This is a genomic window from Falsihalocynthiibacter sp. BN13B15 (assembly GCF_041205415.1).
Classification (GTDB): domain Bacteria; phylum Pseudomonadota; class Alphaproteobacteria; order Rhodobacterales; family Rhodobacteraceae; genus Falsihalocynthiibacter; species Falsihalocynthiibacter arcticus.
The window spans coordinates 228580-343922 of sequence record NZ_JBGFCE010000001.1; the positions used below are offsets into that span (position 1 = coordinate 228580).

Below are 115343 nucleotides of genomic sequence, written 5' to 3' on the forward strand. Positions count from 1 at the left end.
CCCTGTGCCTGCCGTGATGAACGCGGGCATGCCCGTTGTCAGCTCTGGATCGCAAATAACGATGGCGGGCAAGATTTTAGGGTGAAAAATGATCTTCTTTTCATGCGTCACGGAATTGGTGATCACCGACGCGCGGCCGACTTCGGAGCCTGTGCCAGCAGTTGTGGGAACCGCGATGATCGGTGCGATTCCAGCGGGGTCGGCGCGGGTCCACCAATCGCCGATGTCTTCAAAATCCCAAAGGGGGCGGGTTTGGCCAGACATGAAGGCAATCACTTTGCCAAGGTCGAGGCCAGAGCCGCCGCCAAAGGCAATCACACCGTCGTGGCCACCGGCGCGATACACAGCGAGGCCCGCTTCCGCGTTTATTTCATTTGGGTTGGGATCAACATCGGAGAAAAGCCCGCGCCCAAGGCCAGCGGCCTCAAGTTGATCGAGGGCTGCCGTGGTGATCGGTAGGTTCGCGAGGCCCTTATCCGTAACGAGCAGGGGTTTTTTCATACCCGTCGCTTTGCAGGCATCCGCGAGTTCACTGATGCGGCCAGCGCCGAATTTGATTGTGGTTGGGTAGGACCAATTGCCAGTTAAGTTCATGACATTTATGCCTTTTTAAAGTGGTAAGATTTTGGGCGTGTGAGGTTGTGATACCCAATGACCGAGAGGCCGCCGCCGCGACCAGTGTCTTTGCAACCTGTCCAGCAAAGTCCGGGATCAAGGTAATCCGCACGGTTCATAAACACAGTTCCGGTTTCGATTTGGTCGCCGATACGGGCCGCGCGATCAATGTCTTTAGTCCAAAGGCTTGCAGTTAGGCCAAAGTTGCTGTCGTTCATAAGGGCAATCGCCTCGGCATCGTCTTTGACCGACATAATGCCAACAACAGGGCCGAAGCTTTCGTCACGCATGACGCGCATATCGTGAGTCACATTGGTGAGGATTTGCGGCATGAGATAGGCGCCACCGTCGTCCTGTGGGAAAAGCGCGGGGTCGATCAATGCTGTTGCACCTGCGGCGATGGCTTCTTCAGTTTGCGCGCGGACTTCGGCGGCAAAACGGGTGTGGGCCATGGGGCCGAGGGTTGTGGTTTCTTCGAGTGGGTTGCCAAGTTTGTAAGCCGAAACAATCGCCACAGCTTTTTCGACAAAGGCGTCGTACAGGCTCTCGTGGACGTAAATCCGTTCGATCCCACAGCAGCACTGACCAGAGTTGAACATCGCCCCATCAATAAGCGTATCAACAGCCGCATCGAGGTCTGCGTCTTCCATAACATAGCCGGGGTCTTTGCCGCCAAGTTCAAGGCCGACACCGGTAAATGTCCCAGCCGCTGCACGTTCCATGGCTTGGCCACCGCCAACTGATCCCGTGAAATTCACAAAACCAAAACTCTTGGCTGCGATCAGGGCGCTGGTGGTTGCGTGGTCAAGGAATACGTTTTGGAACACGTCCGCAGGGATGCCCACGCTGTGGAAAGCGGCGGCCATACGTTCGCCCACAAGCAGGGTTTGGCTCGCGTGTTTGAGCAAGACGGCGTTGCCCGCGATGAGGGCGGGCGCGACCGTATTGATCGCGGTCATATAGGGGTAGTTCCATGGGGCCACGACCAAAACCACGCCATGTGGTACGCGTTTGATATAGCGTTTGAACTGGGCATCTTCGCCAACTGCGATGTCCGCGAGGGCGTCTTCGGCAATCGTGGCCATGTAGCTTGCGCGTTCGTTGAAGCCGCCGAATTCACCACCATAGCGCACGGGGCGACCCATTTGGTGGGCGATTTCAAGAACGATTTCGTCGTTCATTGCACCAACGGCAGTAACGCCAGCCATGACCAAGGCACTGCGCTCACTCAAAGGGCGTGCGGCCCACTCGATTTGCGCAGCGCGGGCGCGCGCAACGGCGGCCTCTGCTTGAGATTGGGTCAGGACTGGGCGTTCGGCATAAAGCGACCCGTCGATGGGCGAGATACATTTCACTGTGTTTGTCATGTTTAGGCTCTTTCAAATCCGCGAGCGATTTCGTAATCGGTCACGATGCGGTCAAATTCTTCAATTTCCCACGTAGCACAGCGGGTGTAGTGATCTACAACGTCGTCGCCAAAGGCTTCACGCAGCATCACAGAGTTCGTGAGTGTTTTGGCGGCGTCGCGCAGAGTTTGCGGGATCTCGGGGCCGTCGCTGTCTCCATATGTGTCGCCTTTGGCGGGGGATGCAAGGGGAAGATTTTCCTCCATGCCCTTGATCCCCGCAGCAAGTTGACAGGCGAGCGCAAGGTAGGGATTTAGGTCGCTCCCACCGATGCGGCATTCCACGCGCACAGACTTGGAGCCTGCGCCACAAAGGCGGAAACCAGCGGTGCGATTGTCCACGGACCAGACGGATTTGGTGGGGGCGAACATACCCTTTTGGAAGCGTTTGTAGCTGTTGATATAGGGAGCGAGGAAGTAGGTTACGTCGGGCGCATATTTCAACAGGCCGCCCATATAGGCACGCATCATATCAGACATGCCAAGTTCGGCATCGGGATCAAAAAACGCGTTCTTGCCATCTTTCCAAAGCGACTGATGCACATGCGAGGAGGAGCCAACGAGGTCGCGCGAAACCTTGGAAAGGAAGCTGACGGCGTGGCCCTTTTGCCAAGCGATTTCTTTGACCGCATGTTTGGCAATGGTGTGAAATTCGGCGCAATTCATAGCTTCGGAATACTTGATGTTGAGCTCTTCTTGGCCCGCCTCGGCCTCGCCTTTGGTGCTCTCAATCGGAATGCCCGCAGCATAGAGATGGTTGCGAATGGGGCGCATCACATGCTCTTCTTTGGTGGTTTGCAGGATGTGGTAATCTTCGTTGTAGGCCGAGATCGGCGTCAAATCGCGGAAGCCGAATTTTGAAATTTCTTCAAAGCTTTTCTCAAACAAGAAGAACTCAAGCTCAGTGGCCATGATTGCCGTAAAGCCCATGTCTTGAAGGCGCGCGACCTGCTTTTTCAAAATGGCACGCGGGGAATGGGGAATGGGATTGTTATGGTGATCGAGCACGTCACAAAGTACCATGACGGTGCTGTCGAGCCACGGCATAGGGCGGATGGAGCTCAGATCGGGCTTCATCACATAGTCGCCATAGCCAGATTCCCAGCTGGTTGAGGCAAACCCATCGGGTGTGGCCATTTCGAGGTCAGTGGCGAGCAGGTAATTACAACAATGGGTCTCGCTATAGGCGGAGTCCACAAAGTGTTGTGCGAGAAAACGCTTGCCCATGAGACGGCCCTGCATGTCCACAAGACAAACCAGAACTGTATCAACTGTGCCAGCGGCGACAGCGGTTTTAAGAGCTTCAAAACTTAGCATTTTCGTATCCTTTGGGTGAGCAAGTGCGCCCCAGAACGGGGCGCACCGTATTTATTGACCTAACGGTATGGACGGCCAGCTTTGATCATATCTGCGTTGTATTGCTTGATGATATTGACAACCTTGGCTTTGGTCTCGCTTTCGGCAGCAATCTCATCCCAGAATTTAACGGCGGCATCTTCAACAACAGCCCATTCTTCGTCAGGGATTGTTGTCAGTTCCATTTTCGGACCGTTGACACGGAGCGCAGCTTCGCCACCCCAATACCACCACTGACGGTAATAGTGCGATTGGTCGGTACAAACTTTGAGCAGTTCTTGCAAGTGCTCAGGAAGCTCATTGTAGCGATCCATATTGGCAAAGAACGAACCCGCCCAAGCGCCGGAAATGTTGTTGGTGAGGAAATAGTTGGTCACGTCGGCCCAACCCACAGTGTAATCCTCGGTGATGCCGGACCATGCGATGCCGTCAAGCTCGCCCGTTTGCATCGCAACTTCGATGTCCTCCCAAGGAAGCGTTACGGGAATGACGCCGAATTGTGTGAGGAAACGACCCGCAGTTGGGAAGGTAAAGATGCGTTTGCCTTCGAGGTCTTTGAGCGAAGTGATAGGCTCTTTTGTTGCGAAGTGGCAGGGGTCCCATGCGCCAGCAGAGATGTGTTTTACGCCAACTTTGGAGTATTCTTCGTCCCAGATTTCGTTCAGGCCGTATTGGTTGAACAGAACTGGCACGTCGAGCGAGTAGCGACTTGCCATGGGGAAGTAGCCGCCGAATACAGTGACTTCGGTTGGGGACGCCATGGAGTCGTCGTCGGATTGAACCGCGTCGATTGTGCCTTTTTGCATCGCACGGAAAAGTTCGCCCGTTGGGACAAGTTGGTCCGCGTAGAACAGTTCGATTTCCATCTCGTCGCCAGCAATTTTATTGAAGCTGTTGATGGCCGGGGTGATCACATGCTCGGCCAATGCAGGGCCAGCATAAGTTTGCATCCGCCATTTGATTTTGCTTTGGGCGATAGCTGGGGCCGCGAGGGTTGCGCCAACTGCGCCAACCCCTGCGGTGGTGAGAAACTTGCGTCTTGTTGTCATGGTCGTCTCCTTGTTGAGGTTTTATAGGGTTTGCCCCATTCGGGGTCGTTGAAATTATTTGCCGTAAACGTAATTTGGAAGCCACAAAGCGATCTGTGGGAAAAGCATAATCAAGGTCAGCGCCAACAGCATCACCAACACAAACGGCAGGATTGAGCCGTAGATGTCCTTAAGGGTGATTTCCGGTGGAGCCATGGCCCGCATCAGGAACAGATTATAGCCAAAAGGCGGCGTCATATAAGCAATTTGTGTCGTGATTGTGTAAAGGACACCATACCAAATCAGGTCAAACCCAAGGACTTGCACCAAGGGCACATACAGGGGTGCCACAATCACAAGCATCGCAGTATCGTCAAGAAAAGTCCCCATAATAAGGAACGAAAGCTGCATCAGGATCAGGATCATCCAAGGATTTAAGCCAAGTTGATCGGTGAATAGACTGTCGATAGCCTTCACCGCGCCAAGTCCATCAAACACCGCGCCAAAGCCGAGTGCGGCGAGGATAATCCACATGAACATACAGGAGATCAGCAACGTGTTGCGCACGGAGTTCTCGAAAACTTCAGAGTTCATCCGCCCCTTAAGGACCGCCGCCAAAAAGGCCGTCATTGCGCCAATCGCAGAACTTTCCACAAGGCTTGTCCAGCCATTTACAAAGGGAACCATCATCGCAAAAAAGATGATGAGGGGGAGGAGGCCCGAGAACAGAAGGCGGTTCTTTTCTTTGAGAAAAACGTCCTTATAGAAAAGAGGTATGCTGCGGGTCACATAGGCGAGCCCACCAACTGCCAGCGCGAGCACAAGGATGGTTTTGGCCGAAACAGACTCTGCTTGCAGAAGGAAGGGGAGCATCAAAAAGGCGGCGATGATTACAAAATTGATCCGCAAAGGATGTTCCGAGACGCGGTCATATTCGGCCAAGTCTTCGGGCTTCATCGCGGGTCCAAGCTCTGGATTCAGTTTGCAGCGGATCACGATATAAAGAATGAACATAGCGGCCATCATCAAGCCCGGAACCACTCCGGCAAGCCATAGCTGCCCGACGGGTTGGCGCGCAATCATCGCATAAAGCACAAGCACGACCGAAGGCGGTACAAGAATTCCTAGCGAACTCCCCGCTTGAATAACCCCCGTCACCATCCTCTTGTCATACCCACGCCGCAGAAGTTCAGGTAGGGCAATCGTCGCCCCAATCGCCATCCCCGCCACCGAAAGGCCGTTCATAGCCGAAACCAAAACCATCAAGCCGATCGTGCCAATAGCGAGCCCGCCGTTTAGTGGCCCCATCCAAACGTGGAACATTTTATAGAGGTCGTCGGCAATTTTACTTTCCGACAGGACATAGCCCATGAAAATAAACATCGGTAACGTGAGTAGGGGGTACCATTTCATCAGCTTCATCGCGCTGGAGAATGGAATATCACTACCGCCAGTACCCCAAAGGGTTAGGGCGGCAACCGCCGCGACGCCGCCGATCGCGCCAAACACCCGTTGGCCGGTCATCATCATTAGCATCATGGTGGCAAACATGAAGATTGCGATCATTTCGTAGGACATTAGAGGCGTACTCCCTTGAGGGTCGCAATATCTTTGAGGAGTTCGGAAATCGCCTGCAAAAGCATCAAGAAAATCCCAATGCACATCGTGATTTTGATCGGCCACATGTATGGGCGCCAAGCGGTTGGCGAGCGCTCGCCGTATTTGAACGAATAAGCGGTGCTGTCGTAGGCGCCATAAAGCAAGACACCGAGATAGAAGATGAGGAACAGCACCGTGAAAACGTCAAACCACGCTTTTTTCCGCGTCGACCACTCGCCATAAAACAAATCCATCCGCACATTCGCACCCTCTTGGATCGAATAGGGACCGCCAAGCATGTAATAGGCGACCATGGCAAACTGCGCGATTTCTAGCGTCCAAAGCGAAGGATTGAAGGCGATTTTGGAGACAGACGACCACATGAGGATCGCGATCATTACGAAAATCCCATACATTGTTATGCGCCCAAGGCGACGATTGAAGCCGTCAACAATGCGGACATATACACGGATAAATGGGATCATTCTGTCGACTCCTGAGGGGTCGGAACACCAATGTCGTTAAGAGACTTCCTCAAAATCCGTAAAAGCATTTGCGCAATTTCCTGTCGTTGCTCTGGCGTCGCTAAAAGGTCGTTCCTGATTTCGAGCATAACATTCGCAATGCCATTTTCAACGCCATGAACTTTGAGCGTGTGGGTTACCCCGTGTTCTGGACCGTAGGGTTCGTTGCGCAGGGTCAAAAGGGTTGTTTCTTGGGGGGCGTTCTTGAGCATCGCGTCGGCAAGACGGCTGTCAGAATCGTGCAAAACACCTAATTCGACGGCGCGGGGGGTGCCGTGATAAATAGGGGTGAAACTGTGGACCGTTACGATGGCTTCAATGCCTGTTGCCATCATCTCAGTGAGGGCGGCGCAAAATGGTACGTAGTAGTTTTTTGTACGCGCAGCGCGCTGGGCCTCGGTCAGGGCAAGATTCCCAGGAACATCAAACTGTTCGCTTTTGGCGGGCATCGCATCGAGCGCTTCAGGTGGGCGGTTGCAATCGTAAACAAGCCGCGAAACACCTGAAGCAACGAGTGGGGCGTTGAGGCCAAGAGCCAACATCTGCGCAACGTCAAAAGCGCCCGGATCCCACGCTGCGTGACTTTCGCGCGCGACATCCGTCAGCCCCAAGCCGTCAAATTCCGTTGGAATAAACCGCGACGCGTGTTCGCAAACAATTGCGATGGGCGTCGCGCCTTCGCGGTTTACGAATACGGCCGGTTTCCCCTCGATGTCTTCTAGTCTTAACATTCACCCACCCAAATCAACGCTTCCAAAGATGGCGCTTTGAAAGTATTGTTTCAGAACGCATCACTCTGTCAACTCTTTTACGAAAGCATTTCCTTCACGAAAACGCATTCCCTTGGTATACGCATAAAAAAGGGGCCTATTTTGACCAGTACACCAGAGACTATATCCGATATTCTGCGTGCCAGCTTCGCAAACCTGACCCGCGCGGAACGCCAACTTGCGGATTCGCTCCTGCAAAACTATCCCATGTCAGGTCTTGGCTCGATCACGATGGTCGCTCACGACGCGGAGGTTTCGACGCCAACGGTCGTACGGATGGTACAGAAGCTTGGCTTCTCGGGGTTCCCTGAATTTCAACGTGCACTACGCGGCGAGTTGCAAGCGCAGATTTCTGACCCGATAGAAAAACACGATACATGGGCGGGGCGTGCGCCCACCGAGCATATTCTCAATCGTTTCACCGATGCGGTTATGGGAAATATCCGCCAGACCTTGGGGCAAATTGAAACGACGGGCTTTGACGAAGCTTGCGACCTTTTGGCGGATATGGATCGCGGAATCTATGTTGTGGGCGGTCGTATTACGCGCGCTTTGGCGGATTACTTTTTCCTCCACATGCAGGTTTTGCGTCCAAATGTGACCCATATTCAGTCAATATCCAATGCATGGCCGCACTACCTTCTTGAGGTCAAAGAAGGTGATGTCGTGGTGATTTTCGACGTGCGGCGCTATGAAAACTCGACGCTTAAACTCGCGGAACTTGCCGCCGAGAAGGGCGCGAAAATCATCTTGTTCACTGATCAATGGCAATCGCCGATCGAGAAGATTGCGACACATACATTTAGCTGTCGCATTATCGTGCCTTCTGCTTGGGACAGCTCTATTGTGCCTATGCTTTTGTTGGAAACGGTGGTGGCATCGGTACAGGAGCGCACGTGGGATACCACGCGGCCACGGATGGAAGCGCTCGAAGATATGTTCGACCGCACCCGATTTTTTCGGAAGTTTACCTAGGATCTAGAAGTCGACTTCGACGCCGGGAAGTTTAAGGACTTTGACCAACTCGCGCAGCTCTTGACGGGCCGCGACGTTCGAGATGTTCATCTGGCCTTTAACACCGATATCGCGCAGGTCGAGTAGCGTGAGGCCCTTGGGGAACAATTCGCGGAAAATGACCCGCTCGCCGAAACCGTTCGCAGTGCGAAAGCCAATGCGCTTGGAAAGGTCTTCCATCGCTTGGCCCATTTTTATCTTGTTATGCATGTTTTGCGCGGCAAGACGGTTACGCACAACGATCCAATCAATCGGCGGCAGACCAGCTTGAGCACGCAGTTGCCGCGCGTTCCACACCATTTCCGAATAAACCGACGGTCCGAGGATTTTGTTTGTTTCGGGGTCCACACGGGCCAAAAGATCGAAATCCACAAAGCTATCGTTGAGCGGGCTAACCAATGTGTCGGCAAGCGAGTGCGCAACTTGGGACAGGCGCGTATGGCTTCCCGGACAGTCAATAAGAATAAAATCGCAGGTTGGCTCCAAGGTCGCGACGGCCGCTGACAGGCGGTGGTCATAGATATTTTCACCGGGTTCGAGAGCGGTGGAGTCGATTTCGGGAAGGTCTTGGTAATCAGGGCAGGCGAGCGTGAGATCATGCTTTTCTGCATAGGCTTTGCGGTTTTCGATATACCGACCAAAACTTTTTTGACGCAAATCCAGATCAAGCGCCCCAACCGAATGCCCCATGCGAACCAGCGCCGTTGCCAGATGCATCGAAGTTGTCGATTTGCCTGAACCGCCTTTTTCATTCCCCACAACGATAATATGCGCCAAATCTTTTCCCCTTCAAAGTCCTGCCAGTAGCCCCAGCTAATGGGGACACTATATGTTGTGATTTTCCTTATGGGAAGCCATCGCAGGCGGCAAGAGAATATGAAAGATTGTCGGCATTGGATTGGAATTATGCTCGCCAGAATTCGCTGTAGGCGTATAGTTCCTTCACGAGTATTTTACGGGAGAGAATTATGACGGAAAGTAATGATATGACAGGTTTGGCGCGCACCGCATTGGATCATTTGAAACAAGGGGAACTTGCTTTGGGTTCGCATTGGGAAGCTGCGCATGAAATCTGTCAGGCCTATGAGGACGTCCAGATTATGAACCGCATTCATGCTTTGTGTCACCGCATAGAGGGCGACATCCCAAATGCGGGATATTGGGATCGTATGGGCGGGCAGGAAACGCCGACAGGGACTTTGACCGACGAGTGGAACGGTCTTAACCAATCTCTTGCAGAAGCTTAGGCCGTCAGAAATGCGCACAAAAAAACCCGACTGCAAAACAGCCGGGTTTTTTGATAAATATCGTGGACAGCTTAGAAGCCAAGACCAGCGTATTTGTTTTTGAACTTGGAAACACGTCCGCCAGCATCCAAAAGACGCGAGCTGCCGCCATTCCATGCGGGGTGCACGGAGGGATCGATTTCCAAGGAAAGCTGGTCGCCCTCTTTGCCGTATGTCGAACGCATAGGAACGATTGTACCGTCTGTCATCTTGACGTTGATGAAGTGGTAGTCGGGGTGAATATCTTTTTTCATGGCCCTTTTCCTTACGCTTCTTTTTTGGGTTTATAGTTAGTAACTTCGGCGATACGTGCGGATTTACCACGACGTTCACGCAGATAGTACAATTTGGCGCGACGGACTTTACCGCGGCGAACCACGGTGATGCTGTCGATGTTTGTGGAGTGCAGTGGGAATACGCGCTCTACACCTTCACCAAAAGAAATTTTGCGAACTGTGAACGAACCAGCAATGCCGGAACCGTTTTTACGGGCGATACAAACGCCTTCGTAGTTCTGTACACGAGAGCGCGTGCCCTCGGTTACCTTGTAACCAACGCGGATAGTGTCACCCGCTTTGAAATCTGGAATGTCTTTTGCAAGGTTTGCGACTTGCTCAGCTTCCAATTGTGCAATCAGGTTCATCTGATTTACTCCATAAATGCTCGCGGTTTTTTCCACGAAGTTTGTGCGGTCTAAGTGCTCTTGGTCATTCACCGGGTCCCGAAAAATCAGCCCGCCAGAGATAAGATCGTCATTCCTTTGAGAGGTAGCCCACAAGCGGTTGATGCACATAACACCCAAACAGAAGAATGTTTGGTTTGACGCGCCCCGCGTTAGGGATAGCCCTTAGTACCTGAAACAAGAACCCAAACAGAATCATCCACCCAGTTTTCTCATCTCAAGTCTGCGCGGTATAGGCGCAAAAAGGCCTAGGGGCAAGCCCCAAGCGACCACAAAGTTGCCTGCGAAGACCTAAGGAAAGCCCCGTTAAATAAGGGACAAAATTGCCATGCAGCACAGGATGACGATCATTGCCCAGCTAAAGACATAAACCCCTGTTCGGATGCCTTGCGTCGGCTTTCCCACGTTTCTCAAGTAGATCAGCGCGTAAACGATGCGGCCCAAAAGGAAGAGGACCATCAATAGATTGACCCACCAACTTGGGGCGCCAACGAGTATGCATGAAAACAATGCAATCGCTGCGGGGGCCAAGTTCTCCACGCCGTTTTGATGCGAACGATCGAGGCGATACAACGCGGTCTCATAGTCGGCTTTGGGTGAACTTCCGGGTGTGAGCGCGGCCGATGCTTTGGCGGCCCCCACCATTGCGCCTTGAACCAAAACAATTAGAACAAACACGAGGAGCGATAGTATCGCGGTCGAATAGGCGGCTACAAATTCCATTTGAGTTCTCCCTAAATGAGTTTCTGTGTTTCAATAGGGGAAGGAAAGCCTAGGCATGTCAAGGTCTTCCACGCTTAGGGCGCCCGTCATTTAGGCCGTTTCTGGTAGGCTTCCCATAGGTCTGGACGCCGTTCTCGCGTGATTTTTTCTGACTGCTCGTGGCGCCATTTTTCAACTTTCGCGTGGTTGCCTGAGGTGAGGACCGCTGGGATTTCATGGCCTTCCCAAATCGCAGGACGCGTGTATTGTGCGTGTTCTAGTAGGCCGTTTGAAAAGCTCTCTTCTTCGGTCGACACGTGATTTCCAAGGACATCCGGCAGCAACCTCACCGTGGCGTCAATCATGGCTTGGGCGGCAATTTCACCACCGGTTAAAACGAAATCCCCAAGGCTCACCTCTTCGATTTCATAATGCTCCAAAACACGTTCATCCACGCCCTCAAACCGTCCACACAGGATGGTCATTCCCTCGGCTTGTGCGAACTTCTGGACCATCGCTTGCGTAAGCGGTTTGCCCCGTGGTGACATATAAATAACAGGCCAGCGCGCGCGATCCTTTGGTGCGCCGTGTGTCGCATGTTCTAGCGCTTTGCCAACCACATCGGCCCGCAATACCATCCCCGCACCCCCTCCTGACGGCGTGTCATCGACGTTTTTGTGCCGTCCGTCGCCATAGCTACGCAAGTCGATGGTCTCCAGCGCCCAAAGCCCCTCCTTTAAGGCCTTCCCCGTCAAAGATGCACCCAATATCCCCGGAAAAACTTCCGGAAAAAGCGTGACGATCTTGGCGGTCCACGCACCCTTTAGGCGGGGGGTGTCCGTCATCAATTCGCGTGGTTTCAGGGACGTGCTTATAGACAAACGGCCGTGGGACTTTGTGGCGAGGGCTCTTTTCATTGGTGGGATTGTCATGAAATATCTCTTGTTTTTAGCGTGTTGCCTGTGTTTTCGCGCCGTGCAGGTGAAAGTTTTGCACGGAGACTGTCCTGCATCCAGAGCAAATCAAGGAGTGCTTTTGCGGGGCCGCGATGGCAGCGTCGGACAATTGGTCGCGACTGCAATAGAATATTTGGTCCCCAAACAGGGCTGAGATTCGCTCAAAATAGGCCAGAAGCGACGTGGCTCCAGTTTTGTAAAACCCTGCGTGAATGATGATCCTAGTCGTCATCAGGAAACACGCCCTCGGGCGGGTCAACAATCAAGCGGCCAGACGCCAGATCGACGGTCGGAACCACCGCATGTGTAAAGGGCATAAGGACGGTGGCCTTCAGATTTGGGCCCGCAATTTCAAGAATGTCGCTGGCGCCGTGGTTGACAACCTTCTGGACTTTACCAAGGAGGGCTCCGCCGGTATCCAAAACATCTAACCCAATGAGATCACTGTGATAAAACTCATCATCCGGCAAGCTTGGAAGAACGTCACGATCTACATAAAGCAGTGTGTTTGTGAGCGCATCAGCCTGTTCTTTGGTGAAGATACCCTCGACGCGGGCGGAAAATCCGTTCTTTACAGCGCGGGTTATGCCAACAATATATTCGATCTCGCCATCTTCAGAAGAGAGCAAGCCATAAGTCTCGATGGCGGCGGGATCCGCGCAATAACTCTTGAGGCGCACTTCGCCCTGAACGCCATAGGAACCCGCAAAGGCACCCACACAAATTTTGTCTTTGGACACTGCGGTCTCCTATCGGGTTTCGACGATCAAATGGGGAGCTCTTTGTTCCCATCCAGCACGTTCAAGTTCGGGGCTATCCATATCATCTTCGGGCCAACCCATGCACAGAAAAGCGACGAGTCGCCAGTCTTTTGGCACGTCTAGTTCGGCGCAAAGTTTTGGGGCGTCAAGGATGGATACCCAACCCACGCCAAGACCATGCGCACGGGCAAGAAGCCACATTTGCGTAACGGCCGAAACAACCGAATATCGGCGCATTTCCGGCATGGTTTGCGCGCCCAGACCTGCGCCTTTTTCGGTGCTCTCATCGCAGAAAATCGCCAGTTGAACAGGGGCGTCTCTCATGCCGGAAAGTTTGAGGTTTGCATAGAGTTTTGCACGGTCATCGACCTGACCCTCAAGGGCTTTTTTGTTTTCAATTTCAAAGTTTTGCAAAGCGGCAGCGCGGGCTTGGGCGCTGTGTACTTTTATGATCCGCCAAGGTTCGGACAATCCCACCGAGGGGGCGAGCGAAAAGCTGGCGAGGCAGAGGTCGACTAACGCGGGATCGACGGGGTCTGTGCGGAAGCGGCGCACATCGCGCCGCCACCGAAAAAGTTGGCCCAAGTCTTGCCGAAACTCGTCTGAAAATTCGGGCATGATTTGGACCTAACTATTTGATTACTCCGCAGATACTTCTTCTGCTGGTGCAGCGGCAGCTTCGGCTGCTGTTACTGCTTTAGCGGCTTTTTCTTCGGCGCGTTCTGTGGCTTTTTTGCCTGGGATTGCGCGCTTAGGGTTGCTGCGTGTTTTTGCTTCAAGAACGCCAGCGGCTTCGAGGAAACGTGCTACGCGGTCAGAAGGTTGCGCGCCTTGGTCAAGCCAATGTTTTACGCGCTCAAGGTCGAGCTGTACGCGCTCTTCGCTGTCTTTTGCGAGAAGGGGGTTATATGTGCCCAATTTCTCGATGAAGCGGCCATCGCGTGGCATACGGCTGTCTGCTGCGACAACACGGTAGAAAGGGCGTTTTTTGCTGCCGCCACGGGCAAGGCGAATTTTCATAGCCATAGTAGTAGTCTCCTAAGTTTTATTTGTTTCCAGCATCTTATGTCTGGGGTTGTTTGATTATTCAGTATGTTTTTTGTGATGTTGAATCACTTCTTGAATGATGAAATTCAAGAAATTCTTAGCGAATTCGGGGTCCAGACCTGCTTCTTTTGCGAGATCTTCGAGGCGGGCAATTTGCGCCGCTTCACGGGTAGGATCGGAGGGCGGGAGCGCGTGTTCGGCCTTGAGGGCGCCCACGGCTTGGGTGTGTTTAAACCGCTCGCCCAGAGTATAAACAAGGATGGCATCGAGGCGGTCGATGCTCTCGCGATGCGACTTTAGAACCTCGGCGGCGCGGGTGATATTATCGGTCATTTGACCCCCCAAAACAGCGATGAGTTTGCCATATGAATTGCATATGTTTTGCATATGATTTTTTTCACGCGTAGGCCTCCACAGAACCGTCGGTATCGTCGACTGCAGCCAACTTATAACGAAAGACCAAACAGGTTTCGTTTTGGGGCTTTGTTGCTTTGTTGTCGATACGCGCGCCGAGCTTGGCGGCGAGTAGAATGGAGCGTCCGTTTTCGGGGTCGATGTAGCTGACCAGCGAGGTCAGGGGAAGGTTGGCAACGGCCCAATTGCGCACGGCGATCGCGGCTTCGGCGGCATAGCCTTTGCGGCTGTGGCCCTCAAATAACATCCAGCCCAATTCGACTTCGGGGAAATGCTTGGGTTGGTTCACGGAGATTTGGCCGATCATCGTGCCATCGGGCAGGGTGATGGCCCAGCCGCCCATGCCCAAAAGCTCCCACGCGCCGACGTCGGCGGCGAAGCCTTGCCACAGACGGGCATCGGAAATCGGCGCCCCAACGAACTTTGCGCGGTCCGTGTCAAAAAACGCGCGCAACGGTTCGAAGTCTGCGAGGATATGTCCCCGCAAAACGAGCCGTTTGGTTTTTATGACGGGCGCCTTGTTCATTTACTTCTTTTTCCCAAAACCAGAGAGGCCCATGGGCAAGCCGCCCGGTGCGCCAAGACCCGGAAGTTTGCCGCCCATTTGCTTGGCCGCCGCTTCCAGCGCTTTTGGATCCATTTGACCCATGGCTTGCGAGGGGTCCATGCCCTCGGGCATACCGCCTTTGCCAAACATGCCTTTCATCGCCTGTTTGAGCATGCCGCCCTTGCCCATCTTCTTCATCATGTCGCCCATTTGGCGCTGCATTTTGAGAAGTTTGTTCAAGTCGGAGACTTCAAGACCCGCACCCTTGGCGATGCGCTTTTTGCGCGACGCTTGCAGGAGGGCAGGGTTGGCGCGCTCTTTTTTGGTCATCGATTGGATCAGCGCGATTTGCCGCGTGAGGACTTTGTCGTCCATACCAGCGCCTTGTGCCTGTTTGGCCATTTTGCCCATGCCCGGCATCATCCCCATGATACCTTCCATGCCACCCATCTTAATCATTTGCTCAAGTTGGGATTTGAGATCGTTCATGTTGAATTGGCCCTTTTGGAACCGTTTCATCATGCGTTCGGCCTGTGCGGCCTCGATGGTTTCTTGGGCTTTTTCAACGAGGGCGACGATATCGCCCATCCCCAAAATGCGGCCCGCGATACGGTCAGGCTCGAAGGTATCGAGCGCGTCCATTTTCTCGCCGAGGCCGACAAAGCGGATCGGTTTGCCCGTGACGGCCCGCATAGAGAGAGCAGCACCACCGCGACCGTCTCCGTCCATACGGGTGAGGACCACGCCGGTAATGCCGACTTTGGCGTCGAATTCTTCGGCCACTTCGACCGCGACTTGGCCTGTGAGGCCGTCAACGACGAGGAGGGTTTCGCGCGGGTTGACCGCGTTGCGCACGTCTTCGACTTCTTGCATCAAGGTTTCGTCGATGTGCAAGCGGCCCGCGGTATCGAGCATATAGACGTCGTAGCCGCCAAGGGTGGCTTGTTGTTTTGCGCGTTTGGCGATTTGCACAGCGGATTCGCCGGCCACGATGGGCAGGGTATCAACGCCGATTTGCGTTCCGAGGATCGCGAGTTGTTGTTGCGCGGCGGGACGGTAAATATCGAGCGAGGCCATGAGGACGCGTTTGCCGTTTTTCTCGGTTAGGCGTTTGGCGAGTTTACCAGTTGTTGTGGTCTTACCGGAGCCTTGCAGGCCGACCATCAGGATCGGGGCAGGGGCATTGTCGATTTTGAGCGCACCCGGATCGCCTTCGCCCGTGAGGACATGAACGAGTTCGTCGTGGACGATTTTGACGACTTGCTGGCCGGGCGTGATGGATTTTGTGACGGCTTGGCCAGTGGCTTTGTCTTGGATGGCCTTAACGAAATCGCGGGCAACGGGCAGGGAAACGTCGGCCTCAAGCAGGGCGACGCGCACTTCGCGCAGAGCTGTTTTGACGTCATCCTCAGAGAGGGCGCCTTGTTTTGTGAGCCGATCAAAGACGCCACCAAGACGTTCAGATAGGTTTTCAAACATTATCGCGGCTCCTTCGCCATTACCATTTGCCCATAAGATATGCTGGGCGCGACCAATTGTAAGGTAGCGAACTACCAAACCACAACGACACCCGTGGGCGCAACGCGCTGACGGATGGCGATCCCTACTAAAGCGGGGACCGAAGGCGTGGAACCCTCGGGATATGGTGCGCGTTTATGGGGTCAGGGGAAGAGAGTCAAGAGAGAGAAGGCCCCCGTGGTTGGGGCCCTCCGGATTTTTGCTTAAGCGGCGATTTTGGTCAATTCGGTTTTTGCCGTGGTGATGGCGGCCTCGGTGCCACCAGACGCGCCAACCAAGGTCACGTTGGTAATGCCGATGAAGTTAAAGACTTGGCGCGCGTGGGCCGAGAAAAAATCAACGGGGGAGCCAAGAGCCACGCCGCCCGAAGAGACAATGATCGTGACGGGTTTGTCGTCGAGCAGGCCAACGGGGCCAGTTTCGGTATATTTGAACGTGACGCCAGCGCGGGCGATTTGGTCGACCCATGCTTTGAACGCCGCGGGGGCGGAGAAGTTATAGAGTGGGGTGGTCAGGACGATTTCATCGGCGGCAATCAGTTCCGCGACCAGTTCGTCGGACAATGCGAGCGTTGCTTTTTGCGCGGTGGTGCGGGCTTCTGGCGGGGTGAAGGTGGCGCCGACCCATGTTTCGTTGATCTGTGGGATGCCTTGGGCAAGGTCACGGGTTGTGACGGTTGCGTTTGGTTTTTGGGCGATAAAATCGTCGCCAAGGTCGCGAGAGACAGAACCTTGGTAACGGGCAGAGGCGTCAATGCGCAGAATGTTATGGGTCATTTCAGGAGCCTTTCAGGCGGAAGTGTTTCTGTTGACCCAACATTTATGCATTGCGGGAATGAACACAACTCGCATATATCAACACTAAATGTGTGAATACGCACGGATTGACGGAGAGGGTATTATGTCCAGCTGGGATGAGATTAGAACGGCCTATCATGTCGCGCGTGTTGGGACGGTGAGCGGGGCCGCCGAGGTCTTGGGAGTGCACCATGCAACGGTCATTCGCCATATTGATGCGCTGGAAGAGAGCCTGCAAACCAAGCTGTTCCAACGCCATGCGCGTGGCTATACGCCGACCGAAGCGGGGCAGGAACTGCTGCGGGTGGCACGTATCACTGACGATCAGTTCACCCAGATGACAGGGCGCATTCGGGGGCAGGGCGAAGAGGTGAGCGGCGAGTTGGTCATCACCAGTCTGCCCTCAATGGCGCGGTATTTGGCGCCGGTCTTGGCGGAGTTCCAACGTTTGCATCCCAGTGTTATTGTGCGGTTTCTGACGGGCGAGCGGCTGTTTCGGCTTGAATACGGCGAGGCACATGTGGCGATCCGCACGGGAAATCCACCCCAAGAGGCGGACAATGTGGTGCAGAAATTCCGTCCGACACTGATCGGGTTGTATGCGCATAAAAGCTATGTTGCACGCAATGGTCAGTTGCAGGGCGAAGGTGATCTGCCCAACCATATTTTCGTTGGCGTCGATACCGCACACGCCCGCGCACCCTTTTTCAGCTGGCTAGATCAGCGTGTTTCGCGCGATCGGATCCGGTTTCGCTTTAATAACGCGGATGATGGGACGGCGGCGATCGAGGCGGGGGCTGGCTTGGGGTTTATGACCGAGAGCATGGCCAAAAAGAATCCGGATTTGATCGAGCAATTGCCGCCGCGCGACGAATGGGCCGCGCCCAATTGGATCGTGACCCATGTGGATCTACATCGTACGCCCAAGGTGCAAGCTTTTCTGACGTTCCTTAAGCAAGCGATGAAAGATTTGCCGGATGAGTGAGGCGACTCTCGGGGGGGAAGGCCTTCACATACGGCGACGCGAAATGGCGGGTCACGCGGCGATGCTGTTGTTTTCTGTTATCGTTGCGGGGTCGTTTAGCTTGGGGGGGATGGTGGCGAATGATATCGCGCCTGCTGCCCTGAACTTGCTGAGGTTTTGGATCGCGGCGCTGGTGTTGCTCGTGGTAATTCTATGGTTTGAACCCGCGCCATTGCGGGCGCTAAAGGCGGCGGCCAAGGCTCCGTGGCGCTATGCGGTCACGGGCGGGTTAATCGGCTCTTATATGATACTGATGTTTGAGGGGTTAAAAACGGCCCCTCCCATTTCGACGGCGGCGGTGTTTACGCTCACACCGCTTATTACGGCGGGGTTCGCGTTTTTGGTATTACGCCAAGTGCTGCCGATGCGGGTGTTTTGGGTGCTGATCCTTGGCGGGATTGGCGCGCTTTGGGTGGTGTTTCGGGCAGATGTGGGCGCGTTGATGCGGTTTGAGGTGGCGCGCGGCGAGCTGGTCTTTTTCATCGGAGCTTGCGCCCATGCTCTCTATATACCGCTGCTGCGCAAATTTAACCGTGGTGAGAGCGGCGTTGTTTTTGTGATGTATGCCCTTGTTGCGGGGAGCTTGCTGATGCTGGTTGTCGGCGGGCGCGAGATTTTTGCGACGGATTGGGCACAGCTGCCGCCACTTGTTTGGTTTACGATTTTTTACACGGCGGTTTTTGCGACGGCGGGAAGTCTGAGCCTGATCCATTTTGGCTCGATGCGCCTGTCGGGGGCCAAGGTGATGGCCTATACCTATCTTGTGCCAAGTTGGGTGATCTTGCTGGAAATCTTGCTCGGACATGGCGCGCCAAGTGGGGCGAGTTTGGTCGGGGTTGCTCTGACGGTGGGGGCGCTGCTGCTCTTGCTCCGGCAGGATTAAGCCAGTTTGTTTTCCGCGAGGAAACTTTCGAACGCGTCCAAATTGATCGCCTCAAATTGGCCAAAGCTTTGCATCCAGACCGAGGCCTCTTTGAGGGCGTCAGGCTCGAGTTTGCACCATTTCACTCGTCCGCGCTTTTCCTGAGAGATCAGCCCCGCGCGGGACAGGATGGCGAGATGTTTGGAAATCGCCGCCAGCGACATCTCGAAGGGTTCGGCCACATCGGTCACGGCCATATCGTCCTCAAGCAACATCGCAAGGATGACGCGGCGGGTTGGATCGGAGAGGGCGGAAAAGGCGAGGTCGAGAGCTGCTGTCATAGCGTAGAGATAGCGTGGGTTGTATGAAACCTCAACCTTTTGGTTAAGCGTTTGACGCCTAATAGGAAGGCCGATTGCGCGAAACACGGGGCGCGGGATGTTCGTCAACCGAATGGTTGAATATCGAAATCCTGTGGAAATGGTCCCGGTTTCAAGGGGGACGCGGCACGGCGAATCTTGGGTGATGTAAATTATCGTTATGTTTCAGATGGTTGCGCGGAAAATTTTCTTAAAAATGCTGCATTGACTCGGAGGGGGAGTGTTTCTAGGTTGCCGCGAAGACTTAGGGGCCAGTTTGATGACTGATATGCAGGATCCAAACAAGCTGAAGGCGTTGGACGACAAAATCGCCCGGCTCAAAAAGAGCCACGCGCCGGAACCTAAGAAAGACGAGCACTATTCCTTAGCCAATCATGCATGGCGGATGGTGATCGAGTTGGTGGCCGGTCTTGGGATCGGCTTTGGCATCGGATACGGGTTGGATGTTCTGTTTGGGACGCTGCCGATATTCTTGGTGCTGTTTACATTTCTGGGGTTTGCCGCGGGGGTCAAGACGATGATCAAAACGGCGAGCGAACTTCAGTCGGAACAAATTGCCGCACAAGCGGCGAAGGAAAACGAGGCGGCCAAGGCTGCTGAAACGACGAAGGACTAAACATGGCGGAACAAGCCCCAAAAACAGGCTCCTCTAACGGGAAATTTGCTTTGTACGGCGCACTTGCGCTGATGGTTCTGGCGATTCTTTTCTTGCAACCAGAAGTAAGAGAATTGGCAATCCACCCGATGGACCAGTTTAACATCCTACCGTTGTTTGGCGGTCATGGGGGCGAACTTCACTGGTACACGCCGACAAACGCGACGCTTTGGATGATGATTACCGTTGCGGTGATCGTTCTTCTGCTGGTGTTTGGCTCAAGTGGTCGTGCCGTCGTGCCATCGCGCACCCAAAGCATCGGCGAGATGATTTACGGTTTCGTTTACAAAATGGTCGAAGACGTTGCGGGCAAGGATGCGCTGAAATTCTTCCCCTATATCATGACGTTGTTCCTGTTTATCATGGTGTCCAATGTCATGGGTTTGATCCCGTTGTCCTTTACCTCCACATCGCACATCGCGGTCACAGCGATCCTCGCGCTGCTGGTGTTCTTTACGGTGACCATCGTTGGTTTCGTGAAGCACGGGTTTGGCTTTTTGGGTCTGTTCTGGGTCGCTTCTGCGCCACTGGCATTACGTCCAGTCCTCGCCATCATCGAGATTATCTCTTACTTCGTGCGCCCCGTTTCCCACTCCATTCGTTTGGCGGGTAACGTTATGGCGGGCCACGCCGTTATCAAAGTTTTCGCAGGGTTTGCCGGCGCGCTGGGCGTATTTGCCTTCATGCCGATCCTTGCCATCACGGCAGTTTATGCCCTCGAAGTTCTCGTGGCCTTCATTCAGGCCTACGTTTTCACCATTCTGACTTGCGTGTACTTGAAAGACGCGCTGCATCCGTCGCACTAAGCGGATCAAGTCTGAACCTCATCAACTCAATTATTTAAATACACCCGTAAGGAGAAATATCATGGAAGTACTCGCAGCAGCAGCACTTGGCAAATTCATCGGCGCAGGCCTCGCAGCAATCGGTTCCGGCGCAGCCGCTATCGGTGTTGGCCACGTCGCAGGCAACTTCCTTGCCGGCGCACTTCGCAACCCATCCGCAGCCGCAGGTCAAACTGCGACTCTCTTCATCGGCATCGCGTTTGCTGAGGCTCTTGGGATCTTCTCGTTCCTCGTAGCTCTCTTGCTTATGTTTGCTGTTTAAGTCTCACGGACCATCCTTACGTGCGGGGGGGCGCTTTGGCGCTCTCTCGTTGTAAACAAGGTTCCTGGAGGACGACATGGCAAATGACGCACAAAGCGGCACAACCGAAGCCGCACACGAAATAGCGAAACTCGCGAAAGAGCACGCCATTGGAGAGGCCGCACACGTGCCTGAATCCGCTGGTATGCCGCAACTCGATTTTTCGACGTTCCCAAACCAGATTTTCTGGCTGGCCGTCACACTGGTTGTGATCTACCTCGTTTTGACAAAGGTTGCCTTGCCTCGCATCGCAACAGTTTTGGCCGAACGTCAGGGCACAATCACCGGTGACATCGCCGCAGCAGAAGAGCTCAAAGCCAAAGCACATGAAGCGGAAGAAGCCTATCTTAAGGCCCTTGCCAACGCCCGTGCCGAAGCAGCGCGCATCGCCGCCGAGACAAAAGCCGAAGTTCAGGTTGATCTGGATCTCGCGATTGCCAAAGCGGATGCTGAGATCGCGGTCCAAACCGCCGAAAGCGCAAAGGCCATTGCGGCCATTCGTGACGGCGCAAAAGACAGCGTGATTACGGTTGCTAAAGATACGGCAAAAGAGATCGTTTCGGCCTTTGGCACCAAAGCCGATGCTGCAACACTCAAAGCTGCGGTTACCGCACGGATGAAAGGGTAATACGATGAAACATCTCGCTTTCCTCCTTGCTTTCACAGCAACGCCTGCTCTGGCTGCATCTGGTCCGTTTTTCTCTCTGGCCAACACAAACTTCGTTGTCCTGCTGGCCTTTATTCTTTTCATCGCGGTTTTGTTGAAGTTCAACGTTCCCGCCATGTTGACGGGCCAGTTGGATGCACGCGCCGAAGGGATCAAAAAGGATCTCGACGAAGCTCGTGCCCTACGCGACGAAGCCCGCGGCCTTTTGGCGGATTACGAACGCAAGCAAAAAGAAGTCCAAACGCAAGCTGACGGTATTGTTGCTGCGGCCAAAGAAGAGGCACGTGTTGTCGCTGAAGTGGCTAAAGCGGACCTGCAGACTTCGATTGAACGTCGTATTGCTGGTGCAAAAGATCAAATCGCTTCGGCCCAAGCCGCAGCCATCAGAGAAGTACGCGACACAGCCATTACGGTTGCGATTGGCGCGGCCCGTGATGTTATCGCGGCAAACACCTCTGCGGCGGACGGTAACAAGCTGATTGAAGATGCGATCAAAGAAGTTGGCGCAAAACTGCACTAATTTCGAACGCTGAAGACTTTATAAAAACCCGGTCCCTGTGGCCGGGTTTTTTGTTTTAAAGCCGCTATTCTTTGCCGTAATAGCCATCGTAACGATAGCCGGTGTGTTTGCTTTCATCGTGGTTCAAAAGCGTGACGACGGGGGTGCCGGGGCGCAAGCTCGCGGTGAGTTGGCCAAAGGCCGCACGCAGGTCGCGCTGTTCGGTCACGCCAAACCGCACACAATCTACCACCACATCCGCATGGGGCGCGATATAGCGCGCGTCCACCACAGGCAGCAGCGGGGATGTGTCTAGAATGATGATATCCATCGCCATTTTGGCGGTTTCCAGCAGGTTTTTAAACGTGTCGGACTGAAGAAGCTGGTCGGTTGGCACATCAGCGCGGTCCCGACCCAAAATCACACCAAGGTTGGATTTCGGATCGGATGTGTAAAACTCAGAGCCATCCGCGACGGTCCTGTCGCCGCTGAGAAACTCTTGCAAACTGGTGTCAGGTTTGAGGTCTAGGTATATATGCTGGGAGGGCTTGCGCAGATCGGCGTCAATCAACAGAGTCGATTTTCCCGCAGCGGCGTAAGTGCGGGCGAGGCCAAGGGCGACCGTGCTTTTGCCTTCAGCGGGAATGGAGGAGGTAACCATAATAACGGTGCATGTAGGCGGCGTTTGCGGGGCGGTCTGGGCGCGCAAACTCTGGTCGATTGCGCTGCGCAGAAGACGCAGAGATTCGGCATAAACCGAAAGCGGCGCATCAAGGACGTAATCGGCGATAGAGCTTTGATCCGGCGCGAGATCCATGCGCGGAACGGCGGTCGCAACGGGCACGGGCAGGACATTGGCGAGTTGGGTCGTGGAGGAAATGCCGCCAACGTAATACTCGCTGAGAAAGGCCAATCCAACACCAAGCACCAGCGCAATTATCACCGCCAGCACAAGGATCAGGTTCTTGTTAGGAAAACTCGCGCGTGAGGGCGCAAGGGCGGCGGACACGATGCGGGTATCGGCCACATGTACCAGCGCTTGGGCCTGTAGTTCAGCGGCGCGTGACAGGAGGGTTGTATAATGGCGCTGCGCGATGTCGGCCTCTTGTTGCAGCTGATAAATTTGGGCGAGGGTGGTGGGCGACAGATCGCCCGACAAAACGGTGGTGCGCAGAGTTCTGCGTTGATCCCGTTGCACCATTTCCAACTGTGTGGCGTCGAGTCTGAGGTCGGAAACCGCCATGGATGTGCGGGTTTCAAGGTTTTTCTCAAGGGCGGTGAGCCGTCCCCGCAGGTCGATTGCATCAGGGGTGCTGGCATCGGTTTGGCCCAATTTTTGCGAAAGGTCAGCCCGTTGTTGCGTGAGGTCTTTGAGGGCCTCGTCGCCCAAAGTCTGGGCCAACGTGTTCCAATCGCGCACCTCAAATGCCGCCTGCGCCTGAGTGACGCGCACCTCGGCCTCAAGGTGAAAAGCGTTGGTCTCCTGCAATTGCGCGCGCAAAGAGTGGAGGGAGGCGTTGCCGCTCTCTTGGGTAAGACGAAAAAGATTTGCGTCGATATAGCGGTCAAACGCGCCCTCGGTTTGCGCCAAAACATCGCGGGCCGAGGCAATTTGTCCCTGTAGAATATCGCGGGCGGCGAGGGTTGCGTTTACCTTGGATTGCACTTGGAGGTTGATATAGGTTTGCGAAAGGGAATTAGCCAATTCGGCGGCGTGGTGGCGATCTTGAGAGGTGGCGGTGACAGAAATTAGGTAGGTTTGCCCCATGCGACGGATCGTCGTGGATCTATCGAATTTCTCCAGAACACGGTTCACCAAATCCGGCCCCGTTGGCGGCTTGTTGGCGGCAATTCCGAGAAGTGTTTTGGCGCGCTCAGTTAAGCCCAACTGGAACTTATAGAGAGGATGATTCACGAGTTGGGAACGCTCGATCGTCGCAAGCGCAACCGTATTTGACTTGAGGATCAGGACTTCGCTTTCGATGCGCGCATTGTCTCTGGAACCCGGGGAGGCATAGCTTTCGTTGGGCGCGAGCAGGTTTTTCTGGTCGGTGTCCACAAACAGCCACGCGGTCGCCGAGTACAGGGGGGTGACGTAAAAAAGGTAGATCAAGGCCGCGCCAAGGACGAGCGCCATCGACAGGCCAATCAGGCGGATTTTTCGGCGCAAGAGGTTCCAAATTTCGCGAAGGTCAAAGGCGCTGGCGGATCCAGATTTCATGTTTGCATCTTTCCGTGTGGTCAGTGTCTCAAAATGGTTCGTGGTTAACCTTGATTAATATTCCTTAATTTACGGTTAAGTGATGCTGCGATTTTTGCGCGGTTGGACCGCGGCGAGGCCCATTGCGAAAACTGCGGTAAAAACAAACGCGTTTGCCTGCATTTCAAGGCTGAAATCGACCAAGGAGTGCGTGCCTGCGAGGACAAGGATGGCGAGGGCGGATGTGGCGATTGGATCCTGCGGGTTTGGCGCGCGCACCAACTTTCTGCCCCCCCAAAGGAGAGCCAGAAGTGGGAGGGAACCAAAGATAACTCCGCTTTGAATCCAAAGCGTTAGGTATGAATTATGCGCGTATTCCCAGACCACATCCCTCGCAAGGGGCGGGGCGTGTTGAAGGGCGAAACTTTGGGGGAAGGAGTCCAGACCAAAGCCGGTGAATGGGCGGATTTTTAGGAGCTCGAAGGATTGCGCCCAAAGTTCGCGGCGACCTTCGGAATCGATAAGGGAAAAAAATGCGCGTTCGGCGAGATTTCCGGCGAAAAGTAGGATGAGGGGAAGCAAAATAACGGCATAAATGTGCCAAGTTTTGGCAGGCTTCATTCGGTAAATAACGACGGACGTGCCGAGGGCCGTGGCAAAAACGCCCATGCGCGATTGGGTCGATACGAGGGCGATGGCGATGAGGGCGAGGCACATCCAAAGGAGGGCTGTTTCGAGGCGGATTGTGGTGGTTGTAGAGGGGAGCTTGTTGGAGCGATCTAGGATCATAGCAAGGCCAAGGCAAAGACCCATTCCGAGGAAAGTGGCGAAGGAATTCCGATTGATAAACGTACCTGTTGCTGACCCCAAATAGGCCGTTTTTTCACCGACCAAAGTGACATCTCCCAACAGCTTGAGCGCGACCATGGACCATGCGGCATGAAGGGAAATGCCGAGGAACAGCGCCCAAGCCATACGCTTAAGAAGGGACTGCCGCGTGGCGGTTTCAAAAATAAGGAAAAACAGGACGCCATAGCCAGAGATTCGCAGGGTGCCGAGGGCGGTGGCAGCGGGGGTTAGGCTTATGTAATCACTAGGTAAATATAGCTGTAGGTCGTTGGGAAGTTTAAGGTTTAAAGGACCAAGGGGCAGGGCTTGGAGGAGGGCGTAGATAACAAAGGGTATACCAAGAGCGAAGGCCGGCCAAACGGCCCTTGATCGCAGTTTTCGGGCAGGTGTTTTGACGGAAAGCACCACCACATAGAGGAGAAGGAGAATAGCCAAAACAAAGGTCCAGGCCATCCATGGTACGGGCCGATTTGAACCCAGAGGTAAGGGGGCCAGGAGGAGGAGGATTGTGAGGCTCCATGCGATTTTTGTGTGGAGGTTTCTAGGGCTCCAACTGGGTTTGGAATTGCTCATACTGCCGCCTGAACCGCAGCAAGGAAGGCGCGCTGAATGTCGGGCGGGTGCTGTTCCACGAGGAAAAGTATGCGCTCCTTTTGGTCGGGCCAATCAAGGTAAATTCGCGCCAAATATGGCTGGTTGCGATACCCGCTAAGCAGCAGGGAAATGTCTTGATCCAGAGTCAGCGCGTAGGGCGGTGTCAGGGCAGGCCTTAGGGAGAAGGCAAGTTTAACGCGATATGCAGCCAGCCAACCTTCATTTGGGGCCGTTTTTTGCGCGAGATTTAAGGCTTCATTAACCTGAACCATGTCATTTTGGACAAACATCGCGTTGGCAAGGGCAAGACGCGCCAAGGAATCCGTTGGCGATTGTGTGAGGGTTTCGGCGGCTATCTGAGAGCAGGTACGGGCGAGCGCGAGGCGGTCTGCTTGGGGGAAAAACTGCGCTTCAGGCGATTGTTGGTCCTCAATGCAAGGAATAACGAGAGCGGAACGGTATCGAATGGAGCGCGGCCAGGGAATGGGTTTCTCCGATTGGCGCAGAGATTGAAGTTGAACGAAATACGGCAATTGAATGTGACGAAGAGCGGCGAGTTCGGTGCGACCAAAGGAAAAAGAAAGAGCAGCAATGCAAAGCGCGAGAAGGGCAAGAAAGATGCGAGTGACAGGCACAGATTTTGAATTCCTAGCGCAAAACGAGTTGAAATGTACTCTTTTCGTAGGTGAAAAAATATCGAATAACAAGCGCATAGGTTGCATTTCTGGATCGCCACACACGCGGTTTGGAAGGGCGAAAAATGAGAAAGGACCAAAAGTGTCAGTAAGTTTAGCGAAAATTTTGACAGTGACGCTGGCGATTTTGGTTTTTGGGCTAGGGCCACGGCCTTCTTTGGCACAAGGCCTAGACTTCGGTCGTGAGCAACTCGTCTCCTCTTGTTCGACCTCATCAAACGGCTGCAATAGTGCAGTTGAGGTTGCGATCAATCGGCTAAAGGCAGCGGGTCTTGCCCCCGCACGCTTTAATTCACAATTGGGCGTCGTTGCAGGGGCCATTGCTGAAGCGGCACACAGTTCAAACCGACAGTATTTCAGGGATCTTGACGAAGCAATGGGGAGAGTTGCCAACGCATCCTCGAATGCCGCTCAAGCGTCCGCGATCCGGCGCGGGGCAAACGAGGCTTCTAGAGGGAATTCACGGCGTGGGCACCGAGGTTGGCGCGGCAATCGTGGTCACAGGGGGCACGGGCCCATCTTTGGATCCAGTCCTAGTTAGAAACCGGTCTTAGATTTGGTAATAGTCCCGGTACCAAGCCACAAATTTCGCCACCCCATCCCGAAATTCGGTTTGAGGTTGGTACCCTGTCAGTGTTCTGAGCAAATCGGCGTTCGCCCATGTCGCAGGCACATCGCCTTTTTGCATCTCCATGTAGTTGCGTTTGGCCTTGAGACCGAGTTCGCTCTCGATTGCTTCGATGAAGTCCAAAAGGCGAATCTTGTCAGAATTTCCAATGTTTACAATTCTGTAGGGTGCGACGGGGCTTAGGCTATCCCCTTCTACGATGTCGTTTGGGGTGTCTGGGCGCACGGGTGGCGTGTCGATTAACAAGCGAATACCTTTGACCAAATCGTCTATGTAGGTGAAGTCGCGGTACATATCCCCGTTGTTATAGATATCAATCGGCGTCCCTTCGAGAATTCCTTTCGTGAACTTAAAGAGAGCCATGTCTGGGCGCCCATAGGGGCCGTAGACTGTAAAAAACCGAAACATGGTCGTCGGAAGATTCCAAAGATGCGCGTAGGAATGGCCCATGGCTTCGCCTGCTTTTTTCGTGGCGGCATAGATGGTGAGGGGTGTGTCGGCCTTCTCGGTTTCAACGAAAGGCATGGCCGTATTCGCACCGTAGGCCGAGGATGTGGATGCCATCAAAAGGTGATCTACGTTCAATTCGCGCGCACACTCCATGATGTTGAAAGTACCAACAATATTTGCATCAATATACGCCCGTGGATTCTCTAGGGAATACCTCACGCCGGCCTGCGCGGCGAGGTGAACAATAACATCGGGTTTTTCGTCCAGGCAAAAATTATGCAGGGCTTCAAAATCTTCCAGCAGCCCAATTTTGCATGAAAAGTTTGGGTTCTGATGCAGTATTTGATGACGCCGTTCTTTGAGGTGGACGTCATAGTAATCCGTCATCCCGTCATACCCAGCTACGTCAAAACCTTCGCGAAGTAACAGTTTTGCCAAATGGAAACCAATAAAACCCGCAGTTCCCGTGACCAAGATTTTTTTCATTCTGCATTGTCCTGTTACAGTACTGGAAGGTTTTACACCCGTGTTTAGGGCGCACGGGGTTAAAAATCTAGTAAGTTTGGGGGATTTCGGCATGTGGGGAATGAACGCGAGTTTATTGCTTTTCTTTGAGCACATAAATACAGCGCAAATTTCCGTTAATAGAGCCAGAAGGTTAGGACATTTGAAATGGGTTGTGCGTAGAATCGGCACTAGGCGTCACACTCAGAAAAGGCCACCGAATGCACATTTCTTTGCACCTGCGGCTTTTGCTCGTTTTTATAGCTTTGCTTGGGACTGTTGGTTGCAAGCCGTTGACCACTGGAAATCTTGCGCAGACATATGTCAGTGACGGACTGGCATATCGTCAACAGATCCAACTCATGAAAGATGGAACTTATCGGCATGCAGTTTTTCAATCGATGGGCAATAGTGTCAGTACGCGCGAGGGCAAGTGGCGTGTTGAACGAAACGGTGGAGATACGCGCGTCCTCCTCGAAGGGTTTAAGTCCGTCGCCACGCATAGAGATTTCGCGGTCCATCGAGTTTGGGGCGTTAAGTTTCAAGAAATGGTATTCAATACGCGCAGAGGAATTTTTGGCACACTCATTATTACATCGGCCACCGATCCGCCCGTGGAGTACTTTAGCGTAAAATAGGGGGAGCTTGCAGGGTAAAGATTGTGTTTCGCCGCGCTTTCAGGCAGTTTACGGGTTCGGAAATGTGAGCCATTTACAGTTGCTATGGAGAGTGCGCGTGGAGACTGTGACACGTATTATCAGGGAGCATTCGTTGCCCCAACCCCAGCGGATTGTGGTTTTGGGCGGCTCTGGATTTTTGGGGCGTTCCTTGACCCAATCACTTGCGCAGGCTGGGCATTCGGTTATTGCCGCGTCGCGTCGCCCCCTTTTGCCAACTGTCGAAAACCTAACATGTGTAAAGGTGGACTTCGCGGATACAACTGCCCTTGAAGAGATTGTGTGCAGCGCCGACACCGTGATTCAATTGGTAAACGGTATCAACCCAAGTACGGGGAATACCCAGTTAATTCAAGATATTGAGCAGGAAGTTCAGCCGCAAATTCGGCTTCTGGAACTCTGTGTCGCGAGTAAAGTGAAGCGTGTGATTTTCGCTTCGTCCGGAGGTGCAATCTATGGGAACGCTTCTGAATCCCCAACCAGTGAACGCGCCATTGCCATGCCAAGAAATTCCTACGGGATAGTTAAGTTGATGATCGAAAAATATATGGAGTTGTTCCGCATAGAGCATGGGATGGATTTCGTTACTTTAAGATTGTCCAATCCGTACGGGCCGGGACAAAATTTCCGTGCAAGCCAAGGTTTTTTGGTGCCGTCGCTGTTGGGTAAGATCCAGAATGGCGAAGCGATTACGGTGTTTGGCGACGGCAACGATAGTCGGGACTATGTCTATATTGACGATGTAGTCCGGGCATTTTTAAGCGCGGTTAATCTTGAAGGTTCCGTCGGACATTTGATCAATATCGGTGGGGGCGCACATCATACGGTCAACGAACTTATCGAAGTGATCGAAGACTTGCTCGGACGCCCCGTTGCTCGAAATCACGTTTCACGTCGAGGGTCTGACATTCCGCGAAGTTTTTTGGATATAGCCCAAGCCAAGACCTGCCTTGCTTGGCAGCCTCGCGTTAGTTTGCGAGAAGGGTTGAAACAGACCATAGAGAGCATGTCTCTGGTTTAAACACCGCTCCCGTTGCTATTTAACGACACTCCATTTGAATCTTTCCGCTCAGCGCGAAACGCCAGTTTCGCGGCGTGATTGCCTCGTAAGGCGCCAAATACACCTATATTTTGCCTCAAATTGGCCCAGATTTAAATTAAAACTGTATCAAAATAACACGTTCGAGCGCGTGAAAAAAAACGACCCCGTCAGTGACGTAAATACGTGGCTGGAAAATTTTGAGTACAGGCAAACCAATGACAATTAACGCATATGGTGCGTTGCGCACCGATACAACAATGACCGCCGATATGGCAACCTATGCCACCCAAGGCGCGACTTTTGTCATCAATGCCTACAGCCAGATCACGATGACCGATGGTTCCAACCCCGCGATCATTAGTGGCGACAACGTAATAAACGAAACCCCAAATGACGCCACCCAGACCTACAACGGTAAAGCGATTGCTTGGGACTACACCATTCTAGTTAATGATGGTGTGAACACTTATGAAATTGGCGTTGTCGACTATGACATCAATGGCAACGGGAGTTTCCAATACCCAGGTGCGGAGCAGGGCTATTTTCTGATGTTTTTGGACGGCCAAGTGCCGCCGTTGAACACGCCCCTCACTATTGGAGCCATCGTTGATAACGGCCCTTCAATTGATGTTGACACGGTTGTGCCCTGTTTTGTGCTCGGAACTTTGATCGGTACGCCGAACGGGCAACGGACGATTGAAAAACTGTGTGTTGGTGACGAAGTTCTGACGAGCGATCACGGTGCACAGCGTATTCGCTGGATTGGGTCTTATGAGCTTGGACCCGAGGAATTAGCTCAAAAAACCAAGCTAAGGCCCATCAAGATCATGGCCGGCGCGCTTGGACTCGGGCTTCCTGAAAGCGATTTGCGTGTGTCACCACAGCATAGGATGCTGGTGCGCTCGCCCATTGCTGCGCGGATGTTTGATGCGGCAGAAGTCTTGGTGCCCGCCCACAAACTCGTGGACCTGCCGGGAGTTTTTGTCGACAATGAGGTGCAGAGGGTCACCTATTTCCATATCCTCTTTGATCAGCATGAAATCATTTTTGCACAGGGCGCTCCTGCAGAAAGCCTGTTGCTTGGGCGTGAGGCTCTCAAGGGGGTTGGTGTCGCGGCTCGCGAAGAGTTATTTGAAATATTCCCTCAATTTTTGACCTCTAATTTTGCACCTGTTCCAGCACGGCACATTGCCAAAAAGGGTAAAGTTATCGCCAATATGTTGCGCCGCCACATAGTTAATAACAAACCACTCATCGCCGTTCAGTAGCACCTAGAAGGTGTCTGCGCCACGCGACCTACAGTATCCTTGACCTCGCAACCGCTTCCATGTACCTCACGTAAACACGTTTGTTTTCTGGAAGAATGATGATTATTTCCGACATTTCAAAGCCATGTTTGCTGTCTTTGCCGAATTTCTCGGATGCCAGAGGACAGCTTGGCGTTGTAGAGTCTGGTGCGCTCCCTTTTGAAATTAAACGGTTCTATTATTTGTTTGATGTGCCGCTTGGTGCGCAACGGGGCGAGCATGGTCATAAGCAACTTCAGCAGGTCATGATTTGCCTGCACGGTAGTTGCACTGTGACCTTGAATGATTCAAAAAGCACCACTGAATACAAACTTACGTCGCCAGATGTCGGTCTATATGTGGCCCGAGGATTGTGGCGTAGCCTGAGTTTTGATGCTCCGGGAACTGTGGTGGGCGTCCTTGCTTCGCGTCCCTTCGAGACCGACGATTATCTTTATACCTTTGAGGATTTTTTGGCGTGGAAGCAGCTGCAAAATCCCGTTAAATAGTGGATGCCATGAAGTACCCTTTTCTTGATGTTGGCTTTGGCTATCGTTCTTTGCAAAACGAAATTGATGCGGCTTACCAGTCTGTGATGGACTCTGGTTATTATGTCGGGGGCGGTCCCGTTTCCAAATTTGAGGCCGAATTTGCGGAATACTGCGGTGCTAAATATTGCGTTGGTATGGCGAGTGGTTTGGATGCCATCGGGTTTCCGTTGCGCGCCTATGGGATTGGACCGGGGGACGAAGTGATCGTGCCGGCTAACACATTTATTGCGACTTGGCTGGCGGTTGCACAAGTTGGTGCGACGCCTGTTCCGGTGGATGCCGACCCGATCACGATGAATATGGACCTTTCATTGGTGCCTGCGGTCATCACGGAGCGCACGCGTGCGATCATGCCTGTGCATCTGTATGGCCAACCCGTTCCTTATAAAGGATTACGGGATCTGGCCGAAAAATATGACCTAAAAATCATCGAGGATTCCGCGCAGTCTCATGGGGCGTTTGACGGAAATCGTCGCACTGGTCAAATCGGGGATGTGGCAGGTTTTAGCTTCTACCCCGGCAAAAACCTCGGGGCATTTGGCGATGCAGGGGCGGTTGTTTCCGATGACGAAGACCTTATTGATCGCATTCGCGAGATGGGGAATTACGGCTCAAAGGTGAAATATCAGCACGATACGGTTGGCTATAATTCGCGCCTCGATACGCTTCAGGCGGCCATGCTTTCGGTGAAATTGCGCAAGTTGGATGAGTGGAATGCACGCCGTTCTCAAATTGCCGATATCTATACCACGACCCTTGCCGCGACACCCGGCCTCACATTGCCCGGCGTTGCCGATGGCGTCGGGTCGGTGTGGCATCTCTATGTCGTGCGTCACGAAAATCGCGCCGGATTGCAAGAGGCGCTGGCAAAAGTTGGTGTGCCTTCGGCAATGCATTACCCAACTGCAAATCATCACAGCGGCGCGTTTAAAGCGGAGTTTGGGGCAATGTCTTTCCCCATTACCGAAGAGATTTGTCGGACATGCTTGAGTCTACCGATCGGGCCACATCTGTCTCTTGAACAGGCACAAGAAATTGCGACAATCGTCGACAATACTGCGCGTACTCTGCCGTAAACAAGCTTTGGGATACTAAATGGACCTCCGATCACCTGATTCTCAAGATTTTGATCTAAAAATGCAGGGCGAGGGGTCTGAAGCCGCGCAAAATCTACCTCGTAAGCTGAATTTGCTTTTGTTGGGCGCAATGGATGCGGTCGTGGATCCAGCGAGCCGTGCGCAAGTGTTTTTGTCAAAAATCGATACGGCCTGCGGCGAATTTGCGGCGCAACTGCGTGATGAATATACGGTCGCGCCCAAACGCGTAAGTTTTGACAAACAGACAAACGTTTATCTTGTCACCGAGGTTTATCAAACGGGCGGTCACCGAACGCTTCTAAGGCAACTCATTGCGGCGCGTCCACGTGAGCGGCATATCGTTTTGTTCACGGGTACATTTGAGAATAAACGTGACTTTGGTTTGCAAGAGGTTGTCGAGGCGGGTGGTTTCCCGATCTATCCCGACAAGACGCTTGGGCTTTTTGATCGCTTGTTGTGGCTGCGTGACAAACTGGCTTCCTTTACCGCGCGCCGCCTGTTTACGCTGCACCATCCAGAGGATGTACTCGCGGCAATCGCTTTGTGCGATTTTGATCGACCAAACACCTATGTCGTCCATCACGCGGATACCACCGCGAGTGCGGGTGTTGATCTGGCAGCGGCAAAGCACCTCGCCATCCGACCTGAGCAGCAGAAACGTATTCAGGAAATGCGGCCGGATCGCGAGGTCTATTCCTTTCCGCTGGCGTTTAATCCTGAGCACATAAAACTGCGTAATAAAACGGCGCGCGCGCGGCTTGTTTCCAAAAGCAAAGGCGTCGCGCGGGTTCTCCTTCGGCGGCCACGCGTGTTTCCCCGTGCTGGTGCATTCATGACGGCGACCTGCGGCGGGAGCCATAAGTTCAATCTTGACGGCCCGTTAGGTCTTCCCGAAACCATTGTGCGCATATTGCGCGCGACGGGCGGTCAGCACGTCCACATCGGACCCGTCACCGACGCGCTAAAAACCCGTCTTGAGCATGCTCTCCTCTCGGCACAAATTCCCCCTGAGAACCTGTCGATTGTTGGCGAAGTTCCTTCCGTCGCCCAAGAGCTGATTGCAAATACCGTCGATCTTTTTATCTCGTCATTCCCCGTTGGCGGGGGTTTGACCATTGTCGAGGCGGCCTACCTTGGAATACCTGTTGCGATCTATGGCGGTGGTTCCGATGAAGTTTCCCACTACCTTTCTGGTGCGACCCATGCCCCCTCCGACACACTAGATTGGATAACCGCGCAAGAGTTGGAAGACAAACTTCGGGCGCTGATGTCCGATACACCGGATGTTGTCAGTAGCGTCGCCAGTGATGCGCCAAAGTATATTGCAAAATCAAATCTTGGCAAACCAACAAAAGCACGGTTGGGCCGTATGGCGGTATCATCGCGCCAGTGGTTTGTCTCAAACGGGTCGCCCGAAAAATTTAGCCGCCGTCTCAATGCGATCATCGGACTGTGCGAAGGGCGCCACCGTGCCCCGCTCAACGTGCCGCGTGACCAAATTATTGCGATGCTTTTTGATCCGCAATACTACCTCAGGCGCTATCCGGATATTGCCACCGCGGGAGTTGACCCCCTGCAGCATTTCTTGTCGAACGGCGAAAATGAGTTGCGCAGCCCAAACCCCCTTTTCGACGCCAATTACTATTTGTCCAACCTGACGGTTCAGGAGCGAAAATCCGCAGCGGCGGCTCCCTTGATGCATTATGTTTTGCGCGGTGAAGCGCAGGGATATTTCCCCCATCCGCTTTTTGACCCCGCCTTTTGCAAAGTCTCAATCGAGGAAACAGGGGCGGGTGATCCCGTCAAGGGAAACATTCTCGCGCAGTATTTGCAGCGCAGCGACCAAATTGCGCCGCATATGTTTTTTGACCCGCGTTATTATGTGCGGCAAATGCGACTACCGGTTAAAGGTCAGCCCCTCTTGGCACATTTCCTTGAAAGTGGCATTCAAAAAGGAACCTGCCCGCATCCTTTGCTTCATCCCGCGTGGCTTTCGCATGATCCCGAAGTACGCCCAGGCGCGCTCCTACAGTTTCTGACACATCAGGAGATGGGGCGCGATCAAGCCAAAGTGTCAGGCCTTTTTGAGCCTGCGTATTTCTGTAAGGATCAGGACTTGGCGCGCTATATTCTGGCCGCGCCAAACTCGCTTTGGGCGCATCTCATCGAAGGCAATCAAATCGGTCGTGATCCGCATCTTTTGATTTCGGTTGAGCATGTTGTGCGGCGTAGACCAGACACATTGAGAACGCAGGAAACCATTGTTCAACTGGTCGCCACGAATAAACTGCACGCTGATACCCATCCGTTGGTTCAAAGAAGCCATATCCTCACCCAAGCGCCTTATGCGGCTAATATTCACGGGAGCATCCTTGAGTTTTTCCTCACGAATGGTGCATCTTTTGCGATTGATCCGCACCCGAATTTCTCGACACAATACTATCTTACGCAATACCCTGATGTCCACGAGCCAGGGGGTAATCCGCTTGAGCATTATTTGAGTTTTGGCCAATTTGAGGGGCGACTCCCGCACCCAATGTTTGAAGGGAATGCCGAGTTTGAGACCGCACAGGCGGATAGTTCTCAAGCGTCGCCGCTCCTTTGGCTTTTATCCCAAGGGACTCCGCATTTTCACTCGGCCCCACATGGCAGTCCGGGAATTCCAACCTTAGGCCGTGAAGCGGCAATTCGTTTCTTTAGGCTTGGGCAAGACAAAGAGTCCGCCTCTTTGCTCTATGCATCGATCCATCACGCCTCTAGTGCCGTTCATCCCACCCTCATTACTGAGGTTGTGCCCTTTAGTGTTGATCCCACGGACGCATCTGAGACGATTGAAATCTACCCTCAGGAAGCTGTCACCCTCCCGCGGCCATCAGTTGCATCCTATACCCATATTGCTCCCTCCAACGGCCAATATCTCGCACCCGCAGCGACAGCTTCGATATATTCGCACGCTACCTTGGTTGCGGGAAACGACGGGTTCTTAACGGATTTTGGTACCTGGGTTGATCACGGTCTTTTAAATTTCGATGTCGAAAAGATGTGTGTGAAGGAGTCCGGAGCCGTCGTGGCTGTGGAGCAGAACAGGATTCTCCTGCGCCGGTATTCGTCAGAAATGATTGTTGAAGACGGGATTTTTGCCTCAGGAACCTACAGCCACAATTATTTCCATTTTATCCTAGAAGTTATTCCACGTGTCATGTTGGCATGTGATATCGCGCCCGCGCATGTGCCGATCCTAACGGATGACGAAATGCCGTTTCAGCATTATCAAGCGCTGCGGTATTTCTTTCCAAATCGAGAAGTCGTTCGCCTGTCGCGGCATGTCTCTGTGAGCGTCAATAAGCTTTATGTCGGCAGCATGGCAAATATTGTTTCAGACTACTTTAACGAGGGTGAGTCTAGATTCGACACAGTCCGTTATCACCCCAAGATTATCCAGCGGCTCGCTAAGTTTGGGCTCTCTGAGGGATGCCTTGTGGGCGCAAAGCGCCTTTTTCTGGACAACGGAAGTGATGATCAGCGGGTCGCGAACTTTCCGAAAGTCAGGGAGGCGCTTAACCAGCAAGGTTTCGAAAACCATACCTGTGTCGACTTGCAATTCTCCGAACTGTTGCGCCTGTTTGCTCAGGCAGGTGATATCGTTGGCCAGAGCGACGCGCATTTGGCCAACATGCTGTTTGCGCCAAAAGGGGCGCGTGTGTTTGCGCTGCTTTCAAATACACTCGGGACGAATTACTATTATTGGAGCGCGCTCGGTGAATGTCTTGGTTCGCACGTTGTCAATATTGCTGGCCCACGGATCAAAAGCTCCGCAATACGCGGTGTTCAAGGTTTTCAAGGCGTTTACGAAGACTTTTTCGTTCCGGTGCCGCTTGTGACGCCATTTTTCTCAAAAAATACAGCGGGAAAGAGACTTGAGGGTCCCCAGATGTCGGCAATAGATTTGCTCGACGACCTTTTGGAGGCAAATAGCAACGCGGCTGTGCTCACGAGTTCATGGGGCCTTATCTCGAAGCCAACTCCGGAAGGTTTCAGCGACCGGTTGGTCGCAATGCGTCGCCAATTGTTGGACCGTCTACAGAACGCCTCCCTTGACGAGGTTCAAGATTTATTGAAACACAGATTTTTCACAGATTATTGGGCGAATATCTGGTCGGGTTTCATTGCGTTGCAAGAGCATAATGCAGATGAGCTTGCGGCTATTGAAGACATAAAAGCCTACTTTTCAAAAGCGTCAAAGCAAGTTGCTGGCGATTTGGCCCAGGAGCCTGAGGTCGACGAAGAATTTGCGCGGATGCTTGCACTCGCGATGGTCCTTGTCCCAACTTGGAAGTTGCCTCTGGTTTCTGATTTGAGATGCCTAGAGCCTTCTGTGCAAGATCTATACCTTATGTGGCTGACGGCGCTTACTTATCCGTATCTTGAGGGGGAAGACGCAATTTACGTCGCTTTTGCCACTCGACTGCTGGATTGGCTCGCAGTTCATCTTGATGAAAGCCGGCCAATCAAGCAGCGCGAAAAGATCGCCGAGGTCGCGTCGCGCCTCGATTTAGGGCAAATGTTCCTCATCGATCTGCCCTTCGGTGACGTGCTGTTAGCCCGCAACAGATTGTTGGAGCATCTCGCAGTAGTCAGCGATACACCACCCCGATCAACAGTGCGCCCGATGGATATGTCGCAGGGGCGCATGCGGATAGGCGTTCTATGTCGTACCTTTGTTAAAGGCCCCGACAGTGAGGCTGTTGTCGCATTTTTCAAAAGCTTTGATCGCACTAAGTTTGAGGTTTTCGCCTACTCGATGAATTTTACGGACCGCGTCGTTGCGTCGGACAATAAATTCGACGAATTGTTTGACACCGTGATTGATCACCGCCGAGAGTTTTCAAGTAATGCACATGGGATGCGGGAACGGCTGCTTGCCGACGATCTGGATGTTTTCCTCTATGCGAATGCAACTACTTTTGGTGTAGGCGAACCAGAACTCGCGCTCTTTAATCGCATTGCACCGCTGCAAATGACGTTGAATTCACATGTTCCTATTGCGCCCGGTTTTGACTCTTTTGACTATTGCCTGACGGGTCTTAACGATGATCCCAAGTTCGATATTTCAGATGCCGCTCATCCAGAGCGCATTTTGCGGGTGGAGGGGCCGGTCATCAATTACATTAACTCCCTGACCCCGAAGGCCACCAAGGCAATTACACGTGAGACCCTTGGCCTTGCCGACGATGACGTCGTTATGATCAACGCTGGGGCCTGTCAAAAAAATCGTAGAGAATTTCTGTTGACGATGTTGCGTGCGTTGGTGCGGGTTCCCAAAGGCAAGTTGCTTTTGGCGCCGTATAACCCCGGATGGGCGGGCCGTAGCCAAGCGTTTGCGTTCAATATTCAAGTTGCGGAGGCGGCCAAGGTGGTCGGCGTCTCCCTTGATCGGATCATAATCCTGAGCGAAATGAGCGTTGCCGAAGCTGAAACCGTTTTGTCCTTGTCTGATATATATTTGTCGTCCTTTCCGCATGGGGGAGCGACGATGACGCATCTTTCTTTGATCTACGGAGTTCCGCCGGTCGTTTTGCGTCGTAGATCCACGCGCTCGATCGACCAATTCCTCGTTGGATCCCTTGGGTTTGAGAAATTGCTTGCCAATACGCCAGATGAATATGTGGAACTGGTTGGAAAGTTGGCGGACGACACCGCAGGGCGTCGGAAGCTTGGAGCCGACATCAAAGCGGCTGCGAAGCATCCGGTATTTGTGGCGAGCGAGGCCTTCTCAAAGTCGATGGAAAAGACAGTCCTCAATTGTTTGGCGGAAATAGAAAAGCGAAGTATTCAAATCGACACGGGTGAGGTCTAGCCGCCACTTTCGAGTTCCTCTCCGCGATCTGCCTCGCAATTTGCCCTAAACACGCGCCTCATCGGTGCGTCGCGTCGCGCCAAGTGTGGGCGCGCCACCCGAGCTCTTCCTAGAAAACGCTGAACCCTCTTACGCGAACCATGCGCCCGAAGCACGGCGCGCGGCAAAGCATGGATTCTTATGTAGTATTCGCCAACTTTTGGCACCGTCAAATCCTATTGCAAGGTTGACAGTGAATTTATTAATGTATACCTAAAAATATACAATGAGGAAAACGTCAGGGAGGACGTAATGAAAAACACATTTATTAAATTCGCAACCGCAACCGCAATGTTGGCTGCCATGGGGGCCGCTGCAACCGCACAAACTGTCTTGAAGTTTAGTCACACAGACAACCCAGGTGGGTCGCGTCAAGCAGCAGCAGAAGTTTTTGCCGAGAAAGTCGCGGAGTATACGGAAGGCCGCTATGAAGTGCGGATTTTCCCTTCAGGCCAACTCGCAAACGACCCAAAAGCGATTGAGCAACTTCAGCTTGGCGGGATCGACTTTACGGTTTCGGCGACGGGGTCCTATGCGTCCCATCTTCCATCCCTCAACTTGACGGCTATGCCGTTTCTCGTGGATTCCTACGAGCAAGGCTGGGAACTTTATGACAACTCCGAGTGGCTAAACGGCGAGTTCGCGAAACTGCCCGAAAAAGGGTTCCGCGTCCTTTCAACATGGGAAGCGGGTTTTCGCAGCTTCACAACCAAAGAACCGTTGAATTCACCTGCCGACGCCGTTGGCGAAAAAATGCGTGTTTTCCCCAACGATATGATCCGTTGGACCATGGAAGCGATTGGGTTTCAAACCGTTGTGATGCCAATCACAGACGTATATCTCGCGATCCAACAGGGTACAGTGAGCGGCCAAGAAAACCCAGTGGATACAATTAAATCCCTGCGTTTCTATGAGGTTGCGCCAAACATCACGTTGACTCGTCACGTGTACAGCCCGCTTCCTTTGACGATTGCTGAAAAAACTTGGCAGTCCTTTTCTGAAGCTGACCAAGCTGCTGTGATGAAGGCAGCCGTTGAATCCGCCGCCTTTAGCCGTGACTTGGTGAAAAACTCGGTTGATAGTCAGTTGGCCGAAATGGTTGACGCTGGAGCGACCGTTGTTGTTCCTGTGATCGGGCCCTTCCGCGACGCGGTTGCATCAGTTTACGGCAAAGCGCGCGACGTTTATGGCGCCGAAGAAGTTGATAAGATCTTGGCCGATGCGGAAGCAATCCGCATTGCACTTCCAGCCAACTAAGTCACACAAATAATGTGACAGAGTCGGGGTCTAAGGGCCCCGACTTTTCTCTAAAGGAGGGGTCATGGATTACAGGTCAAAATATCCAGCGGGTTTGCGCCTACTGAGCAAATCAATTGACGGTGTACTTTTTTTGGGTGGAACGGCAATCGTTTCGCTCGTTTTTGTTAACGCGTTTCTGCGCGGGGCTGCTGGATTTGATTTGGCATGGTCCCTTGAAATCACCGCGTTTCTTCTGCTTTGGACGACGTTCCTTGGATGCGCCGCAGCAATCGCACGGGGCGCACATATGCGGGTCACCGAAATTGTTGATAACCTTTTCTCGCTGGTAATGCGTCGCCGCCTCGTTCTTTTCATCGACCTTGTCGTTGCCGCCCTATTGATCAGTTTGATCTACACGGGCTTCTCGATTTCGAGCCATACGTGGGCGCAAAAAACCACGGTCCTCTACTGGCCCGTTGGCCTTTTGTACGCGTCGATGCCGGTGGGAATGGCCTGCACGCTCTTGTTCCACTCTTTTAATATCGCAATTGACATGCGTACTCCGCCAACTGACCCGGATTTGTCATCGAACACCGAGGCCCAAATATGATTCTTCTTTTTGTCGTAGCCGTCTTTCTTGTGACGGTGTTCATGGGGGTTCCGCTTGTTTGGGCGATCCTTTTGACGGCGGTCCTTCCGATCCTTGTTTTCGACTTGGGCTATCCACTTCAAGCGCTCTATCTGAACTTCATCGGCGGTGTTGAACCCAACCACTTCTTGGCGATTCCGTTGTTTATCGTTGCAGGCGAATTGATGAGCCGTGGCGGCGTTGGCCTTCGGATTATCGGTTTTGCGCGGGCGGCTTTTGGCTTCATGCCGGGCGGTTTAGGCATGGTTGTTGTCGGGGCGTCGATGATTTTCGGCGGTATCTCCGGATCAGCGATTGCCGACAGTGCGGCCATTGGCTCCGTCATGATTAAAAACATGGCCAAGGAAGGTTATGACAAGGCGTTTGCAGCGGGCCTCGTGGCCGCAGCAGGCACAATTGGCATCATCATTCCGCCCTCCATTCCGATGCTCATCTATGGCTTTGTTGGCAACGTTTCGGTCGCCGATCTGTTCCTCGCGGGCATGGTCCCCGGTTTGATTTTCGGGCTCGCGTTTATGGGAGTGTGCTTTTACGTCGGGAAATCCACGGGCTGTGATCCGGGGGGGCGCAAAACGTCGCGCAAGGAATTGTGGAGCTCGTTTGTCGGCACGGCACCCGCGTTGTTTATGCCCGTTTTGATCCTTGGCGGGATCTTCACCGGTTGGGTAACCCCCACTGAGGCTGCGGCTTTGGCGGTGGTCTACGGGCTTATCGTAACGATCTTTGTGTATCGCGATTTCCACATTCGCGACCTTCCAAGCCTAATGATTGATGCCTTTGTCACCAGTGCGGTTGTGATGGTTGTGATTGGCGCAACAACTGTTCTTGGATGGCTCATTACGCTTGAACAAATGCCACAAATTCTGGTGGCCTTCGTGCAAGAAGTGTCAACCGGACCTTGGATGTTTTTGCTGATGGTTAACATTGTTTTGTTGATCCTTGGGTTGGTCCTCGACCCTGTACCAGCGATCCTCTTGACTGCGCCCTTGTTTCTTCCAACGGCACAGGCATTTGGCGTCGATCCCGTTCACTTGGGCGTAATTATGACCTGCAATGTTGCGGTTGGCCTGTTCACACCACCTGTTGGGGCCACGCTCTATGTGGCGTCGCGGATCTCTGGTGTGGGCGTACTTTCGATCGCACGGAAAATGGCGCCGATCTATTTGGCGGCCATCACGGCTCTTATGATCGTGACATATTTCCCAGCGGTCTCAATGACAGCCGTTCACTTGTTCCGCTAAGGGATAGGCGACGACTGACTGAGAGAAGGGGTGGGCCGCACAATCGGGCCATGATTGGTCCGCCCCTTTTTGTTTTTAACGAGTAATTGATTACTTGGATTCTTGCATTTCCATGACTTCAATCCCGGCCTCATTGGTGAAGGTCAACGTGGCGTCGCTGAGCGTGTATCCCGTGACCTGAAGGAGCGCTTCGGTAATGTCCCCTTGGAACCTCATATAGGGGTCTTCGCAGGCCATCATGGTCGTTGGCATGTTGGTGGGAAACGTGATCGTGCCCTCGCCGATTTCGGCCTCCCCTCCTAGATTATTGCAGGTGGTTTGGATGGCAAACGCACCGTTTTGCGCAAACTCTACCATCGGTACGCGATCTGCGACGATCACATTGCCGCCAATACTCGTCACAACCCAACTTGTATCTTCAAGGTCCGCGCGCGGGGCCGGCATCCTTTGAACCACAATATCCACTTCGGATGGAGCGTCGCGCGTAATCACCAAATACGCGGATGTGGAGCGAAACAACACCTCGTCCATATGCTCAATTTCCGCATCCACGGAATAGGTAAATCGAGGGTCGATCATGTTGTTGTCATAATCCAAGCTGAACGGCTGTGGCACTCCGTTCAACGCGTAGACCTTGGTCGAGAGTTCCATAGATGGCGCATCGGCGCGGGACACATCAAGCAGGCGCACGGTGAGCGTCGCCTCGGGCGGCAGGGCAATGCGCTCAAGGTAGGTAACGGTGCCTGATACCGTTCCTGCAGTTGCGGCGAACGTGCTTAGGGCAACCGTCGCGCATGCGAGGCTTAGCGTCTTGAGGGGGTAATCCATCCGAAAATCCTTTTCTGTGTTTTCATGCCTAAAGATGGGCGTTGAAATTCAAATATCCAGCTTGCCGACGGTATATTCGAAATGTGGTTCACATTAAATGAGACGGATGGAACGACGCGCCTTTTTGCTGAATTTTGGTTTATGCTTTTTGCCTTATGAAATGGGAATAGCTCGGCGCGTCTGGCAATAAACTGCCTTCAGCATCAAATTCTGTGTCCGCATTAAACGCGATTTTTGGCAGGCTTTCAAATTGAGCAATGGTCTGTGCGTGGCCCTCAAGCTCGGACGTTAAACGTGCTTTCAACGCCACTTCATTTGCACCTTCGTGATAGCCGTGAATGCCATGTAAAACCCGAGGCTCAAGGACGTCAAACCCGAGATAGCGCAGCGTATAGGCCAAGGGCCACAACAACATTCGGACGTCGCCTTCCTTGCCGTTGAAGGCGCTTTCGGCGGAATTCGCCCCCGTGGTGGCGCAGAAAAGGACGGTTTTCCTTCGGAATATGCCGTTGTCAAAACGTTGGTCGATGGTGTGAAGCGCCCCTTGTACAAAAACCCGATCACACCACCCCTTCAGAATGGCAGGCGGCGCAAACCACCAAATCGGGAAGTGAAAAATGATCCGATCCGCCGCACGGATTTTCGCAATTTCCTGCGCAACATCCTCTGGCAAAGAGTTCGTGTCCGCGGCGGCCTCTTGGGCCTTTAGAACGTCAAAAAAACCGGCCTGTCGGGCGCTGGCATAATTGTCGGCTTTCTCGCTGGGATCGAAGTTCAACGCATAGAGGTCGGACCACATAACCTCGTGCCCCTCGGCCTGTGATGCTTGCGCACTGGCCTGTGCCCAGCTGCTGTTGAAGGACTGTTTTTCTGGGTGGGCAAGTACAATCAGGGTGCGGGGCATGAAAGCGGTCCTAGTGTCATCAAAGGCGAATTGAGAGGTTCATTTGGCGGTCGTATAGGTAAGCGTATGGAATCTAAATTTTGCGCGTCCCTGCTTGTCTGACGACTTCGGCAATTTGGGCGAGTTGATCGGACAATGGGTTGGTTTTACGCCAAACCATGCCGATGGTCCGCGAAGGGCGGGGCGCCGCTAGACGGAACACCGTAACCGCTGCGGAGCTTGTCTCGATCGGAACGGCCATCTCGGGAATCAGGGTCACACCGATTCCCGCCCCAACCATCTGGACCAATGTCGATAGGGAACTCCCCTCCATGAGGTCGCGCGGCATAGTCGAAGACATCTTGCAAAACGAAATGGCCTGATCGCGAAAACAATGGCCTTCTTCAAGCAAAAGTAGCCGCATTTCGCGTAACATTGCAGAGTTTGGAACCGGTAAATCGGCGTCTTTTAGGGGCCGTACCAAAACGAATTCCTCCTCAAAGAGGGTCTCCTCATGCAAGGACGGTTCGGAAATCGGGAGGGCGACGATGGCAGCATCCATGCGGCCTCCGACCAGATCCTCAATCAGTTTTTGGGTTACCGCCTCGCGAGGGCGCAGGTCCAATCCGGGGTACTGACGGAAAAGTTCTTTGATGACATCGGCCAAAAGATACGGCGCAACGGTTGGGATGACCCCGATCCGAAGCCGCCCAATGAGTGGGGTTTGTGACGCCCGCGCCATATCTTCAAGCTCGTCAACTGATCGTAGAATATCGCCCGCACGTTTTGCAAATTCTTCGCCAAAACTGGTTAGGCGAATTTGCCGCGCGCCGCGTTCGACCAGCGGAGTGCCGATCAATTGTTCCAGTTCTTTGATCTGAACGGAGAGGGCAGGTTGGGTAATGGCGCAGGACTCAGCGGCGTGCCCAAAGTGGCCAAATCGCGCGAGGGCATCGAAATAACGCAGATGTTTCATAGAGAGTCGACTCATTAGAAAATACTATCATTGGGTTTAGAAAATGCAATTTGTATTATGGTTCTGGTCTGCTAGCTTTAGAAGGAATGGATAGTTTCAGGGCGAGTTCTTCGAGCTACTCGCCTTGTCACGTAATTCAAGTAACGCGGCTTCTGACGGAGGAAAACATGGACGGTAATGATAAAGATACGGTCGGCAAGTGCCCTGTGATGCACGGTGGAAATACGGCTTCGGACAAGTCGGTTATGGCGTGGTGGCCTAATGCGCTTAACCTCGGCATTTTGCACCAGCATGATTCCAAAACCAACCCGATGGGTGCGGATTTTGACTATCGCGAAGCCGTAAAAAGCCTTGATGTAGAGGCGTTGAAAAAAGACGTTCATGCCCTGATGACGGACAGCCAAGAGTGGTGGCCTGCCGACTGGGGGCATTATGGTGGCCTGATGATCCGCATGGCTTGGCACTCGGCGGGAACCTACCGCCTTGCCGACGGTCGCGGGGGCGGTGGAACGGGCAATCAACGTTTCGCGCCGTTGAATTCTTGGCCCGATAACGTCAGCCTCGATAAGTCACGTCGCTTGTTGTGGCCGATCAAAAAGAAATACGGCAATAAATTAAGCTGGGCTGACCTGATGATCCTTGCAGGCACAATTGCCTATGAATCCATGGGGTTGAAGTCGTTTGGATTTTCCTTTGGGCGCGAAGATATTTGGCAGCCTGAGATCGACACTTACTGGGGTTCGGAAAACGAATGGTTGGCCGCGAGTGACAACCGTTATGAAAACCTAGAAGACCCTTCCACGATGGAAAACCCGCTTGCCGCCGTGCAGATGGGCTTGATCTATGTGAATCCCGAAGGCGTGAACGGCACCCCCGATCCGCTCAAAACCGCGCTACATATCCGCGAAACCTTTGCTCGCATGGCCATGAATGACGAAGAAACCGTGGCCCTTACGGCGGGTGGTCACACGGTGGGCAAGACCCACGGTAATGGCGACGCAAGCCTCTTGGGCGACGCGCCGGAAGGGGCTGGCATTGAAGAGCAGGGCATGGGTTGGAAAAATCCGGTAGGCAAAGGCGTGGGCCGCGAAACGGTCTCGAGCGGAATTGAAGGGGCGTGGACGACAAACCCAACCAAGTGGGATAACGGCTATTTCGAGATGCTTTTCGGGTATGAATGGGAGCTAAAGAAAAGCCCTGCAGGCGCGTGGCAATGGGAGCCAATCGACATCAAAGAAGAGCATATGCCTGTTGATGTCGAAGACCCGACGATCCGCTGTATGCCCATCATGACCGACGCCGACATGGCGATGAAAATGGACCCGGCCTATCGCGCAATCTCAGAGAAATTTGCCAAGGATCCCGCGTATTTTTCCGAAACTTTCGCACGCGCTTGGTTCAAGCTCACCCACCGCGATATGGGCCCCAAAACCCGTTACCTCGGTCCCGATGTGCCACAAGAAGAGTTGATCTGGCAGGACCCAATTCCCACGGGGCAAACGGATTATGATGTTGAGGCAGTTAAGGGCCGTATCGCAGCGAGCGGTTTGACCCTGAGCGAAATGGTCTCGACAGCATGGGACAGCGCGCGGACCTATCGCGGCTCGGACATGCGCGGCGGTGCCAATGGTGCGCGCATTCGCCTCGCACCCCAAAAAAATTGGGAGGGCAATGAGCCTGTCCGTTTGGCGAAAGTGCTGGGTGTGCTTGAAAGCATTGCAGCAGAAAGCGGTGCAAGTCTTGCGGATGTCATTGTCCTCGCGGGGAATGTCGGCGTCGAGCAAGCGGCCAATTCTGCGGGATATCCTGTGTTGGTTCCCTTCGCTTCAGGGCGTGGAGATGCCACGGAAGAGATGACCGATGCCGAGTCTTTTGATGTTTTGGAACCGCTGGCCGATGGCTATCGCAACTGGCTCAAAAAAGACTACATTGTTAGCCCAGAAGAATTGATGCTGGATCGCACGCAACTCATGGGCTTAACGGCCAATGAAATGACGGTCTTGGTTGGTGGCATGCGGGCTATGGGCACCAACTATGGCGGTTCAAAACACGGTGTGTTCACGGATCGCGCTGGTGCCCTTACCACAGATTTCTTCGTAAATCTGACGGATATGGCCAATTCGTGGCATCCGGTGGACGGAGGCACCTATGAGGTTCGCGACCGAACCTCGGGCAGAGTGAAGTGGACCGCGACACGCATGGACCTCGTGTTTGGCTCCAATTCCATCCTGCGGTCCTACGCTGAAGTCTATGCGCAGGATGATAATTCCGAGAAGTTTGTGACGGATTTTGTCGCAGCTTGGGTGAAGGTTATGAATGCGGATCGCTTTGATATAGCTTAATAAAACAGCATCCTTGGGCGGGTATCGCGCTCGGGGATGCCCCTTCATTGCGCTTAGTCTAGCGTTTGGCGATACCGTTTGAGCGCAATCGCGACGATCACCAACATGATAATGCTGATGTTAGTGAGATCACCCAGAATATCGCTAATGTCGGCCCCTTTGAGCATGACCTTGCGCACGAGACGCAAGAAATGCGTCGCGGGGATCGCATTGCCAATCATCTGAGCCCACACGGGCATGGCGGCAAAAGGGAACATGAATCCCGAGAGCAGGATCGTTGGCAATAGCGTGAAGAACGAGATTTGCATGGCCTGCATTTGGCTGCGCGCGACCGTCGAGATCAGGAAGCCAAGCGCAAGATTGACGACGATATAGAGGTTAAACCCCACAAAGAAGGCGAAGGGCGATCCGATGAAAGGCACGCCAAATAACACCTGCGACGCAATCAAGAAAACCACGGTCTGAACATATCCAACTAAAACATACGGGAGGATTTTTCCGAGCATCACTTCGAGGGGCCGCACAGGTGTCGCAATCAGCGTTTCCATCGTGCCCTTCTCGGTTTCGCGAACAATCGCGACCGCCGTGATCATCACCATCGTCAGCGATAATATGACCCCCAAAAGGCCGGGGACAATATTGATTGAGGTGTTGCCCTCGGGGTTATATTGCCGATGAACCACAACGCTAATTGGCGGTTGGGCTCCGGCGGCATAGCGCAGGGGGCCAGTCAGAGTCTGCGCCATCGCGATGTCAATAATACCCCCCATCGCCGACGCCCCACCCCCGACCGCAGCGGGATCAGAGGCGTCGGCGGACAGGAGTATTTCGGGGGAAAATCCACGTAAAATATCTCGCTCAAAGTTAGGGGGCACCACCACCAAGAAATTCGCCGATCCGTCGCGCAGCGCCTTGTCGCCTTCTTCGCGGCTGGTCACGATGCCCTGAAAATCAAAATAAGTGGATGATTTCATGCCCATAAGGATCGCCCGCGTCACTGGCCCTTCGTCCGACATTTCAACGAGCGTTGGAAGGTTATGAGGATCGGAGTTGATCGCGTAGCCAAAGATAAGGAGTTGCATGATCGGAACGCCGATCATCATCACAAAGGTGATTTTGTCGCGCCGCATCTGGACGAATTCCTTTGCCAGAACAGCCCATAACCGCGCAGGTGAGAACGACCATTTCATGGTTTGGCCCCACTGAAATTGTCGTCAACGCCGGTCATCAGATAGATGAAAGCTTCTTCCAGCTCGGCCTCTTTTTGAACCCAGGTGTATATATTTTCGGTGTTGTATCGCGCCGCGAGTGCTTTGAGTTTTGCCTCATCTGTCCCCGACACATGCAAAACGGCGCCAAAGCGGGCGACCTGACCAACATCGGCATCCTGCCGGAGTAAGGCTTCAAGGTCCGAAATTTCAGGGCCCGTGACGCGCCACGTATAGAGGCCAATCATGCGCGGAATGTCATGCGCGGGCCCTGCGATAAGTTTTTTCCCATAGGCGATGTAGGCGATGAAATCGCATTGCACCGCTTCGTCCATGTAGTGGGTTGAAACGAGAACGGTCACGCCTGCTGCCGACAGGGAGCGTATTTCATCCCAAAAATCGCGCCGCGCTTTTGGGTCGACACCGGCCGTGGGTTCATCGAGCAACAATAGGGTGGGTTTGTGGATCAAACATGCCGCCAGCGCCAAACGTTGCTTCCACCCGCCCGACAACGTGCCCGCCAATTGGTTTGCACGGTCAGCGAGGCCTAAGTCGCTCAATGCCTCTTGTACACATTTCTTGCGGTTCTTAATCCGGTACATTCGCGCCATAAAATCGAGGTTTTCACGGATCGTCAGGTCCTCGTAAAGCGAGAACCTTTGGGTCATATATCCCACGTTTTCTTTGATGCTGCCTTGTTGCGACAGGATATCAAACCCAAGGCAGGTACCCGCGCCCTCATCCGGCGTGAGCAACCCGCACATCATACGGATTGTCGTGGTTTTGCCCGAACCATTGGGGCCAAGAAAGCCGTAAATAGCCCCCTTGGGTACCTCCATATCAAAGCTGTCCACCACCCTTCGCCCGCCGAAAACCTTGGTCAGGCCTGTAACGGATATGGCAAATGGTTGGGTCAATCGCGTGGCCTCAACGTGAGGGGTTGTCCGGGCAAAACATCACCCGCATTCTCCAGTATAGCTTCGGCCCGAAACACCAGCCGCGACCGCTCCTCGCGACTGTAAATGATGGGAGGCGTGTATTGCGGCGTCGCGGCAAGGCGCGTCAGATGCGCGGTGATTTCGTCAGGGCAACCACTGCAGGCGACATCAAAAATTTCACCTAACGACACACTGGCGCGCTCGCCTTCAGGGATGAAAAACAAAGCCTTCAAGCTTGCCGGAGGGAGGATCGAGACGACCGGAGCACCTGCCAAAGCAACTTCGCCCTGCTCGTAAAACACCTTGTCAACACGCCCTCCAATCGGAGCTTTGACGGTGGTGTCATTCAGGGCGGAACGGGCGCCTTCAAGTTGGGCGAGGGCGGCGTCATGGGTGGCTTCGGCGGCTATCCTTTGGGAAACCCGCGCAGGCAATTCGGCGACGTGTAGTTGTGCTTCAAACTGGGCGACACGTGCGTTGGCCCCTTGTAACAAAGCCGTATCGGTATCGACGCGGGCTTGCGAAACGGACCCCGTTTTGGAAAGGCGTTGGGTGCGCTCCAATGTCGACTGGGCAAGGCGTTGATCCACCTTGGCGGAATCAAGTGAGGCGTGGATCACGGCGATCTCTTCGTCACGGCTTCCTGTCGCTAGATTTTCCAGATTTGCTTGCGCGACAGCAACTTGGGCCTGCGCCGCATGTAAGGCCGCGGTCTGGTGGCTGTCGTCGATTTGAAACAGCGTCTCAAGCGCAGAAATGGACTCGCCTTCTCGCGCGCGCATATTCACAATCCGACCCGCGACAGCAGACGCAACATAGACGTAATCACCCTCAGCATAGCCGTTATATTCCAGAACAACGGGCTCCCCAAAACTTGGAAAAATGGCGTTGATGATGACGATCAGCCAATTCGGAAGGGAGTTCATCTCGCTATCCTTTCTGGGGTTCGAGGCCTGCGTTTAGGATCAAAAGGTGGTTCTCAATTAGGCGGTCCAAATGAAATCCACCCTCTGGTTCGATCCCGAATATTTCGTAAAAAATGATGTGTGCGAGGATCGGTCCGATCACAGTTCGCGCGGTTAGTTCGGGGTCGATGGGCCGAATATGGCCTCCTTCGACACCCTGCGCCAAAAGCGTCGAAAGGGCGGGAATGGCGCGGTCTAAAACGGCGGTGCGAAATAGCGTGGCAATCTCTGGGGCTGCGGGAGCTTCATGGATTACGATCAAGGGGACGGCTCGGTTGCGTTTGTCCGTCAAGACCTTCCCCATCATTCGTAAGAATTGCTCAATAGCCGGGCGGGGATCCCCTTGATGATGCGAAATATTGTCAAATAGAGCATCCGTTAAGGGCGCGATTGTGCGATTTACTAGGCCCGCAAGTATGGCCTCTTTGGAGGGGAAATACAGGTAGACGGCCCCCTTGGAAATACCCGCGCGTTGGGCGACCTGATCCACACTTGTTCGTGCAAACCCTTGATCAATAAAGAGGGCAAGGGCCGCATCCAAAACCTCATCTGGGCGTGCGTTTGCACGTCGGCGAAACTTTGGTTCTGATTTCTCTGATGGGGACATGTGAGAATTATAACTGACTTGATGGTCAGTAGCAAGGGCTTTCCAAGTTAGGCATAGTGATCGTGGATGCATTTGAAAGCGCCTCAAACATCGGGTTGTGGCTACTAGAAATCTAAACTAAGCATTGCCCCAACGATTGTTTGTCCACGTACTTGTGGCCAGACACCATATTTTATCCGTCGGGGGGCCCATTAGGGCTGAGAGGTGCTTGCACCGACCCGTCGAACCTGATCCGGGTTATACCGGCGTAGGGAACGGGTACTTTGCGCAAATATCGCGCAGACTCTTTCTTTCGCTGGCATGCCCCAACTCGATGGAGATGCGCCAGTGACATTCACGACCCCAATCGCCCTAACAATAGCAGGCTCGGACAGCGGCGGTGGTGCAGGTGTGCAGGCTGATCTCAAGGCAATGTCGGCGAATGGATCGTTTGGGGCCAGCGTCATAACAGCCATCACAGCGCAAAACACGAAGTCAGTAACCGCCGTTCATGAGGTGCCTGCCGATGTTGTCGCCGCGCAGATCGAGGCGGTCCTTGCCGATATTCAGGTCCGCGCTATTAAGCTCGGGATGTTGTTTTCGATCTCGATCATTGACGCTGTCGCGCGGTGCCTCACCGATTTTAAAGGTCCCATAGTTGTTGATCCGGTGATGATCGCCAAATCCGGTGACTCGCTTTTGCAAGACGCTGCCATTGAAGCAATGGTTACGCAAATCCTCCCCCTCGCCACGTTACTTACACCCAATTTGCCCGAAGCTGCTCGCCTGTTGGGCGAGCCCCAAGCGCACACATTGGCCGAAGTCACGGCGCAAGGAATGCGCCTTTTGGCCATGGGGCCGAGCGCGGTTTTGATGAAAGGCGGCCACGCAGAAGGGGAAACTTGCTCAGATATTTTGATTGAGGCGGGCGGCGTGGTGACAACGCTTTCTGCGCCCCGCATCGCCACCCGTAATACCCACGGCACTGGCTGTACTTACGCCTCCGCAATCGCGGCAAACCTGTCCAAGGGGCTGGATTTGCATTCCTCCGTGGTCGCCGCGCATAGCTATTTGCAAGGAGCAATCGCCGCCGCGGATCAGTTGCAAATTGGCAAGGGGCACGGCCCCGTTCATCACTTTTATAGACAATGGTAATGCCTGAAATCACGATCATCGGCGCGGGCGTCGCGGGCCTGTGTGTGGCGCGCGCCTTGTTGGATCGCGGCGCCCATGTCACGGTTATTGATCGCCACGCCACCCCGGGGCCACAGGCTTGCTCATGGTGGGCGGGCGGGATGCTTGCCCCATTTTGCGAGGGTGAAAGCGCCGAAGAACCCGTGATCCGACTTGGCCAAGAGGCCGCCAACTGGTGGGAAGCGAAAACGCAGACCGTACATCGCAACGGTTCGCTCGTGGTTTCACCCTCGCGCGACAAAGCGGACCTGACCCGATTTGCACGACGCACGACCAACTTTCGAGAGGTCACTTCGGACGAAATCTCCACGTTAGAGCCTGATTTGGCCGACCGTTTCACCAATGGGCTTTACTTCGAAAGCGAGGCGCATCTGGCTCCTCGCGAAACTTTGGCGCGATTGCAGGCAAGTCTGGTGGCGGATGGCGCGGTGTTTGAACAGGCCGAAGCCGACCCCGAGGATTTTGCCCAGCGAGGCCTAACCATTGATTGTCGAGGGTTTCAGGCCCGCGATCAGATCGCTGATCTGCGCGGAGTCAAAGGCGAAATGCTTGTGCTCTTCTGTCCCGAAGTCACCTTAAGCCGCCCCATCCGCCTTCTGCACCCACGCGTCCCGCTTTATATTGTACCGCGCGGCGACGGCGTTTTCATGCTGGGCGCAACGATGATTGAAGGCCGCGCAGGCAAGCACGTCACCGCCCGCGCGCTGCTCGAACTGCTGAGCGCAGCCTATGCTCTGGCGCCCGCCTTTGGCGAGGCCGAGGTATTGGAAATTGGCGTCGATAGTCGCCCTGCATTTCCCGACAACCTGCTGCGCATTCGCCGTGAGGGAAACCTTATCCGCGCCAACGGCCTGTATCGGCATGGGTTCCTATTGGCCCCCGCGTTGGCGCGCATGGTGGCGGAATTAATCTTTGATAACAAACAGCCGGAGGTAATGGATGAAACTTCAAATTAATGGCGAACCCGTGGACATTCAGATTGGCACGTTAGCAGATCTGCTGGAGGCCCGAGGGTTTGGGGAAGCTAAAGTTGCGACTGCTGTGAACGGCCAATTTGTTCCCGCCACCGCCCGTGCCGATTTCGCGATCTCCGACGGCGATAGGATCGAAGTCCTTGCCCCGATGCAGGGGGGATAAAGGATGCGTGATTTTTATGGCACGACCCTTGCCAATGGTTTCATGCTCGGCACCGCGCAATATCCGTCCCCTGCGATCTTAGCAGATGCGTTTAAGCGGAGTGGGGCGAGTGTCGCGACGGTTTCGCTGCGCCGCGAGAGCGGACAGGATCGGGCGGGGCAGGATTTCTGGCGTCTGATCCGTGACCTTGGCGTGCATATCCTTCCCAATACCGCGGGCTGCCACAGCGTCAAAGAGGCCGTCACGACCGCTCATATGGCTCGCGAAGTTTTCGACACAAAATGGATCAAGCTCGAAGTGATTGGCGAAGAGGACACGCTGCAACCTGATGTTTTTGGGCTGGTCGAAGCTGCCCGTATTCTTAGCGAGGACGGCTTTCAGGTTTTCCCTTACACCACCGAAGATTTAGTCGTCGCGGATAGGTTGCTCCATGCGGGCTGCGAGGTTTTGATGCCTTGGGGCGCGCCGATTGGGTCGGGCTTGGGGTTGAATAATATTTTTGGATTACGGGCGATGCGAGCCCATTTTCCGGATGTGCCCTTGGTGATCGATGCGGGGCTTGGCCTGCCTTCCCAAGCGGCACGCGCAATGGAGCTTGGGTTTGATGCTGTGCTCTTAAACACGGCCGTTGCAAAAGCGGGCGACCCCGCCGCGATGGCCGAAGCATTCGCCACCGCGATACGCGCCGGACAGATTGCAGTGATTGCCGACCCGATGGAGCCACGCGACATGGCTGCGCCCTCAACCCCCGTTATCGGAAAGGCGTTTCTCGAATGAAGCTTGATCGATTTTACCCCATTTTTGACAGCGCGGACTGGCTCGAACGCCTCGTCCCATTGGGAATCAAACTGGTGCAATTGCGAATGAAGGATGCAAGTGCAGACCACCTTCGCGCCCATATCAGGCGGGCGAAATCCGTCTGTGCGGATCATGGTTGCACGCTGGTCATCAACGATCATTGGCGCCTCGCGATTGATGCGGGGTGTGATTATATCCATCTGGGGCAGGAGGACCTTGAGGACGCGGATATCGCGGCCATTCAAGCAGCTGGCATGCGCCTCGGGATCAGCACCCACGACAAAGCGGAACTGGCCCGCGCCCTTGAACTTCGCCCGTATTACATCGCCCTTGGGCCCATCTATCCGACCATCCTCAAAAAGATGAAATGGCATGAACAGGGCATTGAGAAACTAACGACATGGCGCACCCTAATTGGGGATACGCCCCTGATTGCGATTGGCGGAATGCGTATTAATCGCGCGGCGGGGGCCTTTGACGCTGGTGCGGATGTTGTGGCCGCCGTCACCGATATTACGTTAAAGGACAGTCCCGAAGACCGCGTCCGCGCTTGGTTGGCGGCAACACGATGAGCAGATACGCGCGCCAGACCGCCCTTCCCGAAATCGGCGAGGCTGGGCAGGCCGCCTTACGTGCGGCGCGGGTGCTGGTTGTGGGCGTTGGCGGGCTTGGTACGCCTGTGCTTCAGTATTTGGTGGGGGCCGGCATTGGGCACCTCACCCTTGTTGACGGCGATGTTGTCTCGCTGTCAAATCTTCACAGGCAAACGCTTTTTCGAGAAGAGAATGTGGGTCTATTAAAGGCAAAAGTGGCCGAAGAGACCCTTCAACGCCTGAATGCCGATTGCGAAATTAGTTGCGTTACCTCCGCGCTCACTCCCGCAAATGCGCAGCACCTTGTCGCGCAGAGCACCCTTGTTTTGGATTGCGCGGATAGTTTCGCCGCAAGTTACACACTTTCCGATATTTGCCACGCGACAAGGGTTCCTTTGATCAGCGCCTCAGTGCTTGGGTTCGCGGGATATGTGGCGGGGTTTTGCGGCACCGCTCCATCCTTGCGGGCAGTATTCCCCGACCTGCCAGACCGCGCAGCAACCTGTGCAACCGCAGGCGTCATGGGGCCTGTCGCTGGCATGATCGGCGCCGCCCAAGCCCAGATGGCCATAAGTTATCTAACTGGGCAATCCCCGTCTCCCCTCGGCCAACTCCTCAGCTTTGATATGCAAAATTTCCGCACGGGTGGCTTCCGATTTGATAGCGCCCCAGAGCCAAGGGCTGACCTTGGGTTCATCGCGGCATCGGATATTTCCCCGACTGATTTTGTGGTGGAGTTGCGCGACGCAACAGAAGCCCCAATCCCCGTCACGCAAACTGCAAAGCGCCTTACCGTCGCGGAGTTTGCAGACCAAAAACCCACGCCAATCGCGGGCCAGCGCGCAGTTTTCACCTGCCGGTCTGGTTTGCGCGCATGGCAAGCCGCCACTCACCTTCGGACCTACTGGACCGGAGAAATATCCCTCATTGCAATGGGCGACACGCCACATACCGAAAGGCAGACCACATGAAATTAACCTCCCTAACCACCGCATTTACCCTCGCGGCCACCCCCATTATGGCCGCAGATCAAATGACGTTGCTGCTTGATTGGTTTGTGAATCCCGATCACGGCCCCATCATTGTCGCCCAAGAAATGGGGTATTTTGCGGATCAAGATTTGGAGGTGAACATTATTGCCCCAGCCGACCCGTCCGATCCCCCGAAACTTGTTGCTGCTGGCAAGGCGGATTTGGCGATATCCTATCAACCGCAACTGCACCTCCTCATTCATGAGGGACTGCCGCTGCAACGGGTTGGCACGCTTGTTGCGACGCCATTGAACTGCCTCCTAGCGCTGGCGGATGGACCGATCAAATCGCCAGCGGACCTCGCAGGCAAGAAGGTTGGCTTTTCTGTGGGCGGCGTTGAAGAGGCGGTGATGGGGGCGATCCTGAACCACAACGGACTGACCCTAGATGATGTCGAAATGGTCAATGTGAACTGGTCGTTGTCGCCCTCGCTTATGTCTGGGCAAGTTGATGCGGTCATCGGCGCGTATCGGAATTTTGAGTTGAACCAAATGGAAATCGAAGGCGTCGAGGGCAATTGCTTTTTCGTCGAAGAAGAGGGCCTGCCCGCCTATGATGAGCTGATTTATGTGGCCAACCCCGACACGATGGACAAAGAGATGATCGCTCGCTTCTTGGCCGCAACCGAGAAAGCGACGCAGTATATCGTCAATCATCCTGAAGAAAGCTTTGAGGTTTTCGCGAGCACCTCCGCCGAATTGCAAGACGAGTTAAACGCCCGCGCTTGGGTTGATACATTCCCGCGTTTTGCGTTGCGCCCAACGGCGATGGATGTGGGCCGTTATGCGGCGTTTGAAGCTTTCCTGAATGAAGCGGGACTGATCCCCTCGCAGAACCCTGTTTCAAAAATCGCCATCGATGTGACAGCGAAATGATAGCGCCGGATTATGGCAAAAGCTTCGCGCTTTGGCGCGAGGGGGCAGCGGGGGCGTGGCAGGATTATACCCGCCACGCCTTTGTCGAAGGCTTGCGCGACGGGTCTTTGCCGCGCGAAGCTTTTGTACAGTACCTCATTCAGGACTATGTGTTTCTCGTGCACTTCTCGCGCGCGTGGTCCCTTGCCGTCGTCAAATCCGAAACGCTAGAGGAAATGAAGGTTTGCGCTGCGACCGTTGACGCACTTGTTAATCACGAGATGTCGCTTCACGTGTCGGTTTGCGCCACCGAGGGGATTGACGAAGCCAAGCTTTTTAACGCGACCGAAGCCGTCGAGAACCTTGCCTATACGCGCTATGTTTTGGATGCGGGCCTGCAGGGCGACTTCCTAGATTTGATGGCGGCCTTGGCACCCTGCGTCATGGGATATGGCGAAATTGGCCTGCGTTTGGCTGAGAGTAAAGCCCCCGACACGCCATATGCCGACTGGATTAACACCTATGCCAACCCCGGATATCAGTCGGTTTGCGCCAGGGTTGGTTCCATGATCGATGGTGCCGTCGCGCGGCGAATTGGGAAACTCGCAACGTCGCCACGCGTAAATGCCTTGCAAGACCGCTTTTCTATGGCCACGACCCTTGAGGTTGGTTTCTGGCAAATGGGCCTCAACACGCAATGACGATTCCGCCAAGCATACGCCTCGCGGGGACGCACTGCATCGATGGGAAGCTGTTGTTCGATGCGGACCTCACCTTGCCCGCAGGCCAATGGACGTGCTTACTCGGGCGGTCCGGTGTCGGAAAATCGACGGTGTTGCGACTGATCCTTGGGCTGGAAACGGGGGGACAGTTTGACGGCACAATCGAGGCCTCGGATGGTTTGAGTCTTGCTGGACGTATCAGCTACATGGCGCAATCGGACCTGTTGTTGCCGTGGTTGTCCGTTCTGGAAAATATCTGTATTGGAGCCCGCTTGCGGGGAGAAACCCCCGATTATACCCGTGGAACTGCCCTTTTGGAGCGCGTTGGCCTCGCAAAGCACATCACACAGAAACCGAAGTCATTGTCGGGCGGGATGCGACAACGCGCGGCCCTCGCACGTACGGTTATGGAAGATCGGCCCGTTGTCTTTTTGGACGAGCCATTCTCGTCGCTTGATGCCGGAACCCGCGCGGATATGCAGGAGTTGGTCGCGGAAGTTATGGCGGATCGTACCATTTTACTCGTCACACATGATCCCGCCGAAGCGGCCCGATTGGCCGATCAGATCATCATTCTGTCCGCGCAAAACGCAACAGTTTGGCCAACCCCTGATACGCCCGCATTGCGGGAAATTAACGATTCACAAACGCTCTCCTGCCAAGCCCGCTTGTTGGCCTATCTGCGCGAGGTGCCGGCATGAGGCGACGCGATATCCTTTTTGCGGTCTTGCTTGGTCTCGCTTTGTGGCAAGCTGCGGTGTTGCTTACACATGCTCCGCATTATATTTTGCCTTCCCCTTGCCGCGTGGCAAAGGCCGCCTATAAAAGCCGCGTTATCCTTGCGGAAAATGCGTGGATTACGAGCGTTGAAGTCTTGCTTGGTCTTATCCTTGGATCGGTGTTGGGCGCGTTAACCGCAATCCAGTTAACGCTTTCAAAAACCTCAGAGCGGCTAATCTTGCCGCTGCTTGTGTTCACGCAAGCCGTACCCGTTTTCGCGCTCGCGCCGTTGCTGACCCTTTGGTTTGGCTATGGTATGGGGTCGAAAATCGTCATGGCGATCCTCATTATTTACTTTCCCGTAACCACGGCGTTTCATGACGGCCTGACCCGCATTGACGGGGGATACCGTGATTTGTCGGTTTCGATGGGGGCGGGAAAATTCCACTTCATGCGGTACGTGCAAATTCCAAACGCGCTGCCAAATCTAGGCACCGGACTTAAGCTGGCCGCGGTATATGCCCCAATCGGCGCGGTGATCGGCGAATGGGTTGGCGCTTCCAAAGGGCTTGGATACCTCATGTTATTGGCCAATGGCCGCGCTAAGATCGACTTGATGTTCGCAAGTCTCATTGTGCTGGCCTGTTTGACGGTTCTCCTCCACATTACCGTTGGTAATCTGGCTGCACGCTTAACAAGGTATGCGGAGGGGACGACACACCACACGTGACGGCACTCGAAAATCCGAACGCTCTATAGAGGCCAGACGATCAGAATCGTCGGCATTGCGACCGCCACAACCAGCACCTCAAGCAGGAAGCCCATACGCCAGTAATCGCCAAACCGATATCCGCCAGGTCCAAGGATGATGGTGTTGTTTTTGTGCCCGATCGGGGTGAGAAAGGCGCAAGAGGCGGCCACTGCGACGGTCATAAGCCACGCATCCGGATTCGTGAAGGTTGCCGCAGCCATCCCCATCGCAATCGGGGCGGCGATCAGTGTAGTTGCGACATTGTTCAGGAAATCTGACAGGGTCATAGTCACAATCATCAATGCAAGAAGCGAGACCCAAGCGGGGAAGCCGTCCGTTATAGAAAGAATTTGTGAAGCGATAAGTTCTGCGCCGCCAGAATTTTCAAACGCTTCTGCAAGCGGGATAAGGCTCGCCAAAAGAACGATAACTTTCCATTCGATGGAATCGTAAACATCGCTGCCCGACACGAGTCCAATCGCGACCAAGGCAATGACCGCGGCCGCAAGGGCAACCGGAAGCGCAACCCAACCCAAAACGGCGGTGCCAATTGCCGCTAAAAATATCCCAATTGAGAGGCCCGCTTTAGAGCGTTGAACGACTTGGGTCTTGCGCCCTTCTAGGGGAAGAACCCCCAGAAAGGCCGCCGCTGCCGCGTTTCGCTCGGGTGCGCCGAGAAGTAAAAGTACGTCCCCCGGCCTGATCGTCAACAGGCGCACCCTGTCTGTAAAACGGCGCCCATTACGCGAGACTCCTAAGAGGGTGACAGATTGGGAGTACAGGAGCTTCAATCCCCGCGCAGTGCGTCCCGCAATCCGCGCACCTTCCGGGACGATGGCCTCGGTGAGGGCCAAGCCGCCCGATGCGACGCCACCTGAGTGCTTTTCGGAGCCTGAAAACTCTAGGTCGCTTTTCCCCAGAAAGGTTTCAATAGATTTTGTTTCCCCCTCAACGACAATAAAGTCGCCAGCCCGTATTTCCTGCGAGGCCGCAAACCCAGGCAAGCGTTTCCCGCGCCGCACCAACCCCAGAATATTCAAATCGTGTTCTTCCGCGAGCGGGTACAGGTCGCCGACACTAGACGTGGTTTCCATGGATTTGTCGCCGACGCGCAGTTCGGCGATGTAGCGGCCCTTGGCGAACTCGCCTTCTTGTTCAAAAGCCCCTTCGCGTTTGGGCAGCAACCGCCACCCGATGAGGGAAACAAAGGCAATCCCCGCGATGGCGACCGTCAGGCCGACAGGGGCAAAATCAAACATCCCAAACGGCGCGCCAAGCACGTCCTCGCGGTAAGCGGCGATGACAATATTCGGCGGCGTCCCGATCAGGGTTATCATTCCTCCAAGAATAGTCGCAAAAGATAGGGGCATCAGCGACTTACTGACCGTACGTTTTGCCTTGGCGGCGGCGTCGATGTCGAGCGGCATCAACAGCGCCAGCGCGGCCACATTGTTAATAACCGCCGACAAACCAGCGCCGACGACTGCCATAACTGCGATATGCAGCGGTAGGGGGCGTTCGGAGTCCAAAACGCGTTCTGCAAGTTTTTCGATGGCGCCCGACCCAACAAGGCCGCGTGACACAATTAGGACTAAGGCAATGATGGCGACGGCCGAATGACCGAAGCCGGAAAAGACATCCTCGGTCGGCACCAGCCCCAAAATGGCGGCGAGCACGAGGGCTCCGAATGCGACGAGGTCATAGCGGATACGCCCCCAGACAAGCAGCACAAAAAGGACAGCGAAAATCGCAATAATCAGGGTCTGGTCAGATGGCATTAGGCAATACTTCTCTCTGTTGAGCGCTTGATGATAGTCTTACCATCAATTGCCACAATGCAAAGCGCTACCATTCCTCAAAGAAGCCCGGGCCAGATCAAAGTACAACGGCAGTTGTGTCACGATGTACGCTGGATCGTCTTGTAGTTGCGCCATTTCATAGACATCAATTTGCCATTTGCCGTAAAGTGCGGTGGCATAATCGGAATCCGAGAGCAATTCCGCGATTGTGTATTCCCCTTTCGTATTGCTTCCATGAAAATATCTACCAAAAGGGGTAGGTGATTTTGCAGATGCGGCCCAGAATACAGTCGCGACCCTTGCGTGGTTTACTTCGACGCCTTGCGCCCAAGGGGGATTGATAGTGTTGCAAACACTGCAGTGCCCTCAACGCGGTTTTCCGCAGCGAATTCCTTGTACCCGCGCAAGTTCGCATAAGCTGCCTGCCCGTTGACGGTAAACGAGTAGCCGATTTGCGGGCCAATGGCCGCGCCGCTGGATTTCAGCCCGTTGTTGGCAGGTTGCGGCCCCGTATCGCCGGTTAGCTGGCCATAAACGTACCCCACAAGGCCAACTTGCCAGTTTTCATTCAGGAACCGTGATGCGGACCAATCTAGGTGTGCGTCGATTCCGTTCCGATACCCCGTGTCACTGTTTTCAAGGTTGTAAGTTACGCCTCCGACGGAGGAAAACTCGATCCCCTTTGCCGCGACCGAGTTGTTTTGAGCCAGAGGTCCCGCCGCCGTAGCTATAACCTTGGATTGGCAATGCCCATTCCGCGTCGCCGTGCTCGATGCGCCGATCGGCCGCGTTAGAATCGAACGCTTATTCCGCCCCGATGTTCAAGATGACAGATCAGTCGCACCCGCATTCGCTGCGAAGGTGAAGACCTGCGCCTGATTGTGGGCATTGCGAGACTTGACCGGGCCCCCTATGCCTGCCCCGCTCAACGGCCCGCGATGTGGCAATGATGTCTGGGTACGAAAATCCAAAGCGATTTTCGCGCGCATTCCTCCGGATGACGGGATCGAGCCCATGCGAATATCGCAGACTTCAATTCAAGGAGGTGAGGACGTAACTTGGATGAAGTGGTCGGCGTATGCGTACCGAATGTTTGCCCAGAGGTACGAAAGGAAGGGGCGTCGCCGAGCATCGTTAAAAGTTGTTCTCGTAAGCAGCCTTCAGCCCCGCGACATCAAGTTTCACCATATTTGTCCTTTAGCCAGCCGCATTGGATGGGCTCACCTCCGTTAGCAATCAATGCACCCCAAATCCTGTCAACCTCAGCTTGATCCTTGCAACTGACCGACAAGGAAACCGCGTTATTGAAGGCTTCGCCCGCCCCTCCATTCAGTGCCTGATGAGCGACCCCTGATAGGGTGAACTCGACAAGGATGACGTCCCCAGCCTTGCCCGCAGGCCAGTCGATACCCGACCGCATAATGTGGTCGATGCGTGACTCTGGAAAGACAGAGACATAGAACTCTGCCGCTTCCTGCGCCTTATTTTCGAACCAAAGGCAGGGAGATATTTTTTGCTGAGGTTCCATAATATTTCACCGTCCGAGTCCAATTAAAGGGTTTTGGCGAGTTCTTCGAGTTGTCGCGCCGCCAATGTCCAGCCTTCGTGAAAACCCATTTCCTCATGACTTTTCCGGTCTTCAGCGCTCCAGTGGCGGGCGGTAGCGGTGTAACGAGTTTTGCCAGCCCCCGCATCCTTCAGGACGATTTCGCCCGTCATGAAGGGCTTTGCCGATGGTTTCCACGCTTGGGTATACGCGTCAGTAAATACCGGCCGTTCATTGGGCACGACCTCCAGATAGACGCCAGAATTGCGCATCTCCTCGCCATTCGGTCCGCGCATGATGAAAACGCTGGAACCACCGACTCGCAAGTCGATACTCTCAACTTCTGTTGTGAACGGTTTTGGCGTGAACCACTGTTCCAGGAGCACGGCTTCCGTCCAGCAACGCCAGATATTTTCGCGGGGTGCATCAAGGGTCAGTTCAAGGACAAGATCGTGATTGTTTTTGGAGTCACTCATAACGCTCAACCTTTGCGCTCACCGACAAACATGATCTTCGCGCCCTGCGGATCGTCAATCTGAATCAGCCAACCACTGTCGTCTGGTAACTCATTAGGCCCCATTCGAACGGTGCCGCCCGCTTTCTCCACCGTCTCTTTGGTTGCGTCGATATCGGTGACTTGCATCGCGAAATTCCAGAACGGCTGGGTGCCTTTTTCTGGCGCGTCCATGACGCCACCGATCATTGCGCCATCATGCATTATGAAAGTGTACTCCCCCGCAGGCCCCATCTGCATCGCGCCGCCATTTTCCCAGCCAAACAGTTTGCTGTAGAAACCGAGCGCGGCCTTTTGGTCGGAGGTTACCAGTTCGTTCCAGCAGAAATGGCCAGGCTTCATCGGTGTGAAGGCGGCACTATCTTCCTCGCTGGTGCCACGCATCAGATAGAAATGCGCACCCTGTGGATCGGTACAAAAGGCAAAACGCCCAACGCCGGGAATATCGGTTGGTTCGATATTGATACCCCCGCCAAGCGACTTTACCTTGACTGCCGAGGCATCGACATCTTCGACCCCGACATACATAAACCACATATTCGGCATGCCCTGCGCGGGGACGGGAGTTCGCATCACCCCGGCAACGGTTTCCTTCTTGGCAGAGGCGACACTGTAGTCCATCTCTTGTCCGCCCGGCATTTTTTCGAACGTCCAATCCATGACGCTTTCGTAAAATGACTGCGCCGCATTGGTGTCCTGCGTTTTCAGTTCATACCAGATAGGGGTGCCTTCACGATTGGTCATTGGTCTGTCTCCTTTGTACTAGTGAACGTTTGCAGAGTTGTTCGATTGTGCGGCGACGGGCCGCTTTAATGACGCTTATTGTTTTGCAAATGGTATCCGCCTTGGTCTCGAAAAAGTTAGTGGTCCGCGTGGCTTAATAAGCATGGGCGGGCATTGGCGCGTTCAGGACTCAATTTGGCGGACCTTACCATAGAGATAGAATACCGTAGGTTTGGTGAGTTGGTCAACAAAACCAAAATCGGCCAACAATGTCTGATGCGTTGTGAACCATTTGTCCTGCACACCGCCCTCCCACGTGGTGCCTTTTTACACCCCGAAACTGAGTGTAATCTCCATCTGGGGGACGTTATCCGAGGCGACAAATTCTCTAAGTCCCCCATTCCGCCGAGAGCCGCAACGAAACCATCGATATAGGCTCCACCTACGCTAGGGTATGGTATACGCCAAGGGAGTCATGCCGATTGTGTTCATCCTCGTCCCGAGCCAGATCGCCATAGCCCATGTCATCAACGAAGAAGAGAACGATGTCGAGCTTCTCGGACTGGCCTCGAACTTGGTGCGTTTCGCGTCTGAAATTTTGTTCTGCTCAGGTCTCGGAAGTGGCTGCGAAACCTGCACAAATGAGGGAGGGAATAGGGGACCACATTTTGCGTCCTTCCTAAATAGAAATCTAATTTTCAAATTCACTTTGGCGGTCTGTACCAAGTCCGAAAAATAGTCGAGAGGATTTGGGCCGAAGGGGGTTTGGAGAGCAGGGCGGAAAAATGCTTACGCTGCGGTTTAGCTGAACCAAATTGCGTCCGGTTTTCTCGCCTGTTTTCAAACCTCTTTTTTCAAAATATGCGCAATAGCCTCGAGGATAATCCCGTTGGTATTCAGGTCGGAATATCCCGCCATCGGAAGGCCGTTTTTCATGTATATTCCGGGAGAAAAACCGAAATTTTCAATGCGGGCGCGGGAGCGGACGTAATCGACCAAAGCATGGGAATATTCGTGAGGGTGAGTGGCCGCCCAGAGATACGCTGCCTTGACGCTCACGACTTCGATCGAACGTAAAAAATCGGGTTGCGTATATTGGTCGTCATCAGAAATAACCTGAACCCGCCACGGATTTGCGAAGTCGTCGATGCTATAGCCCTGATATGTAAACCATGGGGCCATATCTATGGGGCTTTCGGAAACGCAACGCATCGTGCCGGTCGTTTGATTGTCTTCAAGTTGAGCGGAAAATAACATGTCGGCAAGGTACTGGGTCTCTGGCGTGAAGCCCAGCTCGACACCTTCTAGAAGCAGTGGTTCGGCACCAATGCTTCCGATTTTAGACGCGCTGAAAAGCAACTCGATCACCGCATCCGCGTCGGTTCGCCCGTCTAATGGCGCGTAAGGGCTTTGGGCGGCGATGCCAAAAGCGGCGTATCCTCTCGCTGCGTAATTGGTGCAATGCGAGATGAAGCGATCATAGGTGAGCAGTTCCGAAACATCGTGCATCCGTCCGTCGTGGATGGTCTCTTTGAGGGACCAGCTGGCGGCTTTTTGTTCAATGAGATCGTTCAATGCAGGCGAAAAGGTTCTGAGCTGGTGAAAAGCATTGAGAAGGCGCCCAGTATCGCAAGTATTGAACGAAGGCGTCGGCTCTTCTTCGTAGGCCACATGAACGAAAGAGCCCGGGAGCTGCAATCCCTGAATCGTTACCGCTGGCAGCCCTTCGATTATACGCTCGGCCCAACTATTGAGCTCAGTCAGGCTCATCAGGTCAAGTTTCACTGCCGCGACCATGCCGAGGAGTTGGCTTCCGATATCCCACATCGTGGCGTAATCGAAGAACGTATTTACGTCATCAACAAGATAGGTCGTTGAAGAAATCAGGCCAGTTTCTGCGTTTGTGAACCTCTTGAAATAACGCCAAGCGAGTTTTGCATCGCGAAGGAGTAAGTCGCGATCCAACTGCTCGCTTTGGGCAAAGGCCAATTGTTCACTGTGCATTATCTCTTGGGTTTGATGATAGACTGAACTGAGCGAGTCGGCTGGCAGGATTTGATCCGCCAATGTTGCTACATCGGTTATCCAATAACCCGAATGGTGCTTTAGTCTATTGATGATGGCTATCGTCCGTTGCCGTTGCGCGGCGTTCCTATAGGATTTCTGATCAAGGACGAGGACGGTATCTTCGAGGATCCCGATTTTTGAGGCGGCCTGTGACGACGAATTCGTTTCGTCGATAAAATGTAACCTTGGCGGGTGGAGGCTTGCCTGATGATCGACACCAGCAATCAAGTCGATCTCGGGAAAGGGAACCATCGCAATCCGTGGCGGCACTCTAGGCGTGTTCTTTTGGTCAGACTCGTCGCCAAGCATGCGACAGTTTACGAGGCTCTCGTCGCTACTTTGGCCTGCGAGCGGACAAACATCTCCTCCATCCTCTTGCCAAGATTGAGCATGCTCGCCTGCCACGGTGAAATGAAAATTATGGGCGCGAAGCCACTCAGCAAGCTCAAGCGCGGCTTCGCCGCCGGGTTCGTCCGGCTTGCCTGTGACATCCAGCCGTAGGCCAATTACAGTTTCGGGGTCAGGAGATGCGCGGACATGGTAGTCAGTTGGGGTTGTCGGGACAATCTGCCGCGCCAAGGAAAATTCGGATATTAGGGATGCAATCTTGATCATTCGCTGGGCGGCGAGGCCACTATTCTCCGGCGTGAGACCTTCGAGAGAGAGAGCGAGTAAAGATCGCGTGCCGTCTTGAATGCTCGCGGTCAGCGCATTTTTGATTGAATCGAAGGACTCGTTTAGCCCGAAGTGCATCCCGCCAAAAATGTGCAGGACACTCTGGTCCCAGCGGCTGTCTGCAGGTTCGATCCCGGATTCGGGCAAGCTGAGAACCGTCCGAAATCCAGCAGCTCGTACGCCACCAGGTTGATACCTCCCCGACGTCCCGAAGTTTGCCACAGTCAGCACAGAACGAGTAAGTTGATGGTCCGACTGTGCGGTCACAAGCCCGTCCTCAAGAGCACGCCGCGCTTGGGTCGCCATTCGTGATTGAAAATAATATGGTCGCTCGGACAGCGTTGGCGCCTTGAGGACGATCTCAATTTGAGCCGGATAGTCGGCTATGAAACGGCGAAGATAGCCGGCCAAACTGCTATCAGGAAGAAGTGTGCCAGTGGCAATTTCTGGCGACACAATGCAACTGACAGGGATATTTGCGCTCACGAATGGCTCAAGGAGAGCGAGGAGGCTATCGGGGGGGGTGGTGGAGGTAATGCCCGTAAGAATGAGTTGAAACGATTTGTAGGGTGATTCGGCACGAGAAATAGAAGGCAGCGCAACCATAGCGGGAAGCTGAATTCCGAGCTGCAGCATTAGATTGCGGCGACTAATTTTCATCGTTCTTTGAACACCCTCTAATTATTCCAGAATAACAACACTGTGCACCATTTCGGCGATAAAAAAGGCCATTTTATTTTAAAAATACTAATGTCTTAAGTTGTTTGCAGTGATTTGCGTCAATTGCAAGGTGCCAATTTGTTTTACTTTATATTCAGGGTGAAGCTTGGCAATTGCAAAAATATTTCAATTTCTAGGCGGTGTTTTACGGGGATTAATACTTGGGGGGTGGGAAGAGTGACTGCGCATTTCAAGAGTTCTGGCTCGAAGAAAAAGGGCCCACTTGAGCGACTACCTGTATTTTCAGATCCTGCGCGTATTCGGTCGCGCAGGGTGGCCCTGTTTGCAGTTACTCTTATTTCTACGTTTCTCCTTTGGGGTGTCGCTTTGGGACTTCAAATCGCCAAAGTGGAGAATGTTGATTTTGATTTTGCACCTTTTGCCGCCCCCCTCTCGGAACCTCTGTTTAAGGTAACAGCCAAAGCCCTTACCCTCAGCGTTCAGGGGCTGGATGAAAACTTCACAGAATCCCCCTCACCACTCGGCAAAAACGCCTTGTCGAATTGCAATGGCCAGCGGGGGCGGCGCGACGCGCTCACACAAGGTTCACGCGATATCTTCGCATTTTTGCCGATTGAGCCGATCTGGTCCTATACCTCGCTTGAGGCACATTGCGCGCAGATTGACGTACTTGTACCTGCTTGGTACGAAATATCAGGGTTAGAGCGTCCCGTCTTGAATCTAGGGACGAAGTTTGAATATGGCGACCGCATTCAGAAGCTGATAAAATCTAATCGGGATGATTTTGCGTTAATGCCAAGTATATCCCTGCCCGAATTTAGCAGCATCGAAGATGTGGAAGCGCTGGTTGGCACGGCCAAGTTGCGCCAGTCCCTTGTGGATGAGGTAATCAATATTGCAGTGGCCAACGACCTCGACGGTATCTGTCTTGATACGAGCGGCTTTCCCTCCGAGACGGTCGGCTATTCGGCGGATATACTACAGCGGCTCAAGGTAGGTTTCGCGGGGCTTAATCTAAAAACCTGTTCGGTCATGGATTTCGATAACGAATTTTGGATGGATACCACCCTTGTTGCCGCGTCTGACAGGGTTGTCATCACAATGATACGCGAACCTTTCGCTGGCTCCTTTCCGGCACCAATAGCACCACAGCAATGGTTCGCAGAATCGGCTGACTTCGTTGCGGAACGTGTGCCTTCGGACAAGCTTGTTTTTGCTTTGGGAACTGGGGGATATGATTGGGAAAGTGGGCAGGTCGAACCGGTCAGGTCAGACTATACCTCCATAATCAGCCAGACAGTGTTGGATGAGGGGCAGGTGCTTTATTTTGATACCGACCTCAATAGCCAAGCTATCCGTGTTGACCGCGAGAAACGCCGCCACGTCAGCTGGTTTCTCGACGCCGCCTCTTTCCACAACCAACTTCGCGCGCTTGACGGATATGGTCTAGCGGGTGTCGCGGTTTGGACCATTGGGCGCGAGGATCCCGGTGTCTGGGATGTCTTGGCCCTACAGAGTGAATCCTTTGCTACTCTGAAGGATCGGCTTGCAACCGTTTCCGTTGCGGACGGCGTTCGCTATTTTGGCGAAGGATCGTTTTACCATCTGTCCTCCGAAGCCGTCTTGGGGCGCCGCAGTTTTGCAGGCGATCAGGGGGATGGCCTTATCCACGCACAAGACTACGCCGTCCTGCCTATGCCAATCCTCATTGAACGCTTTGGAGAACCCAGCGGAAACCAGATCACGTTGACTTTCGATGATGGGCCCGATCCGGTTTTCACCGCGAAAGTGCTCGATGTTCTGAAAGATAAAGGGGTTAAGGCCACATTCTTCGTCGTTGGACAGAACATCGCGCTTGCTCCAAAAGTCCTCAAGCGGATCGTGCGGGAAGGGCATATCGTGGGGTCCCACTCCTTTTTCCATCCTAAGCTTGAGGAGGTTTCACCAAGTCGGGTTAGGCTTGAACTCAACAGCGTGCAACGCATTGTTGCTGGCCTCACAGGGCATCGTATGGCGCTATATCGGACGCCCTTTGGCAAAAGCCAAGGGCCAGATACGGCGGAATTCGTACAACCGATCCGTGTTGCAACATCGCTCGGCTACATTGAGATGAGTAGCGACGTGGTTACATATGATTGGACGAATAATTCAGCCGAAGACATCCGTGAACATGTCCGCGAGGGGGCCCACAGGGGAAATCGAGTGGTTATGTTACACGATGCGGGGGGAGATCGAAGCGCAACGGTCAACGCGTTGGGGCCAATGATTGATGAGATGCGGGCGGAGGGCTATGAGTTTGTCTCGGCAACGGAAATTTTGGGGCTAAAAGTTTCCGATCTTATGCCGCTAGATGACAGTTTCGAGGCCCAGTTGCATGGCATGTCGTTCAATTTTTTGACAATGGCCAAATCGGCATTCATTACGATTTTTTGGCTAACTGTCGTGCTTGGCATTTTGCGCTCCCTCACAATTTTGTTTCTGGCGCTAACTCGACGACCCATCGGTCCGAGGGATCCCGCATACGAACCTTTGGTGACGGTCGTTGTCGCAGCCTATAATGAGGCGACGGTCATTGAAGCATCCATAAAGACGATCCTTGCCTCGGATTACAGCAACCTTCAGGTTTTGGTAATTGACGATGGTTCGAAGGACAGCACGGGGAACGTTGTCCGTTCCGCGTTCAAAAAGGACCGTCGTGTTAAGGTTCACAGACAGAAAAATGGAGGGAAATGGCGGGCCCTCAACGCGGCCTACAGGTACGTATCGACCGACATAGTGGTGGCGATTGATGCCGACACAGTTCTGCGCAAGGATGCAATCAGAAAGCTCGTGGCTCCCTTCAGTGACCCAAAAGTGGGCGCGGTCGCGGGGAACGTGAAAGTCGGAAATCGGCTCAATCTTCTGACGCGTCTCCAAGCAGTAGAATATATAACTGCCCAGAATCTCGAGCGCCGCGCATTCGACAAAATCAACGGGATGCTTGTTGTGCCAGGCGCGATTGGGGCTTGGCGTGTCGCAGCGGTCAAGGAGGCAGGGGGCTATTCAGGCGACACCCTCGCAGAGGACGCTGATCTAACCGTGTCAATCCAGAGATGTGGATACAGTGTGTGCTTTGTCGAGGATGCGATTTCAGTCACAGAGGCGCCTGCTACCCTTGTGCCTTTTCTCAAACAGCGCCTTCGGTGGACTTTAGGTATGATGCAAATGGCGTGGAAACACCGTGCCTGTTATACTGAAAAGCGTACCATTGGTCTTGTGTCGTTAACGGACCTCCAGATATTTGGCGTGTTATTCGCCCTCTTTGCGCCCATCGCTGATTTGGTCCTCATCACCACTGTCGGCGTGGCCATCAAGGAGTTTCTAGCAGGCCGACCACCGCTAGATCCTAACGCCTCATACATATTGCTCGCGGGATATATCTTACTGCCATTAATGGATATTATTTTGGCCGTTACGGCTGTACGCTTGGATCGGCGGAACGACGGTTCGGAAACCTATTCGCAACTTTGGGTCATCCCGTTCCAACGGATTTTCTACCGCCAGATGCTTTATTTCACCGTGTATCGATCCGTTTTGCGCGCCCTAACTGGGCGACTCGCGAAATGGGGAACCCTCAAGCGGATGGGCACGGTTAAGTTGAGCCAATGGACCTGAGCGCGGTCAAATCAGCTGGATAGGATTTGACAGTTGTTTGAAAGTTCTCCGGCAATCACAGGGTATCCGGAGCGCGGATTGATGATAAATGTGTGAACCGCAGTAATCCGTCGCATGCATTCATCCGCAATTTCCGGACCCGCCCTGCGACCACCAACATAGATGTCGAGCCACGGCAAACCGTTACGACCCGTGTGGCAGGGACCACCCTGAGGCGTGGGCCCGTCACCACAAACATCCTCAACGATGGCGTATTTCTGAATGGACCCAATATAGAAACGCGTACCTGAAGGGAAATCGAGAGTTTGTTTGCCGCCTACAATTGAGTGACCGACAGCAATCGTGATCGGATCATTGTAGGACCCTGTGCCTCCAGCTCGTTTATGAATGACCGGTCTTGCGATCGCAGCAGAGCCGGGCGGGGTGTTGTCCCAATAACTGTAGCCGGTCAAATAGGCGTTGAAGCTTTTTTCCTGGCCATTTGCAAGTTCACTCAACGAGGCATACGAAGTGTTCGCTCGGGTAACCTGCTCGCCAATCGCAGAGCTGCCGATGAGAAGAGACAGACCACTTAAAGCGACAATTTTTTTCAGTATCTGTTTCGACATTAGCCAAATCCTCATTCTGGTCCCAGTCTCATACCAGCATTAAGTTAGTTAATATTTAATTATATTTTGTCTTTCAGGCATTTTTGTGACAACGGAATGGCAAAAACTAGCGGCATCCGTAGAGACTATATTTAGTGGTACTGTAGATAATAGAAACTATTACTATGTCTAGAAGTTAAGCCATTGCGTATTAGATTTGGCATGTTTTTGCCAAAAATTGCACCAGATAAGACCTATTTAGGCCGATTCATGCCAAATTTAGGCTGTTTAGGCGATATCATCCCTTTTCTGGGACAGTCATCGGGCCGGTTAGACATTGCCAGTTTGAGGCGGTTCCGGTGGTATTATGGCTTATGGATGCGGCGAATCGCGTCTATTTCATTTTTTGCCGCATTCAATATAGCGTCTCTGACGCCATTAATCTCGCTGCAAATGTGGAGCTGGGTAATGAAGCGGGTGTGGGAGAGCAGCCGAGTGCAAAGGGGGCATTTTAAAGTGGGCTGCGACACGGCTTTCCTTGAGCCGCTCGAAATCAGTGCAAGATTAAGGGCTGTGTCATGGTCCTTGGAGAGACAGTTTGCATTCGCCCCGTACCGACCACCAGTATTATGCAAATTTTGATGGCGGAGCCGTCTCCCCCAAGCAAAACATCGGCGTCAAAATCTGCCAGAAGTAAGGGCTCAAAAACCGCTGGGTCGCCTTCGGGCCAAGGCTTCCAGTAATTAGAGAATAGTATAAATTGCCTCGTTTCGGATTTGCCAGCCGCCGTCCGTTCCCATTATTGGGTTCGCCGCAATGTTCTTTGACACCCCAATACTGCTTTTGGAAACAAAATAGTGATTGATAGCGCTACTTGTCGCCACGCAAAACAGCAAGGTTGATCCATCGACGCCGGGATATGCAGTCAACTTACCAGTTGTGTCATACTCCGCGACCGCATTATTTCCATTGGCCGCGAGCAAATCACCATAGGCTGCCCGCTGCGAAGTATCTTTATTGGTGTCTACGTGCCCTGCCGTTAGGGCGCCACCCTTCTTAAAGAGGGTCATGACGCAACCTGTAAACTCACCGCTGATTACTTCCTGCCCGCCAAGGGCCACTTGGTTTATCATGCCCGAGCGATACGGAAGAATCCGTACAGCTTTCATCTTCCCCTTATCCTTACGCTGCGAGGCGTCGAAGAATTCGATCACCATGGACCCGCCGACTGGCACAACTCTGAAGCATCCATCAAACCCGGGGCGACCGGAATTTACCAACTCAGCTAGTCCCATCAACTTGGTGCCTTTGTTCAAATATCCGCTTAGCATTGTCCACTCCTGTTAAAAAAAGCCCTCTAGGTGTGAGCGGGGGTAGAGCACTCCGAACAACATGCGCGTCTTGTCATTACAAAACAAGTTTTTATCTTTGTTCGTAGAGCCGTCGTCCCTTCTACAGTGCCTCCTTCGAGCCAACATCTTGCGCGTGGCAGGCGTCGGATTTCGTGGCTGCAAAAGCCCGATCGGTTTTTGATTATGGTTACTAATAAGGGGGGGGTGGAAGGCTGTCAGTCACAGTTTAAAAAGGGTGTGATTGCGGCCAATATTGGTCAGGCGTGGCATCGGTGTATGCCATAAGTCCAATACTGCGTGTTTTGACCGTGCGCGGCGATGACGCGCACGGCTTCTTGTGCGTATTTACTCAGGATCGGCGGCAAAAGGCATCGTGCCGATCCGCAGGAACGAAGCATGGTCCCCGCCCGTGTGGATCACGTGCCGCCCGTGGTTGTCAGGCACGAGGTTCTCGGTGCCTGGCATCGCGCCGCCCAAGGTGTTGTAGCCACCCACGATCAGCCGCAACTGTTGACCTGCATAAAGCAGCAGACCCGTTGGAAAGAGGTCAAAATCAAGCGCTACGATCTCTCCGCTGGCCAGTTTTTCGACACGGTCGAAACTGTGGACCGGCACGTCGTCGGTGGTTTTGTCCGTATCGAGTTGCCGCATTGAGGCCCGTAACCGCCCGTTTGACCCCTTGTAACTCAGGATCGAGGCCCCCTCACGGGTCATCTGTTGCATCTGTGGGCTTTTGTTCGGGATTGTGATCTGTTCCATCAAGCGCCCATCGGCGTCGAGCTTTTGCAAAAGTACAAAGATGTCCATGTCGTTAGACCCATCTGCTTGCGCGAAAAGACGTAGACGCGGGTAGCCAATGAAGGCGGTGTCTTTCTCTACGGTCATTGCAAATTCCACGCACCCATCTTTGGTGGTCGCGTCGTAACTTGCTGTTGCAGCAGAGGGTGCCTCGGTTCCCAATGTGCTTGTGCTTGCATCTAGGAAATATTGCGTGGCGACCGCCTGCTCGGGTGGGAATTGTGTTGCGGGCAGGTTGGTACGGTCAGCGCCTTCCAGATCGTGCAACGTGTATCGCACTGTTGGGGTGTCCTCCCAGCCGTTGTCGACATCCTTGAGGAAACGGTCAAAGAACCGCAGCAAGTCTGCCTGATGTTCCTCGATATAGTAGTCGGGCCATTCCATAGTGGCGTGGATGCGCAGCCATTTCTGCGTTGATCCCATGTCACGCCATCCGCGGAACGTGCCGGGGGTGTGGATCGAGTTGGAGTAGCTTGCCACCACATAAGCGGGGACGTCGATCTTGCTAAAGTCGGGGGCACGCTGTTCCCACAATTCATCGCGCAGCGGATGGGCGTCTGCGTCAAGGATCAGGTCTTCACGCTGGTTTTTGCCAATGTAGGCATTGCGCAGGGTTTTAGAGAACCCATAGTCGGGGATACCGCCGCGCAGTATGAGATCGCGGTAGATGTCGCTCATGCCTTCCCAAGGGGCGATGGCGGCTAGATGCGCAGGGCGTTCTGCGGCCATGAACCATTGCGAAACCGTGAGGTATGAATTGCCCGAAGCACCGACCTTGCCGTTGCTCCACTCTTGCGTCCCGCACCATTCTACCAAATCGTGGAAATCTTCACCTTCACGGCGGTTCCACCAACGGGCATCGCCCTCAGAATTATAAGTGCCGCGCGGATCAGGCTGGCAGACAGCATAGCCTTTGGCGCACCAGTATGCGGGATCTGGCCCCTCAAATTTCTGCAAACCTGACAGAATACTGGGGTCCATGCCCAAAAGGCTGAATAGATCGTCGTATTGAGGGGCGTTGCCACAGCTTTTGCCGTAAGGGCTCCACGCAACAATGACGGGCACTTTTTCATCAGATACAGGCCGCAGCACGTCAGTGTAGATTGTGGTGCCGTCGCGCAGGGTCACAGCTACGTCTTTATCCAAAATGATATCGACGGGCAGGGGAGCGAACTTATCGCTGACGCGAAAACCCTTGGGTAAAGTCACCGAGCCTGCGGCAAAGCCACTGAATAGCCCTTGGCGGGTTGCGTTATCTGGCAGAGCGGGCAGCTGTGCGAATGTAATATCTTTCATGGCTTTAACCTTTCCATGTGGCCGATCGCCGATGAACCACTTTTGGTCATCTGTTGGAGCCCGGCCGGTTTTGGGAGTCACGCTTTCCGTCGTTACGGGGTGGAGCGTGAGCTGGATCTGCGTTATATCAACGTTTGTAGGTATAATGAATTCACCACAGGAAATCAACGGTTGTTGATATTTCGATCTAACAGACGGTAATTGATATGAAAAAGCCTCAAGATACTTCACGCCTTGGTCGCAGGTCCGGACCAAACACAACCCGAAATGACGTGCTTCAGGCAGCACAAACCCGATTCGCTCAGGACGGTTTTAGCGCGACTTCTATCCGAAAGGTTGCGGCCGATGCAGGCGTCGATCCCGCGCTGGTAATGCAGTTTTACAAATCGAAAGACGGGCTATTTGCGGCCAGTCTTGCCCTGTCATACGAGGTTCAAGATCGCATCGCTGCCGCATTCGACGGACCCAAGGAACGTTTGGGGGAAAGCCTGACCCAAACCTTTCTAAGCTTGTGGGAGGAGAGCTCCGACACCGAGGCGCTGATGGCCACGCTGCGAGGGGCGACGTCGAACGACTTTGCCGCCGAACAACTTCGAGAGTTCGTTCAGGTCCGACTTTTGTCCGTTATTGGCCCAAAATTCGGCGACGGACAAGAAAGTGCGAGACGTGTAGGGGTCGTGATCTCGATGTTGATGGGTCTGGTGCTGACCCGTGATATGATCGGCATCCCCTTGGTGAAGAGCCTGTCGCGCAATGAGATTGCAACCATGATTGGTCCGTCAATTCAGAGCATTCTTGAAGGCCAGTGACATTGCGGTCATTTGTATATGGCTCTCGTTAAACGATTGAGCAATGCATGGTGACGCTCAGATGACCTCTGATAGGTCAAAACAGGCCCAAGGATTCGGCTTAGGCTGATAGTGTGCGGCGTTGATCCCCGCATTTGTTAGAGGTGTACGTGGTCGGGGTTTTTGGGTCCAAGGGCGGCGTAAACAAAGAGAGAGTTTGGCTCATCAGGTTGGTTTCATTATGCGGCGCGTTGTCTGTGATGCAAGGGGCGCGCTTCGAGCGTCTTTCGTTTGATCCTTTTTCGGTGATGCAAGCATGCCCTGCCGGTCAAAGGGTAACGCTGGTGATTATATTGATCGACGAAGGCGTCGATTAGCGCTTCGAGATCGCCGGGCAGGAAGTGGTTTTCTAGCAGGATGCGGTTCTTCCGGGCTTGACGCCATCACCCCACTAGCCCGGCGGTCGCAGCTTGCGGCGATGAGAGGGGGTCTTGTCCTGTGTCTGGGGATGATAGGCTTCGGAGCCCCCCGTGATAGCAGAGTTTTTCACATTTAGTTTTTGCCTGCAGCGTTAGAATTCCGCGTCGAATCGACTGTATCGCTGAACTCTGATGCATGACGAGACCAACGCTCCATGAGTATCCGTCGCTTATCCAGCAAGTCTGATCGCGCGTAAGCCCTCTCTACATCCGAGCCAACGCGATGCGACAAGCTCATTTCAGCAACTTCGCGCGGCACGTTCGCCACCTCAGAGGCCCAATCCCTAAATGTAGACCGGACCCCATGCACAGTGACACCTTCAATGGCTCGATGATCGCCAGAATTTCATCTGTCAACGGCACGCGGTGTGCTTCGTCAGTCTTCATCCGTTCTGCGGGGCAGGTCCAAAGGCTCTTCAAAGTCGACTTCCTCCCAACGCAAGCCTAGGACCTCGCTCGCTCGTGATCCTGTCAGGCAGGTAAATATTATCGCTTTTGCCGCCATCGCCTTGCGGCCTTTCAGGACGGATTAGAAGGTCGGCACATCTTTCCAGTGCGTCGCACTGTGGTGCTTGGGTTTGGCTTTCCCCTTCGGCAGAGCCTGTGCATCTCTAATAACCGTGACTGGGTTCTCTCCCGACCGAAACCTTTTTGATCGCGCGACGTCCAGAACAATCTTGATCCGTTGCGTTAAGCGTTTTGCGGTTTCATGATTTTCTGTCCAAATCGGCGCAAGGCACTTCATCACTTCAGGCTGTTCAATCGCATTAATCGGCATTTGTCCAATCTTGGGGAAGGCGTCGTCGTGCAGCGTATTAATCCACTGCTGGCCGTGCTTGGCGTTCTTCCAAGCTGGAATGCGTTCGATGTGAACTTGCTGAGCAACTTCCTCGAAAGTTGGTATCTTCCGAGCACCGTTAAAGCGGGGGTTCAAGCCCTGCTTTGCCATCCGACGATATCCCAGTGCCCGCTCGCGCACATGGTTTAGAGTCACAATGTCAGCGCCGCCCAATCCAAAGTCAGTGCGCAAAGGGTCACCCTTTTTGTTTTTCTGACCTTTAACAACGACGCGGACAATCCAGCGCCGCGCGCCGGACGGGGCGACAACAAGATAGAGGCCGCCGCCATCACCGTGACGCCCAGCATGAAGGTTTTCCACTAGCTTCTTAGTTAGTTTGCCAGTTAGAGCCATTTCAAAAATACCACATTCCATACCACTTAAAGAATGAGTGCGAGCATCATCGACAGAAACTCAACATAAAGCTATATTGATGTTTTTCCAATGAAATAAAGCAAAAGGGTCGCCCAAGGCGACCCACTATAGTCGTGCAAAATTGTATGGTGGCGGAGACGAAGGGATTCGAACCCTCGAACGAGTCACCCCGTTACTCCCTTAGCAGGGGAGCGCCTTCGACCACTCGGCCACGTCTCCGAGGAGCGGTTTAGCCCGTAACTCCCTAGAGATACAAGCCTTTTTTCGAAAAAAAATATAAAGAAGCCAAGTTCCTGTTTTTGTTGATTTTCCCCATTTTGCCCGGTTTCTACAATAAAAAAATTGTGCAAGTTTTTGCGAGCCCGAGTTCAAAAAACTCTGCACTGAAACAAGGGAGCTTAAGCGGGCCATGGTCCAACGCCTTACACAAAAATCGGGGCTTCTAGATTCTAATGTTGCTGATCTGTTGTAGCTGCTTAATGGGCTATTCTCGAGAAAATCTTTGTGTCTCGTTTTCCAATAGAGTGCTTCAATTAGGCAAATAAAATCCGTATCTGAAACTTCTGTGACCGTTATAAATGGGACCTTCAGCGTAGCGGTCAATAGGGACTAGATAGGGCTTTTATACTTCGGAACACCCGGTGATTGCATTGTGCCGCAGGGAGGAGGGGATGCGAGCGTCGTTGTTTGGGTGTTGCTCGCTTGATCAACTCGTGACTTTTTAGATGCCTTTGTCACATTCAAAAGGGAGGTCATCTGGCGTGACTAGTGCAAGATGACCTCTCCATAGACCAAGGAAACGGTTTATGTGTTGAAGAGGAAATGCATGACGTCGCCGTCTTTCACGAGGTAGGCCTTGCCCTCTGAGCGCATTTTTCCAGCTTCTTTCGCGCCAGATTCGCCATTGTTCGCGACAAAGTCGTCAAATGCGATGGTTTCCGCGCGAATGAACCCTTTCTCGAAGTCGCCGTGAATAACTCCGGCGGCTTTTGGGGCTGTGGCTCCGGCGGGAAATGTCCATGCGCGGGCTTCTTTGGGGCCTACGGTGAAATAGGTGTTAAGGTGGAGGAGTGCGTAGCCAGCCCGGATCAGGCGATCGAGGCCCGCTTCTTCTAGGCCCATTTCTGTAAGGAACATTTCGGCTTCGTCGGCTTCGAGCTGGCTGATTTCTTCTTCAATAGCTGCTGAGATGACAACTGTTGCGGCCCCTTGTTCGGCGGCCATTTTCGCGACGCGTGTGGAGAAGTCGTTGCCTTGGGCGGCTGCGGATTCTTCAACGTTGCACACATAGAGGATAGGTTTGGATGTGAGCAGTTGAAGGAGAGACCAAGCCCGCGCGTCGTCTTCGTCGACACTAATGGAGCGAGCAGGGTTGCCAGCTTCAAGAGCGGCAAGGGCAGCTTTTAGCAGGCGTTCTTGTTGAATAGCGTCTTTGTCGCCACTGCGTGTTTTACGTTGCAGGCCTTGAAGGCGCTTTTCGATGCTTTCCATATCGGCCAACATCAATTCGGTTTCGATGGTTTCTGCGTCTTCGACAGGATCGACGCGGCCATCGACGTGAGTGATGTCGTCGTCCTCAAAGCACCGCAGAACGTGTGCAATGGCATCACATTCGCGGATGTTGGCGAGGAACTGGTTGCCGAGGCCTTCGCCCTTGGACGCGCCTTTTACGAGGCCCGCGATATCGACGAAGGTCATACGTGTTGGGATGATTTGCTTTGAACCGGCTATGGCGGCCAATTTATCAAGGCGTGCGTCAGGCACCGCGACTTCGCCAACGTTTGGCTCGATTGTGCAGAACGGGAAGTTCGCGGCCTGAGCGGCGGCTGTTTTTGTCAGCGCGTTAAACAAGGTGGATTTGCCCACATTTGGCATTCCGACGATACCCATTTTGAAACCCATTACACACTCCATTGGCTGATGTTGGGGCGCATGTAGGGGCCATGTGGGGCCAAGGTCAAGCGGGGCATTGATTTCCGGCTGATTTTACCGCAAACCATAGCGTAAATGTGCCCAATCTTCGGGCTGGATATAAGAATGACATCGGGAATGGCTATGACACGGATCGACGATAAATTTGCTGAACTCAAGGCTGCGGGCAAAAAGGCCTTTGTGACATATGTGATGGCGGGCGATCCGAACTATGCGGAATCCCTTGAAATCGTGAAAGGTTTGCCGGGTGCTGGGGTGGATATCATCGAGCTTGGCTTGCCGTTTACCGATCCGATGGCCGATGGGGTAACGATTCAATTGGCGGGCCAACGCGCGCTTGCCGCGGGAATGTCGCTTCAGCGCACACTTGATCTGGCAACGGAATTTCGCAAGGGCGATGATACAACGCCGATCGTTTTGATGGGCTATTACAACCCGATTTACAGTCGCGGGGTCGCAAAATTCCTCGTTGATGCAAAGGCTGCGGGAATCGATGGCATGATCGTGGTGGATTTACCGCCCGAAGAAGATGTCGAGCTGTGCATTCCCGCTCAAGCCGCTGGGATGAACTTCATTCGTCTGGCGACGCCCACGACGGACGATAAACGCTTGCCTAAGGTTCTTCAAAACACATCGGGGTTTGTGTATTACGTTTCGGTAAACGGAACGACGGGTGCCGCAGAGGCCGAGGTTGGCGACGTGGGGCCAGAAGTGGCGCGAATTAAATCCCAAACCGACCTTCCAGTGATTGTTGGCTTTGGTGTTAACACGCCGGAAAAAGCCGAGAATATTGCGCGGACAGCGGATGGCTGTGTGGTTGGCTCGGCAATTGTCGCGCAAATTGGCGCAGGTAAGTCTGTGGCGGATGTTTTGAGCTTCGTTGCAGGCTTGGCCGAGGGCGCACATCGCGGCTAGCGGCCCCGTTTTTATACCTTTATGGATTGAGCCTCGCCATCCCGCGGGGCTTTTTTCGTTTCATAGTTCCGCCTGAAAAATTTCTGGTCTTGCCCGGGTTTTTACCTTATATGGGCGGTATTGGTAAGATGTTGTTACCAAAATAGAGGAAAGCAACCTAAAATGGCCGTTATCACCAATATCCAAGACCTCAAAGACCTCCACAAAAAACGCACTCCCAAAATGTTCTATGATTATTGCGAGAGTGGCAGTTGGACTGAGCAAACCTTCCGTGAAAATACCACGGATTTTGCGCAAATTCGCCTGCGCCAACGGGTGGCAGTGAATATGGAAGGTCGGACGACCAAAACAAAGATGATTGGCCAAGAGGTTTCGATGCCCGTTGCGCTCGCGCCTGTTGGGTCGACAGGTATGCAATGTGCGGATGGGGAAATCAAAGCGGCAAAGGCGGCAGAAAAATTCGGCGTGCCCTTCACGTTGTCCACGATGGCAATTTGTTCGATTGAGGATATCGCTGAAAACACAACAGCGCCTTTCTGGTTTCAGCTTTATGTGATGCGGGACGAGGAATTTACCTCGGGACTGATTGCGCGCGCCAAGGCGGCGAAATGTTCGGCGATGGTTTTGACGCTGGATCTTCAGCTTTTGGGGCAGCGCCACAAAGATCTAAAGAACGGGCTGAGTGTCCCTCCGAAACCAACGCCAAAAGCCATTTTCGATTTGGCACAGCGCTGGAAGTGGGGCATGGGCATGTTGGGCACCAAGCGCCACACGTTCCGCAATATTGTGGGTCATGCCAAGGGTGTTGAAAATATTGCGTCGCTTTCAAAATGGGCGGATTCGCAATTTGATCCGCGCATGGATTGGGATCAAATCAAACGCCTGAAGGACGAATGGGGCGGCAAGCTCATCCTGAAGGGGATTTTGGACGCAGAAGACGCGATCAAAGCGCTCGATGTTGGCGCGGATGCCATCATTGTTTCCAACCACGGGGGACGGCAACTTGACGGTGCGCTGTCGTCTATTCGTTCGTTGCCCGCCATTATTGACGCCGTTGGTGACAAAATCGAAGTGCATATTGATAGTGGAATTCGCAGCGGCCAAGACGTGTTAAAAGCGATGGCCATGGGGGCAAAGGGCACCTATATTGGCCGCGCCTATATCCACGGCTTAGGGGCGATGGGCGAAGAGGGTGTCACCAAAGCACTGGAAGTCATCCACAAAGAGTTGGATTACACCATGGCGCTTTGTGGACACCGTGACATCGAAAAAGTTGGGCGCGATATCTTGTTGATCCCCAAGAATTTCGAAGGCGAATGGCAGTAGTTAATCAATCCGCGCATCCCGCCGAAGCAATTTGAGCAAAAGCGGGATGGCGAGAAGGACGAGCGCCACAAAGATAAACGACGCAGGCAGGCCGACTGCTCCGGCGAGGAAGCCAACAATTGGCGGTCCAACGAAAAATCCAAGATAGCCAATGACCGCAACCCGCGAAATTGCCTGTGCACGGATTTCGTCGGGCACACGTCGTCCGACGAGGGCGAAAACCATCGGCGCAATGACCGAGACCCCTAATCCAAGAAGGCCAAACCCGACATAGGCCCAGATTGGCGTTGGTGCAAAAGCCGCTATGGTTGCGCCAACTGCCGCCAAAAGTGACCCAAACAACACGACACGTGCCTCGGATATACGAGGGACAATGACTTGCCCGCCAAAGCGGCCAAATCCCATCGTGAGGCCCAGCATTGCAGGACCAAAAGCGCCTTCAGCGGCCCCGCCACCTAGATTGCGTTCGATGTGGAGGGCGGACCACCCCTCAACGGCATTCTCTGAAAGAAACGCAGCGAAGACAATTAGCCCTCCCCAAAATACCGCCCCCCAAAGAGCAGGTTTTGTGTCCGCTTGGGAAATTTCAGCGGGTGTTGATGCTCGTGGTTGGATCATCCCCAATGCCGTTATCGAGATTAGAATTAGAAGCCCAAACGCCACACTATTGATCGAAGCGCCATCGTCTCGCAGTAGACCCGCCGTGATGGCAGAGGCCGCATATGCGAAGGAGAAAAGGGCGTGGTTGAGGTTCATCAAAGAGGTGCGTTCGCGGCTTTCTATCACCGAAAGGCGAGCGTTCATGACCACATCAAGGAGGCCTGAAAAAGCTCCAACAAAGAACATCAACGCGCCAAATAACACCGGCCCTTGGGCCAGAATCGGAAACTGAAAAGCCACTGCAAGGAGGACAGCGCCGATTGCCATGCCATAGCGCCCCGCCAGCCGATCAAAAATAGGAGCGAGCCACATTGCCGTGACCGCACCAACCGCACCGCACAAAAGGACCCAGCCAAATACGGCATCGCTTGCGTTAATTTGCGATTTAATATCAGGAGCATAGGCCGCAAAAATGCCCCAAGTGAACCCCTGAGCCATAAAGGCCGGTGCGGTAACTCTGGACAAATGAAAGGATTTTTTGAGTTGCATTCGACACGCGTCGCACGGGCTTTTTTACAAAGCAAGACTCAAAGCAGAGCGAAATTAAATTTTCCCTTCACATAGTAGGGATTCTCCCATATACGCGCGACTTCATCGGGCCTTACACCCTTGGAGGAAGGCCCTCTAAACTTAGGAGAATTACTATGGCTGGCAAAATTCCAGACCTAGAAGTCACAGCGCGTACGGGGACAGGCAAGGGGGCCGCTCGTCAAGCACGCCGTGAAGGACTTGTACCAGGTATTGTTTACGGTGGCGGCGCAGAGCCCCAAGCGATTAGCATTCCGTTCAATGTTCTTTTGAAGCGCCTCAAAGCGGGCCGTTTCCTTTCAACATTGTTCAACCTGAAAGTTGAAGGCCAAGACGACGTTCGCGTTATCTGCCGGAACGTTCAGCGCGATGTTATAAGAGACTTGCCAACACACCTCGACCTTATGCGCCTTAAGCGTTCAAGTGTTGTGTCACTCTTCATCCACGTTGATTTCATCAACCATGAAGAATGCCCTGGCTTGAAAAAAGGCGGCACATTGACTGTTGTACGTCCAGAAGTTGAACTTGCGGTTACTGCTAGTGACATTCCTGAGAGCCTGACAGTTGATCTGACCGGTCTCGAAGTTGGTGACACAATCACAATCTCGAGCATCAAGCTTCCAAAAGGTGCTAAACCAACAATCGATCGTGATTTCGTTATTGCGAACCTTGCAGCACCGTCGAGCCTTCGTTCTGCGGATGATGAGGCAGACGAAGCTGCAGCTGAAGACGCTGCGGCCGAAGGCGAAGCAGGCGAAGAATAAGCAGTTAGCTTCGTGTGATTGGGATATCTCTTTCACATTGAAAGAATTGAAACGCAGGGCCAGTGGTCCTGCGTTTTGCATTCAGACGTTCGACTTTCAGAATTTAGCGCGAAATTACGCTGAGGGCTGGCAATAACCGCGTCCCTCGGCATAGAGTACCCCAACCGTTGAAATTTATACGAAAAGGGACGCTCAAATGACCTGTGTTTTCATCCAAATTCGCTGCAAGCCCGGCACGACCTACAAGGTTGCCGATGAAATCACCCTGCGTGAAATCCATTCGGAACTCTATTCGACCAGTGGAGACTTTGACCTCCTGATGAAGGTCTATATTCCCGAGGGGCAGGACGTCGGCAAATTTATCAATGATAATTTGCTCACGATTGAAGGTATTGAGCGCTCGCTCACCACGCTGACATTCAAAGCATTTTAGATAAAACAGGGAGATTAGAATGGGAATTCTGAAAACATGCGCGCTTGCATTGGGAACTGCGGCCTTGGCAACGGCGTCAATCGCGGAACCACTGAAAGTCGGAATGATCACCACCCTTTCGGGTGGCGGCGCTGGGCTTGGTATTGATGTGCGGGACGGGTTTATGCTCGCGGTGAAGCAAGCGGGTGTGGATTTTGACGTCGTGATTGAAGACGATCAGCGCAAGCCTGACGTTGCTGTGCAACTCGCTGACAAGATGATCCAATCCGAGAAGGTCGATGTCCTCACGGGGATTATCTGGTCCAACCTTGCGATGGCGGTTGTGCCTGCTGCGACGGCACAGGGCAAATTCTATCTATCGCCCAACGCGGGGCCATCAGCGCTCGCGGGCAAAGGGTGTCACGCTAAATATTTCAATGTCGCATGGCAAAATGACAACCTGCACGAAGCAGCGGGGGCCTTCGCCACGGACGCTGGATATGCCAGCAGTTTTATTCTTGCGCCGAATTATCCTGCCGGACAAGACGCGCTCACAGGATATAAACGGTTCTACAAGGGCGACGTAAAAGGCGAAATTTATACCAAGCTTGGCCAAACGGATTATGCCGCCGAGATCGCGCAAATTCGGGCCTCTGGTGCTGAGAACGTGTATTTCTTCTTGCCGGGCGGTATGGGGATTTCCTTTCTCAAACAATACGCGGATAGTGGTGTGGACTTGCCCCTCGTTGGCCCCGCATTTTCCTTCGATCAGGGAATCCTGCAGGCCGTTGGGAGTGCTGCATTGGGTGTGAAAAATACATCCCAGTGGAGCAAAGACATTGATAATGCTACAAACTTAGCATTCGTTGAAAGCTTTCAAGCTGAGTATGGCCGCCTTCCCTCGCTATATGCGAGCCAAGGGTTTGATACAGCGAACCTCCTGATTTCAGCCGCGGCTATAGCAGATGTCAACGACGCGGATGCTTTCCAAGCGGCGCTCGAAGCTGCTGATTTTGACTCCGTTCGCGGCGATTTTTCCTTTGGGCCCAATCATCACCCCATTCAGAACATCTATGTACGTGAGGTGATTCAAGAGGGTGACGTTTTCACAAATAAAATTGTGGCAACGGGCCTGACCAACCATTCGGATGCCTATGCGGCAGACTGCAAAATGTAAGTTTGACGGGCAGGGGGCCAAGGCTCCTTGCCCTCATTGATCGCGGTTATTTTGACCAAGCTTCGGCTGGATCACCCTCGGCATAATCCGCCAAGTCTTCCAGATTTTCGATATCTGCTGAGCTGCGATTGACGGTAACACCAACAGAGCGCAGCTTTGCGAAAGCGCGCGAGAGGCTCTCGGGTTTCATCCCTAAACGACCCGCAATCAGGGCCTTGTCATAGGGCAGAGTAACCGAACATTTTCCGTGTTCGCAATCCGCTAGCGACATCAAAAACTCCGCAACCCGTTGCGCGCCAGTTTGCGCCTTGAGTTGCTCAATCTGCGAGACAAGGCCATGTAAATGGGCGAATGTTGACGCGAGCACAGCGGTACAGACTTCGGGGCGAGCCTGCATGAGATCAAGCAATTTGCTTGCGCTTACTTGAATGACTTTTGCATCCGTAACAGCTTCCGCGCTCACGGGATATGTGTCGCCCTTAAAGGCGACCGCTTCGCCAAAGCTTCGTCCCTGCGTGAAAACGCCCATCACCGCCTCTGCGCCATTTGGCGTAACACGGAAAAGTTTCACCCATCCTTCAATCACGATGAAGATACTGGTTGCGATATCGCCGTGGGAAAAAATCATCTGCCCATGGCTAAAGGAACGCGCATTCGCGTCACTCAAGATATCATCTGCCAAGTCGGTGGGAATGCTCGATAACAAAAGTGAGTTACGAGCTATCGTCCTATACGCGCTGTTCATAGTACTGTATCTCAGGTTTCCGGGGGTACGTAAAGGGCGCTTAGCTTCTGGTTCGGGCCTTCAGAATGGCCTCAAGTGGTTTTTTTAGCGCGTCTTGCCCCAAGTCCATCACGGCCGTTCCGGCTGTTACATATGGCGTGCGCCACTGCGGGTCTTGGGCTTCGAGTACGGCTCGGGCAAGATCCTCAGGGGTTGAAATTTGATGGGTCGCGCCTGCATCTTTCAAGCTGTCATAAATATAGGTGAAGTCGGAATAGACAGGGCCATGCATCACCAAAGTGTCGAGTGCGAGGGCTTCGTAGGGGTTTTTACCCGGCAAAGGGCCGTCCTGTGACACAAGGCTGTGCCCGATAAAGGCCGTGTGCGCGAGGCGGAAAAAGAGGCCAAGTTCCCCCAATGTGTCCGCGAGATAGAGTTGTGTGCTGGTTTGAATGGCGTTTTTTTTGCTGCGCTGTGCGATGCCCGTAAAGAGGGGCCGTGCCATAGAGAGCGTTTCGTTTGCAAATTTGGGATGACGTGGCGCAATTATGAGGAGCAGATCTGGCAACGTTTTGAGCGCGATCAGATGCGCCTTCAGGACACGCTCCTCCTCAGAAGGATGCGTTGATGCGGCGAGCCAATGTGGTCGGGCTCCAATCGCGAGTTCAAGCGCGGCACGCTCCTCTGGAAGATCGGGCAAGGGGGCAGAAGCGATTTTCAACGGGCCGGTCGTTTGGGTGGTTTTTGCCCCCGCGCCCATGGCGATGAAATTATCGCGTGAAACGTCTTCTTGAGTTAATATTCTATCAAACAGCTGTACCATTTTGCGATACACCCCCTTCAAAAACCTCCTTTTGTGAACGGACCTTTCGCTCATGCGCGCATTGATCAGCAGCATAGGTATTTGCATTTTGTGGGTTTCTGTCAAAAGGCACGGCCACATATCCAGTTCGGAAAATACGGCCACACTTGGTTGCCAATGAGTAAGAAAACGCTGAACCGCAGGAGCATTGTCGCAGGGTTGAAACTGATGAATGACCGGCGAGGGCAGCCCCATGCGCGCAAGGGTGTCAGAGGACGTGCGGGTGTTTGTTGTAAGGACGAAATGCGCCTTAGGAAGTGCTTTGCCCAGTTCCGCTAACAGGGTCAGAAGCGACAGACTCTCGCCCACACTCACTCCGTGAAGCCAAATGACTTCGCCCTTGGGGCGCGGCGTTAAGCCAAGCCCTAGTTTTTCCTGAAACCGGTTCGGATCTTCTTTGCCTTGGGCAAGACGTCGACGCAAAATGAGCCGCCAGAGCGGAGCGTTAAAACGCGCGAACAGGAGGTATAGTGAGAGCAATTGCCTATCCTTTGATGGGTTGTCCAAGCGTACTATAGGGTTCGCGGCGCAGGACAAACCAGAAACTATTCTTGTGTCTGTTGGGCAAGCTCCACGACCAACGGTCCGAAATCTTCCACAATAGCCGCGACTCCCTTAGCATTCGGATGAATCGCATCATCCTGCATGTAGGTTGTCAAAGCAGACGTATCGTTGAGTTCCGTGCGAAAACTGGTGAAGAAATCGGGATAGAGCAGCGTCTCAAAATCCGTCGAGAGGGCTGGAAACATATCATCAAATTCCGCCTTGAACTCGGGTCCGAAATTATTGGCGCTGGGCAAACCAACCAGCAAAACAGGGAGGTCGCGACTTTGCAGGACTTCAAGGATTTCAGTAAGGTTTTTACGGCTGTCGCTCGGAGCAATCCCGCGCATCATATCGTTCCCGCCCAACTCAACGATCACGGCGTCGACGTCAGGCGTGAGGGTCCATTCGATGCGCGACCGTCCCCCCGCAGTGGTGTCGCCCGAAACCCCCGCATTGATAAGACGAATATCGTGGTTATTTTCATCAAGCCAGCCTTGGAGTTGTGCGACCAAACCGTCTTCCTGAGGGAGGCCATAACCTTGCGTTAAACTGTCCCCAAGTGCCGCAATGACGACGGGTTCGGCCTGAGCGCGCGCACTGATTAGATTTGTCGCTAAAATCACTGAAATCAGAAGCTTGTACCCCGACAGAAAAGGCCCATATAAAAAAGCTACCCTAAGGCGAGGAATACTGAACATGTCTGACACGGTCCTTTCACTAACAGATGTGACGCTCTCGCTTGCGGGCAACGCGGGCGTAATTGATATATTGAAGGGAATTTCCCTTGATGTCACCCGCGCAGAAACATTGGCGCTGATCGGGCCTTCGGGGTCGGGAAAGTCTTCTCTTTTGATGGTCATGGGCGGGCTTGAACGGGCGAATTCGGGGCAGGTTTTGGCGCTGGGTCAAGATTTGTCAGCGATGAATGAGGACGCATTGGCGCGCTTTCGTAGAAAGCATATGGGGGTTGTGTTTCAATCTTTCCACCTCATTCCCACAATGACTGCTTTGGAAAATGTTGCGACCCCTCTTGAGCTTGCAGGGGATGCAGATGCGTTTGATCGCGCGCGCGCGGAACTTGAGGCCGTGGGGCTGGGCGCGCGGGCAGGGCACTATCCTTCTCAGATGTCTGGTGGCGAGCAACAACGGGTTGCTTTGGCTCGCGCGGCGGCGCCACGGCCCGACATCTTGCTCGCCGATGAGCCGACAGGGAATCTGGATGGCGCGAATGGTGCGGCGGTCCTCGATTTACTCATGGGGCTAAGGGAGCGCCACGGGGCGACCTTAGTTTTGGTCACACATTCAAACGGTCTCGCGGCGCAATGTGATCGCGTTATTCGGCTTGTGGATGGCGAATTGGATGTGCAGCGAGAGGCCGCCGAATGAGTCTTCGCATGGCCGCTCGTATTGCCCGCCGCGAGTTGCGTGGCGGTCTCTCGGGGTTTCGCGTTTTCGTCATGTGCTTGGCTCTGGGAGTCGCCGCGATTGCGGCGGTCGGATCCGTTCGGTCGGGGCTTGAACAAGGGCTTGCAGATGAGGGCGGTGTCATCTTGGGCGGGGACGCCGAACTGAAGTTCACCTATCGTTTTGCCGACGAAGACGAACGTGCGTGGATGGCCAATGTTGCAACCGAAATATCGGAAGTCGCGGATTTCCGTTCGATGGCCGTCACCCAAAAAACGGGATCGCAAGAAGAGCGTGCGCTGACGCAACTCAAGGCGGTAGATGCGCAATACCCGCTCATCGGCGACATTGTTTTGGACGGCGCACCTGATCTTGCCTCCGCTTTCGCAGCCATTGATGGCGTCCCCGGTGCGGTGATGGATCCGGTTTTAATTGCGCGGCTTGACTTGCAAATTGGTGATAAATTTACCCTAGGAACACAAGAGTTTCGATTGGCCGCTTCTTTGCTGCGAGAACCTGACGCTGCAGGATCAGGCTTTGGTCTTGGGCCACGCACCATGGTGCTTCGAAAAGATTTGACCCAATCCGGACTTCTTGAGCCGGGTACGCTCTTTGAATCCAAATACCGTCTGCGCCTTGCGGAAAACACCGATCTGGAAGGGCTCAAGACTGTGGCGATTGAACAGTTCGCCGATAAGGGTGTTCGGTGGCGAGATATGCGAAACGGTGCCCCGGGAATATCTCGGTTTGTGGAACGGATCGGCGCGTTTTTGGTGCTCGTAGGACTTGCAGGATTGGCAGTTGGCGGGGTTGGGATTTCGGCCGCTGTCCGTACGTATCTTGAATCCAAAACCGAAGTAATCGCGATTCTGAAAACTTTAGGGGCCGAAGGGCGGACGATTTTTGCTGCCTACTTTATTCAAATTGGCGTGCTGACACTCTTTGGAATTGGCTTAGGGCTTATTTTGGGGGCGGTTCTTCCGTTCGCAATTGCGCCGTTACTCGCGGCACGGTTCCCGTTCCCTATTGATATTTCGTTTTATGCGGCACCATTGATCGAAGCTGCAATCTATGGCGCCTTGACGGCCCTGCTCTTTACACTTTGGCCCCTCGCCAAAACCGAAAATATACGCGCAGCCGCACTTTTTCGCTCAATCTCGGGTGGAGAAAGCGGATGGCCACGACCCCGGTACATCGTTGTCACGGGCCTTCTCTTGGCACTCCTCGTGTTTACGGCGGCATCTTTCTCTGGCGTTCCTCGCCTGACACTTTGGGCGTTTGTTGGCGTACTAGGCGCGCTAGCCCTCTTGACCCTGATGGCAGGTGGTTTGCGCATAATTGCGCGCAAAATGGGCATTTTCGCGCGCGGAAATACAGCTGTGAGAATGGCGCTGTCGTCCATCGCCGCACCTGGGGGGGAAGCACGGTCCGTCGTCCTTTCGCTTGGCTTAGGTCTTTCGGTTTTGGCCGCCGTCGGACAGATAGATTCAAACCTGCGGGCGGCGATTTCCCAAGATTTACCCGACGTGGCTCCGAGCTATTTTTTCGTCGATATTCAGCCGGATCAACTTGCAAGCTTTGAGGAACGTGCCGCAACGGATGAAGGTGTAGATCGTGTTCAATCCGCGCCGATGCTTCGGGGTGTTATCACGCAGATTAATGACCAGCCCGCGCGAGATGTTGCGGGGGACCATTGGGTTTTGCGGGGGGATCGGGGTGTGACCTATGCGGCGCTACCTCCTGAAAATACCACGCTCACCAATGGCGACTGGTGGCCCGAAGATTATTCAGGCCCACCGGTCATGAGCTTTGGGGCCGAAGAGGCCGCCGAGATGGGCCTCAAGCTTGGGGACCGGTTGACCGTCAATATTCTGGGCCGCGATCTAACGGCTGAAATTACCAGCTTTAGGTCTGTGGATTTCTCGGACGCGAGTATGAATTTCGTGATGATTTTCAACCCGTCAGCCCTTGAAGGCGCGCCTCACAGCCATATCGCAACGGTTTATGCCCAAGAGGAGGCCGAAGCAGCCTTTGTGCGGGATGTTTCTCGGGCGTATCCAAATGTGTCTGCGATCCGTGTTCGCGATGCAATTGCGCGCGTGACGGAAGCGTTGGGGGCCATTGCTGCGGCCACGTCGTTTGGGGCGGCAGCAACATTGCTAACTGGATTCATTGTGCTGATTGGTGCGGCGGCAGCGGGGGAACGTGCGCGGGTTTTTGAAGCCGCGGTCCTGAAAACGCTTGGCGCGACACGTGGCACAATCCTTGCGAGCTTTGCTTTGCGCAGCGCTCTTTTGGGAGCCGCGGCGGGCGTTGTGGCGACACTGGCAGGGGCCATCGCGGGGTGGGCGGTTATGGTTTTCGTTATGGAAAACTCGTTTCGATTTAACTGGATGTCCGCCATCACGATCATCGTCGGTGGGGCTGCTATTACAACAATTGCCGGCCTGATATTTGCGTGGCGTCCCTTGGCTACACGGCCTGCGCCAATCCTTCGCGCGCGCGAGTAATTGGATTAGGGCGCGTGGCCGATGCTTAAAACGCTTTCCAAACCACCCCAGCGGCAGGAATTTTTAAACCCTCGTGTTCGAGATCTTCAGGGGCATAGTTGACATAGAAACGGTGCGTTTGCGTATCCCGAATGCGCAATCCGTCCGGAAGGTCCGTCACTTCCATCCCTAGATCAACACAGGTTTCAGCGATCAATTGGAATAGGGTTTCGTCGTCAAGCCATCCCGCTAAATAGTTGAGATTACCGTTTGAAACGATGGCAGGGCGGCCATCGGCAGTGCTCCAGCGAATGGGCGCTTCCCCTTCAAGGTGTTCAAACCAGTGGCGGATAGTACCACCGTTTTGCAACGCAATTGCGCTATTGGGCGGGATGCTTTCGGTGTTCACGACCTTGCTATCGAGGTTCGGCAGGTTTGGTCCAAGCGGAACAGCAATCGACATCTCGTCTGTTTTGACATTGCTGCGAGGACCAATGAGTGCCGTCCCTTGGAACGTAGTAAGTGCGGCCATCAAGGAGGGCGGAATGACCATGAGGCCTGGAGCAAGAACCAATTTGTATTGGCTCAAATTCTGGGTGTCGGCCGGTAAAATATCGACGGATAATCCCGCTCGGCGTAGGGCGCGGTAGTGCGACATACAAAGGCGGAAGTAGTCGAAATCCGCGCCTTGTGGCTGCACGTCCCATGCCCATGCCGACGTGTAGTCAAAAAACAATGCGACGCGCGCGGTCGCGGTTCCGACATTTGGAATGGTCGAAATTTCTTTGGATACTTGCAAAACTTCGGCGAGGGCAGGCGCGTCAACCCCATCGGGCCGAAGGAGCGCCGTATGCATTTGTTCCTGCGCAAAAGCAGGCTGTCGCCAGCGGAAAAAACAGACGGTTTCCGCGCCATGGGCGAAAGCTTCCCACGCCCAAAGACGCTCCATTCCCGGAAGGGGGGCAGGGTTATAAGGCGCCCAATTTACGGGGCCGGGCTGTTGTTCCATGATCCACCAGCGGCCTCTGCCAACGGAGCGGTAAAGATCGTGATGGAAGGCCTGCATATCGGGATCGCCTTGGCGTAGATAGCGGGCTTTGTGTTCGGGCGTGCCCTCCAGTCGATCAGATAGGAAGCCGAGGGGATAGCTATCCCAGCTGGCAATATCGAGGTCTTCGCCAACGGCATAATGATCAAATTCGGTGATGCGCCCCATGTAATTGTGGATCAGCGGCGCATCAGTGTGGGCGCGTAAAATCTCGGTTTGAACGCGGTTGAAAGCGACAACTTGGTCAGAAGAATACCGCCGGAACGCCATGACGTGGGCTGGACTTGGGTCGGTGACTGTTAGGTTTGGAAGTTCAATTTGGTCGAATGTGTCATAATCCAAGGACCAGAAGACATTGCCCCAAGCGCGGTTTAACGCTTCGGTGGATTGATATTTCTGCGCGAGCCAATCGCGAAAGCCGTCTCGTGCATGGGTGGAGTAGGAAAGGGTTGTGTCGTGGCAGCCATACTCATTGTCGGTTTGCCATGCGGCAATATGTGGGTTTTTTCCATAGCGTTCAGCCAAAATACGGGTGATCCGCGCGCATTCTTGGCGGTAGCCCATGTGGCTGAAACAGTAGTTGCGGCGCGATCCGAATTTGCGTTGAACGCCGTCGGGTGTCACGATGTTCATATCGGGATGTTTGTCGAGCATCCAACGCGGTGGTGTCGCGGTGGGAGTCCCGAGGATGACCTTCAGACCCGCTGCGCCCAAAACATCAATTGCGCGGTCGAGCCATTCGAGTTCCAGCCGCCCAGACGTGGGTTCCATGCGCTGCCACGCGAATTCGCCGATACGCACCCATGTGAGGCCTGCTTCGACCATACGCCGCGCATTGTCGGCCCATTCTTCTTCGGGCCAATGTTCCGGATAATAGCAAACGCCGAGGGTTCTTTTCATAGGATGACTTGGTTCTCTTGTTGGCCTTTGGCGACGTCTTTGGCTATGAAAGTCGCGCCTGCCATTGGCTCTTTTTCTAAGATTTCAGCACTCAATCCAACGCGCGCAGTTGTGATGAGGAGGTCGGTTAAACCTTCGCCACCAAAGGCGGGGCAAGATGTTTGGCTCGCTTCTGGACAGGCAACGGTTTCGAGTAAAACGCCGTCGGGGTTGTAGCACGCAATGCGGTTTAGGCCCCACTGTGCGTTCCACAAATAACCCCGCATGTCGATCACGGATCCATCGGGGTTAATGCCCTCTTTCGAGAGGTCGAGCCAAAGTTCGCTGGAGCCCGTTGGCCACCCGTCCTTTGGGTTAAGCTTCTGGCGTCGAATGGTTTTTTCGGCCGTGTCGCTATAGTAGGCATAGGCCCCATCAGGTGAGAAGCAAATCGAGTTACTGATCGAAATATCGGAGTAAAGGCAGCGAAGTTCACCCTTATAATAGCGATAAATTGCGCCTGCGTTCGTCTCGGCATTGATGCCCATTGTTCCGATCCAAAAGCCGCCATAGGTGTCTGCGCGGCCATCATTTGAACGGGTGGTGGCGTCGTCGGCTTCAAGGTCACAAAGCTTGCGAACGGTTTTGCCTGTGTTCAAATCGAACAAGAATAGCGCCGTTTGACTGGCGATCAAAAGCTCGTTTTCAGAGACCCAACCTGCTGCCGATACGTATTCGTCAAAGCTCCATTCCTTAGGGCCATCCTCGCCCAAAGTTAGGAGCTTTTTTCCCATGATGTCGAACCAATAATATTGTTTGCGCAGAGGGTGCCACAGGGGGCCTTCCCCAAGGATACAGGTACGGGAATCAAAGAGCGTGGCTTGGGTCATGTGTGTGTCTCCTGCGTGATTTTGTCATAGGCGGCGACCATTTCTACGGCGCGTTTGTGCACATCGTCGGCTGTGAAACCAGGTTTGTAAAGACCCGTCCCAATGCCAAAACCGGAGGCCCCCGCTTGGAGAAGTTCGGCGAAATTCGCGGGGCCAACCCCGCCGACCATGAACACGGGAACCTCGGGAGGAAGGACGGCACAGATTGCCTTGAGGCCCTCGACGCCGAGGAGAAAGGATGGGAAAATTTTAATGCCGTCAGCACCTGCTTGGATGGCGGAAAAACATTCGGTTGGGGTTAGTACGCCGGGAAAACTCTGGAGGCCCAGACGTTTGGTTTCTTTGATCACCTCAACATTTGCATTCGGCGAGACAATAAGCTTGCCACCCAGGTCTGCCACCGCGCGTACGACCTCGGGGGTCAAAACGGTCCCTGCGCCAATTAACGCGCGGTCACCATAGGTTTTGACCATTGATGCAATACTCACCAACGCATCCGGCGAGTTCATCGGCACTTCAATGCGGTCGATGCCTGCCTCAAGAAGGGCGGCGGAGACGTCGAGGGCTTCGGCGGGGGTAACGCCACGAATAATGGCGATCAGGGGGCGGCTCATTTGGAAGTCTCCTTAAGAGATAGATAGGTCGTTGCAAGGCCCGCGAGTGTAAGGTTCTCGGCCTCGGGAATCGTGGGAGCACACCCCAGTTGGCGCAGGGCGGTTGCGTAAAGGTTTGTCAGGCCCTTTGCGCCAATAATCGCAATGTCTTGACCCAGCCAATAGGGTCGTGCTGCGGCAAGTTCTGCACCAAGTAGCAAGCCCGAGAGGCGCGCGCGTGCGGAGGCCGCAGGGAGGTCGTTAAGAAGGGATTCTGCGCGCAGAGAAAACAGGCGCGCGGCCAAGCTTTCGGGTTTGGATAGCGCGTCGTCAATTGCTTGCGAAAAGGCTGCATCGTCCCAATCTTCCGTAGTTACAGAATGGCGCAGGACGGAATAATCGGACAAACACGCAAAAAGTTCGCCCGTCATGAAGGTTTGAAAACTTACGACTTCGCCCGCACTGATCCGCGCCCATTTGGTATGGGTTCCCGGAAGACAAACAACGCCATCAAAGGTGGGGTTCAAGGCAAGAAGCCCCGCAATTTGGGTTTCTTCGCCGCGCATAACGTCGGCGGGTTTGTCTTGTTTTAAACCCGCAATGAGATGGACCGAAAGGCGTGGGTCCTGAGTGTTTACACGGGTGGTATCCCCGCTGCAGGGTGTACAAGGCACGGTGCGATAACGGGCTTCTTGCCACCCCTGTCGTGAGCCGACCATACCGCATGCGACCACGGGCATGTCGTCGGAAAGCCAAGGCTCAACCAATGACAATAGGGCGGGCTCAAACGCGTCTTGGGTGAGTTTACCCATGCCTTGATCGGAACTCGCTTCAGCAAGAATGTCACCCGTGTGCGACATGGCCCAAGCCCGCAAATTGGACGTGCCCCAATCAACTGCAATCCAATCTGGACTAATCGCGCGCGCCATTATCCTGTCACCACAACGCCGCCGTCAATGACGAGGGCTTGCCCTGTCATCATCTTGCTTGATTTTGAGGCGAGGAACAGGACGCCCCCCACGATGTCTTCGGGGGCAAGGGACTCGTTGAGGCACTGTTTGTCGAGGTGCCCAGCCAAGCCCTCTGGCGTGACCCACATGTCTATCTGTTTTTGTGTCAAAACCCATCCCGGAGCGAGGGCATTTACCCGTACTTTGTCAGGGCCGAATTCGCGTGCAAGGCTGCGGGTCAGGCCATTGATGCCTGAGTTGGCGGTGGTATATGCGGGGTAGCCCGCGCCGCCCATCATGTAGGAAATGGAGGTGAAATTGATAATGCTGCCGCCGCCCGCATCCCGCATGCCTTCAAAGGCTGCTTGGCACGCGAAGAAATAGGATTTGAGGTTGATGGCCTGTGACCAATCCCAAAATTCTTCGGTCACTTCGAGGGTTTCGTGGCGCTGGTCGTTGGCCGCGTTGTTGACCAAAACGGTTACGGGTCCATGCGCTTTTGAGGCTGTATCGAGTGCACCTTTGAGGGCTGGAATATCCGTAACATCACATGGAATGAAAAGGGGGCGTGATCCCGTTTCCTTTTCCATTTCGTCACAAAATGCGGTGGAATCAGAGCGTTGAACAAATGCGACTTGGGCACCTTGGCGCAGAAAACCTTCGGTCAGTGACGCGCCAATACCTGAACCGCCTCCGGTGATGAAAACGGATTGGCCCTTTAGGTCGGGATAAATTGCTGTGTCGCTCATGGTCGGGTCCAATCGTATAATTTATAATTTATAGTTTAATGAGGTCGAGGCGTTTGCCTTGAACCACGAAAATTGTTTCGGGGAAACTACAGGGGAGGGTCAACCCCAATTGCATCAATGCGGCGCCTGAAAGGGTGACATCTCCCGCGTTTAGGGCGCAATCCCCGCGTGAAGGTGGCGACGCAGAGCTCGGGTCTGCGGCGTTAATGAGGGACACCTCATAAGTGGCATTTGGCACCAACCCTGTAAGGCGAATGGGGCGCGGCAAGACCTGTTTGAAATTCGCGATTTTAGCAATGAAGCATACAAAATCCTGCCCATCGCGGGCGATTTGTATTTCGGCAGTGATTTCGGGATCGGGCGCATCTAGGCGATGAATATCACCTTCGAGCATCCAGTCGCGATTGGATTTCCACCAGTGAGTAACTTTCGTCAGGGTCTCGGCCTCGGCGTCATTCAATTCACGGGGGTCCATTTCAAAGCCGAGATGGCGTTGGGCGGCGGTCCACGCGCGCAGACTCATATTCAGCGTGCGTCCAGATGTGTGGCAATGACGGGGGCCAACGTGGCTGCCCGTTACGCTTGCAGGTAGGAAAAGTGCGGCGTTATGTTGAATGCGCTGGCGCTCAATTGCGTCGTTGCTATCGGATAGCCAAACACGTTGCGTGCGTTCCAAAATACCATAGTCCATACGTCCGCCACCAGACGAGCAACTCTCGATTTCAACATCGGGGAAGTTGGCGCGAAGTCGATCCATGAGAGCATAGACACCCTCAGTTTGGGCGACATCATTGGCGGGCAAAACGCGGTTGTGATCCCATTTTATGTATTCAATTTCGTGGTGCGCCAGAACATCGGCGATCAAATCAGAGAGATAGCCGCGCACATCGGCACGCGCCATATCGAGCACCATTTGCTGGCGTCCCAAAATCTGGTCCGCGCGACCAAGGGCCCATTCAGGATGGGAACGATAGAGGTCGCTGTCTGGATTGACCATTTCTGGCTCAAACCAAAGGCCAAAACCCATGCCCAACGATTTCACATGCGTGATGAGGGGCGTCAGGCCATCAGGCCATTTGCGCCGATCCAAAACCCAGTCACCCAGCGAAGAAGTGTCGTCATCCCGCTTGCCAAACCAACCATCGTCCAACACGAAACGCTCGGCCCCAAGGGCAGCGGCGCGGGTGGCAATTTCGGAAAGGGTGGCGAGATCATGGTCAAAATAAATCGCTTCCCAACAGTTGTAATGCACGGGGCGATTGCGGCGGGGCCATGTGATAATCCGGTCGCGCACATGGCGCTGAAAAGAAATCGCGCAGCCGTTCATGCCAGCGTTTGAATATGCCAAATAGAGGGGCGCGGTTTCAAAGGATGTTACGGCGCGGGTGATTGATCCTGTGGCTGGGCCAAACTGAATTTGGCGGCGGCCATCCGGCAGCTCTTCGGCAATCATACAGTTGCCGCCGGCCCAGCCATAATGCAGGGCGTAGACCGATCCGTGCGTGTTTTGAGCGCCCGTTTCGGGGAGGTAAAGCCCTGGAAATTGCTCGTGGCCGCTTCGGCCTGTTGGCGTATTGCGCAACCGGATGCCTGCTTGCCATGGGGTTGTGACCGCTTGAAATTCGCCAATCCACTTGCCAGCGAAGTCGATCATCTCATCGGCTTGTTGGGGCGCGGGAAGAACTGGCGCGCTAAAATGCTCAATGATTACTGGGTGTTCAGAGGCGATAGCAGCCCGCGCGGTAATAACCCCCGTTCCGCTATCTGCTGCAAAACTGGCGGTATATGTGACGCCAGAGATCGCGTCGCGGGCATTGATTTTTAGGAGGGAAGCAACTTGGGAGACGTCAACCTGCGCAAAGTCCAGCAACAGGCGTTTGCCTTGAGCGTCGCGCAAGGAAAGCCCTGCGTGGCCGGGGAAACTGTCTCCCGCAACGGGGCAGATCGTCAAAGGGGGAACCGTATCGAGCATCCCGCCTGTGACGTCCAATTTACTCATGGCATAAAGCGCTGAGAGGTCTTCAGAACTGGGGAGAAGTGCCCCCCAGTATATAACGCTTGGCAGTTGGCCCTCAGAGGCCAAAACCAAAGTTTGGGTCGGTGAATCCAGCCGCCAAGTCGAAGTCATTTTACGGCACCCAAAGTAAGACCAGCAATGAAGTGCTTTTGCATCAAAAAGAACATGGCAACTGGCGGAAGCGCCGCGATGATCGAGCCTGCGGAGAGCATGTGATAGGCGGTCCCGAATTGCGCGTTGAAGCTTGTGATGCCTGCCGTCACGGGCTGTGAATCGGGGCCTTGGGTCAAGACGACTGCCCAGAAAAAGTCGTTCCAGATGAAGGTGAAAATCAACACCGAAAGCGCCGCGATTGCGGGCTTCATGAGGGGCAGCACAACGTACCAGAAAATGCGCCATTCCGCGACGCCCTCTACGCGAGCAGCTTCAATCAATTCATGCGGCAGGGCCTTGATGAAATTGCGCATAAAGAGGGTGCAAAACCCAGTTTGAAACGCGATGTGAAACATCACAAGGCCCGTTTTGGTGTCATAAAGACCCAAGCTAATGGTCATGTCACGCACCGGAACCATCAAGATTTGGAATGGCACAAAATTCCCGGCGACAAAGAGGAAGAAGATCCAAATATTGCCTTTGAATTTGTACACACCGAGGGCAAAACCCGTCATGCAAGACAAGGCAACTGCGCCGATCACAGTTGGAACTGTGATGAAAAACGAGTTGAGAATATAGCGCGGCATTGGGCTTTCGGCAAAAACACGGGTGTAGTTGGCGAGAAAGTCAAAGCTACTGGGCATGCCCCAATAATTGCCGCTCGCGAAATCGGCGGCGGGTTTGACCGAGAAAATGGCAACCGCAATCAAGGGCAGAAGCCACATGATGAGGGCCAAAGGGAGCATGGTTTGGTAGGTAAGCTGCCAAGCCCGCGAGGTTTTATCAATGGGGGTGGGGAACATGGGTTTACCCTTTCTCGTCGCGGTACATTTTTACAAGGAAGATCGTAATGAACACCATCATGATTAGGAACAAGATCACAGCAATCGCGGCGCCGTATCCCATTCTAAAGCCATATTCCGACAGCGATTTTTCATACATATAGAACGACAACACGCGAGAGGAGCCCCATGGACCACCTTGGGTCATGATCGAAATCAGGTCAAAACTGCGCAGCGCACCAATGATCGTCACCACAAAGGCAATAAACGTCGCGGGGCGCAGTTGTGGCAGCACCACATACCACAGCATCTTGATGCCCTTGGCGCCGTCCAAACGGGCCGCTTCGATTTGTTCTGGGTCAACCGCATTGAGGCCGGTCAGATAGAGGATCATACAATAGGCTGTCTGGGGCCAAAGACCCGCGGCAATAATCCCGTAAGTCACAAAGCGTTCGTCGCCAAGAACCGCAATGGGGCCAAGGCCAAAGAGGCCAATAAATTCGTTCATCAAGCCAAAGGTCGGGTCATAGAACCAGCTAAAAACTAAACCCACAACGACTTGCGAGATCACGAAAGGAAAGAAGAAAAGCGATTTATACAGGCGAATTCCGGTGACGGTTTGGTTTAGGAAAAGGGCGATAAACAAGCCCGCCGGAACAGCCAAAAGATAGAGCGTCAGCCAGATGATGTTGTTTTTTAGGGACGTGTAAAAGGCCTCATCGTCCATCAACTCGACATAGTTGCCCATGCCGATGAATTCTTTCTGGCCCAAGCCGTCCCAATCCAAAAAGGAAATCTGGAACGATTGGAAAATCGGAACAATCACGTAAACGAGAAAGAAGAGAATGCCGGGAGCGAGGAAAAGCCAGGGGGTGACTTTTTGTTGATTTCTGCGCCACCAAGGTTTTTTTGGACCTAGTGCGGCTACATCTGCGAGGGCTGAATCCGTCATGACGCGCTTTCGTTTTCCAAGGAGGGGAAAGGGGAAAAGGGGCGAGCGTATTTGGCCCGCCCCTTCCGCGATATTTTATTCGTAAACTTGGCCGCGTGTTTTCTCAAGACGGGCAAGAATTTCGTCAAGATTATCTGGCTTCACCATGAATTCTTGGAAACCTTCCATCCCAGCTTTGGCCATTTCCGCAGGAGCGTCGCGGTCAAAGAACTGCGCAAGACCAGCCGAGTTGGAGAGAACGACAAAACCTTCTTGAAGGAATTTGTCATCGTCAACCGAGCTGTTTTTGTTCACAGGAAGTTGGCCCAATTTGTCCCCAGCATTGATCGCTGTTTGCACGTCAGCAGAAGCAACATATTGAAGGAACGCACGGGCGTTTTCTTTGTTTTTGGCTTGCGACGGGATGTGGAACGTGTCGGTTGGCGCATCTTCCGCCATTGGAACGCCTTCAGTGATCAATGGGAACTGATAGAAGTCCAACTGATCGTCCGTCAGGCCAGCTTCGCGCAATTGCGCAACCGCAAAGTTGCCCATCAAGTAGGAAGCAGCTTCGCCTTTGACCATGAAGGGCAGGGCTTCTTGCCAGCTGTAGGATGTGTGGTTGTCAACGAACGCACCCATGTCGATCAGTTCACGCCAATGCGCGAAAATCTCTTTTACGCGATCATCTTCCCAGCTGATTTTGCCAGCAGTGAGGTCCATGTGGAATTCATAACCGTGGGTCCGCAGCGAGAGATAATCAAACCAGCCACCAGCGGTCCAAAGGTATTTTGTGCCGATTGTGTAGCACTTGATGCCATTGTCGAGAAGGGTTTGGCAGTTCGCCAGCTCTTCTTCCCATGTTTTGGGCTCGGAAAGGCCGAGTTTGTCGAAGATGTCTTTGCGGTAGTAAACGCCCCATTGGTAGTATGTGTAGGGAACGCCGTATTGCTTGCCTTCGATTGTCATCGACGGTTTTGTCGACGCAAGATCGGCGGACATTTCATCGCCCCAAAGGTCGGAAACGTCGTCAAAAAGGCCCGCGTTTACGTAGGGCAACATCCGGTTGCCCGCATACCACGTTGCAACGTCAGGCGCGTCCGCCGTTAAGAAGTTGCGAATTTGTGTTTTATAGGCTTCGCGATCGATAATCGTTGTTTCGATCGTGAGGTCTGGGTTCAAAGCTTGGAAATCGGCAATCATGCCTTCCATCGTTGCGCGGGGCGCAGGGTTGGATGTGTCCAAGAAAATTCTCAGGTCGCCGGTTAGTTCCGCCGACGCAGTGCCTGCAAAGGCTGCAGACGTAAGGAGCGCCGCGAGGGTCGCTTTAATAATAGAACTCATTGTGTCCTCCCAAAGTTCGTATGCTTGTTCCACTATGTGAAACTTAATTCCACATATTGAAACCATGAGGCGAATCAGGTAGGGTTGTCAACAGTTTCTTAAGGTAGAACCTTAGGGAAACTTGGGAGGAAGAGCGAATGGCAGGACAGGGAAGCGGAGACGGAACCGTTGGAAAAGCGCTGGAAGTGCTTGATATGGTTGCGCATTTTGAGCGGCCCATACGATTTTCGGAATTGCTGAACGCCAGCCCCTACCCTAAGGCGACTCTCTACCGACTCATCCAAACCCTCACGAGCCAAAGGATGCTTTCGTTTGATCCGGAAGCGCAAACCTATGCGTTAGGGGTGCGGCTTTTGGGGCTCGCACACGCGGCTTGGGCACAAAGTTCGCTCGCACCACTGGCGCGTCCGTTCATTGATGCACTGTCGCGGTCGGTTGGAGAAACCGTTCACCTAGCGCAACTCGATCATGCGCAGGTGCTTTATGTGGACAAACGCAATGCGCGTGACCCGATCCAAATGTACTCGATGGCAGGGAAAGTGGGCCCCGCCTACTGCACGGGCGTTGGCAAGGCTATGTTGGCGTTCCTTCCGGAGAAAGACCTGGCGGCGCTGCTCCTTCAGCAATCTTACCACCGTTTCACTCCAAAGACCCGATGCGACGACGCTGCTTTGCGTGAAGATCTCGTAGTCATTCGGCAACGAGGCTACGCGTTTGATGACGAGGAGCACGAACCAAACATTATCTGCGTCGCACTTCCCATTCTTACTAAAGGTGGGCGCGTGCTTGGCGGCCTGTCCATAACCAGTTCTACACACCGTAGTAGCCTTTCCGAACTCGAAAAACTCGTACCGAAAATGCAGGAAACCACGAAAAAAATTCAAGAGGTCATGCGGAACTGGCACTTCCCCGATCAAAAAACTCAAACTCAAAAAACAGGATATTCTAAATGTCAGGCGTAATCCTTAAAGATATTATCAAACGGTATGGCGATGTTCAGGTGGTCCACGGCGTTGACCTTCAAATTGAAGATGGCGAATTCTGTGTATTTGTTGGGCCGTCTGGTTGTGGGAAATCCACGTTGTTGCGCATGGTTGCGGGTTTGGAAGAAACCACAAGTGGCGCAATTAGTATCGGCGCGCAGGATGTTACAAATCGAGACCCCGCCGAGCGCGGTGTCGCGATGGTTTTCCAGACATACGCACTTTACCCGCATATGACTGTCGAAGAAAATATGGGTTTTGGGCTTAAGATGACGGGCCACCCAAAGGCGGAGATCAAAGAAAAAGTTTCGGCTGCTTCTAAAATCCTCAAACTCGACGACTACCTTGGCCGCAAACCAAAGGCGCTTTCCGGTGGGCAGCGTCAACGGGTTGCGATTGGTCGCGCAATTGTTCGGGGACCTGAAGTTTTCCTCTTTGACGAACCGCTCTCAAATCTGGACGCAGAGCTTCGGGTGGAAATGCGGGTGGAAATCGCGCGTTTGCACAAAGAAATCGGCGCGACCATGATCTATGTGACGCACGATCAGGTAGAAGCGATGACGCTTGCCGATAAAATTGTTGTGCTGCGCGCTGGGCGGATCGAACAGGTTGGGGCGCCGCTAGAGTTGTACCGCAACCCAGATAACAAATTCGTTGCCGGATTTATTGGCAGCCCCGCGATGAACTTCTTTGATGGCACGGTTTCGGGCGGCGGTGCTTTTGTTCCAGGGATTGGATTAACCGTGTCCACATCGGTTGCGCTCCCAGCGGCCGAAACTGCGGTGATTGTTGGCGTGCGTCCCAACCATATTGTGGTCGATCCTGCAGGGGACACACATACCGTAGATATTACCGAATCCCTAGGCGGCGTGTCGTATGTGTACCTTACGGCCAAGGATGGTAGCCGCCTCATTGTCGAATCTCACGAGGAGGAGCCCGCTCGTTCTGGTGCGACCGTGGGCTTGAAAATTGATGAAACGAGCGCAATGTTCTTTGATGCGCAAACGGAATTGCGCTTTCGTTAACTGTAACAAAAGCTAAGTGAATAGAGGGCTCGCTGGAAAACAGCGGGCCCTTTATTGTTTTTTCTACTCAAATTTTGCCCATGGAAAGCGTGCTGCCCGTTGACAAAGCCCGTCTAGATGTGAATATATTTTAATCATTAAAATAAAGAGCCGACTCGGTTGGGTCGCGCTTGTGGGAGGAATGTCATGTATCTTGGGTTTGACCTCGGCACGTCCGGGCTTCGGACGATTTTGGTTTCCGAGGGTGGGGAAATCCTCGGCTCAGAGGAGGCGCACTATGAGGTGTCGCATCCACATTCTGGGTGGAGTGAACAGGACCCTGCGGCTTGGATTGCGGCCTGTCAGAAAACGCTCATTGCATTACGCGCGGCAAATCCGGCGGCTGTCACAGCAATTAAAGGCATTGGAATTTCGGGCCACATGCATGGCGCGACACTGGTGGACAAAAACGGCGACGTTTTGCGCCCCTGCATGCTGTGGAACGACACGCGAAGTGCTCAAGAGGCCGCCAAAATGGACGGAACCGATGGGTTCCGTGCTCTTTCGGGGAATATTGTGTTCCCTGGCTTTACGGCGCCAAAAGTGGCGTGGGTTGCAAAGCACGAGCCCGAGATTTTCGCCCAAATTCACAAGGTGCTCCTTCCGAAGGATTATCTGCGTTATTGGCTCACGGGCGAATATTTTGGCGATATGTCGGACGCTGCGGGCACCAGCTGGCTGGACGTTGGAAAACGCGCATGGTCCGCGGAACTCCTTGAGAAATCCGGCATGCGGCGGGACCAGATGCCCGACCTTGTGGAAGGAAGTGAAGCTGCAGGTATGTTGCGTTCTTCTCTCGCAAGCGATTGGGGCATAGAAGGCCCTGTAACGGTTGTTGGCGGCGGCGGTGACAATGCTGTGGCGGCCTGTGGTGTTGGGTGCTTTTCCGAAGGCGACGGCTTTGTTTCGCTGGGAACCTCTGGCGTTATTCTTGCCGCGAAGGAAAGCTTTTCCCCGAAACCCGAAAGCGCCGTGCATACATTTTGCCACGCTATTCCAAATACTTGGTACCAAATGGGGGTCATCCTCGCAGCCACGGATTGCATGAACTGGCTGTCAAAAAATCTTGGCCCGTCTCCTGCTGAACTGTCCGGCCTTTTGGGACCCACAATCTCCGGCCCCAGCGACATTCGGTTCTTGCCGTATCTTTCTGGCGAACGCACACCCCATAACGACAGCAGAATCCGCGCGTCCCTTATTGGGATGGATGTTGGTACCGGCCACGCGGAACTCACCCAGGCGGTTATGGAGGGCGTTGGATTTGCCCTTCGTGACAATCTTGAAGCGTTGAAATCAACGGGCACCGACTTGAAACGGGTGCTTGCGATTGGTGGTGGCGCGGCGTCGGAATATTGGGTCGAGATGTTGGCAACCCTGCTTGATATGCCTATCGACCTTCCCGAAGCTGGCGATTTTGGTGCCGCACTTGGCGCGGCCCGCCTCGCGATTGTCGGCGTCACTGGCGCTGATCCCAAAGATGTAATGACCGGCCCTAAAGTGGCCAAAACCGTATCCCCGCGCAGTGAATTTTCCGACGCCTATTCAGAGGCCTACGAAGAATATCGCGCACTCTATCCAGCTATAAAGGCGATTAAAAAATGAGCACAGGTTTTTTCCCCATAGATAAAATTAAATACGAAGGCCCCGACAGCACAAACCCGTTTGCCTTCCGTCATTACAACCCAGATGAGATCCTTTTGGGCAAACGTATGGAAGAGCACCTACGCTTTGCGACGGCCTATTGGCACTCGTTTGCTTGGGAAGGTGGCGACCCCTTTGGGGGCCGCACATTTGACCGTCCTTGGTATCCGCAAGACAACATGGACCTTGCCAAGAAAAAGGCCGACATCGCGTTTGAATTGTTCACAGCTCTTGGCACGCCCTACTATTGTTTCCACGATGCGGATGTGCGTCCAGAAGGCGCAAACTTTGCGGAAAACACAGCGAACCTAAACGCAATTGTTGATATTTTTGAGCAAAAACAAGCTGAGACTGGCGTGAAGCTCCTTTGGGGGACCGCGAACTTGTTTAGCCAAGCACGCTTTATGTCTGGTGCCTCGACCAACCCAGATCCTGATGTGTTTGCCTTTTCTGCTGCAACGATCAAAACCTGTATGGATGCCACAATGCGTCTTGGTGGCGAGAACTATGTTCTTTGGGGCGGTCGTGAAGGCTATGAAACCCTTTTGAACACGGACCTTGGCAAAGAAGATGCGCAAATGGGCCGGATGCTCAACATGGTTGTCGAGTATAAGCACAAGATTGGCTTCAAAGGCGCAATCCTCGTGGAACCAAAACCACAAGAGCCTTCCAAGCATCAATACGATTACGACGCGGCGACGGTTTACGGTTTTCTCAAGCGCCACGGTCTTGAAAATGAAGTGAAGCTAAATCTTGAGCAAGGCCATGCGATCCTCGCTGGCCACAGCTTTGAGCATGAAATCGCAACGGCGACCTCGCTTGGTATCCTTGGGTCCATCGACATGAACCGCAACGATTACCAATCTGGCTGGGACACAGATCAGTTCCCAAATAACGTTCCAGAAGTTGCGCTGGCGTATTACCACATCCTCAAAGATGGTGGCCTGAAAACGGGCGGCACGAACTTTGACGCCAAAGTGCGTCGTCAATCCATTGATCCCGAGGACCTTCTGCATGGTCACATCGGCGGTATGGATATCTGTGCTCGGGGCCTTAAAGCTGCGGCGGCGATTATTGAGGATGGTACTTTGGATAAAGAACTCGCTGACCGTTATGCAGGCTGGGAAGGCGAAGAAGCCCAGAAAATGCTCAAGGGCGAATACTCCCTCGAAGACATCCAAAAATATGTCGAAGCGGCGGATGTGAACCCAAAGGCAAAATCCGGCAAACAAGAATACCTCGAAAACGTTGTAAACCGCTTTGTTTAAAGGGAAGCATGGGATGATGAATTTTCGGAGGCTCCATGATCACACGTAAAACAGTTGCCCGCGCAGAGAATGGCGTGGGCATCGATGAAATCACCCTTGTTGATGGTGCCTCTGAGGTGAAATTCCTGACGGTGGGCGCCGTTACACGCGATTGGCGCGTGTCCCACTTAGGCCAAGAAATCCCTGTCGTTTTGGGACATGAAAACCCTGAAGCCTATTTGCAAAATCCTTATTACTTCGGGGCCATCGCGGGACGTGTTGCAAATCGGGTTGCGGGGGGGCGTTTTGAGTTGCAAGGCAAGGCCTTTCAATGCAGCCAGAACGAGGGGCAGAATATGCTGCACGGGGGGCATGTTGGCCTCGCGAAACGTCTGTTCACGGCAGAAATCGATACCGTCCAGAACCGTGTGTTGTTTACCTATCACTCGCCAGACGGGGAAGAAGGCTTTCCTGCGGCGGTGGATTTTACCTATGCGATTTCGCTGCAAGGCTCGGCTTTGACTTATGAGATGACGGGAACCCCAGACCGCCCGACACCGATTAACCTCGCACAGCACAGCTACTATAATTTGATGGGGCAGGGCGATATTCGGGGCCATCACCTCACGGTTGACGCCGCAAAATATACACCTACGGATTCAGAGAATATCCCTACTGGGGAGGTGCTGCCCGTCACGGATACCCGCTATGATTTTCAGGCGGGCGGTTTGATTTCTTCAGTGGATTCAGCAAAGCAAGGGATGGATATCAACCTGGTTCTGGGGGATGAAAACCCCTCGGTGACACTTGTGGCTCCTAATGGCCTTCGCCTTGAATTGACGACTCAAGAGCCGGGATTGCAGCTTTATACGGGTCACTACGTCAACGAAATGACTGGGCAAAACGGCCAAAAAATAGGCCCGTATTCGGGCGTTTGTCTTGAGGCGCAGCATTTTCCGAACGCCGTTAATCAGATGGGTTTCGATCAGCCGATTGCAACGCCCGACAGTCCCTATTTCCAAAAACTGGTGGTTGATATCCATAGGAAACCCATATGAAACCCATATGTTTTGTTTTCGCATTTTTGGGAACAACAGCACTCGCCGATGTGGCGTCAACACTGCCAACAGCCAACGCGGTTTTTCCTGATCTTGAGACCGCGAATGTGCAACTTGGCCAGTTCCTATTTTATGATCTGATCCTGAGCGGAAACAAAAATATCGCCTGCGCGACGTGCCATCACCCAAGTTTGGGAACGTCGGATGGGGTTTCTCTGGGGATCGGCGAAGGTGGCATTGGGCTTGGAATGAAGCGCATCCATGATCCGAAAAACCCACCCGAAGCGCGCATTCCGCGCAATGCTCCGGCGCTGTGGAATCTCGGTGCCACCGAATTTACCGTGATGTTTCATGACGGACGTATTGAGGCGAGTCCGGATAAGCCAAGCGCCATGCGCACACCGCTTGGTGTTGAAATGGTCACGGGATTTAAGTCGCCCCTTGCGGCGCAGGCGATGTTTCCCGTCCTATCTGCCGACGAAATGGCGGGTCACTATTCGGAAAATGACGTTTCAAAAGCGGTCCGTATGGGCCAAAGCAGCCAAGAAGGTGGTGCGTGGGATATCATCGCTGCGCGGGTTGAGAATATCCCCGAATATCGCGCAATGTTTGACGCCCAAATCGGTAGCGAGACGCCCATCACGTTCCAACACATTGCGAATGTGATTGCCGATTTTATTGCCTTTGAATGGCGCGCCGATGACAGTCTTTTTGATCGTCATTTGCGCGGTGAAGGGGCGCTAGAGGGCGCGGCCCTTTTGGGGATGGAGCTTTTCTATGGGGAGGCGCAATGCGGCACGTGCCACAGTGGTCAGTTCCAAACAGATCACGCGTTTCATGCCATTGCTATGCCGCAACTCGGACCCGGAAAAGCAGCACCATTTGAGAACCATGTAAGGGATACGGGGCGCATGGAGGTGACGGGAAAATCCCAAGATGCCTTTGCTTTTCGCACCCCAAGCTTGCGGAACCTTTCTGTCACGGGGCCTTATGGGCATGCGGGGGCCTATTCGGATTTGCGTGACGTCGTTGAGCACCATTTGTCGCCTGTCGCGTCATTGGAAAACTACGACCCAGCCTTCGCAAGACTCCCAGCGTTTTCGGAAGTTGAGGACTGGCGTATTCAGGCGGACGACAGGGAAGCATCAGATATCGCTGCGGCGTCCGAATTGTCTCCAAATTACGGTTTAACCGATAGCGATATTGATGCGCTCATGGCGTTTCTTGCAACCCTCGACGACACAAAAATGGGACAAGGGCGTTTGGGGATTCCCCAGCGTGTTCCCAGTGGATTGCCGCTTGATTAAAGCGGTTTAAGGCCTTCATCGCGCTGAAAAACAAAGGGCTGGTTCGGTGTGAAATCGTACCACTCGGATGTCGTGTGATCTGGCCAGATGACACGAACGGTTGCAGCTTCGGCCATCCCAAGCCCAAAATGCAACGGTCCCAATTCGCCACCAGCATGTCCGCCACCGATGGTGATTTCACGCGTTTGAACGCTAGCATCCGTTTTTACCTCAACAAAAGCGCCGATGGCATCCCGATTTACGCCAGCCTGTTGAATTTTTAGGCTCACCCAATTTCCGGTATTTGTGGACGTGTTCTGATATAATTCAATGTCCGCCTTGCGGTTATTGACCGCCAAATCAAGCAGCCCGTCGCCATTGAAATCGACAAGCGCCGCGCCGCGACTGCGCACGAGGCTTGCGATGCCTGCGACGTCGCCTTGCTCCGAGAAATTGCCATTCTCGTCTTGGATGAGGAGGTTATTCGGGTCTTCCATGGCCGCGCCCGCCATGCGTTCAACATTGCCTTTGGCGATAAAAATGTCGTCACGTCCGTTGTTTTCGATATCGCCAAAGGCGACGTGCCACCCTGTGCTGGGGCGGCCATCTTCACCCGTGAAGGGACGATGGGCGGTGGTTCCGCGCTCATAGGTGTAGTCGATGAAATTTGGGGTGCCATCGCCTGTGGGGCTTTGTAATTTTTGATCGCCCATGGAGGTGAGGTAGACCTCGGAATACCCGTCGCCAGTCAGGTCGCGGCTTGCGATTCCCATGCCCCAAATCATGTAGTCTTTCCAGCCATCAGCTTGAGTATAAAGCCGTGGTTCGGAGGCCATTTTCCACATTTGCTCAGAGCCACCTTTGACATAATAATGTCGGTCGTTTGAAACTCTCAAATCAGCCTGACCGCTGCGTGACCAATCGGAAAACAAGATGGAAAGGGCGCAAAAACCGGGGGCGAGTTGTGTGGGAGTGGAGTATGTGCCGTCCTTTGGCCGCAAAAGCGTATTTTCATCGCAGGTCCCGAAGGGCCCCTCGGGATCGTCGCGGTCGACGTAGTTTCCAAAGGCCATTGTTGGCAGGGCGTTTGTGCCTTCCCATGTGGCCGAAAACGCTGTGGTCCAAGCGGTATCTGGGATGTAATCAAGGCTGGTGAAAGGCGTAAACGCGCAGTCGCCCAACCCGCGCAGAAAACGGTTTTCCCCGACACGCAAGATCGCCAAATCGATGTGTCCGTCGCTGTCGATATCAATCGGATAAGCGCCTGTTACACCCGTGAGTGCGAGGCTCTCAGGGGTGTTGTCGGAAAAGCTCGGCGTGTCGCCCATTTGGGCGGTGGTGTTGAGGAGCAGAGCGGCAGGAGCTTCTCCACCCGCAGCATAAAGTTCGGGCAACGCGTCATCGTTGCAATCAAACGCGGCAAGACCGCCACCGACATAATGTTCCCACCCACCAACATACTGATGAGGCGGCGCGGGAAGGCGTGTAAATTCAGGAGCGGCAAACGCGGATGTGCTGAGACTTGTAGCAACCACGACGAGGATTTTAGCTTTGTGCATCTTGCGAAATTTTCCGAATTGCATGTTCCGTGACGCCTTCCATGGCATAGGCGGCAGCGCCCTTGGCCCACATCAAATCGCCCCATTTATGGATTTTAACTTGCGGCAGTGGTGCGTCGATCTGGACTACCGATTTTTTCATCACATCAAGAACTTCATCCGCATAAAGATAGTCAAATTGCATCCGTTCGCCAGAGAGAATAATAAGCTCGGGGTCAAAAATATTGACGATATTTGCAAGGCCCATGGCAAACATTGTTCCCGCCCGTTGGAAGATTGATTTGGCGAGGGGATCACCGGCCTTTGCCGCATTGAAAAGCTCTTCGAGTTTCTTTTCCGATGTTTCGTCACCCATGGAGGATGCGACGATGCTTGCCTCGCGCAAAACGGCGTAATCGGCCACATAGGCTTCGAGGCAGCCGCGTTGCCCACAGCGGCAAAGTGCTCCGTTTAGGTGCACTTTTGTGTGGCCAAATTCCGCGCCGCAGCCACGCGTTCCGCGATAGATTTGGCCGTCAATAACGATCCCCATCCCAACCCCATGTTCAATGGTGACCACGATGAAATCGCGGTGGGACTTGCCCATGCCAAAAAGCTGTTCAGCTTTGGCCACGAGGTTGGCATCATTGTCGATAAACACGGGCAGGGGGATGACGTTTTCCAACATGTCTCGCAAATCCACATTGCGCTCGGTCATGGAGGGCGACCAATAAACAAACCCTCGCAACGCATCAATAATGCCCGCAACCCCGACACCCAGCCCAGATAGGTCAGAAATCGAAATTCCTGCCTCAGATGTTGCCGTTTCCAAGGAATGGAGGATGAAATCGACCATATCCTCACCGGAAAGCTGGCTTTTGGGTAGGGGGGTCTCGAACTCGGCAAAGGTATGCCCCTCAAAATCCATGAGCGCCACGGTCGCCGTTTTGTTCGAGACTTTGATGCCGGCAACCCAATGGGCGGCGCCACGGATTTTAAGGGCGACCCGGGGGCGCCCCCGTTTGGTATCGCGTGTCGCTTCATCGACAGCAACTTCTTCGATAAGGCCCGCACTTAACAACTCGCTCGTGATTGAAGTGACCGTCGCGGGGCTGAAGTCGGTGATTTTGGCGATATCGATGCGGGCAATTTCTTCGGCTTTTCGAATAGCGGAAATGACTTGCAACCTGCCTGATTCTCTTTGGTCTGTTGCCGATGAAGTTTTGTCCGATTTTGCCAAGAACTCGCCCCTCCCAGTTAATATGTAGATTTCGAGGGCGCAAGGCTCCCGCAGTCTGCGATATATAGCACCTATAATTTAAGGGTGCAGCTCGCAGTATGAACCAGAATTATTCGAAAGTCGCGTATTTAATTAGACCTCTGAATTTAATAGTGCTAACAATATAACGATCACCGCGATTCTAGTGATTTGCGGGGACAAAAAAATCTTTTGGGAGGATCTAATGAAAAAACTTACTGGATTTGCCGCTGCAGCTATGGTTGTAGCAATGGGCACCACAGCACTGGCCGATGGCGTTGTTGTTGGTGTGAGCTGGTCTAATTTCCAAGAAGAACGTTGGAAAACTGACGAAGCTGCGATTAAAGCTGCTCTTGAAGCTGCTGGCGCGACTTATATCTCCGCAGACGCACAAGCTTCTTCTGCAAAACAGCTTTCGGACATTGAAAACTTGATTGCTCAAGGCGCAAACGCGTTGATCATCTTGGCTCAAGACGCTTCAGCGGTTGGCCCAGCAGTTCAAGCAGCTTCTGACGAGGGTATCCCTGTTGTAGCTTATGACCGTCTGATCGAAGACGACCGTGCTTTCTATCTTACATTCGACAACGTTGAAGTTGGTCGCATGCAAGCGCGCGCGGTTCTCGAAGCTATGCCAAAAGGCAACTACGTTATGATCAAAGGTTCGCCAACTGATCCGAACGCAGACTTCCTTCGTGGCGGCCAGCAAGAGATCATCCAAGCTGCAGTCGACGCTGGCGACATCACAATCGTTGGTGAAGCTTACACCGACGGCTGGGTTCCTGCGAACGCACAACGCAACATGGAGCAAATCCTAACAGCAAACGACAACAAAGTTGACGCTGTTATTGCTTCTAACGACGGTACCGCTGGCGGTGTTGTTGCTGCTTTGACGGCACAAGGCATGGAAGGTCTTCCCGTGTCCGGCCAAGACGGCGACCACGCTGCTCTGAACCGCGTTGCGATGGGCACTCAAACAGTTTCCGTTTGGAAAGATGCACGTGAGCTTGGTAAAGCTGCGGGTGAAATCGCTGTTGCTCTTGCAGAAGACAATATGGCGATGATCGATGGTTCCGCGGATTGGACTTCGCCATCCGGTACGACACTGAAAGCAAAATTCCTTGCTCCAGTGCCTGTGACTGCTGACAACATCAGTGTCGTTTTGGACGCTGGTTGGATTTCTAAAGAAGCTCTCTGCGCCGGTTCTGAACTCGCAGCCTGTAACTAAGATAATCCGTTCCCCCAGTCGTTCTGGCTGGGGGAACATTTAAAAATTTTCCTAACATCGCATTTATCTGATATTGTGGTCCCATGCACGGGATACACAACATTTTGCGATAGATGGGTTGTTTGTCGCTCGGGAGAGGCGCAATATATGAAAGATTCAGCGAAAAAATTCGTGAACAACGTGGGACTCGATCCTCGCCTGCTAGGGATGATTGGTGCGCTTGTTGTTCTGTGGGTGGTTTTTGACTTGTGGACGGGAGGACGTTTTCTAACGCCGCGCAACTTGTTCAATATTTCAGTCCAAACGTCGTCTGTCGCCATCATGGCCACCGGTATGGTTTTCGTAATCGTGACGCGCAATATCGACCTTTCGGTCGGTTCGATGCTTGGCTTTATCGGTATGACCGTTGCCGCCCTTCAAGTGCACGTGTTGCCCGAGTATTTGGGCCTTGGGAATGGGTCCATTTGGTTGATTGCGGTTGTTGCTGCGGTTCTTATGGGGCTGGTTATTGGCGGCATCCAAGGCTGGGTCGTTGGTTATCTGACCGTACCCGCCTTTATCGTCACACTCGGTGGGTTGCTCATTTTTCGCGGTGCGATGTGGTGGGTTACGCAGGGGCAAACTGTTGCGCCACTTGACCCTACATTCAAGCTTCTTGGCGGGGGTGCGGATGGGACATTGGGCGAGAAGCTAAGTTGGGGCTTCGGTCTTTTCGCTTCTTTCGTCGCTGTTGCCATGATCCTTATGAGCCGTCGTCGCAAATCGAACCATGGATTTGTCGTCAAGCCAGCATGGGCCGAAGGGACACTTATCGCAATCGCGGTTGGGCTAACTTTGGGTTTTGTCTGGGCACTGAACTCTTATGAAATCGCTGGAGGTGCGCGGGAACGGGTCGCTGAACAACGTGGGCTGGTGTTGACGGATACATTGTCGCTCAACCACGGTGTCGCAATTCCAGTCGTCATCCTTTTGTTGGTAACGGTCGGCATGACATTTATTTCAAAACGCACACGTTTTGGCCGCTATGTCTATGCAACCGGTGGCAACCCTGAGGCCGCCGAGCTTTCTGGAATCAACACACGCATGCTGACAGTCAAAGTTTTTGCGCTCATGGGCGCGCTGACTGGCTTGTCTGCGGTGGTCGCTTCGGCGCGGCTTGGATCGGTTGATGTCGGGCTTGGAACGCTGGACGAATTGCGCGTTATCGCGGCGGCCGTTATTGGCGGCACAGCACTCGCGGGTGGTTTCGGAACGATTTACGGCGCCGTCATTGGGGCCGCAATCATGCAGACATTGCAATCGGGCATGGCATCCGTTGGCGTCGATGCACCGTTGCAAAACATGGTCGTAGGCTTTGTCCTCGTGTTAGCTGTGTATGTGGACATCGTATATCGTCGTAAAGTCGGCGTTTAAGGGAGGAAACAAGAAATGACAGATAAAACACCTCTCGTAGAGATGAAGAACATCTCGATTTCCTTTGGCGGTGTCAAAGCAGTTGATGATGTTTCGGTTGATCTCTACCCAGGCGAAGTTGTGGGCCTATTGGGGCACAACGGCGCGGGTAAGTCGACCTTGATCAAAATCCTTTCGGGCGCATATCACGCCAATTCGGGAGAAATTTGGGTCGAGGGCAAAAAGGCGACGATCAACAATCCTCGCGATGCGCGCCACTATAACATCGAAACGATCTACCAAACGCTCGCGCTGGCGGATAATCTCGATGCGGCGTCCAACTTGTTCTTGGGCCGTGAATTGGTCACTGCTTTCGGCACGGTCGACGATGACCATATGGAAGCCGAGACTCGCAAGATCATGTCGCGTTTGAATCCAAACTTCGCCAAGTTCGACAGCCCTGTGTCCGCACTCTCTGGCGGGCAACGTCAGTCGGTTGCGATCGCGCGCGCCGTGTATTTCAACGCGCGTATCCTAATTATGGATGAGCCAACTGCTGCTCTTGGGCCGCAAGAAACCAAAATGGTTGCCGAGCTTATCCAACAGCTCAAGTCCGAAGGCATCGGGATTTTTCTGATTAGCCACGACATCCACGATGTAATGCAACTTTGTGATCGTGCAAGCGTTATGCAGCACGGGAAACTTGTTGGCACCGTGGATGTGGATAGCGTAACCGATGAGGATCTGCTTGGGATGATTATTCTAGGTAAACATCCCCACGAAAAAGCCGAAGCTTAATCCAAAACGCTATTGTTTAACGGCGGTCCGCTAAGCTTGGGCCGCCGTTACTTTTTGGAAAGTGGTAATGTTTTTGGCCACAACCATATGCGCGCTGGCTTGGCTGAAGGCCTTGAAATGTGCGCTGGCGAGGTGCACGTCAAAACCCGCGGCATCATCATAAACTTCATACAGGAAGAAGAGGGACGTATTTGACGGGTCTGTGCAGACGTCAAAGTGCTGGCAAGCTACCTCGTCCCTTACAGACGCTGCGGCGTTGTGTTCGATGAGCGCGGCGAAGTCATTTACGAACTCGTCGGCGACGGTAAAAGATACGGTTACGGCAAACATATAAGCCTCCTAAAGGGATTGTTTCTGACCTGTTTCGGCGGACCTATAGGCCGCTTGTGTCGCAAGTATGACGCTTAAATAGTCTTCGGCGGTATTCTCGAAAGGCACTCGACGCGCGCGGGCTTCTACGATGTGCTCACAGAGGGCCTGAACGCACCCGCCGCCAAAACGTGCTTCGTCAACAGGGGCGGTGACGGCAATATTAACGGCCTCGTTCTCGCCAAAAGCACGAAAGGAAATCTCCCCCATACCAGAGAGGCGCAGGGTTCCTTTTTCGCCCTCGATTTCCATTTCTCCCATGGTGCGCCTTGGTGAATCCGTTGCGTGATCCATGAGGCGATTTCCGTCAAATACGGCGCGTGTTCCGTTTTCGTGGTGGGCGATCAAAATGCCTGCATCTTCGCCTTTTATCGCGGGGTTCAGCCGCACCAAATCGGCATAAATCGAGGAGATCGGGCCAAAGAAATACTGAAACAGGTCGACAAAATGGACACCTGTTTCATGGATGAGCAATCGCGACATGCTCTGAAACGCGGGCTGGCGGGAAAGATAGGCATCAGGGCCGCGTCCATCTCCGGGTCGAAGGGCAAAACGCGCCTGATAAATTTCACCAAGGAGCCCCGTATCCAAGGCCGTTTTGATCGCGCGGTGCCACGGTTGGAAACGGAAATTCTCGTGTATAATCAATGTACAACTGCGGGTTTTCGCAAATTCGCACACGGCCTTTGCCTCTTCATATGACGTGCAAAAGGGCTTCTGGCAAATCAGGATGCGGCCAGATTTTGCGAATTGCTCAACCAGCGCTTTGTGTGCCGGAGGTGGCGCAACCAGATCGACGATATCGAGGTCTTGATCTGCCAATCCCGCAGCCGACCGAGCGCCCGCAACGTCGTACTTT

The 115343-nt window shown here is 53.7% G+C and carries 107 protein-coding genes, 1 tRNA gene, 1 pseudogene and 1 riboswitch (2 of these 110 only partly in view); of the genes and pseudogenes, 48 read left to right on the forward strand and 61 right to left on the reverse strand.

The genetic code is table 11. The features are described 5' to 3' along the window. The 7 genes in view from AB9F26_RS01115 to AB9F26_RS01145 are tightly spaced (at most 59 nt apart) and all read right to left on the reverse strand, a layout consistent with a single transcriptional unit that may run on beyond the window. Positions 1–594 carry the 5' portion of an iron-containing alcohol dehydrogenase gene (locus AB9F26_RS01115; protein WP_335586021.1) on the reverse strand. The gene continues 552 nt to the left of window position 1, outside the view, so only the first 594 of its 1146 coding nucleotides appear in the window; the start codon lies at positions 592–594; its stop codon lies beyond the left edge, outside the window. A 5-nt stretch (positions 595–599) separates the two neighbouring features. After that, a complete protein-coding gene (locus tag AB9F26_RS01120; protein ID WP_335586022.1) occupies positions 600–1982 on the reverse strand; it encodes an aldehyde dehydrogenase family protein in 1383 nt (460 codons plus the stop codon). A gap of 2 nt (positions 1983–1984) precedes the next feature. Beyond that, positions 1985–3337 carry a glutamine synthetase family protein gene (locus tag AB9F26_RS01125; protein ID WP_369767088.1) on the reverse strand — a complete coding sequence of 451 codons (1353 nt, stop codon included), beginning with the start codon at positions 3335–3337 and terminating at the stop codon, positions 1985–1987. A gap of 59 nt (positions 3338–3396) precedes the next feature. Further along, positions 3397–4425 (reverse strand): twin-arginine translocation signal domain-containing protein, encoded by a 1029-nt coding sequence (locus AB9F26_RS01130; protein ID WP_039001605.1) that lies wholly within the window; start codon positions 4423–4425, stop codon positions 3397–3399. A 54-nt stretch (positions 4426–4479) separates the two neighbouring features. Next, positions 4480–5982 (reverse strand): TRAP transporter large permease subunit, encoded by a 1503-nt coding sequence (locus AB9F26_RS01135; RefSeq protein WP_369767089.1) that lies wholly within the window; start codon positions 5980–5982, stop codon positions 4480–4482. Next, positions 5982–6488 (reverse strand): TRAP transporter small permease subunit, encoded by a 507-nt coding sequence (locus AB9F26_RS01140; RefSeq protein WP_039001607.1) that lies wholly within the window; start codon positions 6486–6488, stop codon positions 5982–5984. The genes AB9F26_RS01135 and AB9F26_RS01140 overlap by 1 nt, the downstream gene beginning before the upstream one ends. Next, complete coding sequence (locus tag AB9F26_RS01145; RefSeq protein ID WP_335586025.1) at positions 6485–7258, reverse strand: N-formylglutamate amidohydrolase; 774 nt, start codon at positions 7256–7258, stop codon at positions 6485–6487. The genes AB9F26_RS01140 and AB9F26_RS01145 overlap by 4 nt, the downstream gene beginning before the upstream one ends. Positions 7259–7399: 141 nt before the next feature. Between AB9F26_RS01145 and AB9F26_RS01150 the strand changes: the two genes are divergently transcribed. After that, positions 7400–8272: a MurR/RpiR family transcriptional regulator gene (locus AB9F26_RS01150; RefSeq protein ID WP_335586026.1), complete on the forward strand. Its 873-nt coding sequence runs from the start codon at positions 7400–7402 to the stop codon at positions 8270–8272. Positions 8273–8275: 3 nt separating this feature from the next. Here the strand turns inward: AB9F26_RS01150 and AB9F26_RS01155 are convergent, their stop codons facing one another. After that, positions 8276–9088: a division plane positioning ATPase MipZ gene (locus AB9F26_RS01155; RefSeq protein ID WP_039001609.1), complete on the reverse strand. Its 813-nt coding sequence runs from the start codon at positions 9086–9088 to the stop codon at positions 8276–8278. Between the two features lie 191 nt (positions 9089–9279). On the opposite strand from AB9F26_RS01155, the gene AB9F26_RS01160 reads away from it, so the two are divergent. Then, positions 9280–9558: a hypothetical protein gene (locus AB9F26_RS01160; protein WP_335586027.1), complete on the forward strand. Its 279-nt coding sequence runs from the start codon at positions 9280–9282 to the stop codon at positions 9556–9558. Positions 9559–9629: 71 nt separating this feature from the next. Here the strand turns inward: AB9F26_RS01160 and rpmE are convergent, their stop codons facing one another. From rpmE to AB9F26_RS01215, 11 genes are all read right to left on the reverse strand, one after another. Further along, positions 9630–9851, reverse strand: coding sequence for a 50S ribosomal protein L31 (rpmE, locus tag AB9F26_RS01165; RefSeq protein WP_039001611.1), 222 nt, complete (start codon positions 9849–9851; stop codon positions 9630–9632). An 11-nt stretch (positions 9852–9862) separates the two neighbouring features. Continuing rightward, positions 9863–10240 carry a 50S ribosomal protein L19 gene (rplS, locus tag AB9F26_RS01170; protein WP_039001659.1) on the reverse strand — a complete coding sequence of 126 codons (378 nt, stop codon included), beginning with the start codon at positions 10238–10240 and terminating at the stop codon, positions 9863–9865. Between the two features lie 345 nt (positions 10241–10585). Next, on the reverse strand, positions 10586–11002 hold the full coding sequence (locus AB9F26_RS01175; RefSeq protein WP_369756352.1) for an MAPEG family protein: 417 nt from the start codon (positions 11000–11002) through the stop codon (positions 10586–10588). Between the two features lie 86 nt (positions 11003–11088). Continuing rightward, a complete protein-coding gene (gene trmD, locus AB9F26_RS01180) occupies positions 11089–11913 on the reverse strand; it encodes a tRNA (guanosine(37)-N1)-methyltransferase TrmD (RefSeq protein ID WP_369767090.1) in 825 nt (274 codons plus the stop codon). 245 nt (positions 11914–12158) lie between these two features. Beyond that, entirely contained in the window at positions 12159–12677 is a 519-nt protein-coding gene (rimM, locus tag AB9F26_RS01185; RefSeq protein WP_335586030.1) for a ribosome maturation factor RimM, read from the reverse strand. 9 nt (positions 12678–12686) lie between these two features. Beyond that, the gene (gene bluB / locus AB9F26_RS01190) at positions 12687–13316 is read right to left on the reverse strand and encodes a 5,6-dimethylbenzimidazole synthase (RefSeq protein WP_369767091.1); all 630 of its coding nucleotides are present in this window, start codon (positions 13314–13316) and stop codon (positions 12687–12689) included. Positions 13317–13337: 21 nt separating this feature from the next. Beyond that, on the reverse strand, positions 13338–13724 hold the full coding sequence (gene rpsP / locus AB9F26_RS01195; protein ID WP_335586032.1) for a 30S ribosomal protein S16: 387 nt from the start codon (positions 13722–13724) through the stop codon (positions 13338–13340). A 57-nt stretch (positions 13725–13781) separates the two neighbouring features. Continuing rightward, positions 13782–14078, reverse strand: coding sequence for a chorismate mutase (locus AB9F26_RS01200; protein WP_335586033.1), 297 nt, complete (start codon positions 14076–14078; stop codon positions 13782–13784). A 64-nt stretch (positions 14079–14142) separates the two neighbouring features. After that, positions 14143–14685, reverse strand: a complete 543-nt coding sequence (locus AB9F26_RS01205; RefSeq protein ID WP_369767092.1) for a GNAT family N-acetyltransferase — start codon at positions 14683–14685, stop codon at positions 14143–14145. Further along, entirely contained in the window at positions 14686–16185 is a 1500-nt protein-coding gene (ffh, locus tag AB9F26_RS01210) for a signal recognition particle protein (protein ID WP_039001619.1), read from the reverse strand. A gap of 242 nt (positions 16186–16427) precedes the next feature. Next, on the reverse strand, positions 16428–17000 hold the full coding sequence (locus tag AB9F26_RS01215; protein WP_335586996.1) for an NAD(P)H-dependent oxidoreductase: 573 nt from the start codon (positions 16998–17000) through the stop codon (positions 16428–16430). Positions 17001–17124: 124 nt separating this feature from the next. On the opposite strand from AB9F26_RS01215, the gene AB9F26_RS01220 reads away from it, so the two are divergent. Then, entirely contained in the window at positions 17125–18006 is an 882-nt protein-coding gene (locus AB9F26_RS01220) for a LysR family transcriptional regulator (RefSeq protein WP_335586995.1), read from the forward strand. Further along, positions 17999–18928 (forward strand): DMT family transporter, encoded by a 930-nt coding sequence (locus tag AB9F26_RS01225; RefSeq protein WP_335586994.1) that lies wholly within the window; start codon positions 17999–18001, stop codon positions 18926–18928. Before AB9F26_RS01220 ends, AB9F26_RS01225 begins: the two co-directional genes overlap by 8 nt. On the opposite strand, the gene AB9F26_RS01230 is transcribed toward AB9F26_RS01225, so the two are convergent. After that, complete coding sequence (locus AB9F26_RS01230) at positions 18925–19248, reverse strand: metalloregulator ArsR/SmtB family transcription factor (protein WP_335586993.1); 324 nt, start codon at positions 19246–19248, stop codon at positions 18925–18927. The genes AB9F26_RS01225 and AB9F26_RS01230 overlap by 4 nt on opposite strands. 298 nt (positions 19249–19546) lie before the next feature. Here AB9F26_RS01230 and AB9F26_RS01235 point away from each other — a divergent pair, with 298 nt between their 5' ends. From AB9F26_RS01235 to AB9F26_RS01255, 5 genes are all read left to right on the forward strand, one after another. Beyond that, positions 19547–19903, forward strand: a complete 357-nt coding sequence (locus AB9F26_RS01235; protein WP_039001623.1) for an AtpZ/AtpI family protein — start codon at positions 19547–19549, stop codon at positions 19901–19903. Between the two features lie 71 nt (positions 19904–19974). Further along, a complete protein-coding gene (locus AB9F26_RS01240) occupies positions 19975–20748 on the forward strand; it encodes a F0F1 ATP synthase subunit A (protein WP_335586998.1) in 774 nt (257 codons plus the stop codon). 61 nt (positions 20749–20809) lie between these two features. After that, positions 20810–21049 (forward strand): F0F1 ATP synthase subunit C, encoded by a 240-nt coding sequence (locus AB9F26_RS01245; RefSeq protein WP_039001624.1) that lies wholly within the window; start codon positions 20810–20812, stop codon positions 21047–21049. A 76-nt stretch (positions 21050–21125) separates the two neighbouring features. Next, complete coding sequence (locus tag AB9F26_RS01250; RefSeq protein ID WP_082802184.1) at positions 21126–21716, forward strand: F0F1 ATP synthase subunit B'; 591 nt, start codon at positions 21126–21128, stop codon at positions 21714–21716. A 4-nt stretch (positions 21717–21720) separates the two neighbouring features. Beyond that, positions 21721–22275: a F0F1 ATP synthase subunit B gene (locus tag AB9F26_RS01255; RefSeq protein ID WP_039001625.1), complete on the forward strand. Its 555-nt coding sequence runs from the start codon at positions 21721–21723 to the stop codon at positions 22273–22275. A gap of 64 nt (positions 22276–22339) precedes the next feature. On the opposite strand, the gene AB9F26_RS01260 is transcribed toward AB9F26_RS01255, so the two are convergent. The 4 genes from AB9F26_RS01260 to AB9F26_RS01275 form a co-directional block, all read right to left on the reverse strand. After that, a complete protein-coding gene (locus tag AB9F26_RS01260; RefSeq protein WP_369767093.1) occupies positions 22340–24475 on the reverse strand; it encodes a GumC family protein in 2136 nt (711 codons plus the stop codon). A gap of 75 nt (positions 24476–24550) precedes the next feature. Continuing rightward, complete coding sequence (locus tag AB9F26_RS01265) at positions 24551–25738, reverse strand: O-antigen ligase family protein (protein WP_369767094.1); 1188 nt, start codon at positions 25736–25738, stop codon at positions 24551–24553. A 134-nt stretch (positions 25739–25872) separates the two neighbouring features. Continuing rightward, the gene (locus AB9F26_RS01270; RefSeq protein ID WP_369767095.1) at positions 25873–26532 is read right to left on the reverse strand and encodes a hypothetical protein; all 660 of its coding nucleotides are present in this window, start codon (positions 26530–26532) and stop codon (positions 25873–25875) included. Between the two features lie 610 nt (positions 26533–27142). Continuing rightward, positions 27143–28156 carry an NAD-dependent epimerase/dehydratase family protein gene (locus AB9F26_RS01275; RefSeq protein ID WP_335585044.1) on the reverse strand — a complete coding sequence of 338 codons (1014 nt, stop codon included), beginning with the start codon at positions 28154–28156 and terminating at the stop codon, positions 27143–27145. Between the two features lie 239 nt (positions 28157–28395). On the opposite strand from AB9F26_RS01275, the gene AB9F26_RS01280 reads away from it, so the two are divergent. From AB9F26_RS01280 to AB9F26_RS01320, 9 genes are all read left to right on the forward strand, one after another. Continuing rightward, positions 28396–28812 carry a hypothetical protein gene (locus tag AB9F26_RS01280; protein ID WP_369756343.1) on the forward strand — a complete coding sequence of 139 codons (417 nt, stop codon included), beginning with the start codon at positions 28396–28398 and terminating at the stop codon, positions 28810–28812. Positions 28813–28918: 106 nt separating this feature from the next. Further along, complete coding sequence (locus AB9F26_RS01285; RefSeq protein WP_369767096.1) at positions 28919–29872, forward strand: NAD-dependent epimerase/dehydratase family protein; 954 nt, start codon at positions 28919–28921, stop codon at positions 29870–29872. 236 nt (positions 29873–30108) lie between these two features. After that, complete coding sequence (locus tag AB9F26_RS01290) at positions 30109–31161, forward strand: Hint domain-containing protein (protein ID WP_335585047.1); 1053 nt, start codon at positions 30109–30111, stop codon at positions 31159–31161. A 98-nt stretch (positions 31162–31259) separates the two neighbouring features. Next, positions 31260–31688, forward strand: a complete 429-nt coding sequence (locus AB9F26_RS01295; RefSeq protein WP_335585048.1) for an FdtA/QdtA family cupin domain-containing protein — start codon at positions 31260–31262, stop codon at positions 31686–31688. Positions 31689–31696: 8 nt separating this feature from the next. Continuing rightward, on the forward strand, positions 31697–32806 hold the full coding sequence (locus AB9F26_RS01300) for a DegT/DnrJ/EryC1/StrS family aminotransferase (protein ID WP_335585049.1): 1110 nt from the start codon (positions 31697–31699) through the stop codon (positions 32804–32806). A 19-nt stretch (positions 32807–32825) separates the two neighbouring features. After that, a complete protein-coding gene (locus AB9F26_RS01305; RefSeq protein WP_369767097.1) occupies positions 32826–38684 on the forward strand; it encodes a glycosyltransferase 61 family protein in 5859 nt (1952 codons plus the stop codon). Between the two features lie 291 nt (positions 38685–38975). Continuing rightward, positions 38976–39980: a TRAP transporter substrate-binding protein gene (locus AB9F26_RS01310; protein WP_369767098.1), complete on the forward strand. Its 1005-nt coding sequence runs from the start codon at positions 38976–38978 to the stop codon at positions 39978–39980. A 64-nt stretch (positions 39981–40044) separates the two neighbouring features. Further along, a complete protein-coding gene (locus AB9F26_RS01315) occupies positions 40045–40572 on the forward strand; it encodes a TRAP transporter small permease (RefSeq protein WP_335585052.1) in 528 nt (175 codons plus the stop codon). After that, the gene (locus AB9F26_RS01320; protein ID WP_335585053.1) at positions 40569–41852 is read left to right on the forward strand and encodes a TRAP transporter large permease; all 1284 of its coding nucleotides are present in this window, start codon (positions 40569–40571) and stop codon (positions 41850–41852) included. Before AB9F26_RS01315 ends, AB9F26_RS01320 begins: the two co-directional genes overlap by 4 nt. Before the next feature lie 90 nt (positions 41853–41942). On the opposite strand, the gene AB9F26_RS01325 is transcribed toward AB9F26_RS01320, so the two are convergent. From AB9F26_RS01325 to AB9F26_RS01335, 3 genes are all read right to left on the reverse strand, one after another. After that, entirely contained in the window at positions 41943–42680 is a 738-nt protein-coding gene (locus AB9F26_RS01325) for a YbaY family lipoprotein (RefSeq protein WP_369767099.1), read from the reverse strand. Positions 42681–42819: 139 nt separating this feature from the next. Continuing rightward, a complete protein-coding gene (locus AB9F26_RS01330; RefSeq protein ID WP_369767100.1) occupies positions 42820–43584 on the reverse strand; it encodes an NAD(P)H-dependent oxidoreductase in 765 nt (254 codons plus the stop codon). Positions 43585–43657: 73 nt separating this feature from the next. After that, complete coding sequence (locus AB9F26_RS01335; RefSeq protein ID WP_039001640.1) at positions 43658–44554, reverse strand: hydrogen peroxide-inducible genes activator; 897 nt, start codon at positions 44552–44554, stop codon at positions 43658–43660. A gap of 152 nt (positions 44555–44706) precedes the next feature. On the opposite strand from AB9F26_RS01335, the gene katG reads away from it, so the two are divergent. After that, positions 44707–46881 carry a catalase/peroxidase HPI gene (katG, locus tag AB9F26_RS01340; protein ID WP_369767101.1) on the forward strand — a complete coding sequence of 725 codons (2175 nt, stop codon included), beginning with the start codon at positions 44707–44709 and terminating at the stop codon, positions 46879–46881. 53 nt (positions 46882–46934) lie between these two features. Here the strand turns inward: katG and AB9F26_RS01345 are convergent, their stop codons facing one another. From AB9F26_RS01345 to AB9F26_RS01360, 4 genes are read right to left on the reverse strand one after another with little or no spacing between them, the layout of a single operon-like run. Beyond that, the gene (locus AB9F26_RS01345; protein ID WP_369756333.1) at positions 46935–48071 is read right to left on the reverse strand and encodes an ABC transporter permease; all 1137 of its coding nucleotides are present in this window, start codon (positions 48069–48071) and stop codon (positions 46935–46937) included. Beyond that, positions 48068–49006, reverse strand: coding sequence for an ABC transporter ATP-binding protein (locus AB9F26_RS01350; RefSeq protein ID WP_335585058.1), 939 nt, complete (start codon positions 49004–49006; stop codon positions 48068–48070). Before AB9F26_RS01350 ends, AB9F26_RS01345 begins: the two co-directional genes overlap by 4 nt. Further along, positions 49003–49953, reverse strand: a complete 951-nt coding sequence (locus AB9F26_RS01355; protein WP_335585059.1) for an HlyD family efflux transporter periplasmic adaptor subunit — start codon at positions 49951–49953, stop codon at positions 49003–49005. The genes AB9F26_RS01350 and AB9F26_RS01355 overlap by 4 nt, the downstream gene beginning before the upstream one ends. A gap of 4 nt (positions 49954–49957) precedes the next feature. Beyond that, positions 49958–50671: a TetR/AcrR family transcriptional regulator gene (locus AB9F26_RS01360; protein WP_369767102.1), complete on the reverse strand. Its 714-nt coding sequence runs from the start codon at positions 50669–50671 to the stop codon at positions 49958–49960. Positions 50672–50769: 98 nt separating this feature from the next. Further along, a riboswitch (TPP riboswitch) is annotated at positions 50770–50870 on the forward strand. A gap of 29 nt (positions 50871–50899) precedes the next feature. On the opposite strand from AB9F26_RS01360, the gene thiD reads away from it, so the two are divergent. Genes thiD through AB9F26_RS01410 form a run of 10 tightly spaced genes read left to right on the forward strand, consistent with a single transcriptional unit; the run spans position 50900 to position 58357 of the window. Then, entirely contained in the window at positions 50900–51733 is an 834-nt protein-coding gene (gene thiD, locus AB9F26_RS01365) for a bifunctional hydroxymethylpyrimidine kinase/phosphomethylpyrimidine kinase (protein WP_369767103.1), read from the forward strand. Continuing rightward, positions 51733–52728 carry an FAD-dependent oxidoreductase gene (locus AB9F26_RS01370; protein WP_369756331.1) on the forward strand — a complete coding sequence of 332 codons (996 nt, stop codon included), beginning with the start codon at positions 51733–51735 and terminating at the stop codon, positions 52726–52728. The genes thiD and AB9F26_RS01370 overlap by 1 nt, the downstream gene beginning before the upstream one ends. Next, positions 52712–52909 (forward strand): sulfur carrier protein ThiS, encoded by a 198-nt coding sequence (thiS, locus tag AB9F26_RS01375; RefSeq protein WP_335585063.1) that lies wholly within the window; start codon positions 52712–52714, stop codon positions 52907–52909. The genes AB9F26_RS01370 and thiS overlap by 17 nt, the downstream gene beginning before the upstream one ends. A gap of 3 nt (positions 52910–52912) precedes the next feature. After that, on the forward strand, positions 52913–53686 hold the full coding sequence (locus AB9F26_RS01380) for a thiazole synthase (protein ID WP_335585064.1): 774 nt from the start codon (positions 52913–52915) through the stop codon (positions 53684–53686). Continuing rightward, positions 53683–54279: a thiamine phosphate synthase gene (locus AB9F26_RS01385; RefSeq protein WP_369767104.1), complete on the forward strand. Its 597-nt coding sequence runs from the start codon at positions 53683–53685 to the stop codon at positions 54277–54279. Before AB9F26_RS01380 ends, AB9F26_RS01385 begins: the two co-directional genes overlap by 4 nt. Beyond that, positions 54276–55271 carry a ThiF family adenylyltransferase gene (locus AB9F26_RS01390; protein ID WP_369767105.1) on the forward strand — a complete coding sequence of 332 codons (996 nt, stop codon included), beginning with the start codon at positions 54276–54278 and terminating at the stop codon, positions 55269–55271. The genes AB9F26_RS01385 and AB9F26_RS01390 overlap by 4 nt, the downstream gene beginning before the upstream one ends. Next, on the forward strand, positions 55268–56206 hold the full coding sequence (locus tag AB9F26_RS01395) for an ABC transporter substrate-binding protein (RefSeq protein WP_335585067.1): 939 nt from the start codon (positions 55268–55270) through the stop codon (positions 56204–56206). The genes AB9F26_RS01390 and AB9F26_RS01395 overlap by 4 nt, the downstream gene beginning before the upstream one ends. Beyond that, entirely contained in the window at positions 56203–56886 is a 684-nt protein-coding gene (locus AB9F26_RS01400) for a TenA family protein (RefSeq protein WP_369767106.1), read from the forward strand. Before AB9F26_RS01395 ends, AB9F26_RS01400 begins: the two co-directional genes overlap by 4 nt. Next, a complete protein-coding gene (locus AB9F26_RS01405) occupies positions 56883–57608 on the forward strand; it encodes an ABC transporter ATP-binding protein (protein WP_369767107.1) in 726 nt (241 codons plus the stop codon). Before AB9F26_RS01400 ends, AB9F26_RS01405 begins: the two co-directional genes overlap by 4 nt. Then, entirely contained in the window at positions 57605–58357 is a 753-nt protein-coding gene (locus AB9F26_RS01410; protein WP_369767108.1) for an ABC transporter permease, read from the forward strand. Before AB9F26_RS01405 ends, AB9F26_RS01410 begins: the two co-directional genes overlap by 4 nt. A gap of 23 nt (positions 58358–58380) precedes the next feature. On the opposite strand, the gene AB9F26_RS01415 is transcribed toward AB9F26_RS01410, so the two are convergent. Together AB9F26_RS01415 and AB9F26_RS01420 are read right to left on the reverse strand one after the other, a co-directional pair. After that, entirely contained in the window at positions 58381–60156 is a 1776-nt protein-coding gene (locus AB9F26_RS01415; protein ID WP_369767109.1) for an SLC13 family permease, read from the reverse strand. 329 nt (positions 60157–60485) lie between these two features. Further along, on the reverse strand, positions 60486–60974 hold the full coding sequence (locus AB9F26_RS01420) for a transporter (protein ID WP_335585146.1): 489 nt from the start codon (positions 60972–60974) through the stop codon (positions 60486–60488). A gap of 143 nt (positions 60975–61117) precedes the next feature. Here AB9F26_RS01420 and AB9F26_RS01425 point away from each other — a divergent pair, with 143 nt between their 5' ends. Beyond that, positions 61118–61234: a hypothetical protein gene (locus AB9F26_RS01425; protein WP_369757517.1), complete on the forward strand. Its 117-nt coding sequence runs from the start codon at positions 61118–61120 to the stop codon at positions 61232–61234. A gap of 117 nt (positions 61235–61351) precedes the next feature. Here the strand turns inward: AB9F26_RS01425 and AB9F26_RS01430 are convergent, their stop codons facing one another. From AB9F26_RS01430 to AB9F26_RS01445, 4 genes are all read right to left on the reverse strand, one after another. Continuing rightward, positions 61352–61705: a VOC family protein gene (locus AB9F26_RS01430; RefSeq protein WP_369767110.1), complete on the reverse strand. Its 354-nt coding sequence runs from the start codon at positions 61703–61705 to the stop codon at positions 61352–61354. Between the two features lie 23 nt (positions 61706–61728). Continuing rightward, on the reverse strand, positions 61729–62199 hold the full coding sequence (locus tag AB9F26_RS01435; RefSeq protein WP_369767111.1) for an SRPBCC family protein: 471 nt from the start codon (positions 62197–62199) through the stop codon (positions 61729–61731). Positions 62200–62204: 5 nt separating this feature from the next. Further along, entirely contained in the window at positions 62205–62981 is a 777-nt protein-coding gene (locus AB9F26_RS01440) for a VOC family protein (RefSeq protein WP_369767112.1), read from the reverse strand. Positions 62982–63800: 819 nt separating this feature from the next. Beyond that, a complete protein-coding gene (locus AB9F26_RS01445) occupies positions 63801–66362 on the reverse strand; it encodes a DUF3131 domain-containing protein (RefSeq protein ID WP_369767113.1) in 2562 nt (853 codons plus the stop codon). Positions 66363–66599: 237 nt separating this feature from the next. Here AB9F26_RS01445 and AB9F26_RS01450 point away from each other — a divergent pair, with 237 nt between their 5' ends. Beyond that, positions 66600–70037 carry a glycosyltransferase gene (locus AB9F26_RS01450; protein ID WP_369767114.1) on the forward strand — a complete coding sequence of 1146 codons (3438 nt, stop codon included), beginning with the start codon at positions 66600–66602 and terminating at the stop codon, positions 70035–70037. Positions 70038–70048: 11 nt separating this feature from the next. Here the strand turns inward: AB9F26_RS01450 and AB9F26_RS01455 are convergent, their stop codons facing one another. The 3 genes from AB9F26_RS01455 to AB9F26_RS01465 all read right to left on the reverse strand — a co-directional run bounded on the left by AB9F26_RS01455 (position 70049) and on the right by AB9F26_RS01465 (position 74070). Then, a complete protein-coding gene (locus AB9F26_RS01455) occupies positions 70049–70645 on the reverse strand; it encodes a hypothetical protein (protein ID WP_369755087.1) in 597 nt (198 codons plus the stop codon). Between the two features lie 722 nt (positions 70646–71367). Then, a complete protein-coding gene (locus AB9F26_RS01460; protein WP_369755086.1) occupies positions 71368–71955 on the reverse strand; it encodes a hypothetical protein in 588 nt (195 codons plus the stop codon). A 366-nt stretch (positions 71956–72321) separates the two neighbouring features. Continuing rightward, a complete protein-coding gene (locus tag AB9F26_RS01465; RefSeq protein WP_369767115.1) occupies positions 72322–74070 on the reverse strand; it encodes a CocE/NonD family hydrolase in 1749 nt (582 codons plus the stop codon). A gap of 206 nt (positions 74071–74276) precedes the next feature. Here AB9F26_RS01465 and AB9F26_RS01470 point away from each other — a divergent pair, with 206 nt between their 5' ends. After that, positions 74277–74879 (forward strand): TetR family transcriptional regulator, encoded by a 603-nt coding sequence (locus AB9F26_RS01470; RefSeq protein WP_369755084.1) that lies wholly within the window; start codon positions 74277–74279, stop codon positions 74877–74879. Positions 74880–75097: 218 nt separating this feature from the next. Here the strand turns inward: AB9F26_RS01470 and AB9F26_RS01475 are convergent. From AB9F26_RS01475 to ychF, 4 genes and pseudogenes are all read right to left on the reverse strand, one after another. Continuing rightward, positions 75098–75301, reverse strand: a pseudogene (locus tag AB9F26_RS01475) (IS3 family transposase); the annotation flags it as partial. Between the two features lie 565 nt (positions 75302–75866). Continuing rightward, positions 75867–76529, reverse strand: a complete 663-nt coding sequence (locus AB9F26_RS01480) for a tyrosine-type recombinase/integrase (RefSeq protein WP_369767116.1) — start codon at positions 76527–76529, stop codon at positions 75867–75869. Positions 76530–76679: 150 nt separating this feature from the next. After that, positions 76680–76769: transfer RNA gene (locus AB9F26_RS01485), tRNA-Ser, on the reverse strand. Positions 76770–77354: 585 nt separating this feature from the next. After that, entirely contained in the window at positions 77355–78452 is a 1098-nt protein-coding gene (ychF, locus tag AB9F26_RS01490; RefSeq protein WP_369767117.1) for a redox-regulated ATPase YchF, read from the reverse strand. Positions 78453–78605: 153 nt separating this feature from the next. Between ychF and trpA the strand changes: the two genes are divergently transcribed. Both trpA and AB9F26_RS01500 read left to right on the forward strand, forming a co-directional pair. Further along, the gene (trpA, locus tag AB9F26_RS01495; protein WP_335587006.1) at positions 78606–79397 is read left to right on the forward strand and encodes a tryptophan synthase subunit alpha; all 792 of its coding nucleotides are present in this window, start codon (positions 78606–78608) and stop codon (positions 79395–79397) included. Between the two features lie 162 nt (positions 79398–79559). Further along, positions 79560–80723, forward strand: a complete 1164-nt coding sequence (locus AB9F26_RS01500; RefSeq protein WP_335587004.1) for an alpha-hydroxy acid oxidase — start codon at positions 79560–79562, stop codon at positions 80721–80723. Here the strand turns inward: AB9F26_RS01500 and AB9F26_RS01505 are convergent, their stop codons facing one another. After that, positions 80724–81872 carry an MFS transporter gene (locus AB9F26_RS01505; RefSeq protein ID WP_369767118.1) on the reverse strand — a complete coding sequence of 383 codons (1149 nt, stop codon included), beginning with the start codon at positions 81870–81872 and terminating at the stop codon, positions 80724–80726. Positions 81873–82027: 155 nt separating this feature from the next. Between AB9F26_RS01505 and AB9F26_RS01510 the strand changes: the two genes are divergently transcribed. The 3 genes from AB9F26_RS01510 to AB9F26_RS01520 all read left to right on the forward strand — a co-directional run bounded on the left by AB9F26_RS01510 (position 82028) and on the right by AB9F26_RS01520 (position 84264). Then, positions 82028–82675: a 50S ribosomal protein L25/general stress protein Ctc gene (locus AB9F26_RS01510; RefSeq protein WP_335585246.1), complete on the forward strand. Its 648-nt coding sequence runs from the start codon at positions 82028–82030 to the stop codon at positions 82673–82675. A gap of 196 nt (positions 82676–82871) precedes the next feature. Continuing rightward, on the forward strand, positions 82872–83108 hold the full coding sequence (locus tag AB9F26_RS01515; protein ID WP_039000680.1) for an Lrp/AsnC ligand binding domain-containing protein: 237 nt from the start codon (positions 82872–82874) through the stop codon (positions 83106–83108). Positions 83109–83127: 19 nt separating this feature from the next. Further along, positions 83128–84264 carry an ABC transporter substrate-binding protein gene (locus AB9F26_RS01520; RefSeq protein WP_335585247.1) on the forward strand — a complete coding sequence of 379 codons (1137 nt, stop codon included), beginning with the start codon at positions 83128–83130 and terminating at the stop codon, positions 84262–84264. Between the two features lie 46 nt (positions 84265–84310). Here AB9F26_RS01520 and AB9F26_RS01525 read toward each other — a convergent pair whose 3' ends face one another. From AB9F26_RS01525 to AB9F26_RS01535, 3 genes are all read right to left on the reverse strand, one after another. Continuing rightward, positions 84311–84931 carry a Crp/Fnr family transcriptional regulator gene (locus AB9F26_RS01525; RefSeq protein WP_335585248.1) on the reverse strand — a complete coding sequence of 207 codons (621 nt, stop codon included), beginning with the start codon at positions 84929–84931 and terminating at the stop codon, positions 84311–84313. Positions 84932–85049: 118 nt separating this feature from the next. Beyond that, on the reverse strand, positions 85050–86330 hold the full coding sequence (locus tag AB9F26_RS01530; RefSeq protein ID WP_369767119.1) for a 3-deoxy-D-manno-octulosonic acid transferase: 1281 nt from the start codon (positions 86328–86330) through the stop codon (positions 85050–85052). 65 nt (positions 86331–86395) lie between these two features. Next, positions 86396–87094, reverse strand: coding sequence for an arylesterase (locus AB9F26_RS01535; RefSeq protein WP_335585250.1), 699 nt, complete (start codon positions 87092–87094; stop codon positions 86396–86398). Here AB9F26_RS01535 and AB9F26_RS01540 point away from each other — a divergent pair. Together AB9F26_RS01540 and AB9F26_RS01545 are read left to right on the forward strand one after the other, a co-directional pair. After that, positions 87093–87782: an ABC transporter ATP-binding protein gene (locus tag AB9F26_RS01540; protein WP_039000683.1), complete on the forward strand. Its 690-nt coding sequence runs from the start codon at positions 87093–87095 to the stop codon at positions 87780–87782. The genes AB9F26_RS01535 and AB9F26_RS01540 overlap by 2 nt on opposite strands. Next, a complete protein-coding gene (locus tag AB9F26_RS01545) occupies positions 87779–90310 on the forward strand; it encodes an ABC transporter permease (RefSeq protein ID WP_369767120.1) in 2532 nt (843 codons plus the stop codon). Before AB9F26_RS01540 ends, AB9F26_RS01545 begins: the two co-directional genes overlap by 4 nt. Positions 90311–90335: 25 nt before the next feature. Here AB9F26_RS01545 and AB9F26_RS01550 read toward each other — a convergent pair whose 3' ends face one another. The 9 genes from AB9F26_RS01550 to AB9F26_RS01590 form a co-directional block, all read right to left on the reverse strand. Further along, positions 90336–92237 carry a beta-galactosidase gene (locus AB9F26_RS01550; protein WP_335585252.1) on the reverse strand — a complete coding sequence of 634 codons (1902 nt, stop codon included), beginning with the start codon at positions 92235–92237 and terminating at the stop codon, positions 90336–90338. Then, the gene (locus AB9F26_RS01555) at positions 92234–93106 is read right to left on the reverse strand and encodes an SMP-30/gluconolactonase/LRE family protein (RefSeq protein WP_335585253.1); all 873 of its coding nucleotides are present in this window, start codon (positions 93104–93106) and stop codon (positions 92234–92236) included. Before AB9F26_RS01555 ends, AB9F26_RS01550 begins: the two co-directional genes overlap by 4 nt. Further along, positions 93103–93720, reverse strand: coding sequence for a 2-dehydro-3-deoxy-6-phosphogalactonate aldolase (locus tag AB9F26_RS01560; protein ID WP_335585254.1), 618 nt, complete (start codon positions 93718–93720; stop codon positions 93103–93105). Before AB9F26_RS01560 ends, AB9F26_RS01555 begins: the two co-directional genes overlap by 4 nt. After that, positions 93717–94628 (reverse strand): 2-dehydro-3-deoxygalactonokinase, encoded by a 912-nt coding sequence (locus AB9F26_RS01565; RefSeq protein WP_369767121.1) that lies wholly within the window; start codon positions 94626–94628, stop codon positions 93717–93719. The genes AB9F26_RS01560 and AB9F26_RS01565 overlap by 4 nt, the downstream gene beginning before the upstream one ends. After that, positions 94628–95398 (reverse strand): SDR family NAD(P)-dependent oxidoreductase, encoded by a 771-nt coding sequence (locus AB9F26_RS01570; protein ID WP_369767122.1) that lies wholly within the window; start codon positions 95396–95398, stop codon positions 94628–94630. The genes AB9F26_RS01565 and AB9F26_RS01570 overlap by 1 nt, the downstream gene beginning before the upstream one ends. Before the next feature lie 28 nt (positions 95399–95426). Next, positions 95427–97526 carry an alpha-galactosidase gene (locus tag AB9F26_RS01575; RefSeq protein WP_369767123.1) on the reverse strand — a complete coding sequence of 700 codons (2100 nt, stop codon included), beginning with the start codon at positions 97524–97526 and terminating at the stop codon, positions 95427–95429. Beyond that, a complete protein-coding gene (locus AB9F26_RS01580; protein WP_039000692.1) occupies positions 97523–98371 on the reverse strand; it encodes a carbohydrate ABC transporter permease in 849 nt (282 codons plus the stop codon). The genes AB9F26_RS01575 and AB9F26_RS01580 overlap by 4 nt, the downstream gene beginning before the upstream one ends. A gap of 4 nt (positions 98372–98375) precedes the next feature. Further along, positions 98376–99302, reverse strand: a complete 927-nt coding sequence (locus AB9F26_RS01585) for a sugar ABC transporter permease (protein ID WP_335585258.1) — start codon at positions 99300–99302, stop codon at positions 98376–98378. Positions 99303–99377: 75 nt separating this feature from the next. Further along, positions 99378–100625, reverse strand: coding sequence for an ABC transporter substrate-binding protein (locus AB9F26_RS01590; RefSeq protein ID WP_335585259.1), 1248 nt, complete (start codon positions 100623–100625; stop codon positions 99378–99380). 137 nt (positions 100626–100762) lie between these two features. Between AB9F26_RS01590 and AB9F26_RS01595 the strand changes: the two genes are divergently transcribed. From AB9F26_RS01595 to AB9F26_RS01620, 6 genes are all read left to right on the forward strand, one after another. Next, a complete protein-coding gene (locus AB9F26_RS01595) occupies positions 100763–101587 on the forward strand; it encodes an IclR family transcriptional regulator (protein ID WP_335585260.1) in 825 nt (274 codons plus the stop codon). Further along, positions 101575–102633 (forward strand): sn-glycerol-3-phosphate ABC transporter ATP-binding protein UgpC, encoded by a 1059-nt coding sequence (locus AB9F26_RS01600; RefSeq protein ID WP_335585261.1) that lies wholly within the window; start codon positions 101575–101577, stop codon positions 102631–102633. The genes AB9F26_RS01595 and AB9F26_RS01600 overlap by 13 nt, the downstream gene beginning before the upstream one ends. Positions 102634–102819: 186 nt before the next feature. Next, on the forward strand, positions 102820–104274 hold the full coding sequence (gene xylB / locus AB9F26_RS01605; RefSeq protein ID WP_335585262.1) for a xylulokinase: 1455 nt from the start codon (positions 102820–102822) through the stop codon (positions 104272–104274). Then, entirely contained in the window at positions 104271–105581 is a 1311-nt protein-coding gene (xylA, locus tag AB9F26_RS01610; RefSeq protein WP_369767124.1) for a xylose isomerase, read from the forward strand. Before xylB ends, xylA begins: the two co-directional genes overlap by 4 nt. A 35-nt stretch (positions 105582–105616) precedes the next feature. Beyond that, positions 105617–106618: an aldose epimerase family protein gene (locus AB9F26_RS01615; protein WP_369767125.1), complete on the forward strand. Its 1002-nt coding sequence runs from the start codon at positions 105617–105619 to the stop codon at positions 106616–106618. Next, positions 106615–107925: a cytochrome c peroxidase gene (locus AB9F26_RS01620; protein WP_335585265.1), complete on the forward strand. Its 1311-nt coding sequence runs from the start codon at positions 106615–106617 to the stop codon at positions 107923–107925. Before AB9F26_RS01615 ends, AB9F26_RS01620 begins: the two co-directional genes overlap by 4 nt. Here the strand turns inward: AB9F26_RS01620 and AB9F26_RS01625 are convergent. Continuing rightward, positions 107922–109487: a CRTAC1 family protein gene (locus AB9F26_RS01625; protein WP_369767126.1), complete on the reverse strand. Its 1566-nt coding sequence runs from the start codon at positions 109485–109487 to the stop codon at positions 107922–107924. The genes AB9F26_RS01620 and AB9F26_RS01625 overlap by 4 nt on opposite strands. Continuing rightward, positions 109450–110682: an ROK family protein gene (locus tag AB9F26_RS01630; RefSeq protein WP_335585267.1), complete on the reverse strand. Its 1233-nt coding sequence runs from the start codon at positions 110680–110682 to the stop codon at positions 109450–109452. Before AB9F26_RS01630 ends, AB9F26_RS01625 begins: the two co-directional genes overlap by 38 nt. 223 nt (positions 110683–110905) lie before the next feature. Between AB9F26_RS01630 and xylF the strand changes: the two genes are divergently transcribed. From xylF to AB9F26_RS01645, 3 genes are all read left to right on the forward strand, one after another. Next, positions 110906–111925: a D-xylose ABC transporter substrate-binding protein gene (xylF, locus tag AB9F26_RS01635; RefSeq protein WP_335585268.1), complete on the forward strand. Its 1020-nt coding sequence runs from the start codon at positions 110906–110908 to the stop codon at positions 111923–111925. Between the two features lie 147 nt (positions 111926–112072). Further along, on the forward strand, positions 112073–113338 hold the full coding sequence (locus tag AB9F26_RS01640) for a sugar ABC transporter permease (protein ID WP_369767127.1): 1266 nt from the start codon (positions 112073–112075) through the stop codon (positions 113336–113338). 15 nt (positions 113339–113353) lie between these two features. After that, positions 113354–114115 (forward strand): ATP-binding cassette domain-containing protein, encoded by a 762-nt coding sequence (locus AB9F26_RS01645; protein WP_039000704.1) that lies wholly within the window; start codon positions 113354–113356, stop codon positions 114113–114115. Positions 114116–114145: 30 nt separating this feature from the next. On the opposite strand, the gene AB9F26_RS01650 is transcribed toward AB9F26_RS01645, so the two are convergent. Beyond that, complete coding sequence (locus AB9F26_RS01650) at positions 114146–114445, reverse strand: putative quinol monooxygenase (RefSeq protein ID WP_369767128.1); 300 nt, start codon at positions 114443–114445, stop codon at positions 114146–114148. Positions 114446–114454: 9 nt separating this feature from the next. Next, positions 114455–115343, reverse strand: the 3' portion of a protein-coding gene (locus tag AB9F26_RS01655; protein WP_369767129.1) for a Gfo/Idh/MocA family protein. Its footprint extends 137 nt past the window's final position; only the last 889 of its 1026 coding nucleotides appear in the window; its start codon lies off the right edge, out of view; the stop codon is at positions 114455–114457.

Excerpts from the sequence above, each read along its gene's own strand:
- AB9F26_RS01255 (WP_039001625.1), top strand. The coding sequence starts at position 21,721 with ATGAAACATCTCGCTTTCCTCCTTGCTTTCACAGCAACGCCTGCTCTG.
- AB9F26_RS01460 (WP_369755086.1), bottom strand. The coding sequence starts at position 71,955 with ATGCTAAGCGGATATTTGAACAAAGGCACCAAGTTGATGGGACTAGCT.
- katG (WP_369767101.1), top strand. The coding sequence starts at position 44,707 with ATGGACGGTAATGATAAAGATACGGTCGGCAAGTGCCCTGTGATGCAC.
- AB9F26_RS01565 (WP_369767121.1), bottom strand. The coding sequence starts at position 94,628 with ATGGCGCGCGCGATTAGTCCAGATTGGATTGCAGTTGATTGGGGCACG.
- AB9F26_RS01515 (WP_039000680.1), top strand. The coding sequence starts at position 82,872 with ATGACCTGTGTTTTCATCCAAATTCGCTGCAAGCCCGGCACGACCTAC.
- AB9F26_RS01200 (WP_335586033.1), bottom strand. The coding sequence starts at position 14,078 with ATGACCGATAATATCACCCGCGCCGCCGAGGTTCTAAAGTCGCATCGC.
- AB9F26_RS01260 (WP_369767093.1), bottom strand. The coding sequence starts at position 24,475 with ATGAAATCTGGATCCGCCAGCGCCTTTGACCTTCGCGAAATTTGGAAC.
- AB9F26_RS01370 (WP_369756331.1), top strand. The coding sequence starts at position 51,733 with ATGCCTGAAATCACGATCATCGGCGCGGGCGTCGCGGGCCTGTGTGTG.
- AB9F26_RS01330 (WP_369767100.1), bottom strand. The coding sequence starts at position 43,584 with ATGCCCCGCACCCTGATTGTACTTGCCCACCCAGAAAAACAGTCCTTC.
- xylA (WP_369767124.1), top strand. The coding sequence starts at position 104,271 with ATGAGCACAGGTTTTTTCCCCATAGATAAAATTAAATACGAAGGCCCC.
- thiD (WP_369767103.1), top strand. The coding sequence starts at position 50,900 with ATGCCCCAACTCGATGGAGATGCGCCAGTGACATTCACGACCCCAATC.
- AB9F26_RS01600 (WP_335585261.1), top strand. The coding sequence starts at position 101,575 with ATGTCAGGCGTAATCCTTAAAGATATTATCAAACGGTATGGCGATGTT.
- AB9F26_RS01280 (WP_369756343.1), top strand. The coding sequence starts at position 28,396 with ATGCACATTTCTTTGCACCTGCGGCTTTTGCTCGTTTTTATAGCTTTG.
- AB9F26_RS01310 (WP_369767098.1), top strand. The coding sequence starts at position 38,976 with ATGAAAAACACATTTATTAAATTCGCAACCGCAACCGCAATGTTGGCT.
- AB9F26_RS01290 (WP_335585047.1), top strand. The coding sequence starts at position 30,109 with ATGACAATTAACGCATATGGTGCGTTGCGCACCGATACAACAATGACC.
- AB9F26_RS01315 (WP_335585052.1), top strand. The coding sequence starts at position 40,045 with ATGGATTACAGGTCAAAATATCCAGCGGGTTTGCGCCTACTGAGCAAA.
- AB9F26_RS01225 (WP_335586994.1), top strand. The coding sequence starts at position 17,999 with ATGAGTGAGGCGACTCTCGGGGGGGAAGGCCTTCACATACGGCGACGC.
- AB9F26_RS01570 (WP_369767122.1), bottom strand. The coding sequence starts at position 95,398 with ATGAGCGACACAGCAATTTATCCCGACCTAAAGGGCCAATCCGTTTTC.
- AB9F26_RS01220 (WP_335586995.1), top strand. The coding sequence starts at position 17,125 with ATGTCCAGCTGGGATGAGATTAGAACGGCCTATCATGTCGCGCGTGTT.
- AB9F26_RS01505 (WP_369767118.1), bottom strand. The coding sequence starts at position 81,872 with ATGCAACTCAAAAAATCCTTTCATTTGTCCAGAGTTACCGCACCGGCC.
- AB9F26_RS01145 (WP_335586025.1), bottom strand. The coding sequence starts at position 7,258 with ATGTTAAGACTAGAAGACATCGAGGGGAAACCGGCCGTATTCGTAAAC.
- AB9F26_RS01250 (WP_082802184.1), top strand. The coding sequence starts at position 21,126 with ATGGCAAATGACGCACAAAGCGGCACAACCGAAGCCGCACACGAAATA.
- AB9F26_RS01305 (WP_369767097.1), top strand. The coding sequence starts at position 32,826 with ATGGACCTCCGATCACCTGATTCTCAAGATTTTGATCTAAAAATGCAG.
- AB9F26_RS01120 (WP_335586022.1), bottom strand. The coding sequence starts at position 1,982 with ATGACAAACACAGTGAAATGTATCTCGCCCATCGACGGGTCGCTTTAT.
- AB9F26_RS01205 (WP_369767092.1), bottom strand. The coding sequence starts at position 14,685 with ATGAACAAGGCGCCCGTCATAAAAACCAAACGGCTCGTTTTGCGGGGA.
- AB9F26_RS01380 (WP_335585064.1), top strand. The coding sequence starts at position 52,913 with ATGCGTGATTTTTATGGCACGACCCTTGCCAATGGTTTCATGCTCGGC.
- AB9F26_RS01320 (WP_335585053.1), top strand. The coding sequence starts at position 40,569 with ATGATTCTTCTTTTTGTCGTAGCCGTCTTTCTTGTGACGGTGTTCATG.
- AB9F26_RS01455 (WP_369755087.1), bottom strand. The coding sequence starts at position 70,645 with ATGTCGAAACAGATACTGAAAAAAATTGTCGCTTTAAGTGGTCTGTCT.
- AB9F26_RS01215 (WP_335586996.1), bottom strand. The coding sequence starts at position 17,000 with ATGACCCATAACATTCTGCGCATTGACGCCTCTGCCCGTTACCAAGGT.
- AB9F26_RS01520 (WP_335585247.1), top strand. The coding sequence starts at position 83,128 with ATGGGAATTCTGAAAACATGCGCGCTTGCATTGGGAACTGCGGCCTTG.
- trmD (WP_369767090.1), bottom strand. The coding sequence starts at position 11,913 with ATGACAATCCCACCAATGAAAAGAGCCCTCGCCACAAAGTCCCACGGC.
- AB9F26_RS01435 (WP_369767111.1), bottom strand. The coding sequence starts at position 62,199 with ATGAGTGACTCCAAAAACAATCACGATCTTGTCCTTGAACTGACCCTT.
- bluB (WP_369767091.1), bottom strand. The coding sequence starts at position 13,316 with ATGCCCGAATTTTCAGACGAGTTTCGGCAAGACTTGGGCCAACTTTTT.
- AB9F26_RS01560 (WP_335585254.1), bottom strand. The coding sequence starts at position 93,720 with ATGAGCCGCCCCCTGATCGCCATTATTCGTGGCGTTACCCCCGCCGAA.
- trpA (WP_335587006.1), top strand. The coding sequence starts at position 78,606 with ATGACACGGATCGACGATAAATTTGCTGAACTCAAGGCTGCGGGCAAA.
- AB9F26_RS01400 (WP_369767106.1), top strand. The coding sequence starts at position 56,203 with ATGATAGCGCCGGATTATGGCAAAAGCTTCGCGCTTTGGCGCGAGGGG.
- AB9F26_RS01645 (WP_039000704.1), top strand. The coding sequence starts at position 113,354 with ATGACAGATAAAACACCTCTCGTAGAGATGAAGAACATCTCGATTTCC.
- AB9F26_RS01470 (WP_369755084.1), top strand. The coding sequence starts at position 74,277 with ATGAAAAAGCCTCAAGATACTTCACGCCTTGGTCGCAGGTCCGGACCA.
- AB9F26_RS01230 (WP_335586993.1), bottom strand. The coding sequence starts at position 19,248 with ATGACAGCAGCTCTCGACCTCGCCTTTTCCGCCCTCTCCGATCCAACC.
- AB9F26_RS01640 (WP_369767127.1), top strand. The coding sequence starts at position 112,073 with ATGAAAGATTCAGCGAAAAAATTCGTGAACAACGTGGGACTCGATCCT.
- AB9F26_RS01535 (WP_335585250.1), bottom strand. The coding sequence starts at position 87,094 with ATGTTCAGTATTCCTCGCCTTAGGGTAGCTTTTTTATATGGGCCTTTT.
- xylF (WP_335585268.1), top strand. The coding sequence starts at position 110,906 with ATGAAAAAACTTACTGGATTTGCCGCTGCAGCTATGGTTGTAGCAATG.
- AB9F26_RS01395 (WP_335585067.1), top strand. The coding sequence starts at position 55,268 with ATGAAATTAACCTCCCTAACCACCGCATTTACCCTCGCGGCCACCCCC.
- AB9F26_RS01240 (WP_335586998.1), top strand. The coding sequence starts at position 19,975 with ATGGTTCTGGCGATTCTTTTCTTGCAACCAGAAGTAAGAGAATTGGCA.
- AB9F26_RS01590 (WP_335585259.1), bottom strand. The coding sequence starts at position 100,625 with ATGAGTTCTATTATTAAAGCGACCCTCGCGGCGCTCCTTACGTCTGCA.
- AB9F26_RS01160 (WP_335586027.1), top strand. The coding sequence starts at position 9,280 with ATGACGGAAAGTAATGATATGACAGGTTTGGCGCGCACCGCATTGGAT.
- AB9F26_RS01415 (WP_369767109.1), bottom strand. The coding sequence starts at position 60,156 with ATGCCATCTGACCAGACCCTGATTATTGCGATTTTCGCTGTCCTTTTT.
- AB9F26_RS01585 (WP_335585258.1), bottom strand. The coding sequence starts at position 99,302 with ATGACGGATTCAGCCCTCGCAGATGTAGCCGCACTAGGTCCAAAAAAA.
- AB9F26_RS01360 (WP_369767102.1), bottom strand. The coding sequence starts at position 50,671 with ATGCATCCACGATCACTATGCCTAACTTGGAAAGCCCTTGCTACTGAC.
- AB9F26_RS01595 (WP_335585260.1), top strand. The coding sequence starts at position 100,763 with ATGGCAGGACAGGGAAGCGGAGACGGAACCGTTGGAAAAGCGCTGGAA.
- AB9F26_RS01580 (WP_039000692.1), bottom strand. The coding sequence starts at position 98,371 with ATGTTCCCCACCCCCATTGATAAAACCTCGCGGGCTTGGCAGCTTACC.
- AB9F26_RS01440 (WP_369767112.1), bottom strand. The coding sequence starts at position 62,981 with ATGACCAATCGTGAAGGCACCCCTATCTGGTATGAACTGAAAACGCAG.
- AB9F26_RS01445 (WP_369767113.1), bottom strand. The coding sequence starts at position 66,362 with ATGAAAATTAGTCGCCGCAATCTAATGCTGCAGCTCGGAATTCAGCTT.
- AB9F26_RS01410 (WP_369767108.1), top strand. The coding sequence starts at position 57,605 with ATGAGGCGACGCGATATCCTTTTTGCGGTCTTGCTTGGTCTCGCTTTG.
- AB9F26_RS01345 (WP_369756333.1), bottom strand. The coding sequence starts at position 48,071 with ATGAAATGGTCGTTCTCACCTGCGCGGTTATGGGCTGTTCTGGCAAAG.
- thiS (WP_335585063.1), top strand. The coding sequence starts at position 52,712 with ATGAAACTTCAAATTAATGGCGAACCCGTGGACATTCAGATTGGCACG.
- AB9F26_RS01465 (WP_369767115.1), bottom strand. The coding sequence starts at position 74,070 with ATGAAAGATATTACATTCGCACAGCTGCCCGCTCTGCCAGATAACGCA.
- AB9F26_RS01650 (WP_369767128.1), bottom strand. The coding sequence starts at position 114,445 with ATGTTTGCCGTAACCGTATCTTTTACCGTCGCCGACGAGTTCGTAAAT.
- ychF (WP_369767117.1), bottom strand. The coding sequence starts at position 78,452 with ATGGGTTTCAAAATGGGTATCGTCGGAATGCCAAATGTGGGCAAATCC.
- rpmE (WP_039001611.1), bottom strand. The coding sequence starts at position 9,851 with ATGAAAAAAGATATTCACCCCGACTACCACTTCATCAACGTCAAGATG.
- AB9F26_RS01275 (WP_335585044.1), bottom strand. The coding sequence starts at position 28,156 with ATGAAAAAAATCTTGGTCACGGGAACTGCGGGTTTTATTGGTTTCCAT.
- AB9F26_RS01245 (WP_039001624.1), top strand. The coding sequence starts at position 20,810 with ATGGAAGTACTCGCAGCAGCAGCACTTGGCAAATTCATCGGCGCAGGC.
- rplS (WP_039001659.1), bottom strand. The coding sequence starts at position 10,240 with ATGAACCTGATTGCACAATTGGAAGCTGAGCAAGTCGCAAACCTTGCA.
- ffh (WP_039001619.1), bottom strand. The coding sequence starts at position 16,185 with ATGTTTGAAAACCTATCTGAACGTCTTGGTGGCGTCTTTGATCGGCTC.
- AB9F26_RS01430 (WP_369767110.1), bottom strand. The coding sequence starts at position 61,705 with ATGGAACCTCAGCAAAAAATATCTCCCTGCCTTTGGTTCGAAAATAAG.
- AB9F26_RS01555 (WP_335585253.1), bottom strand. The coding sequence starts at position 93,106 with ATGACCCAAGCCACGCTCTTTGATTCCCGTACCTGTATCCTTGGGGAA.
- AB9F26_RS01125 (WP_369767088.1), bottom strand. The coding sequence starts at position 3,337 with ATGCTAAGTTTTGAAGCTCTTAAAACCGCTGTCGCCGCTGGCACAGTT.
- AB9F26_RS01295 (WP_335585048.1), top strand. The coding sequence starts at position 31,260 with ATGATTATTTCCGACATTTCAAAGCCATGTTTGCTGTCTTTGCCGAAT.
- AB9F26_RS01390 (WP_369767105.1), top strand. The coding sequence starts at position 54,276 with ATGAGCAGATACGCGCGCCAGACCGCCCTTCCCGAAATCGGCGAGGCT.
- AB9F26_RS01130 (WP_039001605.1), bottom strand. The coding sequence starts at position 4,425 with ATGACAACAAGACGCAAGTTTCTCACCACCGCAGGGGTTGGCGCAGTT.
- AB9F26_RS01545 (WP_369767120.1), top strand. The coding sequence starts at position 87,779 with ATGAGTCTTCGCATGGCCGCTCGTATTGCCCGCCGCGAGTTGCGTGGC.
- AB9F26_RS01550 (WP_335585252.1), bottom strand. The coding sequence starts at position 92,237 with ATGAAAAGAACCCTCGGCGTTTGCTATTATCCGGAACATTGGCCCGAA.
- AB9F26_RS01140 (WP_039001607.1), bottom strand. The coding sequence starts at position 6,488 with ATGATCCCATTTATCCGTGTATATGTCCGCATTGTTGACGGCTTCAAT.
- AB9F26_RS01405 (WP_369767107.1), top strand. The coding sequence starts at position 56,883 with ATGACGATTCCGCCAAGCATACGCCTCGCGGGGACGCACTGCATCGAT.
- AB9F26_RS01325 (WP_369767099.1), bottom strand. The coding sequence starts at position 42,680 with ATGGATTACCCCCTCAAGACGCTAAGCCTCGCATGCGCGACGGTTGCC.
- AB9F26_RS01175 (WP_369756352.1), bottom strand. The coding sequence starts at position 11,002 with ATGGAATTTGTAGCCGCCTATTCGACCGCGATACTATCGCTCCTCGTG.
- AB9F26_RS01620 (WP_335585265.1), top strand. The coding sequence starts at position 106,615 with ATGAAACCCATATGTTTTGTTTTCGCATTTTTGGGAACAACAGCACTC.
- AB9F26_RS01335 (WP_039001640.1), bottom strand. The coding sequence starts at position 44,554 with ATGAGTCGACTCTCTATGAAACATCTGCGTTATTTCGATGCCCTCGCG.
- AB9F26_RS01235 (WP_039001623.1), top strand. The coding sequence starts at position 19,547 with ATGACTGATATGCAGGATCCAAACAAGCTGAAGGCGTTGGACGACAAA.
- AB9F26_RS01385 (WP_369767104.1), top strand. The coding sequence starts at position 53,683 with ATGAAGCTTGATCGATTTTACCCCATTTTTGACAGCGCGGACTGGCTC.
- AB9F26_RS01355 (WP_335585059.1), bottom strand. The coding sequence starts at position 49,953 with ATGAACTCCCTTCCGAATTGGCTGATCGTCATCATCAACGCCATTTTT.
- AB9F26_RS01625 (WP_369767126.1), bottom strand. The coding sequence starts at position 109,487 with ATGCAATTCGGAAAATTTCGCAAGATGCACAAAGCTAAAATCCTCGTC.
- AB9F26_RS01540 (WP_039000683.1), top strand. The coding sequence starts at position 87,093 with ATGTCTGACACGGTCCTTTCACTAACAGATGTGACGCTCTCGCTTGCG.
- AB9F26_RS01480 (WP_369767116.1), bottom strand. The coding sequence starts at position 76,529 with ATGGCTCTAACTGGCAAACTAACTAAGAAGCTAGTGGAAAACCTTCAT.
- AB9F26_RS01500 (WP_335587004.1), top strand. The coding sequence starts at position 79,560 with ATGGCCGTTATCACCAATATCCAAGACCTCAAAGACCTCCACAAAAAA.
- xylB (WP_335585262.1), top strand. The coding sequence starts at position 102,820 with ATGTATCTTGGGTTTGACCTCGGCACGTCCGGGCTTCGGACGATTTTG.
- AB9F26_RS01615 (WP_369767125.1), top strand. The coding sequence starts at position 105,617 with ATGATCACACGTAAAACAGTTGCCCGCGCAGAGAATGGCGTGGGCATC.
- AB9F26_RS01575 (WP_369767123.1), bottom strand. The coding sequence starts at position 97,526 with ATGACTTCGACTTGGCGGCTGGATTCACCGACCCAAACTTTGGTTTTG.
- AB9F26_RS01135 (WP_369767089.1), bottom strand. The coding sequence starts at position 5,982 with ATGTCCTACGAAATGATCGCAATCTTCATGTTTGCCACCATGATGCTA.
- AB9F26_RS01300 (WP_335585049.1), top strand. The coding sequence starts at position 31,697 with ATGAAGTACCCTTTTCTTGATGTTGGCTTTGGCTATCGTTCTTTGCAA.
- AB9F26_RS01510 (WP_335585246.1), top strand. The coding sequence starts at position 82,028 with ATGGCTGGCAAAATTCCAGACCTAGAAGTCACAGCGCGTACGGGGACA.
- rpsP (WP_335586032.1), bottom strand. The coding sequence starts at position 13,724 with ATGGCTATGAAAATTCGCCTTGCCCGTGGCGGCAGCAAAAAACGCCCT.